The organism is Lysobacter gummosus (assembly GCF_001442805.1).
Taxonomy (GTDB): Bacteria; Pseudomonadota; Gammaproteobacteria; order Xanthomonadales; family Xanthomonadaceae; genus Lysobacter; species Lysobacter gummosus.
This window is the reverse complement of sequence record NZ_CP011131.1, coordinates 3838821-3952146: the sequence shown is the minus strand read 5'-3', so window position 1 is coordinate 3952146 and position 113326 is coordinate 3838821. Positions and strand designations below refer to the sequence as shown.

Sequence of the window (113326 nt, the reverse complement as noted above, 5' to 3'; positions counted from 1 at the left end):
CTCGACCATGATTTGATCGAGCTTGCGGCCCAGTGCATGCAGCGTTCGCGCGAACTGAAAGAGCGGGTGCAGCGAACGCCAGAACAGCGCGCCGCGTTGGCCGACGATACCGCCTTCTTATTGACCGCCGCCGGCTCCGCGCTGGACTCAAGCGAGTACATGCCGGGAAATCCCGAATACGCATCCCGGAGTGAGGGCCGTATTTCGACAACGGAATTCATGCGGTGGCATCTGCGCCACATCCATAACTCCCGCTATCGGACTTATCTGCGAGCGTTGGACCTAGCGGCGGGCAAGAGCCGCGAAGCGTGGCGCGTTGATGTTCTCATCGACGGCAATAAGCCCGACGCGCTGGCCGTGGAAAGTGATGAAGGGTTACGCGCTGTGCTTGACGAGCTAGCGAAGCTACCCCGTTGGGGCTATCGACGGCGCGGTTAAATGGATGTTGTGGTCGGAGCTATTGGTCATGCTGTCTAAAGAGCAATGGAGAGAACAAATTGCTCAGGTCTACATCGCTGAAGATCTCTGGTTCCGCACCAGCCACTCGGGAAACAGATGGCGAAGGTATCTGGTGGATAGTCAGCTCAATTTCATCCCGCCGGTCATCAAGCAAAGATAGCGCGTGACTGAGCTCTGTCATAGAAATGTTTGAGTGACGCGCGAGCCGTTTCAGTGCACGTCCATAGTCATCTAATTCGGATAGGGACTCCGTCTGATAACTCATTGATGAGGTGTGTTCAATCTGGTATCGAATTCCGTCAGCGACATCCAATTTTGCATGATCGCTAAGCAACCCATCCGCCGCGTCTACAGCTGCCGCCATTTGAGTCAGCTCCTCGCCGCTTAAGCCTTCCTGCAAGAAGCGAATCAATGTTTTCTCTAGCACCGCCAATAGCTTCTTGCGGTCAGGAAGTGAATCATATTCTGCTTCTGAAAGATCTAGAAAAATATTCGTCATATCTTCCAGGTCTCGCCACGACCGAAATGGCTCTGCTGGGTTTTCGGCATACGCTAGTGCTGAGGCTGCCAAAGATTTTTCGCCGGTAACCAGCCACCATTCAAGTATCACGCGAATTCTCTCGGCGTTTTGAAGGTCGCGTGTCTCTAGTGAGTTAGGATCTTGATGGCTCTGCCTGAAAAGAGGAATGCTTCGGAATGATTCAGCGACTGGCACCAAAGACAATACCAATTGCCTGTGCTGGCCATCACCCAAGTCGATGGCTTGAGCGTGCCTCCAGAGATTTCTCGCCCAGCGCGCCGATTGCGCGGTTGGTGCGATGGTGCGGAGCAATGCAAAATCGCTCAGATAGTCGGATAAGTAGTCGCGAAGCGAAGGGTTGACGAACGAAGCGCTGCGACCTGTGAGAGCGATGAATCCGCCCTCTAGAATTCTAATGGACTCAACGAAATCTTTGGGCGTAGAAGACAGCCGGTGCTTTTCACATAGGACCGCGTGAAGTGCGTCGTAAGCAATGCGCAGGTCATCAAGGTCCGCGCCGTACTGTTGCATAAAGAAAAGTGCAATTAAGAGGTGCTGACAGTGCGGCTTGAGGTGCGTGCGGAACGCGGTATCCCAAAGATTATGGGGGTTGTCGAGGGCGCCCATAAAGGTGCCAACATATTCATCTGGCGCCACGTTCTGAAGACGATTCACATCCGTCATCCACTCAATGACACGAGGATTGTAATTCGGATGATCGATGATGCTGGGCAATTCTCCGCTGAGGATCAAGGCTTGCACGAACGATAGCGGCGTGCTTCGGGCCAGCAAGTGGTTGTATAGGATGCGCGCCCTAATTCGGCGTGTATATATTCCCACGTCCAGGATGTATTTGTTCATATCTAGCTGCGGATCGGCTAAATGATCTGACAACCTTCTGGCTTCTTCGAAGATGTAGGCGCGAGTGGTCATGATGAAGCGCGCGTTACCAGTGGAGCGGATTTTGCGAATGAATCTAGCCAGTTCGGAGTCTTTTGCAGCGAGGGTCTTCGGATCTAGGGCGATTTGGCCTAGAAAGTCATCGAAGTAGTAGACGCGGTGTCGTGAATCGTTCAGAGCGCTAAAACCATCGTCAAGGCTGCGAATGGGTATGTACTCCCAGTCTTTCCCGATATAGCTATAGGAAAGCATCTCGGCCAGCGTAGACTTCCCCACTCCTGGCGGCCCAGAAATGATCAAAACATGGTGCTTCTCAAGCTTGTCGAAAGATTCGTTGAAGCTCGGATTAGGCACGTAGACCTTAACCTTTTCCTCCATTTCCTCGCGGGATTGTGCGGCAAAGTCGTAGTGCACGGAACGAATGATGCGATCTAATACCGCAGCACTCGATAGCCATAATTTGATGTGACTTTTTTCTATGCTCGGGTAACGTCGAAGCATGGCATTGAGATCTTCAGGCCCCAGGATATCCGCTGATTGCTTAAGCTTGGTGCCAATAATCTCTGCGAGTTCAATTTTATTCGCAGGTGTAAGCGGGCATGAGGTGACGAGTAGGTAACGGTCCGCGATTAAACAGTCGATAGTCGCGCGCGCGCGCCTCATCTCGGATTTTAATTGTGAGAAGCTTGAGCCGGCGTAGTGTTTGGCTTGCAAAATAGTGGTCTGCCCACCCATGGCGTGGCGACCATCTATTCCTCCATCAGGGCCTGGACAGAAGCCCTCAAAGTTAAGCGAGAGAGCCTCACCCACCAAGTCGCGGGTCAAGTCTTCAAAGTCTGCGTATGAAAGCGTTTTGAAGTCGTACATTGTTTGAGGCTTTCTTGGTTCGGGGGGGCGGTTGGAAACGAATCTAGCAGCAATCCGAATATAAAGTTTACCGCCTGGAGGTCGCGAACTACTTCCACCGTTTGAGCGATCGATCACTTATAGATGCTCTGCTGTCATCTCGGCAAGGGTGCTGTCTGGCTTAGGTGATTAAGTAGCCAACTCTGGACTAGTTCTCGGTCTTTTTCATTGAAGCCGAGCAGTTGCCGGCGGGCGTAGCGGATAGAGGCACCACCGCGCTTCGCGATGTCGATGCCACCCTCTTGGTGAACGCGGGCGATGCGGGCTACGCGTCCGGCGTATCCGACGCGCAACCCGTCCGCGTTGCTGGTCGCTCGCAGATGGCGGGCCATGCGGATGCGTCGAAACATGGCGCCGCGACGAATGCGGCCGGCACGGTCCTCTCGCTGCGGCTTGCGCGGTGCGTAGACGCTGCCGTCCGGGTTGCGTTGCTGCGCGATGCGGCGTTGTTGCGACCGCCGTAGATCAACAGCTAGCGCTTGTAGCAGTTTGCTGCGAGCGGATGGGGCCAGCGCCGCAATCAGCGGCGTCGCCCACGTTTCCAATTGCTCAAGATCGTTCACGGCACCATGCCGAAGTTGCACCACGACTCAGGGTCGAACTTCGGCTCGGGCCACGGCGTAATACGGTCCTCGCCGTTCTGCAGGACGAGCACGCCGATTCGTTCGGTTAGCGGTAAACGAATCTCCACGTCGGCGCGCTCATGGTCGATCACGTCCACCTCAAACGCGATATCGCCGCGCCGGTCGGGATTGGCGAGCAATTCGTTTTGATGCAGTGCGGCCCAGCGCAACACCGCCAGAAAGAGGCGATTGGCATCGCCGACGAAATCCACCAGCACCAGCGACAGCCGATAACGCAGTTCGAATGACTCGCTCGTTTGCGCGGTGCTGATTAGGCTTCCTTCCTCCACGAACACCAGCAGGCTTTCGGGGTTGCGTTGCAGTTCTGGAATCGCCTTTGCGAGATGGGCGCGCAAACTGGCCGGCTTGTTCATGGATTGCGCAGGCGCAGCAGTTCGCGCACGTAGTCCTGCAAGCCGATTACTTGCTCGGCGTTGGCGTGACAGGTGGCGTAGTTGTCGGCGACGGCGCCGGCAACGTCAGAGAGCGCAACGCCAGCGGCGGGCGCATCAGGATTTCCGGTGCTTGGGGTGGTGGGTTGGTTCGCTGCGGCGGCGTCATGCAGGCGCACAAACCCAACAGGCACAGTGCAAGCAGCGTCGGCGGTCGGAGTGACATAGATGGGGATTTCCTTGGTGATGATTTGGGCGTTGGCGCGCACGACCTGCACGCGGTCCACGTAACGCACCACAACGCGCTCATGGGCCAACGCCAGATCGCGGGCGTCCTCGGCCTCGCGGCGGGCGTCCTCGGCCGCGCTGGCGCGTTCCTCGGCCGCGTGGCGGCGTCCGTTCTCGATATGGACGAAACCGCCGACCAGGGCGACCAGCACCAGCAGCAGCGCTAGCGCACGGGTCATGCGGCCAGCCCGAACGCGGCCAGGGCGCGTTTGGTGCGCGCCGCGCGGTCTACCCAGCCGTTCGGCAGGCGGCGGGTATCGGTGCGGCCCAGGTTGAGTTTGCGACTCACGCCGAGCGTGTCGTTTTCGTCGGCCAGGATGTTGAGGCCACGACCGCGCCAGTAGGCCGCCGCGATATCGGCGCCGACTTCCACGCCGGTTGCAAGGTCGGGTTGCGCTTCCAACGGCAGGCCCAGTAATTCGCCGATCCAGCGGTAATTTGCGCGCCCGGTCAGATGCACCGGGCTACGGCCTCGGAAACGATAGCCGTCGCCGCTGGACTCGTTGCGGTTGCCGTTGCTCGACGCATACACGCGATTGCCGATGCGTTCGGGCTGGCCCGCGTACTGCGCGGCCGTGGCTGGGTTGAAATGGTCTTCGAAGACTTCCAGCAGGCGCGAGGCCGAGTAATTGAGGTTTTCTTCCAGGCGCGACAGGCCGGCGCTTTCGTGCCCGAGCTGGGCCAGGAAGTGCGCGGCGCGGCGTGGCGTGGTGATGCCTTGTCGGTGCATGGCGCGCAGTAGCGGCGACAGCCATCGCACGGCGCGGGCGGGCGGGCATTGAACGGCGGCGGCCAGTTGGGTTTCAGTGAACATGACGGCGGGGACTCCGAATCGACAGACGGGACGCGCGGGGGTGTCCGTGGGCGATGTAGCGCCACCACGGGCACGGCGCTTGCAGCGCCAGGAAGATGCACAGGGCGCAGCGCAAGACGCGCTCAGACGGAAAGGCAATCGCCAGCCACGGCGGCCACATGACCGCGGCGCCCGCGCAGGACACGACCGCGACCAGGGCAAACAGGCGCAGGGCGAACCGCAGGACCGCGCCCAGGTCGGCGCGATCGATCGAGCGCCAACCGCCCGCGCCGTAGGCGGCGAGGTTTTGGGCGAAGATCAGTCGCAGTTCGTCGCGCAGATCGGCGCCGGTCGGCGTGTCCTTGAGCATCGCCAGGGCGGTCAACAGAGCGACCAGGGCGCACAGCCAATCGAACAGGATCATTCCGGCTTGCCTCCGATAACGCGTTTCAACCGCTCGGCCAATGCCTCGCCAATGACCGGGATCAGGGATTGCGAAAAAAACGCGATCAGCAGCGCGAGCGCGGGCGCGACGGATTGCAGGAAGTCCAGGCCGGGGAACGTCGGCACAACGATGGCAATGCAAGCCGATACGGCGGCATAGGCGAGTGCCAGGCCATACAGCCGTTTACGGGTGCCTCCGGGACGGCTGGCGAGCAAACCGCAGGCCACGCCGGTAAACGCCATGCACAGCACCGCAGCCGGCACGCCGACGTGTGCGAGTGGCGAAGTCCAGGCGATCACGCCCAACGATGAGGACGCGGCGGCCGTGCCGGTCAGTGCGGGAATGGACAACAGGGGTTCGGTCGGTGGCGTCATGCGGTCGATCAGTCCCAAAGTTGGATGAGGGTTTGGTGGGCCGGCGTGGTGGCGACGGGCGGCAACAGATCCACGGCGGTGCCATGCGGCAGGATCGGCCCCAGGTCGGCTAGGGCGGGATTGGCGATGAGCGCGGCCTCTACAACGCCCGCCGTGCGTCCCAGGACGCGCCAGCACAGCGCGTCCAGGGTCTCGCCCTGCGCGGCGTAGACGCGCATCAGATGAGTTCCACGACCGAACGCGTCGCGCCCGTGATATCGCTCACGGCCCACGACGCGTTGCGGCGCCAGTTGCCCGCGTGGTCCTGCGCGTCCTCGGTGCGACGCTCGCCGCTGCCGGTGCTGTCGAAGTCGGGATAGCGTTCCATCACGTCCGCTTTGAGCAGGCAGGCGACGGCGCGGCGGTACAGCACCAACAGCCGCGATTCGCCGTTGATGCGTCTGGATGGGACCGCAGCGAGCGAGGGATAGCCGGCGCCCTCGTTGCCGGCGCGAAACTCGCGCAGGCGCGCATTGATCGACATGGCGGCGTAGAGCGCCAGTTCGCGCAAGCGTTCGCCGGTCACGGTGCCGTCAATTCTGCCGATCTCCCGCAGGTTCGACAGCGACAAGTCGGGGAACCAATCCTCGTTGGTCAGGGTGTCGCGTTCGGGTGCGGTGGTGTCCGGTGCGACGGCGATAAAAGCGCTCATGCAGTGTCCAGGTAAAAACGGCGGTGGGGGGCGAGCGATTGGGGAGAGAGGTCCGCACGCTCGCCCCGCCGCCGTGCGCGCGGGTGGGCGACTCGGTAGAGCCAGGGATGGGCCGAGACGGCGGGCGGATTACGCGGGTGCGGATTCCGGCCCGCCGCTCTCGGCTTGGCGCAAAGCGGGATCGGGCTTGTTCAAAGCGCGGTCGAGACGTTCGATTTCCTTTTTGACGCCTACGCGGTCGTGCAACTGCAAGGCGCGGCGCAGATGGTCGCGGGCAATCTCGGCCCAGCCGCGCGGGGCACCGGAATAGGGCGCCTCGCCGGCCTTCGCCATGTAGCCGATGCCGAGCGCCTTATGCAGCTTGGCGCGCACTTCGTCGGGCATGTCCTTATCGCGGGTCAGTTCCTCGGCCTGCGACAACACCCCGAGCGAAAACGCCGCGCCGCCCGCCTGCGCGATCAACGCCGCGTCGGCGATTTGCTCGGCGATGACGGTTGCGGTCGTGCGCTGGTACGTGTCGGGCATCGCCAGATCGAACCGCAACGCATAGTCGGCGATGCGCAGCGCATCGGCGTAATTGCCCGCGTCGATGTGCCAGACCAGGACGAACATCAACACCGCGTCTTGGCCGCCACGCCCACTACTCAACACGCCTTCGATCCACGGTGCGTACTCGGGCAGCAGCTTGCGTTTGACTTCGATCTTTCGTTCTACCGACTGAACGAGCTTCAGGCGTCGGCGGTCCTCGGCGAGCTTCATCAACATGAGTTCGTAGGCACTGGCGTTGATCGGCTCGCCGGGGTCCGCCGAAGCCGAAGCCTCGGCGGCCGATACGCGTTCGAAGTGATGGCGTGCGAGCGTCATCGCTTACTTCGCCGGGACAATCTGGATGTTCTCGATAAGGCAACCGGCCGCATAGTCCTCGACCACATAGGCGTCGTTGGACGATTCGTAATTCTCGATCCGGTCGCGCTTTGCGTTGTCGGTGATCGTGCGGCGGCGCGAACCTTCCTGCCAGTAGATCGAAAGATTGTCCAAGCGGGTGATAAAGATCGAGTTCGGCGGGAAGTACGGCACGCGCACCGCGCCGTGATCGCCGATGCGCTTCTGACTCACGATCATATCGGCCGCTAATTTCTCGGTCGGCACGTTCTGGTTGAGTAACGGAAAATACTTGTCGGCCAGCAAGCGACGGCCGCAGATCGCGACCAGCCCGGCATCTTCCTGCCACCACGGCGCAATGAGGTTGTTGACGGCATCGAACACCAATGCGTCAAGGTTGCCGTAATCGGCGTTGTCGCCGCCGATCAGGATCGCGCCGCCTGCCTTACCCTTGTTCAACACGCGGGCGGAAGCGTTCTCGCGGTACTTCTGCAACCAACCCTTGTTCACGTCCTGCAAGAGCGGGTTCTTAACACGATCCGAGTTCGCGACGCGATCAACGCCATTGAAGCCGATAATCATGCGGTCCAACGCCTGCCGCTGGAGCAAGCTATTGCGCACGCGGGCTTGGAAGTCCTTGAACTTTGCCCAGGCGTCCAGCTTGGAATACTTAATGTGGGTATCGCTGTTGGTCTTGGTGCATTCGTAGCCGGTGGCGTCGATGCCGGTCGGGTCGGCGGTCTCGCGGTCCTTCTCGTCGGTGTTGGTCGTGCTGGCGACCGGCTCGCCGATGCCGAGCCCGAGCTTTTCGCCCTTGATCTCATCAACCGGCTGGATGTTCACGGACTGAAGGAATACCGAACTTTCCTGCATTCGGTTCTCCATCGTCTGTTGCACACTCGGCGCCACGGCGAATTGTTCGGTGGCGCTCTCCGCGTCGTTGACGGTCGCGACTTGAGCGGTGTAATCGTTGAACTTCTTGCGGGTATTCTTAAGCATTTGATAAGGACTCGAAAAAAGGGGAAGGCGCCGCGCGGCGGATTAGCAGTCGGTGAAGGCGTCGGCGTCGGCGCCGGTCGCGGTCGGCCGGGTCGGCTCGCCGTTTGGCGTCACGTCGAGCAGTTCCCGAAACGCTTTGAGTTCGCGTTCGGTGTCCGAGCGATAGCAGTCGAATTCCTGCCGTAGTGCCTGCGCGTCGCGGTTGCGCTCACCGATGGCGGTTGATGCATCGGCAGTGGCCTGCGCGATTTGCTCGACGGCGCTATGCACGTCGGCGAACCGCGCATCGTCGGTGCGGCTCTTGATACCGAGCAGTGAGCGAACTTTGTTGAACAACGTTTCGCCGGGCGCTGCGGGTTGTTCGGCCTCTTCATCAAATGCAAACTCAATGGGTTCGGCGACGGTAAACACAGAGTTGGCGCTGAACTTTCGCGAGGCGTAGGGATGACCGCCGGGGTTGGTAGCGGCGAACGTCAACATTTCGGTGCCCAGGCTCGCGGGGCTGTCGGTGACGGCCAGTCCGGTGAGATAGGCGCGGCCGGTGCTGGCGAAATCGGGCTCGATTTCGATAGAGGAATAAAGCTTCTGTTTCTTCTTGTTGAGCGCGACCAACGAAGTCGTGGGCTGAATCTGGGCGAACAGTGCGAGTTTGCGTTCGCCGTTGATCTCGACCATTTCGGTTTTGAGCGCCAGCACGTCGCCATACGCACCGAAGGGGGATTCGGGACTGACCGAGCGAATGTGTTCCATCCACACACGCGCGGCATAGGTCTCGCGGTTGTAGGTGGCGGCCGCGTCGAGCAGCCACGAACGTTCGATTACACGTCGGTCGCACGTGTTGCCCTCGACAGCGACGCGGTAAAACTTGACTTGCTTTGCCACCAGAGAACCCCGAACGAGTGTTGTTTCGATGGGGTTATGGTCGATCCCGGCGATGGCTCGCAGCAACGCAACGCACGCGTGTAAAGCGCATACACGCGGCGTAACGTTGCAAGCTTAGTGCGCGCGCGAACTAGCTTGCGTGCATGCTTTCATTCACGCCTGCGCCCAACATCGATCACCGCCGCAGTGCCCGCGCTCTGTACTGGCAGGGCTGGCGCATTACCGATATCGCGAAGTTCTACGCGCTTGCGCGAACCACGGTCGAAAGCTGGAAACAGCGTGACAAATGGGATGACGCATCGCCGATTGAGCGCTTGGAATCCTCGATTGAAGCGCGTGTGGTGCAGCTCGTCCACAAAGACCCGAAGACCGGCGCCGACTACAAAGAAATCGACCTGCTGTGCCGCCAGATCGAGCGCACGGCGCGAGTGCGCCGTTACAGCGAGCCGGGAGGGCACGAAGGCGACTTGAATCCAAACATCGCGAACCGAAATGCAAAGCCGAAGCGCAAGCCGGTGCGTAACGCGTTCAGCGAGGAGCAGCAAGCCAAGCTGATTTCGTCGTTTGACGATCAGCTATTCGGCTATCAACGGCACTGGCGCAAGAACGCATTCGGCGAGCGCATCCGAAACATCCTCAAGTCGCGCCAAATCGGCGCCACGTTCTATTTCGCGCGTGAGGCGTTGGTCGATGCGTTGGAGACCGGGCGGAATCAAATCTTCCTGTCGGCCAGCAAGGCGCAGGCGCACGTGTTCAAGCAGTACATTGCGCAGTTCGCGCAGACCGTCGATGTAGACCTGACCGGCGACCCCATCATTCTGCCGAACGGTGCGACGCTGTATTTCCTTGGCACCAACGTGCGGACGGCGCAGAGCTATCACGGCAATCTGTACTTTGACGAATACTTTTGGACGCATCAGTTCGAAGAATTGCGCAAGGTTGCGGCCGGCATGGCGCTGCATAAGCACTGGCGGCAAACGTATTTCTCTACGCCGTCAAGCGTCACGCATCAAGCCTATGCGTTCTGGACGGGCGCCCACTTCAATAAAGGGCGCAGGAAAGAGGATCGGGTAAAGGTTGACGTATCGCACGAAGCGCTGCGCGACGGTCGCATGTGCGCGGATGGTCAGTGGCGGCAAATCGTCACGATTGAGGACGCGCTACGCCAAGGGTGCAACCTTTTCGATCTTGATCAACTGCGCTTGGAGTACAGCCCGGACGAATGGGCAAACTTGCTTATGTGCGAGTTCGTGGACGACACGCTGTCGGTGTTCCCGCTCGCAGAGATGCAGCGCTGTTTTGTCGATTCGTGGAGCGTGTGGGACGACTTCAAGCCGTTCGCGCTGCGACCGCTCGGCCATCGTGAGGTATGGGTCGGCTACGACCCAGCATTGACCGGCGATAGCGCCGGTCTGGTCGTGGTCGCGCCGCCGCTGGTGCCGGGCGGAAAATTCCGCCTGCTGGAAAAGCACCAATGGCGCGGTATGGATTTCAAGACCCAGGCCGAACGCATCCGCAAGATTACGCAGCAATACAACGTGACCTATATCGGCGTGGACGCAACCGGCGTTGGCGCGGGTGTGTTCCCGCTGGTGCGCGACTTCTTCCCCAGCGTCCGCAACATCACGTATTCGGTGGAGATCAAAACCCGAATGGTGTTGAAGGCGAAGGATGTGATTTCTAGCGGGCGTTTGGAGTTTGACGCGGCGTGGACTGATATCGCGCAGGCGTTCATGTCGATCCGCAAGACCCTCACCGCGACCGGCCGGCAAGCCACCTACGAAGCCAGCCGCAGCGACGACATAGGTCACGCCGATTTGGCATGGGCCGTGATGCACGCGCTGGACAACGAACCCTTAGAGGGCATGACCGCCCGCCATCGTTCCATTGTGGAGATTATTTAATGAGTGCTGTTGCGCCTGCGGAAACGCAAATCACTACGAAGGCCAAGGCGCAAGCCTTTAGCTTCGGCGAGCCGGTGCCCGTGCTGGACAAGCGCGGTTTGTTGGAGCATCTGGAATGCGTACGCGCTGGCAAGTGGTACGAACCCCCGGTGTCGCTGGACGGGCTCGCGCGGGCGTTTCGGTCGAGCCCGCATCACGCGTCCGCCATGTACACGAAGTGCAACATCTTGGTGTCCACGTTCGTACCGCATCGCTTGCTCAGTGGCGATCAGTTCGAAAAGCTGGCGCTAGACACCATTGCTCTCGGTAATGGCTACCTAGAGCGGCGGGACGCGCGGAGCCGCAAGCCCCTGGCGCTGAAACATGCGCTCGCGAAGTTCGTTCGGCGCGGTGTGGACGATGGTCAATACTTTTTCGTGCGCGGCTGGGAAGATGAACACGAATTCGCGCCCGACAGTGTCTTTCACATCATGGAGCCGGATATCAATCAAGAGATTTACGGCGTGCCGCAGTACGTGAGTGCATTGCAATCGGCGCTGTTGAACGAGTCGGCGACGTTGTTCCGGCGCAAGTATTACCTTAACGGCAGTCACGCCGGCTTCATCATGTACGTCAACGATGCGGCGCAGGATCAGGCCGACATCGATGCGATGCGTAACGCATTGCGCGATGCAAAGGGCGTCGGCAACTTCCGAAATCTGTTCCTGTACTCGCCGAACGGTAAGAAAGACGGTGTGCAGGTTATTCCTATCAGCGAAGTCGCGGCGAAAGACGAATTTCTAGGCATCAAGGGCGCGACGCGAGATGACGTTCTCGCCGCGCATCGCGTGCCGCCGCAGTTGCTTGGCATCGTGCCGAACAACACGGGCGGCTTTGGCGACGTGGAGAAGGCGGCACGGGTATTCGCACGAAATGAGTTGTTGCCGCTGCAAACCCGCTTCCAGCGCATCAATGATTGGTTGGGTGAGGAAGTCGTTCGCTTCATTCCGTACAAGCTGGGCGATTAATCATGGTGCATGACTCACGTAGCCAAAGATGACGATAAACGGTATTGAAGTTCCACGAAAACCCGATCAAGCTCACATAGTACCCATCAACAATCGGAGCGGTTATGCGTTGGATCGCAGGAGCTTTTGTTACCGTCGCGCTTGCGATGGTATCTGCAAGTGGGGTGATCTTCTTCTGCAAGCTCGGTAAGTCGTACAGTGAAATTGCTGTAAATGATATGGCTAATTTCGGAACCTATTTTGGCGGTGTGGCCGGCCCTCTTCTTGCGTTTCTAACGGTCGCCGGACTAGCGCTGACAATGATGATGCAGAATCGCCAACTTGAGCAGGTCGCGGAAGCGAATCTCAAGGATCAGCATATCCGAATGTTGATCGAGATCGGGCACGACATTGCAGCAATGGAAGTGCAGCACATAGATGGAAATATCACTCTTGGGAACGTCTTAAATGAAGGTGGGCAATTAGGGCGAGGCAACGTTGGCGCTCTCAGAAAGCTACTTCCGCGATACGTCAAAGTCCTTGGGCTCTACGCGAAGAGCGTCGCGCTGTACAGGGTGAATATTTCGCCGGACTTTGATTGCAAAGCGTTCGAGCAACGAGGGTTGCGTTTGTTAGATCGCGTTGAGCCACATGCAGAATACTTAGGTCAAATGGGCGGGCCCGCCCTCGCAACTATTCGTGGGCATCTTGAAAACACTTTGCGAACATCCGAATCAGCAGACACCAACTGAAGGTTGATGATCGCGGTACCTATCGCAAGATTGAAGGGGCGCCATGTGGCGCCCCTTTTGCTTGCAGCAGGACGAGCTAGGTTGTTAATGCAAAGAACATCGCCGGTCGTGAGTTAGAGCTCCGGGCGCATCGCGTCCGTTTGCTTTTGGTTCTGCTGCGCTATTTCGCGTTCCTGCGCTTCTTGCTGTTGCTTTTGGTCGTACTGCTGATTGACCGCCTGCGTCTCGCGCAATGTGTTTTCGATGGGCGGTGTTGGTCCATTCTCGGGCACGCCTGCGCGATATCCGGGCGTGACGCTGCCGACCCATAGCGTTCCGTTCGCGACACCGACCGGCCCCGTTCTGTCGGCGTCCGGTATTCCGTTGCGCTTAGCCTCAAGCATCGCGAGCACGACGGTTTCATCCGACACGCCCGGCGCACCATTGCGAATCTTGTCAAACATCGCTCGATCTCTCGGCGGGATTTGCGAACGGTCAAACGCAGGCTCGGCGACTGCGCTGCGGACCTGCTGCGAAGACTCACGCCCCTGGTCCTCGTCTTTCCCTGCGGATGAGCGCGGCGCAACTGCGTACCCGGTTGCGTGTGCTAACGATCCCGTGAGCGGGGCGGGCTCACGAGCGTATGCGTTCGCAGTTGGATCGTGGCGCGGTGTCACTTCTTCTGCGGGCTCGCGCGGCGGCGCGGCTTTCGGCGTGTCCGGCGCAGTGCGGTCGGGAGACCGTACGACCTGCGGCATGTCGTCGCTGGCTGCTGTAGGCGGCCGGTGTTCGTGTACGGGCCGCGCATGTTTCCCGTAGGGCGCAGGAGCGACAACGGCGACGGGTTCCGCGGTCGCCACGGGGTCGCGCCGGGGCGCGCTGCGGGCCGGCTCCTGTGACGATGCAGGCGCGTCAGGGCCGCCAACCTTGGATGACTCGATACGCGCATGTTGTGCGGCCGACAACGCTTGTTGCGTCGCCGGGTCGGTCATGCCGGTATCGGCCATCCCTTGGTCGCGCTGGAACTGGCGCACGGCTTGTTCCGTCGCGGCGTCGTACTGTCCCGTTAGCGGCAAGGGCTCGCCCTCTGGACCGCGATAGCCGACTCGTTGCAGCTTGAACTGCAACAGTTCCACGTCTTGCCCTTGGCTGCCTGGACGCAGCGTGTCGTCCTGCGGGGGCGTGGCGGCGCTGGGTGGCGTGATTGCTGCATCCGGTGCAGAGGCGGCCGGTTGTGATCGCGTTAGCGGCTGCGCTTCATCGGGTGCCACCGCTTGAGGTTGCGCAACGGGCGGCGTTTCCGCTTGCGTGGGCGGCTCCGGTTTGGGCTGTGGTGGCTCGGGTATCACTTCCACCGCAGACGCTGCGGCGACTACCGCAGGCGCGGGGGTGAATGAACGCTCACGTTCCGGGCCGCTATCCGACAGCGTGACCGAAGGGGCTTCGGTGCGAGCGGGCGGCCTGTCGATCGGTATCGATTCCGCGCGAGGCGCATCGGGCGATGCGGCCTGCACGGTTGCCTGTTGTGCGACTTGCTGCACTTGATCGTGCGACAGACCTTCCCGATTGGCTTCGCGCAAGGCTTGTTCGTGGGCTTCGCGTTGCTGCGGCGATAGCGCGGCGATTCGCAATTCCGGCGTGTCCGGTATGAGCGGGGGTGGCGCTCGTAAGTCCACCATCGCTAATGCTATTTCATCTGGACTCGTCACCGCCGCCACGCGGACGATGCCCGCGCTGTCGGTGCGCAGATGATTGATGGGGCTGTTTACGTCGTACTTGCCTTGCTCACTACGCTCAAGTGACAGCGACGATGTTGCGCGGTCGATGCCCTGTGCGTCGCGTGTTCGCTCAACGGCTTCCATCGCGGCCGCAAAATGCTCCGGGTCCGGTTGGACGCCATACGCCCTATAGGTCGTAAGCAGATTGTCCCGATCTTGTTCCTCTCGCGTTGGCGGTTGCCATTGCGGAATGGTCGCCGTTTGTTCTTTGTGCTGTGCAATCTGCGGTTCCAAGGCGTTGCGCGTGTTGTCTAGCTCGTGCTGCAAGTTGCCTTGTGCAATCGTGCCCGGTGCGCCTTCGCGCTGCCATTGGCCGTTTTCGTTGTGGCGGTATTGCTTGCCGTCAGACGCGGTTAGGGTGTCAGCGCTCAATGCCGCATCTACGGCGGGTAGCTTCTCCCCGAACGATTGCCAGCCTGCGGCGCGATAGGCCAGTTCGTAGCGTGCGGCAATCGGCGCCGGCCCGCTGGCGATGTTGTCGCGGATTATTTGTTCCGATGTGGCATTTAGCTCGGCTGCGCGTTCCGAGGTGGCGGACTCGGGGCGAGTCATCGGCACGCCGCGCTGTTCAAAGCCGACGACAACGTTTCGATTCCATTCGCCGGTTTCGGGATTGCGCTCCCAATCGGCTCTTTGCAGGCTCGCCGTATCGCTCCGCACGGCGCGGAGCGTGTACGGATCGCGCGGCGGCTCTACGTTCCCCAGCGCTAACGCGGTCGCGGCATTGCTCGCCTTGTAGCTCAGTTCGCGGGCTCTTTCCGGCAACGCGGAAAACTCCTGTTCAACGGGTTTACTCAGGCTGTCGCCTTGCAGGTTCGCCGGTTGGTCGCGGACCCATTGCCGTCCGTTGAAGCTCCAATCTACGTGTTCACGGTCGGTCTGATTGAATACCTTGTGGTCGTCCCACAATTGGGCAACTTTCTCGCCCACGAAGCTGCCAGATACGCCGCCAACTGCAATAAAGCCGATAGCTCCGAATCCGGTCCAGCCGCCAACGGCGAGACCGGAAGCTGCGCCGCCGACAAATCCGCCGACGCCCCGACCTGCGTAGTGCGCCATCTGCGATTGCGCGGCGAGCGGATTATCTTGCGCAAGAGACCGGGCAGTTCGCTCGCCGGCCTCGGCGGCCTCAACGACTCCAGCGACCAAACCGGCGCCGACGACAGCCTTAATCACCGCGCCGCGCCCTATAGCTCGCGCGGTCGAGCGCTCCGTGGTGGCGAGGTCAGCCTCGATGTGGGGCGCAAACGTCGCGCGAAGTTCGGTGACGCTGGACTCCGAAACCGTCAAGCGCCCGCCGCCATGAGCTTGATTGATCGCATCGCGCAGCGTGAGGTGACCGTCGACGCCTTCGCCTTTCGTAGGTTTGAGGCTAGGCTGATTTACTGCCCTTACTGTCGCGAGAACATTTTTCTCGGAGTGAACAACCGCAGCCCACTCCGACTCAGGCATGGGCAGCTTGTGAACCTGACTGATTTGTGTGGCGTGGGACCGGGCGTATCCCTCGACATCGTCGAAAAAATCTTGTGTTTTCACTCTGGACTGCGCGGAAGTCATTCCGGCCGGCGTGTTCGTATAGACGTCGCCATTTACCAATGCGACCTTAAGTGTGTCTTGCAAATGATGCACACGCTCAACCACGCGCTCCGCAGCGGCGCGATCCCCGTTGAGCGCGGCCCTTCCATCCTTGGTTGCGGAGATCTCGTTTAGCTGAAATAGAACTCCGTCCGAGTACGCCTTGAAGTGGCCTCCCGTGTGAGGACTCACTCCCAACGTGCCGGCGAGCACTTTGTCATCGGGTAGATAAATCGTATTGCGGGGACTGTCGAGATCGTGCAGCCCCATTGCCTTAAGCTTTTGTAAGAGTGGGCTTCGGTCGAAAGCCTTGTTTTGTTCAATGCAGTGATGCCACTCGAAGACGTGGCGCTCTGGCGAATTCATACGGCGTATCCCTGCCTAAATGCGATACCTGGGGCTTGCGATAAAGACCGATCAATCCTTGGTCATGTCGATAAAGCGGATGCCAGTAAATCCATGTCCGCCAAGTGCATTTCGCGTCACCCAGTCGCAGAAGACGAAGTCCCCCGAATATGGCGTTCTGAAGACGTGTGCGGCGTCCAGCACGTCACTCTTGAATACCAAATTGACGTTCCCTCCCAGGCGGTAATATTTGCCGTTGTCGTATTCATCACTCACGACGACCCGGAGTCGTGAGCGCTCTTCGTCCACGGCGTCCAGTTCGCGTACGACATCGCATAAGAAACGTTGAGGCCCAGGTGTCCCGTCAGGGAGCGTGAAGTCGCATGCAACGAATGCGAAGCCTTGTGGATCGACCGTCTCTAGCACGTTCTTCAACGGCTCCGAGACAAGCCAATATCCACTCAAACTAGCCTCAAGATCGCGGGGCATGTCGCCTGCGTCCGGGTCATAAACCAGATGAGGTTTTTCTGGCATCGCCGGGAATCCACCGCTCTCCGGCCGAATAATTAAGCGGGGCGGGCTCAGCAACTTGTCTTCATTGGCGATCACGACGCCATGTCCTAGACCCTCGCCACGTATGTCCGTGTCGATGATGTAGAACTTCCCCTGCTTGGGAACACGCTGCGTGTTGGTTTGCATGGCGGCTGCGCTCGTCATTACGGTGTCCGTCCTGGATTGCAGCGAGTATCGCCCATGGGCTGTACCGCTGGCATAGGATTTCTCCTACGCGAGTGTAGGGGCACCCTCACGAGACTAGTTATGTGCCGCAAGTCGCACCGAACTGCGTCTGACGGCGTGCGGGGTAGCTAGAGGCGCTGGCGCGCGGTCGAGACCCCGCCACGCCTTCCCGCTACTTGTGCGCCTTTCGACTCAGATCGTAGAGCCAGCCGGGAACCCCGCTCGCAATGACGCTGGCTGCGTTCGCCGAGCGCACGTTTTCGACGCGAATAGACGCAGGCGAGGCGGATTTCGAGGTTGCGGCGGAGCAGATTTCGCACGCTTGATAGATCGATGACGTGAGCAGAAATCGGGACATTTCCCCAAGGCCAGGGGAGGGGGCATCGGAAAACGGTAACCTCATCAGGAAGGCTTCTTTTTCGCCTATAAGCCTTTGATATAGCGGATGTTTTCAGGTTACCGTTGAGAGGTAATTTTCGGTAACTCGGTCGGTAACCAATGCGTAAGTGATTGATTTTAAAAGGGGCGCGAGGAGAGGTAGGTTACCTATACATAGAGGTAATTAATTACCTTCTAGTTACCCAAATGGTTACCGCAGACTATCGATGTAAGTCATTGGAAATATTAGGGAAAATGACGGTTCTGAGTCCACGTTACCCATATTACCGATTTCCGATGGTGCCCCAAATGTTCTGGAGCCCTACAGCTCCGGCCAAAGTCGGCATGATCTCTGATCGTATGGCTCGATCAAGTGTGGTGGCGGCACGCCATCTAGTCCTGCGTAAACGGACCACGATCCAGACCCGCCGTGCCTAGTTAGATCAGGGAGCCCCGAATAGAGCATCCCAAAGCTATGGGCTCGCGCTACGGACTATTGAGCATAACGACAAACACATGGATTGCCTTTAGTACTGATCGAAGCGACTTTCATCGATTCCAAGCTCTATCAAACGTGCGCGGACCGCGTCACAGCTACTCTTTTCTAGATTCGGTACGGAAACGAATAGTGAAGACGGCATCACTCGCGCCGGGGCATTTGCCTCATAAAAGTCAAGGAGTCGAGCGCTTTTTAAGATTCGAACAACATTCCCCGACCCGTCGAAAGCAAAAATATCTCCGGGTGGAAAATGTTCTTTCGATAGTTCGGCCAAGCTAACGTGAAGGGCGTTCATTGGGCTTCTCTGCTTGATGATGACTTTCATCCTAGGCCGTAACGCTTTTCAACCGCAAGCAAGAACGGGCGCTCAATAGACACAATGACTGCGCAGTCTCAGCCTGAAAAGCTAATGCTCACAACATAGTAAATCGTTTGGTTCTATTACAGAGAGCGGCCTAGGCGAGCCCAGCGCTTCTTAAAGGCATCGGGCCCACCTTCCATAATGTGACAAACCTCTGTCCGAACCTCTTGTTCTTGCAATGCTCCTTTTCGCTTTACATAGCACTGACCATTAAACTCCAAAGCGTTCACAATCTCCGCGTCGCCATTTACAACAATATTGGCATTGTGAGTAACTATTATCAGCTGACGACGAAGCTTGTTCTTTTTTATCTGCTGAACCACAAGCTCGTAGATTAGATGGTTATCAAGATCATCCTCCGGCTGATCCAGGATTAGCGGCTCGTCCCCGAAGGCTAAAAGAAACGCCATCAGTGCTGCTGCACGCTGACCTGGTGAGCCTTGCTCAATCGACGTGAAGGATTTCCCATCGCCCGAGCGGCTATAACTAATGCGTAAGTCATCCTCTGGAAACCAGCAACGGAGGCGGTCTAACCAATCTTTCTGCGTCTCAGTTTTTTTCTGGAGATGGTTCCGAAAATGTCCGCCAAAGCCATCAATGACCTTCAGTCGCTCTTTCGCTCGCTGTAGCGCAGCCTCTTTGTCAACCGAAGACGCTATTTCATACGCAAGGCCAGCAGGGGATTTTCCGTCTTCGAATTGAAGAATGTCCTGCTGAAATAGCTGGTCTTCTAGGCCCAATAGAGATCGAATGTCGATTTCGATAGTTCGCGGATCATCGCCGTAGGGTACTACCGTGATATCCACGAAATTATTTCCAGTCAAATGCTCTTGTAGAAACGACTGGCGAGCCTTCGTAATGGCCTTGCGCGAACTAGACACGCTTAAAAATATCTTCTCACTTTCTTCAGTTAGCGTGTTATGTTTTTCTTGATTATCTTTATGTTGCTTCAGTTCCTCCACAACACTTTCCCTCTCCTCAACGAGATTGCCGAAGTGATCTGGATCGGTAACCCCGTTTGCCGCAAGCGCCTCTTTAAAGGCGGCATAACCTGATGCAGCTATTTGCAGCCTGCCAATCCAACTACTGAGCAACGGAGAATGTTCGAGACTTTCTGAACTGGCTAATACCTGTTCAGACACCTTTGACAGAGAGGATTTGGCGCTCTCGATGACGAGCGTAGCGTCGTCCCGCCAAGCTAACGCGTCTTTATCTATCTCCGCATGAAATAGATCGTCCTCCCAGTCCAGAGCCTGCACGCCCTCAGCGAACTGCTGAATATCATCTGCCAGAGACCTTAGATGCTCGCGTGTGCTCTCCAATTGCTGCTGCTGGCGAGCCGCAATTTGATGCTTCTTGAGAGCATCCGCATGATGCAACTCTGTGAACGCTTCAAGCTTCCTATCAATGTCTTCTAGGCGGCGCTCTGCTTCGGGTTGGTCAGCCAGCTTGGTATTAAGAGCCCGGATGGTCGAGCGTTTTGCGTAGTATTCGTTTTGAGCATCCTCTAACGAACGTTTCAATCCGCCAATCGACGCGGCCTCGTCTATTACCTCAAGTAGGGCTCGGCGACTGCCGCCGGCCATAGCGGCTATCTGCCCTTGGGAATAGAGTCGTATGGGAAAACGATCAGCCCCTAAAGCTTGACTTGACGTTGCTTCCCAAACGCCAGATACGGAGCGCGCAAATACTGTCGTTTTCTTTGTTGTAGCTGACCACGACAAACGATGCGGTATTCCCTCTCGGAGCATTTCGATATTTATTTCTGTGTCGCTACGCAGCGCGCCGTCCCCGTTGCGATCTTTAGGCTCTTTCTTGAATTGCGTGAATTGCTTCCTGGGCTCGGATTCCAACGGAAGCTTATCGAGCTCACTATCCCTGTTGTATGCAATCCGAACGGCATGGATCACTGTGGACTTCCCCGTTCCTCTTCCGCCTATTATTGCGTTATAGAAGGGGGTCAGCAGTATTTCCTCCCCGCCCTTCTTGTTCCCCATATATCGCGCATTGATTATTTCAATACGAGTGATGAAGTTCTGAGGGGTGTCAAAGGGATGAAATGGTCCCGGCTCATAGCTTCTACGTACCGACGTGTCGTTGCCATCGAGTAAAGCGAGCCTCAATCCCTCAAGCGTTGGCGTCGCCATTTTGATCCACGTAAAGCGGTAGCCAGGAACGATCGTGCCTTTGAAGTTATGGCAATCGCTACCAATCACTCGTGCCCATGAGCGCTTAGATCGGTCGTATTCAGATGGAAGCGGGGACCCATCATCTCGCCACTCCATTGCCAAAATATCGTCAATTTCTAGTATCTGTTTCAGAGTGCCCGCTGCCAATGCAGATTTTTTCGTCCCTTCAATCACTGCGAGCAAGCCTGAAATTTCGTCGGCATGCGCAGGAATAACAATTCCGTCAGCATCCAAAACCAACTGTATGACTTCGGCTGCCCCTTTTGAAGTTACAGCGTCGCTATCACCTTTCGTCCCCCCGTAGCCAACGCTCCCGAGGAGGCTATCAATATCGCTAGTTGAGGCTTTTGGGGAGAAGATGGCCAATAAGTGGAAGCCGCCTTGCACTGAAAGCTCAACACCCGGAAAGATATGCAGCGGTCGAAACCCCGTGGGGCCGCTGCCCGCTTCATTGTGAGTTTTCATGCTCGAATAAGCATTCTTTAACTGATCAATCCATGCGCCCGAATTATGGTCAGTAATGGCTACGCAATCGACTTCCGCGGCCATATATCTCAAGAGCCATTTTTCGGGTGTCACCTCATCAGGCGTGTCTACAGCTAACTGCCAAGCGCGCGTATCCAGGGACGCAGGCGTATGCGTGTGAAAATCGAACTTCCACCATCTGGAACCTGGATATGGCCAAGGATTTGACACGTCTTCTCCCTAAAGGGTTCGGCTTAGCGAATAGTCATAGCCTACTGAACGTTGTTCGATGGGTAACGAGGACGGCTTTGTGTGCGGCTCACCTCGGCGTCTTCCAGCGCATGTCCATCGGATCAGCATTGCCGAACGAGCGAACCCGTATGCCGTCGGGAGTTCGCTCGTAGCACCCTTCGCTGTAAGTGCCATCGATCCGTTGAACCGTTATAAGGTTGCCCTGCTGGGACGCTTGCCATTGAAGGAACGGATAATCCACTCCCTCCATTTCTGACATCTGCATTTGCGCAACCAGCTTGCAAGCCACAGTCCAAAGAACCGCAGGTTGGTCTTCGAACAGAAACGGCTCTGCCGAGCGCGCGTAGGGCTTCGTCATGAGCGTTCCGATGAGCTTCTTACTCATGGCGGGGTCTGGTGTCCAACGCGCCGCAGGCTTCTGGGATGGCACTGACTTGGATTGGGCGCAGGTGCCAGATTGGGTGAGGCGGGCGGTGCAGGGCAAAACCGGCTCATCCACATCGGCTGGAGTGGAGTTTGGGCGGTAAGTCCTGATGCCCTTTGTTGTCGGCTCGTAGCAGCCGCCGCCATCAAAAGCTGAGCCTGCGTACCGCGTAAATGACTTCGTGGAAGGGTGAGCTTTCACATGTTGCGTGAGCCATCGTCCATAGGCCTGACCCGAGGCGGTATCCGCCACTCGCTGGAGGCGTTCCTCTTTTGCGCACGCAAGTTCCGTCAGTTCATATCGATGGTTGCCGTCCACGACGATAGCAACTGGATAAAGCTCGTCATCAGCGTAGTCCGCTGCGGAAACCACAGGGCCAGCCTGCACCGCTGTGGTAACGCAAATGGATAAGGCTACGAAGTAATTTGAGCGATTCATGATGGCTTCCCGATCCTTGCATTGATGGTAGTGCAGAGACCGTCCTTTAATGCTTGCCAATCCCTCTTTCTTTGCCGTGGAAAAGCGAGTTGGTGGTGCTCCAAAATCTGAACTCAACAGCCATTTTTTTCGCGCGTGGACCGGGTCAAAGCCTGCCTTGGGGCCGGGAAAATTAGGGAGGCTGATCAAGTGCAATCAACGTCCTATCTGCGGGTCTTCGGTAAAAGCAACACGCCTAAGCTATTGATTAATAAGCATAGTCAGCGAGACTTTTAATCTCGCTCCCTACTGGGTCGCGTTCGTCCTTTGCGGCCACTCGGCGCCGGCCCTGGGCAGGGGACCGCCAGCGGCGCTTTGGTCGATGAGGAACGGGGCCCGGCGGGGCAATTCTGGTCGCAGCGTGCCTGTGCTGCACAGGGATGATGGATGGTGCTATCTCGCCGCGTTCTCTGTCGCTCGGGCTTCCGGCGCCGTACCGGGCGCACCGGCCTATGCTGGACAGGTGTTGATGCTCAGTACGACGACTGACGGGACACCTTACTTATAGCGTCTGGTCCCGGCGCAGCGTAAATCGTCTCCAGTCGAACTCACGGCGGCAGGTCTGCGCACCGGCAAAATTGCGACGATGGCCTTGTCACATCAGATGCCTCCGGCGACGGATCGGCAAATTTGTGCCGCGTAACCTATTGATTACTAAGCTCAGTAGGCTGGACTGTTAATCAGGGGGTCGTTGGTTCGAGTCCAACTTCGGGCGCCATATACATCAAAGGCTTGCGGTCTTCGCAAGCCTTTTTTGTTGTCCAGGATCGGGGAAATTGCCGGGGAAATTCGGCTCGCATTCAATGGCTTTGCAACGAGTGATGTTGGCTGTTGCTGCGCTGCGGTCAGTCGCTTAGGCATCTCAAATTCACTGGCCGGCGCGTCGTTTCGCGCTGGCAGCCATAGCAATTGGCATGGTCGGCCCTCCTTGTCAGTAGTGTGCGTGCATTCGACCAAGCCTTGGCGGCCGTGTAGCATCCCTGGATAAGGGGGTGTTCATGCCGCTCCACTATCCAAGCGTTCTCCTCTATCACATTACCGAAATTGCCAATCTCCCCAGCATCATTCAAGGGGGGTGGCTATTGTCGGACGCTCGCGTGGCATCACTGGCTCACGAAGTTATCGGCCATGGTCACATAAAGGCTCGCCGATTGACGGAGCTCACAATTCCATGTTGCGGCAATCGTTTCGTCGGTGAGTTCGTTCCTTTCTATTACTGCCCTCGTTCCCCGATGTTGTTCACGATCAATCAAGGCAATGTCGGAAAGCCGAGGGGGCATCAGAAGGAGATCGTGCATCTCGTGACTACTGTCCAGAATGCAACTGGGTTGAACTTTCCTTGGGCAATCAGTGATGGCAATGCTGGCGCGCGCGGTGTGCTATTCAACAGCGAGATCGAAGCCTTGGATGCGCTCGATTGGGGAGCTATTAGAACTACCAATTGGGCAGGCCTTACCCGCCAGAAACAAGCTGAGTTCCTGGTTGCTGATTACTTTCCATGGTCATACATTGAATCGCCCAGGTTTTTGTAGACAGTCGTCAGCCGTTTAGTGCGTACCGCCTTTCAAACTCTATCGGGGACAGGCCATTGTTGGAACTGTGCCGTCGTTTGGGGTTGTAGAACAGCTCGATGTAATCGAACACATCGCCTCGTGCTTTGTCATGGGTATGGTAGATCCGTTGCTTAACCCGTTCGCGCTTGAGCAACTGGAAGAAGCTTTCCATCGCGGCGTTGTCGTGACAGTTACCGCGTCGGCTCATGCTGCACACGATGCCGTGGGCCTTCAAAAAGCTCTGCCAGTCTTCGCTCGTGAACTGACTGCCTTGATCCGAGTGCAAGAGCAAACCAGGCGCGGGCTTGCGTCGCCACACCGCCGCTAGCAGCGCCTGCAGCACCAGATCGGAGTGCTGCGTTGGACGCGTGGCCCAGCCCACGATCCTGCGGGAGAACAGATCGAGCACGACGGCCAAGTACAAGAAGCCTTCGTGGGTGCGAATGTAGGTGATGTCGGTCACCCAGGCCCGATTGGGTTCTTGCGCTGTGAACTCACGCGCCAGCACGTTGTTGGCGACGGCGCCGATCGGCCCGCTCAACGGCCGCGGCCGCCGGCCGTAGCCCACCATGGCGCGCAGCCCTTCTTGCTTCATCAAACGCGCAACGCGGTGTTTGCTGCACGTTTCACCCAACTCGCGCAGGTCCGTGGTGATCTTGCGATGGCCGTAGATCGAGCCGCTTTCCAACCAACTGTGCTTGATCAATCCCAACAGACGTTGGTCGTCGCGTGCACGCGCACTGGCCGGCGCGTGAAGCCAAGCGTAGTAACCGCTGCGGTTTATGCCCAAGACACGGCACATTGCGGCCAGGCCGAACTCGTCGGCGTGCTGCTTCATGAAGGCGTACTTCACCTTTACCCCTTGGCAAAGTACGCGGCGGCTTTTTTTAGGATGTCTCGTTCTTCAGTCACGCGCCGAAGTTCTGCCTTCAGGCGTCGCACGTCCGCGTTCTGATCTTTTTCCACACGACGAACCACATCGCTTTTGCCTTGCTGACGCCGCCAGCCGTACAGGCTGTGCACCGACACGCCCAGGCGCTCGGCTACTTCGGCCACCGGCCGCCCGTACTCCACGATCTGACGGACCGCTTCGATCTTGAACTCATCGGTGTATCGCTTCGCGCTCATAACCACCTCCACTTAAGCCATAGTTTATGGCTGCGAGATGTCTACGAAACCCTGGGCGATTCACATCACCCGAGTAGGGTGTTACGATGAAAACGCTGCGACGCGTGTCAGGGCGATCCTGAATGGCCAAGCGCATGTTCCGGCCGTTACTGTTGAGCGGGGCTGGTACTACTAATGATTAAGATCACGCGTGGAAATCTACTTAAAGCCGACGTTGATGCCCTCGTCAACACGGTCAATACCCAGGGTGTTATGGGGAAAGGGATTGCGCTTCAGTTTAAGCGCGCTTTTCCGAAAGCCTTTGCGCAGTACGAAGCCGCATGTGCTCGCGGAGAAGTAAAAGTAGGTCATGTCCATATAGTGGATGCTGGTGGCTTAGTCGGTGGTCCTAAATGGATTGTCAACTTCCCAACCAAAGCTCATTGGCGAGCGAAGAGCAAGCTTGTTGATATCAAGACTGGTTTGGTCGACCTAGTTGCAGCGTGCCTGCGTCTAGAGATTCGATCGATTGCGGTTCCTCCTCTTGGGTGTGGTCTGGGGGGATTGTCGTGGTCGGATGTCCGTCCACTCATTGAGCGCGCTTTTGAAGCCGTCCCGCAAGTCGATGTACATTTGTATCCGCCGGAAGGGGCGCCCCTAGCCGTTGATATGCCTACCAATACGAAGCGTCCGGAGATGACTGCTGGTAGGGCGGCCCTGGTAAGTCTGATACGTCGATACCAAGATGGACTCATGGACCCATTTGTGAGCTTGCTTGAGGTACACAAGCTTATGTACTTCCTGCAGGAGGCGGGGCAGCCACTCAGACTTCAGTACACGGAAGGTCGCTATGGTCCTTATGCGAAGAACTTGAGGCAAGTACTTATCTGTGTTGAGGGACATTACTTGCAAGGTTACGGTGACGGCGCAGATAGTCCGACTAAGATCATTGATATAATGGATGGAGCTGTTGAGGCTGCCGAAAATTTCTTGCGCGATATGCCCGATGTTGGTGAGAAGATCGAGCGCGTAGCAAGCTTGATAGATGGGTATGAAGACGCTTACGGCCTGGAGCTGTTGAGTTCAGTCCACTGGGTAATGTGTCAGTCTGCCGAGGCACGTGACTCCGCGGAAGGCGCTCTTCAAAAAGTCCACGAATGGAATGATCGAAAGAGTCGGCTCCTCAAGCCTGAGCACATTAGGCAGGCATGGAGCCACTTGCATGCCGCGTCATGGGGCTCGGAATCTCGCAGTGCGATCCACTAGCGTCAACCTTTGTCTGGAGTAGGTTTTTAGCGCGGCTGATCAAGCGAGCGGCTCTTGGTCTGGAACCGCGCAGATCCAGTAGGAGCGGCATATGGCCTTCGACCCAACCAGGTGGGCTCCGAGGAGCGGGAAAATTGCGGGGCCACCCTGGTCTCAGCACAGGTTTGACAGTAGCGGGCTGGGGAAATTATCCCGTGTAAGTTATTGATATCCTTTGTTCGTTGACTGGGCTGTTAATCAGGGGGGGCGTTGGTTCGAGTCCAACTTCGGGCGCCAAATACCGGAAGGCCTCGCAGAAATGCGGGGCCTTTCTTTTTGTCCGGCATTTTTAGCCGGAACCTGGATTTCCGCCCGAGACTCGGCCAGCGACACGGATACCGGCGCGACGCCGGATGGTCGAAATGAACGGCTGCTCCGCCGGCGAAGCATCGGTTGCTTGCGTAGTCGCGACCGCGACCGATCGTTTCACCGCGCATTGCTCTGCCGCGCTCGGAGGAGGCGTTTCCAACCGCAAGCGCCCTTCCTCCGACAGCTTCAGCGCCACCGGCTCGCCCGGGCGGCGCGGATCGCACACGACGAAGCCGCCGCCGGTGACCATGCGGCCCGCGTGTGGCTCGAAACGCAGGTGACTGCGGCCGGCGAGGGTGTAAAGACGCACGCCGTCGGGCAGGGGCAGGTCGCGGCGCAGCAGCTCGTCGTCACCGTCGTATTGCCGATTGCCGTTTTCGTCCGTGAAGCCGATCCAGCCGCGGCTCCAGTCGCCGCCGCCGGTGCAGGAAAAGCCGACATCGACCGGGCACAGCACCACCGGTAGGCCGCTGGCGACGGCACGCCGGCCGGCTTGTGCGAACAAGCCGTCCAGGCCGCTGCGCAACAACTCGGCTCGGCTGGTGCGGGTGGGGGCGCCGAACGCGGCGCAGGCGAGCACGCTCAGCAGGCTCACCAACACTATCGCGGCGGCGAATTCGAAGGGATCGAGAATCTTGACGCGCATGGGCCATTCCTTGGCGACGGGGGCTGAAATCGGGGTGCGGACAGCTTCGGCCGCGCGCAGCCGAGCCGGAAGCGGATCGCACCGCGACCGCCGGTAGGACTAAGGCGTGACGTCTGTCGGACAATTCCGAGGCGCAAAACCACTGACCAACTCCGCCCGACCGCTCGTCGGTGTGGCACCTTTTCTAGGTAATTCCGACTGTTAGCATCCTGATCGTCCTCTGGGGAAGAGAAACGCTCATGGCTAGTCGGCCGGCCGCCGGTTTCACATTGATCGAGCTTATGGTGACGATCGGGATCGCCGCGATCCTGCTTGCGCTGGCGCTGCCTTCGTTTACCGAGTCGATTCGTTCCAATCGCGTATCCACCGCGACCAATCAGATTCTGGCGACGATCAACCTCGCCCGGGCCGAGGCGCTGCGCAGCAAGAGCAGCGCGCGCGTCTGCCCGACCCTGGACGGCGTCCAATGCGCGACGACCTGGGACGAGAAGGCGGGCATGCTGGTGTGGACCGACGAAAACGGCAACAACAAGTTCGACGCCAGCAAGGTCAAGCGCGTCATCGAGCCGCAGGAAGGCATCGTCACCACCGTCACCGGTTTCAACGAGATCGGTTTCGACGATCGCGGCCGCACCCTGGATCAGAAGACGCGCGCTTTCACCATCAAGGCCGCGCAATGCAAGACCGGCGCGTACAACGTCCGCTCGTTCGACATCAGTCGCACCGGCCGCGTGACCGTCATCCGAGGGACCTGCCCATGAGTCGCCGACTTTCGTGTCGTCAATCGCCCGCCTTCGGCGCGCGCCAACGCGGCCTGAGCCTGATCGAAGTATTGATGGCGGTGCTGGTGCTCGGTATCGGTCTGTTGGGTCTGGCGATGCTGCAGGCCACCAACCTGCGCCTGTCGCAGAGCGCGAATCAGCGCACGATCGCGACCAATCTGTCCAACGACCTGCTCGACGACATCCGCTCCAATCGTCTGCTCGCGGCGAAGTACGACGGAACCTACAACGCCTCCTCGGCCACCGCCAACGCCAATTGCGCCAAGGTCGACAAGCTCACTCCGGACGATCGCAAGGAGAGCTTCACTTGCCGGTTGCGCGAGGCGCTGGGCGAAACGGGCAAGGCCGTGGTGAAGGTGAACGCAAACAAGACCGTGAGCATCGTGATTACCTGGGACGATGAGCTGCGGTGGAACAAGCTTCCAGGCGCCAAGGCAACCGAATTCGTGATGGAGAGTGCGCTGTGAGCCGACGACTGCAAGCAGGCCTGTCGCTGATCGAATTGATGGTGGCGCTGCTGCTCAGCACGCTGCTGGTGCTGGGCCTGATCCAGATATTTTCGACCTCTCGCGCGTCCTACCAGATGGCGCAGGGCCTGGCCCGCGCTCAGGAAAGTTCGCGTTTCGCCATCGACGCCTTGCAGCGCGACGCGCGAATGAGCGGGCATTTCGGTTGCGTGTCGGACCAGGCTCATTTCTATGCCGGTAACGGCATGTTCGGCGAGTTGTTTCTGTCGAATCGCAACAATTACAACTCCATGCCGGCTGCGAACGAGCCCTTGCGCTTCGACTATTCGATTCGCGGCTACGAAGCGACCGGTACCGCGCCGACCGATACGCTGAATCTTTCCACCGATCCGGTCAAAGGAACGGCGGGCGACTGGTCTCCGGCGCTGACGACTCAGTTCTTTGCCGCGTTGAAGCCCACTCCGATTCGCGGCAGCGACATCGTCGTACTGCGTTCCCTGTCTCCGGAAAGCGCGGAAGTGACGGGCTTCGTCACCGGCGATCCAGCCACGATCCAAGTCAATTCCGCGCAATGGGACGTATTGACCAAGACGTCGGCCGACCCGGGACTATTCGGTATCGCCGATTGCCGTTCGGTGGTGATGTTCCAGGCAACCAAAGTCGAGAATGTGGGTGGTGCCAAGCTGGTCACCGTGGAGAAAAAGGGGCTGAATCAGATCGCATTCGACGGCTCCGACACCTTCGCCAAGGGGCAGGCGCGTCTGTATCGCGCGGAGAGTCTGGTCTATTACGTGGGTTTCAAGCAGCCGGAAAAACCACGCCCGCAAGACAATGAGCTCGTTCTCTATCGCGCACGTTTCACCGCCCTTCCGGGAGCCGGCAGCCTGTCGCTGGACGCTGACACCGGCATCTCCGAGGAAGTCGTGGAAGGCGTGGAGAACATGCAACTGCTCTACGGCCAAGACACGGTGACCGATCCGGCCCAATCGCCGACCGGTGTCATCGATTCGGTGCGCACCGCCGCGACCTTGTTGCCCGACAGCAGCAGCAGCGGTGGCTGGCAGCGCGTCGGTGAAATGCAGGTCGGCCTGTTGATCCGCAGTACCGATCCGGCCTCCGCGCAGAAGCGCACGGTCGTGCAGCGTTCGCTCGGCACCCAGCTGACGTTGCCCGACGACCAGCGCTATCGCACCGTCTACGAAACCAATATCGCTCTGCGCAACCGACTGTACGGAAACTGAGGTCCGACATGAATACGATCCGTATCAGGCGCTCTTTCCCGGTGCCGCCCTCCGCCCAGCGCGGCGCGGTGCTGTATGTCGCGCTCATCATGTTGATTCTGCTGGCGCTGATCGGCATTACCGCGATGCAGGTGACCGGTTTGCAGGAGCGAATGACCTCCAGTTATCGCTCGACCAACATGGCCTTCCAGAACGCCGAGGGCCGCGCGCGCGGAAAAGAAAGCGATTTGCAGCGTCAGGTTCAGAGCGCCGGCACCGAGGCGATCGATCTCGATCAGCCCCTGTGCACGTCCGGCTTCGATCCCTCGGCTTGGGCGGAGAAACTCAAATATGCCAATCCATTGCCGGCCAAGCTGAGTTTCACCCGTCGCATCGACGAATGCGTTTCCGGCGGCACGGGCATCGGCATGGGCACCGTGCCGCTGAGCGAGAACACCAATCTGATCTTCCAGGTCACGGCCTATGCCGTTGACCACGGCACGAACCCCGGTTCGGACGCCGTCATCGACACCATTTTCGTGCCCTGAGGGTAACGTCATGACTTCCCCACGCATCTATCTATTCGCGCCGTTGGCGTTGGCGTTGGCGCTCGCCGCCGGCGGCTACTGGCTATACAACGCCAACGCGATCCAGGCCGGCGGGTCGCTGGCGCAGGTTCCGCTGAACTCCAGCGTGAGCGTGCCGCCGGCCTTCGTCATGGCGGTCGACAACTCGGGCTCGATGACCTTCCAGACCCTGTTTCCGGGGCAGGACGGTGCGGCGTTCTGGGATTACGGATCGCGGGCCACCAATGGCTACTTCATCGGCAGCGGCAGCGGCGCGCGCCTTCGCCTGGCCAACGAGATCGAGTACGCCAACGGCCAGCCGACCAACGGCGACATGAACGGATTCCATCACACGATTCCGTCGCCAAGGTACCGCATCGACGCCAATCGAAGGGCGATCGCGCCGATCGACAACTTTGGCTTCGCCCGCTCTCCGGACGTCAATCCCGCGTATTTCAATCCGCTGGTGACGTATTCGCCGTGGAAGCGTCCCAACGCGACCAACGAGATCGTCGATTATCCGCAGGCAAGCATCACCGCGACGCGGGTTGATCCGGACGCCGCCACTCCGGCCATCAATGTGGCCGCGAACTGGCGCGCCAACAGCGGCCGCGACGAATACTTTTACGTTCCTCAGGGCGCGACTTTGCCCGCGGGAACTGTATACGAGACGTATAACGATGGCGGCTGCGGCGGTTTGACGGGCGGGGGGTGGAACACCCTGGGCTCGGCCCGTACGCTGACTGTCGGCTGCGAAGTGGCGATCGAGTACTACCCCGCGACGGTCTACCTCAAGTCTGCCACCGCCGGTGCGGCCTGGGGCTATACCGCCACGCCGACCACCGCTACCAATGCTTGCGGCAACGGCTGCAATCTGTACAAGTACGAGATCAAGTCGGCCAATTTCGCCGCAGGCAAGTACGAGTTGGCGATCCAGAATTTCGCCAACTGGTTCAGTTTCTACGGCAATCGCAATCGCGCGATGAAGGCCGCGCTGACGCTGTCGCTCGAGCGCACCGAGAAGATGCGCGTCGGCATGTTCACCATCAACCCGACTTCCTACACCGACGTCGTGATGCGCGACATGTCGGTGGCCGCCGAAAAGGCCGCGCTCTACAACGAGAAGTTGCTGGCCTTGAATGCCTCCGGCGGTACGCCCAACCGGTTCGCCGTGGAGCACATCGGCAAGCAGTTCATGCGCACCGACGCCGGCGCGCCGGTGAAATACGCATGCCAGATCAACGCCGGCATGCTGTTCACCGACGGCTACAGCAACGGCGGTGGTCCCGCCGTCGGTTCGCAAGATGCGGACATGCCTGCGCCGCTGGCCGACACGCATGCCAATACGCTCGCCGATACCGCGGCGCTCTACTACAAGACCACGCTTCGCAGCGACCTGGGCTTGGGCAAGGTGCAGGTTCCGGAGGCGTGCAAGACCACGCCGAACGATCCGAAACTGGATTGCCGCGCAGACCCGCACATGAACTTCTATGGGGTCACGCTCGGCGCTCGCGGCGACATCTACGGTGTCACCTACGACCCGGTTGCCAATGCCCCCGATCCGTATACGCCCGCGGGTTATCCGGCCTGGCGCGCGTTCCAGAACGACGCGCCGAGCACGGTCGATGAGATCTGGCACGCGACCATGAACGCGCGCGGCAAGTACATCAACGCCACCACTCCGTCGGACATCACCTCGGCGATGCGCGAGATTCTGGCCTCGGTCGGCGGCGGCGCCACGCCTTCGGGCAGCATTGGCCTGGTGGGTTCGCGCGTCGGGTCGAACACCCTGTCGGTGGAGCCGACATATGAGTCGGCCAACAACGGCACCGACTGGTTCAGTCGTTTGAACGCGTACACGGCGACCAACGATCCGGTTACCGGCAACATCACCTTCACCAACAAGTGGGAAGCTTCCGCCAGCCTCAACGCCGCCGGACGTGTCATCCGCTTCGGCAAGACCACGGCCGGGAGCGTCAAGCCGACGGTGGCGGATTTCACCGCCACGGCCTTGGGCACTACCGACGCGAACGTGCTCGCCGCGTTGTGCAGCGACCCGCTGCAGAACTGCGCAGGGAAATTCAACCGCATCGACGGCGGCGTGACCGGTGCCGAGGCGGTAGCGTATCTGCGTGGCGACAGAGCCCACGACGGCGGAAAGCTGCGTAAGCGCACTACGTTGCTCGGCGATATCGTCAACTCGACGCCGATCGTTTCCTCCAAGGGCGACGACTACGGTTACCGCAGTCTGCGCAGCGCCGACGGCCTCACCGGCGACGTGCTGAATTACGCCAACTACCTCACCACCAAGCGCACCGGCCGCACGACGTTCGTCTACGTGGGCGCCAACGACGGCATGTTCCATGCATTCAACGGCGACACCGGCGCGGAGGCTTTCGCCTACATCCCGGCGACCTCGGTCGGCCATATGGGCAATCTGCTGTTCCCGTACCGCGCCGCCGATCGCAACGATCAGGTCTTCCAGCATCGCTACTTCGTCGATGGTCTGGCGACCGTGTCCGATGCGCACGACGGCAGCGCCTGGAAGACGGTGTTGGCGGCCAGCGTCGGCGCCGGCGGCCGCGGCGTGTTCGCGCTCGATATGAGCAACCAGAACGCGCTGAGCGTTCTGTGGGAAGTCAACGACATGTCCGGCGACGCCAACGGCGCGAAGGATATCGGCAGCGTCCTGGGCAAGATCGCGATCGTTCCGGTCAAGGAAGCCGGCGGCGCGATCAAGTGGAAGGCGGTCTTCGGCAACGGTTACGACAGCGTCAACGGCAAGGCTGTGCTGTTCCTGGTCGATATCGCGGACGGCAAGGTGACCCGCATCACCGCCACGGAAACCACCGGCACCTTGCCGACCCGGACCAAGAACGGCCTCGGCAACGTGGTGGTGATCGATCGCTACCAGGGCACCAGCACTACGGAGGCTCGCGACGGTTTCGCCGATACGGTGTATGCCGGCGACTTGAACGGCGCGGTGTGGAAGTTCGACCTGCGCGACAACACGGTCGCGTTGGGCGGCAATCCGCTGTTCATCGCCCGGTACAACGACGATTACAACCTGCGCCAGCCGATCCTCGGCGGCCTGGAAGCGACCACGGTCGGCAACGATGTGATGGTCCTGTTCGGCACCGGCAGCTTCTCGTTCAGCGATGACCCCAGCGACAAGGCGATGCAGAGCGCGTACGGCATCATCGATCGCGGCGCGGTGATCAACGGCCGCAGCGAGCTGCAACAGCAGTACATCACCGAGGAGGTCGATACCACCGGCGCCGTGCTGCGCGACGTCACCGGCGATCGCCTGAACGCGGCCAAGAAGGGCTGGTACATCAATCTCGGTGTCGATCGTGCCAAGAACGGCAATCCGACCGCGACCGGCGAGCGCTTCATCGGCAACCCGCGTCTGCAGAACGGCATCCTGTTCTTCCCGACCTACGATCCCAACAGCACCGACGGCTGCTCCACCGACGGCAACAACTGGCTCTACGGCCTGGATGCGCTCAGCGGCGCGGCAGGCATGGCCAACGCGCGTATCGGTTCGGCTACCGGCAACCGCTTCGGCGCCAACGTCGGCGCGGTCAAGCTGAAGCGTCAGGGCAGCGGCACCGGCACTGCGCCGGTCAAGGACATCGCCGTGGTCGCCACGCCCAAGGGCGACATCTTGCCGGCTACCGCGACCGACGAAGAAATCGCCAAGGCGGTGGCGAGCAAGTGTTCGGTCATGGTGCAGACCTCCGGCTCGCAGCCGATCTATCTGCCCAGACCGTGCGGCCGCCAGTCCTGGCGCCAGATCCGATAACAGGGGACCGAAATGAAGTCTTGCACCGTTAATCTGCCTGCGCGCCCGAGCCGTGGTTTCACCTTGATGGAGCTCATGGTCGTGGTGGCCATCGTCGGTATCCTGGTCGGCATCGCGGTGCCGACCTACCAGGACAGCGTGCGCAAGAGCCGGCGTGGCCAGGCCAAGGCCGATCTGACCGAGTTGGCGCAGGCGATGGAGCGTTACTACACGAACAACAACAGCTATCTCAACGCGGATCTGAACATTTTGTGGGGGCCGTTGTTGCAATCGCCCCGGACCGGCGCGGCGCAGTACACGATTTCCTTCGACGGCGCGGTCACTTCCAGCACCTTCAAGCTCCAGGCGGTGCCCAGCACCAGCAGCGGCCAGAGCAAGGACAAGTGCGGCACCTTGACCATCGACAACGCCGGCCGGAAGACCCCGATCGAGGACGCCAAAAAGGAATGCTGGAACATGAACTGACCGTTTAACGGTTCAGTTCCGATAAGCCCGCCCAGGCACCGTCCCGGGTGGGCTTTTTTCTTGCCAGCGGGGCATTGGCCTGGCCCGCCGGCATTCATTCTCACCCGATGAGACGGCATTAGCTAAACTGCCCGATTAGCTCAATCGCGGGCAGCACGATGGACGACACCCCCCAGTCCTCCGGTTTCCAATTGATCTCGCCGTATTCGCCGGCCGGCGACCAGCCGCAGGCGATCGAAAAGCTGGTGCAGGGCTTCGAGAGCGGTTTGGCGCAGCAGACCCTGCTCGGCGTGACCGGCTCGGGCAAGACCTACACCATCGCCAACGTGGTCCAGGCGGTGCAGAAGCCGACCCTGGTGATGGCGCCGAACAAGACCCTGGCGGCGCAGCTGTACGGCGAGTTCAAGGCGTTCTTCCCGCATAACGCGGTCGAGTATTTCGTCAGCTACTACGACTACTACCAGCCCGAGGCCTATGTGCCGTCGAGCGACACCTTCATCGAGAAGGACAGCTCGGTCAACGAGCACATCGAGCAGATGCGGCTGTCGGCGACCAAGGCCCTGCTGGAGCGGCGTGATGCCCTGATCGTGTGCACCGTCTCGGCGATCTACGGCCTGGGCGATCCGAACGAATACTTCCGCATGGTCCTGCACATGGTGCGCGGCGAGCGCATCGATCAGCGCGAGTTGATCCGCCGCCTCACCGAAATGCAGTACGACCGCAACGACACCGAGCTGCGCCGCGCCACCTACCGGGTGCGCGGCGAGGTCATCGACGTGCACCCGGCCGAAAGCGACGCCCAGGCGCTGCGGATCGAGCTGTTCGACGGCGAGATCGAGAACCTGACCATCTTCGATCCGCTGACCGGCGAAACCCTGGAAAAAGTGCCGCGTTACACGATCTACCCCGGCTCGCACTACGTCACCACCCGCCGCACCGTGCTCGATGCGATCGAGACGATCAAGGAAGAGCTGCGCGAGCGCCTGGAATACCTGTACGCCAACAACAAGCTGGTCGAGGCGCAGCGCCTGGCCCAGCGCACCCAGTTCGACCTGGAAATGCTGGCCGAGGTCGGCTTCTGCAACGGCATCGAAAACTACTCGCGGCATCTGAGCGGGCACATGCCCGGCGAGCCGCCGCCGTGCCTGTTCGACTACCTGCCGCCCGATGCGCTGCTGGTGGTCGATGAATCGCACGTCACCATCCCGCAGATCGGCGCGATGTACAAAGGCGACCGCTCGCGCAAGGAAACCCTGGTCGAATTCGGTTTCCGCATGCCCTCGGCGCTGGACAACCGGCCGCTGCGGTTCGAGGAGTGGGAAGGGCGCTCGCCGCGCGCGATCTACGTATCGGCCACGCCCGGGCCGTATGAGCTGCGCAAGTCGGAAGGGCAGATCACCGAACTGCTGGTGCGGCCCACCGGCCTGATCGATCCGGTGGTCGAGATCCGCCCGGTCGGCACCCAGGTGGACGATGTGCTCGGCGAAATCCGTGAGCGCGTGGCGATGGGCGATCGCGTGCTGATCACTACCCTGACCAAGCGCATGTCCGAGAACCTGACCGAGTACCTGGGCGAGCATGGGGTCAAGGTGCGTTACCTGCACTCCGACATCGAGACCGTGGAGCGCGTGGAAATCATCCGCGATCTGCGCCTGGGCAAGTTCGACGTGCTGGTCGGCATCAACCTGTTGCGCGAAGGCCTGGACATGCCCGAGGTGTCGCTGGTGGCGATCCTCGACGCGGACAAGGAAGGTTTCCTGCGTTCGACCGGTTCGCTGATCCAGACCATCGGCCGCGCCGCGCGCAATCTGCGCGGCAAGGCGATCCTCTACGCCGACCGCATCACCAACTCGATGCAGCGCGCGATCGAGGAAACCGACCGCCGCCGGCAGAAGCAGGTCGACTACAACCAGGAGCACGGCATCACGCCGAAGTCGGTGGACAAGGCGGTGACCGACATCATGGAGGGCGCGCGGGTCGATCCCGAGGCGCTCAAGGCGCGCGGCAGGGCCCGCAAGGCGGCCGAGGAAACGGCCGAATACGCCGCGCTCAGCCCGTCCCAGTTCGCGGCCAAGATCAAGCAGCTGGAGCAGCAGATGTACCAGCACGCGCGCGATCTGGAGTTCGAGCAGGCCGCGGCGACGCGCGATCAGCTGCGCAAGCTCAAGGACGCCGGCTTCGGCGCCTGAGGGCGGTCCGCGGCCGCGGCGCCGGCGGCGGGAAAAGGCTTGTAGGCCGCCGTCGCGTGGGCTACACTGCGCGCCCTTCGCCGGGAAGTTGAAACAAGTCGGCGACGGGCGGTTAGCTCAGCGGTAGAGCACTACCTTGACATGGTAGGGGTCACAGGTTCGAACCCTGTACCGCCCACCACATAAGTGGTCAAACGGCGTGGCCTTATAGGTCGCGCCGTTTGCTTTTGCGGGATCGCATTGCGGCGGCGGCGACCGGCCGCCCTCGTTCGCATCTCCCGGCTCCGCGCGGCCCCCAGCATCCCTGACGCTGATCGGGAGCGATATCGGCGGGGCGCCCCCTGCGCGTTCGCCGATCCAGGCCCCTCGCCGCCGATGGCGGCACGCGAGTCGCGCCTCGCCGCCGGATACGCATCCGGGCATCGGTATCTGCGATGCCATTATCAGAATTTCGGGGGTAAAAATAGGCCAGATTGCCGACTTTGGCTTGGCTGGCTTTACCCGAAATGGCGGTTTGTGTTTGATTTGCCTGGAATTACGTATTTTCGGTGCCGAAATAGCCGCATAACATGCCGAAAATCGCCTTGATGCCTGTGTCTGGAGGCACCTATTCTCGGGCTGCGGTAATCCGCCGCAACATGCTAAGGAGTAGGCAATGTCCCAGGTTGAAGAGACCCGACTGATCGGTCGCAAGGTCGCTGTCGAAACCCCGGTATTGGACGTTCCCGGCAACAGCGCCACGTTCGCCACCGCGTCGACGGTCCGCCGCACGGCGCCGACGAACGAGATCGATTTCGCCGACAACGGCGACCAGATCCCGTAAGCCGATCGATTCGGTTTGCCAGATGATCGGGCCAGAGGTGGCTTCACCTCTGGCCCTTTTGTATGCGCCGGATCCTGTTCGCGGCGGACATCGCCGACGCGCGCCGACGGCCGGTCCGGACAGGTGTCTGGACCGGCGCGCACTCACTCGCGCATCTCGAACGTGCGCGGCAGGGCCACGTGGCGGCTTGGGTTGGGCAGGTTGCCGCCGTCGGCCTGGGTGGTTTCCCAGTATTCGCGATAGCGGTACGCCGGCGCGCGCCAGTCGTAGACGAAGCGCGGATCGCGGCTGCGCAGGAAGCGGACGAAGCAGTCGAGCAGCTGCAGATCGGGATTGATGCCTTCCAGCCAAAGGAACTGGCCCATCTCGTTGACTTCGAGAAACACGTAGTCGCCGGCGGTGGTGACGACGATATCGATGCAGCCGAACACCAGCCCCAGCCGCTCCATCAGCGCCAGGCACCGCGCCTCGACCTCGGCCGGCATGGCGTAGCGCTCGCAGCCCATGTTTTCGTCGAAATCGTTGGCGCGCCAGTCGGTCAGATAATTGCCGTCGCGCTGCGATTTGATCTTGGCCGCCACCACCGTGCGGCCCATCACCGTGACCCGCAATTCGTAGCGCTTGTCGAGCAGGGTCTGGTAGATGCCCGGTGCGTTCGACAGCGAGCCGTCGTTGCGCAGCAGCTCTTCGTTGAGGATCGAGGTGAAGGTGGCGTGCGAGGTTTCTTCCCCGACCCAGGCCGCGCCGGTGATCGGCTTGTAGACGACCTTGCCGCCGTGCTCGCGGAAGAATCCCCGGATCTGTTCGGGATCGTTGGAAAACAGGCTCAGCGGAGTCTTCAGGCCGACCGCGGCGGCGTTCATCAGCTGCACGACTTTGCGGTCGGCGCGCGATTTGGCCTGCACCGAATTGACCCAGAAGCGCGGACGCTCGTCGAGCAGATTGATCGCCGAGCGCACGAACTCGTTGGATTCCACCTGCGAAAAACGCGTGTCGGCCGGGTGCAGATCGGACGAGGCGGCCGGTTGATACCAGCGCCGCAGCCACACCGTCTCGATGTCCTGGGCCTGAAAGTCGTGACGATGCTGGGTGCAGTACAGCGAAATCCCGGGCGCGGCCGCGCTGAGCGGCGAGTCGCCGCCGATGCGCAAGCTCACGTGGTGCTTCTGCGGAAAATCGTGCGTGTACCAGATATGGACCGGCTCGCCCTCGACGTCCAGCGCCCAGGCCACGGCCTGAGCGTGCTGGTCCCACGGGTCGGCGACTATCAATGTCGTCATGGTTGTCCTTTTTCGCTGCGGTTCGGGTGGGACTGCGGAGCGGGGGTATCGTCCTGGCGCTGCTGCATCGTCCACAGCATCGCGTAGCGGCCGCGCGCGGCCAGCAGAGCGGTGTGGGTGCCACGCTCGACGATGCGGCCGTGATCGAGCACGAGGATTTCGTCGGCATCGATCACCGTGGACAAGCGATGTGCGATGACCAGAGTGGTGTGGCCGCGCGCGGCATTGCGCAGTTCCAGCTGGATGCCGCTCTCGGTTTGCGTGTCCAGCGCCGAGGTGGCTTCGTCGAAGATCAGGATCGCCGGGTCTTTAAGCAGGGTGCGGGCGATGGCGATCCGTTGTTTTTCGCCGCCCGACAGCTTGAGCCCGCGCTCGCCGACGTTGGTGTCGTAGCCCTGCGGCAAGCTTTCGATGAAGTCGTGCACATGCGCGGCCCGGGCCACGGCGACCACCTCCTCGCGGCTGGCGCTGGGGCGGCCGTAGGCGATGTTGTAGTACAGCGAATCGTTGAACAGCACCGTGTCCTGCGGTACCACCCCGATCTGGGTGCGCAGCGAATCCTGGCCGACCTCGCGCAGATCCTGGCCGTCGATCGACACCCGCCCGGCATCGACGTCGTAGTAGCGGTACAGCAGCCGCGCCAGGGTCGATTTGCCGGCCCCGGTGGTGCCGACCACGGCCAGGGTCTTGCCCGGCGCGATGACGAAATCGACATCGCGCAGCACTTGCCGCTTGCCGTCGTAGGAGAACCAGACCCGCTCGAATTTCACCTCGCCGCCGCGTATCACCAGCTCCGGCGCGGGCACGGGGTCGCGCACTTCGATCGGCTCGTCGAGCAGCACGAACATGCGTTCCAGATTCGACAGGGTCTGCTTGGTCTCGCGGTAGATCATGCCCAGATAGCTCAGCGGCGCGGCGAGCTGGATCAGGAAGGCGTTGACCAGCACCAGATCGCCCAGGGTCATGCGCCCGGCGATGACGCCTTCGGTCGCGCGCCACACCAGCAGGGTCAGGCCGATGGCGACGATCGCCGCCTGGCCGATGCCGAGCAGCGACAGCGTCTTCAGGCTCTTGACCGCGGCTTCCTCGAGTTCGCGCAGGCTGCTGTCGAAGCGCTGCGCTTCGTAGCGCTCGTTGTTGAAGTATTTGACGGTTTCGTAGTTCAGCAGCGAATCGACCGAATTGGCGTTGGCCTCGGTGTTGGCCTCGTTCATGGCCCGGTAGTAGCGCAACCGCCATTCGGTCATGTGCACGGTGAAGGCGACGTAGGCCACCAGGGTGCCCAGGGTGATCACGGCGAAGCTGGTGTCGTAGCGCCCGATCAGGATCGCCGAGATCAGCACCACTTCCAGTACCGTGGGCAGCACCAGGTACAGCATGGTGTCGAGCAGTTCCGAGATCGACGACATGCCGCGTTCGAGATCGCGGGTGATGCCGCCGGTGCGGCGGTCGAGGTGGAACCGCAGGCTCAGCGCGTGCAGATGCGAAAATACCCGCAGAGTGATCTCGCGCGAGGTCCGCGCCAGCACCCGCGCGAACACGATGCCGCGCAATTCCTGGAGCACCGAGGTAGACAAGCGCAACGCGCCGTAAGCCATCAGCAGCAGGGCGGGGACGGTCAGCGGGGTGGGTTTGTGATCGAGCGTGTCGATCAGTTGCTTGAGCAGCAGCGGCACCCCGATCGTCGCCAGTTTGGTGCCCACCAGCAGGCTCAGGCCGAGCAGCACCCGCCAGCGGTAGAACCACACCGTGGGCAGCAGGCGGCGGAAAATCGCGATCGTGCCGGCGTTGGAGGCGTTCGCAGTGGCGCTCATCGAGGGCCCGAGAGAGGTTGGCGGCCGGCCCGTCGCGCCGGTCGCCGAACGGGCTGCTACCGGCGTCGCCGGTGCCCTTCGCGCTTCCTTCGCGTCCCCGTTGCGGAGGCCGTCCTTGTCGCGTTCCACGGTACTCCAAGCCCCGCGGCTTGCCTATCTTGGCGGCATTGTCGATGCAAGGCGCTGTGACGGCGGTTGACTTGCCCGGCGGCGTACCCAAATATGAGCGAATCGGATCGCCGCATTCCGCCGCGATCGAACCCGAGGTGGCCCGCGAACCCGCCGGCCGAGCGTGCGACATGGACACTACCTGCGCCCATCGCTGAATCGCCCGAGGCTCCCGCAAGCGCAGGCGCCCTCGTGGCGCTTTTTTCTTGCCGCCGATGGCCCGGCGATGTCCGGCTGAGGTTCACCGCGCCAGCGCGTCCGTTCGATCCGTAACGCCGCACCGAATCCCGGTTTCCCGCCGCCGCCGCAGGTCCGACCCCGCAAGGTCGCCGCCGGCCGGCGCGGCCGCTCACCGCAACGTTTCCGCCTACGAAGACCCCGCCATGATCGCCATTACGCTCCCCGACGGCAGCCGCCGCGAATTCGAACAACCCGTATCCGTCATGGACGTCGCCGCCTCGATCGGCGCCGGCCTGGCCAAGGCCACCGTCGCCGGCGAAGTCGATGGCAAGCTGGTCGATGCCAGCGACCGCATCGACCACGACGCCAAGCTGCGCATCATCACGCCCAAGGACCCCGAGGGCGTCGAGATCATCCGCCACTCCTGCGCCCACCTGGTCGGCCACGCGGTCAAGCAGCTGTACCCGACCGCGAAGATGGTGATCGGCCCGGTCATCGACGAAGGCTTCTACTACGACATCTGGTACGAACGCCCGTTCACGCCGGAGGATCTGGCCGCGATCGAAGCGCGCATGGTCCAGCTGATCGACAAAGACTACGACGTGATCAAGAAGGTCACCCCGCGCGCGGAAGTCATCGAAGTGTTCGCCTCGCGCGGCGAGGACTACAAGCTGCGCCTGGTCGAGGACATGCCGGAAGAAAAGGCCATGGGCCTGTACTACCACGAGGAATACGTGGACATGTGCCGCGGCCCACACGTGCCCAATACGCGCTTTCTCAAGGCCTTCAAGCTCACGCGCATCTCCGGCGCGTACTGGCGCGGCGATTCCAAGAACGAACAGCTGCAGCGCATCTACGGCACCGCCTGGGCCGACAAGAAGCAACTGGCCGCCTACATCCAGCGCGTGGAAGAGGCCGAGAAGCGCGACCACCGCAAGATCGGCAAGCAGCAGGACCTGTTCCACCTGCAGGAAGAAGCCCCGGGCCTGGTGTTCTGGCATCCCAAGGGCTGGTCGGTGTGGCAGGTGGTCGAGCAGTACATGCGCAAGGTCTATCGCGACAGCGGCTACGGCGAAGTGCGCTGCCCGCAGATCCTCGACGTGTCGCTGTGGCAGAAGTCCGGCCACTGGGACAACTACAAGGAGAACATGTTCTTCACCGAGTCGGAGAAGCGCACCTACGCGATCAAGCCGATGAACTGCCCGGGCCACGTCCAGGTGTTCAACCAGGGCCTGCACAGCTACCGCGACCTGCCGATCCGCTACGGCGAATTCGGCGCCTGCCATCGCAACGAGCCCTCCGGCGCGCTGCACGGCATCCTGCGCGTGCGCGGCTTCACCCAGGACGACGGGCACATCTTCTGCCTGGAAGACCAGATCGAGGCCGAAGTGACCGCGTTCCACCAGCAGGCGCTGGCGGTCTACCAGCACTTCGGCTTCGAAGAGATCCAGATCAAGATCGCCCTGCGGCCGGACTCGCGCCTGGGCGACGACGCCACCTGGGACAAGGCCGAAACCGCCCTGCGCAGCGCCCTGTCGGCCTGCGGGGTAGAATGGCAGGAGCTGCCGGGCGAGGGCGCCTTCTACGGCCCGAAGATCGAATACCACCTCAAGGACGCGATCGGCCGGACCTGGCAGCTGGGCACGATGCAGGTCGATTTCATGATGCCGGGCCGTCTGGGCGCGGAATACGTGGACGAACACAGCCAGCGGCGGACGCCGGTCATGCTGCACCGGGCCATCGTCGGCTCGATGGAGCGTTTCATCGGAATCCTGATCGAACACCACGCCGGCCAGTTCCCGGCCTGGCTGGCCCCGGTCCAGGCCACGGTCATGAACATCACCGACGCCCAGGCCGATTATGTGGCCGACGTCCGGAAACTCCTTGCAAATCAAGGGTTCCGGGTTGAGGCCGATTTGCGGAACGAAAAAATCGGCTATAAGATTCGCGAGCACACGCTGCAGCGCGTGCCGTACCTGCTTGTGGCCGGAGACCGCGAGAAGGAAAATGGCATGATTGCGGTGCGCACGCGGGCTGGGGAAGACCTGGGGACGATGACCGTCGCCGAGTTCGCCTCGCGTTTGAACGGCGAGTCGGCCTGCTAACCGCGCGCAGCCAGCAACAGATCCCGTCCCGGTGCCAGTCCGGGACGGCCTGAATCACTTTGGAGATCCAACAATCAGTACCCCCGAGAAGCCGAATCGAAAGAACCAGGAAATCCGCGTACCGCGAGTGCGCGTGATCGGCAGCGATGGCGAGATGATCGGCGTGCTCACGCGCGACGAAGCGCTGCGCATGGCCGAGGACGAAGCCCTGGATCTGGTCGAAATCCAGCCGAATGCCGATCCGCCGGTCTGCAAGATCATGGACTTCGGCAAGTTTCGCTTCGAGCAGCAGAAGAAGGCCAACGAGGCCAAGAAGAAGCAGAAGCAGGTCGAGATCAAGGAACTCAAGTTCCGCCCGGTCACCGATGAAGGCGACTACCAGATCAAGCTGCGCAACATGCGCCGTTTTCTGGAAGAGGGCGACAAGGTCAAGGTCAACATCCGCTTCCGTGGCCGCGAGATGAGCCATCAGGAACTCGGTCGCGAAATGGCGGCCCGGATCGAGGCCGATCTCGGCGACGACATCGTGGTCGAATCGCGTCCGCGCCTGGAAGGGCGGCAGATGGTCATGATGATCGCGCCGAAGAAGAAGATCTGAGTTACCGCAAGGGCCGCGTTCGCGGCCCTTGTTTTTTGCGAGACGAAAGGGTCGCGCTTGCGGCTTCTTTCGTTGGGCAGGTGGGGAGAGCGGCGTTCGCGCCCCTTGTTTTTAGTGGCGCGCGCAACCGCGGCCCGGGTTTCATAAGGAATTGGGCATGCCACGTCGTTGGACATCCTGGATTGTGGCCTCCATCGCCATGTTCGCGCTGACCGCCGCGCGTTATCCGACCGAACTCGACCGTCCGGTGCTGGCCGGGGTTGCGTCGTTCTCTTTCAGCGACCGCCGCCGGCCCGTGCAACTTGAGTCGGCGTTCGAATCGAAGTTCATCACCAAGTGTTCCTTCTACGCGATACGCATCGGCGGTCAGGACATCGCGCCCGAGCCGGCCTCGGTCGTCCGGTCGGCACTGGTCGAGCGCTTCGCGGACAAGCTGGCGGGGCGTTCGGTGGAACTGGCGGACTTCGTCGTCCACCTCAACACCGCCGCCGGTTATCGCGCTATGCAGGGGCGCCTGGTCACCGGATATCTCGCCGACAAGCTCAACGACCAGGACAAGACCGGCTGCGCCGACGACGACACGCTCGGCAGCTACCGGATGTCCGAGATCGGTTCGCGCAAGGCGCCGATCATCGTGGTGATCAACCTTCGTATCGACGGCCGGCCCTTCCATGCCCGAGCGATCGCCGCTTACGAGGCCACCGGCAGCGGCCAGGGACTGGTAATGCCGCCGGGCAAGAAAGCCCGGGACGACGAGCGCGCGCTTTGGAACCGCACGGTCTCGGCGGTCGTGGCTCAGGCGCTGGCCCGGTTGGGCGATGCCATCGACACCGGTCTGTTCGGCGCCCCGGCCGCGCCGGCGCCCGCGCAGCCGGCGGTCCTGACCCCGACTCCGGTCGAGTCTCCGGCGGGATTCTAAACCGCTGATTTGCATCGGGTTGCCAAGCTGCGCATAATGTGCGGCCCGGTTCTCCGGGTTTGCAGTACGTTGCATCACGGACCTGTTGTAGATCTGTTTTAGATCAACGACTTACAAGCCGGCAAGGGCAGGACGGAAAGAGTGGCCGCGCGCAAGCGCACCGGTGCCACCGCCCAGGCCAGTGACATAAACCTCCGAAAGGACATCGCAATGCCCAAGATCAAGACCAATCGGGCGGCGGCCAAGCGCTTCCGGAAGACTGCTTCCGGCAAGTACAAGTGCGGTCACGCCAACAAGAGCCACATCCTCACCAAGAAAGCGACCAAGCGGAAGCGCAACCTGCGGCAGACGAACCATGTTCGTGCCGAGGACGCTGGCCGTCTGGACCGCATGCTTCCGTATTTGTGAGGAGACTGAACAATGGCACGAGTTAAACGTGGTGTTACGGCGCGTCGCCGTCACAAGAAAATCCTGAAGCAGGCCAAGGGCTACTATCACGCCCGCCGCAAGGTCTTCCGCGTCGCCAAGCAGGCGGTCACGAAGGCTCTGCAGTACGCCTACATCGGCCGTAAGCAGAAGAAGCGCAATTTCCGTTCGCTGTGGATCACGCGTATCAACGCGGCGGCCCGCATCAACGGTCTGAGCTACAGCCGCTTCATGAACGGTCTGCTCAAGTCCGGCATCACCCTCGACCGTAAGGTGCTGGCGGACATCGCCGTGCACGACGCGAACGGTTTTGCGGCGCTGGCCGAAAAGGCGAAGAGCGCGCTCGCGGCTTAATGCGGATGCCTCCACGAGAGCCCGTGCATCCGTGCGCGGACTTTTAGAGAGGAACCTCGGCATGGGGAAGGGCGCAAGTCCTTCCCCATTGTCGTTTTAGAGTTTCAGAAATTGTCTTGTACTTCGCTCGATGGCGACGGATCGGATGACGATGGGAACCTTGACGATAAAAGGCTGGGACGAACATCCCGGCGACTGGGACGACGCGGACAGCCACGCGAACGCGGAATTGTCCAAACGCCTGCGCAGCGGATTCGCCGGCTCGCCGGCGGCGCGCAAGCAGTTGGAGCGCGACATCCGCGCGCGCAAGACGATGGTGATCACGACTATTCGTCCCGAGCACCTGGAAAGCGTCAGGCAGGTGCTGGAAACGATGGGCGCGGACGTGGTGCTGAGTTTTTCGGATGAAGGCTTTGACGATTGATCCGTGCCGGGACCGCGTCGCGGAACGGTGGGATCGGACGATGGCTCCGCGGCTTTGGGGCGACCGCATCGGCGAGAGGCCGATGCGCAATTCATTGAGGTTCGACAGGCGATGAGTGGAATCGAATCATTGACCCGGCAGGCGCTGGACGAAATCGCCGCGGCGTCTTCGTCGGATGCGATCGAAGCGCTGCGCGTGTCGCTGCTGGGCAAGTCCGGCAGCGTCACCGCCCAGCTCAAGCAGTTGGGCGCGTTGCCGGCGGAAGAACGCAAGAGCGCCGGCGAGGCGATCAACAAGGCGCGCGACGCGCTGACCACCGCGCTGGGCGAGCGCAAGCACGCGCTCGACAACGCCGCGCTCGACGCGCGCCTGGCGTCGGAAACCATCGACGTGACCCTGCCCGGTCTGGACGGGGTGCGTGGCGGCCTTCATCCGGTCAGCCGGACGATGGAACGCATGGCGGACATCTTCGGCCGCCTGGGCTTCGAACTCGCCGACGGCCCGGAGATCGAGGACGACTGGCATAACTTCGAAGCGCTGAACTTCCCCCCGCACCATCCGGCGCGGGCGATGCACGACACCTTCTACTTCGCGCCCGACAGCGCCGGCGTCGCGCGCCTGCTGCGCACCCACACCTCGGGCATGCAAGTGCGCTACATGCTGGACAACAAGCCGCCGCTGCGCATGATCGCGCTGGGCAAGGTGTATCGCAGCGACAGCGACCAGACCCACACGCCGATGTTCCACCAGTGCGAAGGCCTGCTGATCGACGAACACTCCAGCTTCGCCGATCTCAAGGGCACGCTGGCCGAATTCGTGCGCGCCTTCTTCGAGCGCGATTTCGAAATGCGCTTCCGCCCGAGCTATTTCCCTTTCACCGAGCCCTCGGCGGAAGTGGACATCGCCTGGCAGCAGCCCGACGGCAGCACGCGCTGGCTGGAAGTGCTGGGCTGCGGCATGGTTCATCCGAACGTGCTGCGCAACGTCGGCATCGATCCGGAGCGCTACACCGGCTACGCCTTCGGCATGGGCGTGGAGCGCCTGACCATGCTGCGCTACGGCGTGGACGATCTGCGCAGCTTCTTCGAGAACGATGTGAGGTTTCTCAGGCAGTTTGCTTGAGGGCGGGAATCGGGAATGGGGAATCGGGAATCGTAGGAGCGGCTCTGCTGCCTCCACGGGTCCGGCGCCACTTCCCGCTTTCGCCTAACGCCTTCCGATTCTCGATTCCCCATTCCCGATTCCCGGCCTTCCAATGAAATTCTCCGAAAACTGGCTCCGTCAACACGTCCCGACCGCCGCCACGCGCGAGCAACTCGCCGCGACCCTGACCGCGATCGGGCTGGAAGTCGAAGAGGTCACCGCGCTCGGCGCGGCGCTGGACGGCGTGGTCGTCGCGCGCATCGTCAGCGCGGAAAAACACCCCGAGGCCGATCGCCTGCAGGTATGCCAGGTCGATACCGGCGCCGGCATGGTGCAGATCGTCTGTGGCGCGCCCAACGCGCGCGCCGGACTGGTCGCGCCGCTGGCCACGGTCGGCGCCACGCTGCCCGGCGGCATCGCGATCAAGGCGGCCAAGCTGCGCGGCGTGGAATCCTTCGGCATGTTGTGTTCGGCGAAAGAGCTCGGCGTCGATGCCGACGCCTCGGGTCTGCTGGAACTGCCGGTCAACGCCGTCGTCGGCGCGCCGCTGGCGGAATTCCTCGGCCTGCCCGATGCCAGCATCGAGATCAAGCTGACCCCGAACCGCGCCGACTGCTTCAGCGTGCGCGGCATCGCCTTCGACGTCGCCGCCGCCACCGGCAGCGCCGTGGCCGCGCTCGATATCGCCCCGGTGCCGGCCGCGAGCGAGGCGACGATGCAGGTCGAACTCAACGCCGGCGCCGACGTGCCGCGTTACTGCGGCCGGGTGATCGAGGGCGTCGATGCGACCGCGCCGACCCCGGTGTGGATGGCCGAACGCCTGCGCCGCAGCGGCGTGCGTCCGGTCTCGCTGCTGGTGGACGTGACTCAATACGTGATGCTCGATATCGGCCAGCCCATGCACGCCTTCGATCGCGACACGCTGGCCGGCCCGGTCGGCGTGCGCCACGCGCGCGCGGGCGAGGTCACCAAGCTGCTCAACGGTCAGGACGTGACCCTGGACGAGCAGTTCCTGGCGATCACCGACGGCCGCGGCGACGCGCAGCGGGTGATCGCGCTCGGCGGGATCATGGGCGGCTTCGACAGCCGCGTCACCGACGCCACGCGCAACGTGTTTCTGGAGGCGGCGCATTTCGCGCCGGCGGCGATCATCGGCCGCGGCCGCAAGCTCGGCCTGCACACCGACGCCGGCCATCGCTTCGAGCGCGGCGTCGATCCGGAGCTGCCGCGCATCGCCATCGAATACGCCACGCGCCTGATCCTCGACATCGCCGGCGGCCGTCCCGGCCCGGTGATCGAAGCGGCGTTGCCCGAACACCTGCCGCAACCGCAGCCGGTCGCGCTGCGCCGCGCGCGCCTGGCGCGGGTGCTCGGCCTGACCGTGCCCGATGCCGAGGTCGAACGCATCCTGCAGGCGCTGGGCCTGGCGGTGGAGCGCAGCGACGACGGCTGGCACGTCACCCCGCCGAGCCGCCGTTTCGATATCGCGATCGAAGAAGACCTGATCGAGGAAGTCGCCCGCATCCACGGCTACGACGCGATCCCGACCACGCTGCCCGGCGGCGCCTCGCGCCTGGTGGCGCCGAGCGAAACCCGGGTCGATACCGCGACCGTGCGCCGCCAGCTGGCCGCGCGCGATTATCTGGAAGCGGTCAACTACGCCTTCGTCGATGCCGCCTGGCTAGAGCTGTGGCAGGCGGGCGAGGGCGCGGTGCCGCTGGCCAATCCGCTCAGCGCCGAGCTCGGCGTCATGCGCACGATGCTGCTGCCGGGCTTGGTTGCGGCGCTGGGCCGCAACGCCTCGCGCCAGCAGGACCGCGTGCGCCTGTTCGAGCTGGGCAACGTGTTCAGGCACAACCCGGATGGTTCGCCCCTCGAGACCCAGCGCGTGGCCGCCGCGGTCTGCGGCGCGGCCCATGCCGAGCAGTGGGGCGTGGGCGCCCGGCCAGTGGGATTCCACGACCTGCGCGGGGACCTCGACAGCCTTGCCGCAGCATCGGGCGCTCGCCTGGACTACCGCCCCTCGGCACAGGTTTGGGCGCATCCGGGGCGTTCGGCGGACATTTACCGCGTGGACGGCGGCCGCGAGCAGCGGCTGGGCTGGATCGGCCAGCTGCATCCGCGCCTGCAACGCGCGCTGGACCTGAAGCTGATTAACGACGGCGACGTGATCGCGTTCGAACTCGACCTCGGCCCGCTGGTCGAGCGTGCCATCCCGAAGGCCGGGGCGCAGTCCAAGTATCCGTCCGTGCGTCGCGATCGCGCCTTCATCGTCGCCGATTCGGTGCCGTGGGCGGCTATTCAGGCCACAGTACATGCCGCCGCCGGCCCCAGCCTGCGCGAGCTGGTGCTGTTCGACCGCTACCAGGGCAAGGGCGTGGAAACCGGATTCAAGAGTCTCGCTATGGGCTTGATTCTGCAGGATGAATCGCGCACCCTGACCGACCGGGATGTGGATACGGTGGTGGCTGAGGTGACGGCCGCGGTGGAGCGGGAACACGGCGCAAAATTGCGCGCCTGAACACGCACCGCCCGATCGCGATCCCAGCCCCGGTGTAGCGCAGAGGACAAAATGGCACTTACCAAAGCGGAAATGGCGGAGCGGTTGTTCGACGAAGTCGGGCTGAACAAGCGCGAGGCCAAAGAATTCGTCGATGCGTTCTTCGACGCGTTGCGCGAAGCGCTGGAGCAGGGCCGTCAGGTGAAGCTCTCGGGCTTCGGCAATTTCGATCTGCGCCGCAAGAACCAGCGGCCGGGCCGCAATCCGAAGACCGGCGAGGAAATACCGATCTCGGCGCGCACGGTGGTGACCTTCCGTCCGGGCCAGAAGCTGAAGGAACGCGTCGAGGCTTACAGCGGAGGCGAGCATGCTGGATCCGGGCAGTAACCGAGAATTACCGCCGATCCCGGCCAAGCGCTACTTCACCATCGGTGAGGTCAGCGAGCTGTGCGACGTCAAGCCGCACGTGCTGCGCTACTGGGAAACCGAGTTTCCGACCCTCAATCCGGTCAAGCGCCGCGGCAACCGTCGTTACTACCAGCGCCATGAGGTGCTGATGGTGCGGCAGATCCGCGGCCTGCTGTACGAACAGGGCTACACCATCGGCGGCGCGCGCCTGCGCCTGGAAGGCGAGGCCGGCAAGGACGAATCGGCGCTGAGTTCGCAGATCGTCAAGCAGGTCCGGATGGAGCTGGAAGAAGTCCTGCACCTGTTGCGGCGCTGAGGCGCGGGAATGGGGAACCGGCGCGAGCATCGTTGTTTTTCCCGATTCCCGATTCTCCATTCCCGATTCCCGCAACAAGCGGCTATACTTGCCGCCCGCTCGCAGCGAGCGGACATCGCAATACACGTCGGGGCGTAGCGCAGCCTGGTAGCGCATCTGCCTGGGGGGCAGAGGGTCGTCGGTTCAAATCCGGCCGTCCCGACCATTATTCGAGATGCAACGCGCAAACCCTGGCGAAAGCCGGGGTTTCGTGTTTTTGCGCATCAGGTTTTGCGGGCCGCGCCCCGCAGCGCGGCGCAATCGCAGGCTGTGCGAGCGTGGGCGGCGACAATGGCCTCAGGCCGTCGCGCCATACCCGAACCGGCAGGGCAGGATGCCGGCACTGCGAGGAAGCCCATGACCCCGACCCCTTTGGAAAAGACCGGCGAGTTCGAGCGCACCGACAACGGCTGGGTGCTCAAGTTCTGGACGCGCGAGGACGCGGGCCTGCGCCTGCATCACGAGGTCTTCGACGACACGCCGGCGCTGTTGCGGCGGATCTACGAGCTGTTCGGCCGCGGCGACGCCAGGCCGGTAGCCGCCTCGCCCCGCATCGCCGCCTGATTTCACAGTGGTCTGCGCCCGCGATGCATCGGGCCTGCGAACGGCCCATCGCTATCGGCAGGCCGTTTTCGTGGATTGATCCGCGCTTGGCCGGGATCGGCGGTGAGCGAGAAAAATCGTCGCCTACATCTGCCTCTACGGATCCTCGACCGTATACCCCGCATCGCGCAGCTTATCGAGCAGGCCGCCGCTCTCCAGCAGGTCCGATACCGGCAGCGTCGCGAAGCTGCTGTTGTTCTTCGCGATCGCCGCCTGCGCGCGTTCCAGCCATTGCGCGGTCACGCGCTGGCGCAGGTCGCCCAGGTTGAGGCGCTTGGCCACGCCGGTCTCGGCCAGCGCGTCCAGGCAGGTGCGGTACTGATCGCCCTGCGGCAGCGTGCGCAAGGTGGCGATGTCGCCGATCGCCCAGGCGTTGCCGCGCGCGCGCATCGATTCCAGGTCGCCTTCGATGCGCGCCATGGTCTTGGAGAAACATTCGCGATCGTCCAGCGCGCTGGCGGAAAACTCCTTCAGCGTCGCCTTCGGATCGTCGATCTTCAACGTCACCCGCGCCTCGGTGATCGGCACGTCGTGCTGCTTGGCGGCCTTCTCGACCACCGGCTGGACCACGCCCTTCAGGCTCATGCCCGATTGCTTGATCGCCGCCTCGTAGAGTTCCTGCGCGGCGAAGATCGGCCGCCATTTCTCCACCCCGCCGTCGCTGCCGATGTAACGCGCCTTCAGCGTGGACCAGCGCGCGTACAGGTCGGCCGGCACGACTTCCTGCAGGGTCTTGCCGTCGGGATTCTTGCGCGCCTTCAGCGCGGTCGGGATCAGCATCATGGTGCGGAACACGCCCAGCTCGGTGCCGAAGCTGACCGAGGGCGGGGCGATGACTTCCTGCGATTCGGCGATGGTCGCTTCGACAGTGCGCGACAGCCAGGTCATGTCCTTCGGCAGCGGGCTGAGGGTTCCCAGAATCCACAGCACGTGGCCGCCGCGCATGACCTTCCACATGCCCGGGCCGGGTTGTTCGCCGGTGACCACCAGGGTGTCCATGTCACGGATGGCGCCGGCGGGCGGGGACGGCGCGGTCTGCGCGATCGCGGCGCCGGGCAGCAGGCCGGTCAGGAAGAGGGCGATGAAGGCACGACGCATCCGTGGCGCTCCTGGGGGAAGGCGGGCAAGCCGGGGCTGGGCGGAAGCCGGATCGTAGCCGGTCGGTGGCGGCAACTGTGTACTGGTATGTAACCCGACCGCTGCGGCAAGGCGGCTTTGCGGCATCGATTCGATCACGAATGCGATACGGCGAGGTTTGCAAATGAGAACTATTGCCAATTAGACTGCCCGCTGGCCCGCCTGCGCGAGCGCCCGCCGGCCCGGCAGGATGCCGCCCGGCTCGGCCGTCCTTCGCTACCGATACCGCATGACCGACACTCTCGCCAATCCGGCTGCCGCGCCTGCGCCTCACGGCGCGCGCGCGCATGTTTCGCAACGAACGCACGCGAGCGCGTCGTCGGCCGCCGCCGGCGCGCCGGCGCGCAAACCGCGGGCGAAGCTGTCCTGGCGTTATCGCGGCGCGGTCGCGGTGCGGGCGATCGCCGCGAGCGTGATCGGTTATCTGGTCGCGTATGGATTCACCGCGTTCGGCACTTTGGTGTTGCCGTTCGCGCGCAGCGACAGGGTGGTTGCGGCAAGTTTGCTCTGCTTCTTCGTTTGGTGCGCAGCGGCGATGTACGCCTTCGCCGCGCGCAGCGCCTGGCGCGCATGCTGGGTGCTGACACTGTGGGCGGCGGCGATGTACGGCATCGCGGCGTTGTTCCCCGAAGCCGCGGCCCGGCCGTAAGGAGACGCGCATGAAGAATACGTTCTCGCAAGCGATGGCGTGGCTGCACACCTGGGCCGGGCTGGTGATCGGCTGGCTGCTGTTCGTGATCTTCGTCGGCGGCACCATCGCGTGCTTCGATAAAGAACTCACCCACTGGATGCAGCCTGCGCTGCACGGCCACGAGCGCAGCGCCGACAGCGTCAATCTGGCCAGCGCGGTCGAGCAGTTGCAGAAGATCGCCAAGCCGCATCCGCACGCGTATTACGTCACCTTGCCCGGTGAGCGCGGCAAGTCGCTGGACGGCGGCGTGTACTACGACGCGGGTACGCCGGATCTGGTGACGCTCGATCCGGCCAGCGGTCAGAAGATTCCCGAAACCGCCGGCGGCGAGTTCTTCTTCACTCTGCACTACAACCTGCATGCCCAAACCTGGGGCATGTACATCGTCGGCCTGGCCGGCATGTTCATGCTGATCGCGATCCTGACCGGCATCGTGATCCACAAGCGCATCTTCAAGGACTTCTTCACTTTCCGGCCGAAGAACGGCGGCCAGCGCGCGTGGCTGGACGGGCATAACGTCACCGGCGTGCTCGGGCTGCCGTTTCACTTGATGATCGCCTACACGGGCGTGGCGATCTTCGTCGCCAATTACATGCCGGCGGGCTTGTTCGCGGCCTACAACGGCGATGCGGAGAAATTCTTCGTCGAGGCCAGCGACAGCTATGAGCGGCCGGAGACGCACAAGGCGCTCAAGAGCATCTATCCGATCGACAAGCTGGTCGCCGACGCGCGCGCGCGCCTGGGGCAGCCGGTCACCTGGGTCAGCGTGCATCACCCCGACGACACCAGCGCGACGATTTCCTTCGGCGGCGACCACAGCCGCGACGTGGCCTGGAACTATCGCTCGGTGTTCTACGACGCCAACGACGGCAAGTTCCTGCACCAGTCCGGGCCGATGGCGCCGGGCTACCAGACCTATACCTTCATCGGCGGCATGCACATGGCGCAGTGGGGCGGCGGCGCGCTGCGCTGGCTGTACTTCGTCATGGGCATCGCCGGCTGCGTGATGATCGCCAGCGGCATGCAGGTGTGGGTGAGCAAGCGCGCGAAGAAGATCGCCGAGGCCGGCAACGTATCGGGCTATGCGCTGGTGCAGGCCTTGAACCTGGGCGTGGTCGGCGGCTTGCCGCTGGCGAGCGCGGCGATGGTGATCGGCAATCGTTTGATCCCCGCCGATGTCGCCGCGCGCGCCAACGCGGAGATCACCGTGTTCTGCGCGGTATGGATCGCCGCGACCTTGTACGCGGCGATTCCGGCGGTGCACAAGCGTGGCTGGGGCCAGTTCTTCGCGATCAACGCCGGCGCGTTCGCGTTGATTCCGCTGGTCAATTTCGCCACCGCGCCGAACAGCCATCTGTTCGCGACGATCGGTCGCGGCGATTGGTCGCTGGCGGCGGTGGATCTGACCGCGCTCGCGCTCGCCGCCGGCTTCGCCGCGCTGGCGCGGCATTCGTTCGTCAAGGCGCGCCTGCCGGCCGAAGCGCGCGAGCCGCGCCGCAACGATCGCGCCGGCGCCAACCAACCCGCGCTCGCGGATCGCTGAGGAGACGCGCGCATGCTGTGGTTGGGATTGTGTCTGGGCGTCGCGGCGTGGTGTCTGCTGAGTCTTGGGCTCGAAAAGCACCATCAGCAAGTGTTCGCGAGCGCGTTCAACGCCGGTCGCGCGCGCGCGCTGCGCGCCGGCGGCTGGCTGCTGCTGGCCGCGGTGTTCGCTTTGTTCGTCTATCGCCTGGGATGGGCGCAAGGCCCGATCTTCTGGTTCGCCGCGCTGATCGTATCGGCGCTGGCCTGGACCCTGCTGATGACGATGGCGCCGAAGGCGAGCATCAAGGTCGCCGCAATGGTGTTGCTCAGCGGGGTCGCTTCGATTCCGTTGTGGCTCGGCTGAGCCCGATCGCGGTTTTTTGCAGGAGGGGCTTCGGCCCCGATGCTTTTGTCTCAGATCACCCGATTGTCCGGCGACTTGAAACAAAAGCGTCGGGGCTGAAGCCCCTCCCACAATAGTGCTGTAGCGCTGCCCGGCTCAGCCGATCGCCGACTGCGCCTGCACCGCCGTCAACTGCGGCCAGCGCTTGAGTACCGAGGCGCGGATCGAAGCTACATCCAATCCGGCTTCGGCCAGCAGTTGCTCTCGGCTGGCGTGATGCTGGAATTCGTCCGGCAAGCCCAGGTGCAGCACGGGCAGGACGATGCCTTCGGCCGCGAGCAATTCGGCCACGCCGCTGCCGGCGCCACCGGCGACGACGTTGTCTTCGAGGGTGACGAAGCCTTCGTGCGTGCGCGCCAGTTCCAGGATCAAGGCGCGATCCAGCGGTTTGACGAAGCGCATGTTGACCACGGTCAGGCCGAGCTCGGCGGCGACGGCTTCGGCCGCCGGCACGATCGCGCCGAAGGCGAGCAGGGCGATGCGTGAGCCCTGCCGGCGCAGTTCGGCCTTGCCGATCGGCAAGGTGTCCAGGCCCGGCTGGATCGTCGTGCCGGGGCCGGTGCCGCGCGGGTAACGCACCGCGGCCGGACCTTCGTAACGATGGCCGGTGCTGAGCATCTTGCGGCATTCGTCTTCGTCGGCCGGCGCCATCACGACCATGTTCGGCACGCAGCGCAGATAGGACAGATCCAGGTTGCCGGCGTGGGTCGCGCCGTCCGGGCCGACCACGCCGCCGCGATCGATCGCGAACAGCACGTCGAGGTTCTGGATGGCGACGTCGTGCACCAGCTGGTCGTAGCCGCGCTGCAGGAAGGTCGAGTAGATCGCGACCACCGGCTTGGCGCCTTCGCAGGCCATGCCGGCGGCGAGGGTGACCGCGTGCTGCTCGGCGATGGCGACGTCGAAATAACGCTGCGGGTATTCCTTGCTGAAACGCACCAGGCCCGAGCCTTCGCGCATCGCCGGGGTGATGCCCATCAGGCGTTCGTCGGCGGCGGCCATGTCGCACAGCCATTCGCTGAAGATGTCGGTATAGGTCGGCTTCTTCGCGCCGGGCTTGCTGACCAGGCCTTTCTCCGGATCGAACGGGCCGACCGCGTGGTAACCGATCTGATCGTCCTCGGCCAGCTCGTAGCCTTTGCCCTTGGTGGTGATGATGTGCAGCAACTGCGGACCCTTGAGGCCCTTGAGCGTCTTCATCGCCGCGAGCAGGGCGGGCAGGTCGTGACCGTCGATCGGGCCGGTGTAGTGGAAGCCGACTTCCTCGAAGAACGTGGACGGCACGAACATGCCCTTCCAGTGCTCTTCCCAGCGGCGCACGAACTTGGCCGCGGGCTTGCGCTTGTCGCCGAGCAGCTTCTTGCCGCCTTCGCGGATCGCGTTGAGCGTGCGGCTGCCGGTGAGGCGGCCGAGCATCTTGGTCACGCCGCCGACGTTCTCGGAGATCGACATCTGGTTGTCGTTGAGGATCACCAGCAGGTTCGGTTCCGGATCGGTCATGCCGCCGGCGTGCGCCAGCGCTTCGAAGGCCATGCCCGCGGTCATCGCGCCGTCGCCGATCACCGCCACGATCTTGCGCTCGTCGTTCTTGCGCTGCGCGGCGATGGCCATGCCGAGCGCGGCCGAGATCGAGGTCGAGCTGTGGCCGACGCCGAAGGTGTCGTATTCGGATTCGTCGCGCTTCGGGAACGGGGCGACGCCGTCTTTTTGTTTGACGGTGTGGATCTCGTCGCGGCGGTTGGTGAGGATCTTGTGCGGATAGCACTGGTGGCCGACGTCCCACACCAGGCGGTCCACCGGCGTTTCGTACAGCCAGTGCAGGGCCACGGTGAGTTCGATGACGCCCAGGCCGGCGCCGAAGTGGCCGCCCACCAGGGCCACTTGTTCGATCAGGTAAGCGCGCAGTTCCTCCGCGATCGCCGGCAGCTCCTCTTCCGGGAAGCGGCGCAGGTCGGCGGGGGCCTGGATACGGGAAAGACGCGGGTAGCGCTGTGAATCGATCATCACGACCATCTGGCATTCAGCTAGTCGAGCATTGTCCTGCCACTGTGTGAGCCGGGCAAGAAGTGTGACGATTTGATGTTCACACTGGCGGACATGGCCAGAGTCGGCCTGTTGCGAGCGTGACCGCGGTCCGATTAAACCGGCGGCGCGTTCGCCGCCGTTGGCGTGCGTTGGGCGGCGTTGGCGGGGCTTGCGCGGCCGATGCCGGACGAGGCCCCTGCGACGCTGCGTCGCAGCCGGATCAGCGCCCGCGCAGGCGTCCGAACAGGCCGCCGGACTTGGCCGGCTCGACCGGAGTCGGATCGCCCTCGGGCTCGGCGAAGCCGGTGGCGAGGTTGGCGTTGATGAAATCGGCGACCTCGGCCTCGGTCACGCCGCTGGCTTCGGCGATTTCGCCCAGCGAGGCCGGCGCTTTCATCATCACCGTGGCGATGCGGAAGTGCTTCGGGTACTCGCGCTCGGTCTGCGGCCACTTGGTCATGCGGTAGCGGCGCGAGGGGTCGTAGCCCGGCGCCAGGCGGCCGTGGCCGGCGAGCAGGTTGCCGAACCACACCAGGCGGATCAGCGGCATCGGCGCGCCGAGCTGGGCGGCGGCGTTGTCCCACTGCGCGGCCGGCAGGATCTCGAATTCCGACGGTGCGAAGCCGCGCTCGAACAGGCCGGCCAGTGGCTTGAGCGCGGCCGGACCATGGTATTTGCGCTGATCGGCATCGATCAGAATGCGCTCGGCGCCATTGGCGACGCGCAACAGGCCGCGCAGGCGGCCGGGCACCAGCCAGTCGAGCATGCCGTCGCCGCTGAGGGTGACGGCGGGGGTGAGCGAAGAAGGCGGATTCAAGACGCCCACGCCCGTTGCCGCGGCCTGGGCCGGAGCGCGAGGCACGGCGGCGGGTGCCGCCGGTACCGCCGCGACGGGTGCAACCGCAGCAGGTGCGGCGATCGGAGTCGGAGCAGGCGCGGGAGTCGGCGCCGGGGCAGGAACCGCCGGAGCCGGGGCCGGAACCGAAGCCGCCGCCACCTGCGCGGCCGCCTTGGCCTGGGCCAGATCGGTCTGCAGCAGTTCGACCACCACATCCGGCAGCGCCGCGGTGGGGTCGGTGCGCGGCTGTTGCGGAATCTCCACCGTCGCCGGTACCACCGGCGCGGCGGCCGGGGGCGGCGTCGGCAGCGACTGGCCGCTCTGGGTCGCGATCTCGCCGAGCAGGCGGGCGATCGAGTCGGCGCTGAAAGGGTGCGCGAGCAGATAATCGGCCTGGGTGCGCTGCGCCGCGGTCAGCGCGACCACGGCCTTGCCCGAAGCGTGCAGGCGCAGCCAGCTCATCGGGCCGTACATGCTGTCCATGTCGACGACTACGAAGTCGGCCTGCTGTTCCGGCACCAGGGTCCAGTGACCCCCGAGTTGGGCATTGGCGACCTTGAAGGCCGTCTGCAAAGCAGACTCCGTCGCCGGGTCCATACCGGTCAGACCGAGGGTCAAAGGCATCTTGGTTACGTCCTGAAGTCGATGGCGATGAGTGTCCGGGACGACCGTAGTGTCGTCAACGAGCGTTATGCGTCGCATATGCGCGCGTATCGACACATTCTGTGTGTGCGAGCCCCGGATACTGCGACGCGCTTCACGACTTAAGCGTTAAGCCGCGCGTTCTTCGGCAACTGATTTTTCAAGAATGCCATCTGGTCGGCGAGGATGTTGCGGTTCGACAGGATCAAATGCTCGACCCAGCTCGGCCGGTACGGCACCGCCAGCAGCGGCATGCTCGCCTGCTGCGGGGTGCGGTTGCCCTTGCGCGAATTGCAGGCGAAGCAGGCGGCGACCACGTTCTCCCATATGTCGCGCCCGCCCTTGGACACCGGCACGACGTGATCGCGGGTGAGGTGCGGGCGATGGAAGTCGTGGCCGCAGTACATGCACAGATGGCCGTCGCGCGCGAACAACGCGGCGTTGGTCAGCGCGGGCGTTGGATCGAGCGCGCCGGGACGCGCGTGGCCGCGCGCGGCGACGATGGGATGCAGCTCGAGCACGCTGCGCTCGCCGGTGAAACGGTTGATGCCGCCGTGCACTTCCAGGCAGGGATCGCCGAGGGTCCAGGCGACCGCGCCGCGTGCGTACAGGCAGCTGGCCTCTTGCCAGTTCATCCAGTCGAGCACGCGCCCATGCGCATCGAGCGACAGCAGTCGCACCGAGTTGAGTCGTTCAAGGGCGTTGCGCGGGACGGCGCGCGGGCCGGTCCAGGGCGAGTAAGGATCGCCGACACCGGAGGCATCCGGCTCACGCTGAAGCATTTCAGCGTGGGTTCCGGTTCGGACCAGGCGGATCTTCGCTCTATCGGTCTCCATCGGGGTATCAGCTTATACCCTCTTGGTTACATTTTGTGTAGAGGTCCGGGCGTGTCGGAGGGGGCGACAGGCGATGTCGGTGGGGATCGTGGCTTGGGTGTGCGGGGGCGAAGGCGAGGGGCGCGTGCGGCCTTCGGCTCTTTTGTCCGGCGGAGGTTTCGAAGTGTCCGAACGAAAAGCACCGGGGCTGAAGCTCCCTCCCACAGAGACTTCGAAGGCTTCGAGGTTTCTTGCGGGAGGGAGCTTCAGCCCCGGTGCTTTCCGCTCAGATCGCGATGCATCCAGCCGCACCGCGAAGCCCTCCCATCGAGAGAGCTTCGCGAGCTCGCCCGGGCTCAGCCGCCGAAGCCTTCCGAGCTCAGGCTCATCAACGGCGCGGTGCCGCTGTCGATGGCGGCCTTGTGCGCCAACGTGCGCGGCAGAATCCGGCTGAAGTAGAAACGCGCGGTCTCGCGCTTGCCGTCCTTGAACAGCTGCGACTGCGACGAGGCCTCGGCCGCGGCGACGCTGCGCGCCCACCAGTAGGCCAGCGAGACGTAGCCGGAATAGAACAGGTAGTCGTACGACGCCGCGCCGACTTCGTCGGCATTGGCCGCCGCGCGCTTGCCGATGCTCATGGTCAGCTGCATCCATTCGGCCGCCACCTTGCGCAGCGGCGCGACGAATTCGGCCACCGCCGCATTGCCCTCGTTTTCCGCGCAGAACGCTTCGATCTTCGCCAGCATCACCTGCAGGCCCGCGCCCTGCAGCTGCATGACCTTGCGGCCGAGCAGGTCCAGCGCCTGGATGCCGGTGGTGCCTTCGTACAAGGTGGTGATGCGCGCGTCGCGGGCGAGTTGCTCCATGCCGTGCTCGGCGATGTAGCCGTGGCCGCCGAAACACTGCAGCGCGTGGTACGTGCATTCCACGCCCCATTCGGTCAGGCAGGCCTTGACGATCGGCGTCATGAAACCGATCAGCGCATCGGCCTCATTGCGTTCCTTTTCCTCCGGCGCGGCGTGAGCGATATCGACTTGCAGCGCGGCGTCGTAACCCATCGCGCGGCCGCCTTCGACCAGCGCCTTGCAGGTCAGCAGCATGCGCCGCACGTCGGGGTGGACGATGATCGGATCGGCCGGCAGTTCCGGGAACTTGGTGCCCGACAGCGAGCGCATCTGCAGACGGTCGCGCGAGTAGCGCAGCGCGTTCTGCAGCGCGCGGTCCGACAGGCCCAGGCCCTGCAGGCCGACTGCGAGGCGAGCGGTGTTCATCATCGTAAACATCGCCATCAGGCCCTTGTTCGGCTGGCCGATCAGATAGCCCTGGGCGCCGTCGAAGTTCATCACGCAGGTGGCCGAACCGTGGATGCCCATCTTGTGTTCCAGGCTGCCGCAGCGCACCGCGTTGGCCTCGCCGATGCTGCCGTCGCGCGCGACCTTGATCTTCGGCACGATGAACAAGGAAATGCCCTTGCTGCCGGCCGGTGCGTCGGGCAGGCGCGCGAGCACCAGATGGATGATGTTGTCGGTGAGGTCGTGCTCGCCGGCGGTGATGAAGATCTTCGTGCCGCTGATCGAATACGAGCCGTCGGCCTGCGGTTCGGCCTTCGTCTTGAGCAGGCCCAGGTCGGTGCCGCAATGCGGTTCGGTGAGGCACATGGTGCCGGTCCAGCGACCTTCCACCAGCGGCTTGAGGAAGACCTCCTGCTGCCACTCCTCGCCGTGATGCAGCAACGCCTCGGTGGCGCCATGCGAAAGCAGCGGGAAGTTGCCCCAGGCCAGGTTGGCCGCGTCGATCATTTCCTTGAGCGGCACGCCGGCCGCATGCGGCAGGCCCTGGCCGCCGAACTTCACCTCGGCGGTGAGACCCGACCAGCCGCCTTCGACGAACTGCGTATAGGCCTGCTTGAAGCCCGGCGGCGTGGTGACCGCGCCGGTGGCTTTATCGTGGCTGCAACCGATCTGGTCGCCGATGCTGTTGAGCGGAGCCAGCACGGTTTCGTTGAAGCGCGCGCCTTCTTCGAGCACGGCATCGAGCGTGTCGCGGGTAGCGTCGGCATAACCCAGGCGCTGGAACTGCGCTTCGGCGCCGAGCACGTCGAACAGGACGAAACGCATGTCGGTGAGGGGGGCTTGGTAGGTGCTCATGGTTGTCCGGGAATAGGGGATCGGGAATGGGGAATAGGGAATCGGGAATCGGAAAAGCGGGAGAGGTACGCGGGCGGGAGGGTGCCGGAGGCCGATGAATCGCTTTTGCTCTGGCGATTCCCGAATCCCGATTCCCGGCTTTACCGCATCACGCCCGGCAGCCCAGGCGCAGGACTCAGCGCGCTGCTGCGGTCGATGGTGAAAGTGCGCTGCTTGTTCTGGTCGGGCGTGGCGAGGATGTCGCCCTTGAGGCTGTAATTGAGGCTGCGTCCGCCGGCGAGGGCGTCGGCGATGGCGAGCCTGGCGTTGCCCGAGGGCTTCAGGGCGACGGTGACCACGTCGGCCGATTCCGGGCCGATCGATAGGGCCGGCTGCGCCTGCAACTGGCCGGCGCTGTCTTCGCCGAGCTTGAGCTGCAGGTCCAGGCGGTCGAACTGCATGGGGATGCTGCTGAAGTTTTCGATGCGCACGTCCACCGACCAACTGCCGTCGGCGCGCACGGTCAGCTGCTGGATGCGCGCGGCCGGTTCGGAAACGCGGCGTACCGGCCCGGACTTGCAAGCGGCCAGCAGCGCGAACACCAGCGCCAGACCGAAGACCCGAACCCAGACCGCTGCTTTCATGCCGCCGCTCCATTCAATCGACCGTTGGGAAGGCGAGGATACTACGGCGCATGGTGGCGCCGGCAGGGCCGGATCGGCGGTTTCGCGGCTGGGGTCGGGAAGCGGCGGGACGGCTGTTCAGGCCAAGGCCGTGCCGGGTCGGGTCAGTCCGCGGCCCCGACGCGCCCGGACGCTTCGCCGCCGCCATCGAGGCGGCGCGCCCCTCAATCCAGCAAACCCTTGCGCAGGGCGTAGCGGACCAGCTCCGCGGTATTGCGTACCGCCAGCTTCTCCAGCACCCGCGCGCGATGGTTCTCCGCGGTCTTCACACTGATCGTCAACTGGCGGGCGATTTCCTTCGTGGTCAGCCCTTCGGCGATCAGATGGAACACCTCGCGTTCGCGCGGGGTCAGGCGGCCGTAGGGGTTGCCGAGGTCGCGTTCGGGATGGCGCAGTTGCTCGGCCAGCGCGCGCGCCGCCTGCGGGCCGAAATAACCCTTGCCGGTGTGCACGCTGTGCACCGCGGCGAGCAGTTCCGAGGCCGGGCTGTCCTTGACCATGTAACCGGTGGCGCCGGCACGCACGGCCTGCAGGATGTACTCGTCTTCCTGATGCATGGTCAGCACCAGCACGCGCACCTCGGGCAGGCTGTCGAACAGTCGGCGGATCACTTCCAGCCCGCTCAGGCGCGGCATCGACAGGTCGGTGACGACTACGTCCGGACGCAGCGCTTGCGCCTGTTTCAGCGTGTCCAGTCCGTCCGCGGCCTGGCCGACGATATCGACGCCGCCGCTGCGCAACAGGCTCACCAGGCTTTCGCGGACCATGGTGTGGTCGTCGGCGATCAGGACGCGGATGGGCGCGGGCGGCATGGGCTCAGCGTGCGCAGACGCTAGCGGCAGGTCAAGCCGCGAAGCGTCGTCTGAACGCGGCGGCGCGGCGGTCATGTGTAGTCGAGAGGAACACGGGCGCTGACCCGCATGCCTTCGCCGACGGCGCTGCGCAATTGCAGCTGGCCGCCGTACAAGCGCAGCCGCTCGCGCATGCCGCCCAGGCCGTTGCCGCCGCTGGCCAGGGCGAGTTCGGGATCGCAGCCGCGGCCGTTATCAAAGATTTCCAGCAGCAGGCTGGCGCCGCGCCGATGCAGGACGACTTGAATTTCGCCGGCGCCGGCGTGCTTGGCCGCGTTGGTCAGCGCTTCCTGGGTTACCCGGAACAACAGCGTCTGCAATTCGCCGTCCAGCGGCGGCAGCGCGTCGATCTCCAAGGTGACCTGCGCGCCGCTGCTCTGGCCCTGGCTGCGCACCAGCCACCGCAGCGCCGCCTCCAGGCCCAGGTCGTCGAGGATCGGTGGACGCAGCATGCGCGAGAGTTCGCGCGTGTCTTCCAACGTATCGCCGCACAGCGCCAGCGCGGCGGCGACAGTGCCTCGCAGCGCGTCGTCGCGCGGCGCCAGCGCGGCGTCGAGTTCGTGCAGACGATGCTTGAGCACGGTGAGGTTCTGGCCGACGCCGTCGTGCAGTTCGCGGGCGATGCGGCGGCGTTCGTCTTCCTGCACCTTCCACACCGCGCGGCCGAGGCGGCGGAATTCGCGTTCGTTGCGTTCCAGTCGCTGCAGCAATTGCTGGTACAGCTCGCGCAGTTCGGTCGCTTCGCTCATGGCCGAGGCGCCTGGGTGCGCTCGCGTTCGGGCGCGTTGGCGGCCTGGGCGCGGCTGAGGTCGTGGCCGGCGCGCAGGGCCGGCGGCAGTTGTTCGCGCAGGCGCTGTTGCGCCGCCAGCGCCTGCGTGTCGGCGCTGGCGGCCGCGGCATCGTCGCCGGCCGCGCGCTGGGCCTGCGCGGCGAGTGAGTGCAGGGCGCCGGCTTCGATATTGTCGCCGCGACGCAGCAGCGGCTGCGCGTCGCGATAAACCTGCAGCGCGGTCGCCGCGTCGTCGTGCGCCAGCGCCGCGCGCATCCGCGCCTGCGCCCACTGCAAGCGCAGGCCGGCGTGGCCGAGCGCTGCGATCTGCGCATCGAGCGCGGGATCGGGCATCTGCCCGGCGGCGGTGCTCTGCAGCGCGGTCTGCAACTGCAACACCCGCACGCCGGATTGGCGGGCATCGCGTTGCGCGTCGACATGGGCGCGGCGTTCGCCGTCGCGATCGCCCGCGCGCCGCGCCAACTGCGCGCGCAGCAAGGCGGCGATGCCGCGTTGTTCCGACGAAGCCGCGGCCACTCGCGGCGCCAGCGCGTCCAGCGCCTTGCGCGCGTCGCCATCGGCGTCGGCGCGCAGCAGCGCCTGCGCGCGCAGTAGGCCGACATCGACCTGTCCGCGCGCGTCGCGACGCTGGGCGAACAAGGCGCCGGCCTGATCGATCTGCTGCAGCGCCGCGCCGATTCGCCCCTGCATCAGTTCCAGCTCGGCCAGATTACGCCGGCTCACCGCCGCTTCTTCCATCATCTGCTTGGACACCGCATCGTCGAGCGAAGACTGCAGCCGTTCGCGCGCCTGCGGCCACTGGCCGCGCGCGGTCGCCAACTGGCCGAGGTTCTGCAACGTGCGGATGCGCCCGGTTTCGTCGTCGAGCTTGGAATAGGCCTCGCGCGATTGCACCAGATAGGCCTCGGCATCGTCGTAGGCGCCGAGTTGGTACTGGGCGAAGCCGATATCGTTGAGCGCCTGGGCGATGCCGCCGGCGTCGCCGGCGCGTTGCCAGGCCGACAGCGCGCGCCGGAACGCGGCCAGCGCGGCGGGGTAGTCGCCGCGTTCTTCCGCGAGCAGGCCCAGTTCGTTCTCGACCGCGGCCAGGCCGTGGCGATCGTCGAGCGCGGCGTGCAGTTCGCGCGCTTGCAACAGGCTGCGCTCGGCTTGGTCGAACTGTCCGGTCAGCACCAGCACGTTGCCGAGATTGCGCAGGCTGGTGGCCAGCCCGCGCCGGTTGCCGACCGCGCGGCGCAGTTCCACCGCCTGGCGGTACTGCGCTTCGGCGTGGTCGTTTTGGCCCAGGCGCGCATAGCCGATGCCGAGCGCATTGTCGGTTTCGCCTTCGCCGTAGCGGTTGCCGCTGCGCTTGAACAACACCAGCGCGCGCACCAGATAGTCGTCCACCGCTTGTTGCGCCTGGCCGTGCAGGATCGAGTACTTGCCCAGTTCGAACCACGCGCGCGGGTCGTCGGGATCGCGCGCGGTCAGCGCGCGCAACTGCGCGATCGCGCCCGCGGCGTCGCCGCCCGCGCCCAGCGCGCGGGCCAGGCCGAGCGCGGCGCGGGTGTCGTCGGGACTCGCGCCGACGCGTCCGCGCCAGTACGCGGCGGCCGCATCGGCGTCGCCGTCGAGCTGGGCGCGTTCGGCGCGCAGGCGTTGCAACAACAGCGGCTGCGCGGCGGCCGCGCGTTCGCCTTGTTCCAGCGCCGCGTAGCCGGCGTCGATGTCGCCGCCGGCCTGCGCGGCTTCGGCCAGCGCGAGCCATGCCGCGGCGAAGCCGGGCGCGCGCTCGGTGGCCTCCACGAAGGCCTTGCGTGAGGTTTCGATGTCGCTGCCGCGCCGCGCCAGTACGCCGCGGCCGTAGGGCGCGAGCGACGGAATCGAATCGCTTGTCCACGGCGATAGCGGATTAGGACCGATATCGAGTCCGATCCCGAGGGCGCGGGCGAAATCGTTCGACGAGAACAACCCGGCCACCGCGGCCAGCGGTTCGGCCGCTTGATTCGCGGCGATCGCAGTGTCGTTGCGATCTTGCTGGATCGATGCACTAGCCCGCCACTGCGCGCCGGCGCGGTCGAGCCGGATCGCCAGCGCGCGATCCGCCACGGCGACGCGCAGCAAGCTCGCCGTATCCGGCGGCGCCGCGCCGCTGGGGTCGAGCTGGCGCAGCGCCTGTTGGCTGCGTTCCTCATCGACCACGGCGATGGTGGGAGCCAGTTCCAGCGATTGTCGCAGCAGCGCGGTCAGTGCCGCTTCCAACGCGGGATCGAGCGCATCCGCGGGCGCCTGCAGCGGCATCACGAACAATCGATGAAGCGGTCGCGCCTTGGCCGCAGTGCTTGCGCTCGCGTTCGCCGGAGGCGTCGCGCGCGGCCACCACAGCGCGCCGGCGGCGACCGCGGCCGCGAGCGCGGCGGCGCTGGCCGCGCCGATCCACATCGCGCGCGTCGGCCGCCAATCGCGCGGCACATGACGCGTATCGATCGCGCGAATGACTTCGTCCGCGCTGCCGATGCGATGCGCCGGCTGCGAACGCAGCAGCCGATCGACCAGGCGCACCAGCCATTGCGGCGTGTCCGCGCGCAGCCGGCTCACCGGCGGCGGCGTGCGCGACATGCGCTGGGCGAGCACTTCGCCGACCGTGCCGCCGTCGAACGGCATCTTGCCGGTCAGCATTTCGTGCAGGATCAATCCCAGCGAGTACAGATCGCTGCGCGCGTCGGCGCCTTCGCCGCGCGCCTGTTCGGGCGAAAGATAGTCGGGCGTGCCGACGATCGCGCCGGTCTGGGTCAGGCCGCTGCCGGCCAGCGAGCGGGCCACGCCGAAATCGCTGATGTAGGCATCGCCCTGGCGATCGATCAGCACGTTGGCGGGCTTGAGATCGCGATGGATCACGCCGCGCGCGTGCGCCGCCGCCAGGCCTTCCGCGATCTGCCGGGCGATGCGGATCGCGTCGTCGAAGGGCAGCGCGCCGTCGCGGTCCAGGCGTTTGTCCAGCGCCTCGCCGTCGATCAGGTCCATGCCGATCAGCCACTGCGTGTCGTGGCGGACCAGATCGTGGATGCGCACCACGCGCGGGCTGGAGACTTGGCGCGCGGTCAGCAGTTCCTGGCGGAAACGTCCGAACGCGTCGGCGCGCGCGGCCAGTTCCGGCCGCAGCAGTTTCAGCGCGATGTCGATGCCCAGCGTGGTGTCGTGAGCGCGATAGACCACGCCCATGCCGCCGACGCCGAGCAGCGACTCGATGCGAAAACGCCCGGCCAATACGCTGCCGGGCGCCAGGGCGTGGGCCTGGTACAGCCCGGTCGCGGTGGCGTCGGTCATGGCGTGGTGATCTGCGCGCCGACGATGCGGGTCCAGCGCGGCGCAGCGCCCGTCGGCGACTCGGGCGCGAGCGCGTCGAACGCGCGCTGCGCCAGCAGCCAGACCGCGGCGCTGTCGGCGAACGCGCACAGCAGTTCCAGATCGAATTCGCTGATTGCCTCGCCCGGGCCGCGGCGGTCGGCGTAGACCGCGCCGAGCACGCGCCCTGCATGCAGCAGCGGCAGGCAGATCAGGCTCTTGAGGCCGCCGGCCAGCACCGAGGCGCGGCGCGCCAGCCACAATTCGTCCGCGATCCAGTTGACCACGATGGGCCGGCGTTCGGACAGGCAGCGCTGGACCGCGCCGACGCTGCCGGAGAAGCCGTGTTCCTGCAGGACGTTGGGATCGAGCATCAGGCTGGCGCGGACGCTGAAGTCGTTATCCTGCGCCAGCAGCAGGAACCCGCGGCTGCAACCGGCCAGTTCGACCACGCCGCGCAGGATGTCGTCGGCCAGCCCAGCGCCGGTTTCGCGCGCGGGCGGGACGGCGGTGGGCAGTGGCGCGGGCGTGTCCGCCGACGGGGCGGCGCCGATGCCGAGCCGTCCGGCTTCGATCCGCCGGGTCCACGCCGCCGACAGATCACGGCGTTCGCGCTGGCGTTGCTGTTGTTCCTGCGCGCTGGCTTCCTCGTGCACCGAAAACTCGCACAACACGTCGCCGAAACGCAGCCAGCAGTCGCTGCGGTCGAGGTGGGTGTCGCTGATCTCGATGCCGTCCACATGCGAGCCGTTCTTGCTGCCCATGTCGAGCAGATGCCAGCCGTCGGCGTCGTGACGCAATTCGGCGTGGCTGCGCGAGACGGTGGGGTGTTCGATGCGCAGATCGCAATCGGCGTCGCGGCCGATGCGCAGGCGCGAGCCCGCGGGTATCCACCGGCTGATGGCTGCGGCTTCGGGCGGGTAAGCGATCAGTCTCGCCGGCATGGCCGCATCTTACGCGCGGTGGGGCGGACGCGGCAGCGGGTTGCGAGACGGAAATCGGACGCGCGCGCGCGGGAAGTGAGCGACGTCCGCCATCGACTGTCGCTCACTGCTCACTTCCGCGTACCGGCGGTCGCCGTCGGCGAGTCCGGCTCAGGGGCCGTAGTCGCGCGCGAAGGCGATGCTGAAGCGCAGCGTCGCCGCGCCCGCGGCGAGTTCGCCGGCGTGGTTGTGGTGGGTGCGGGTGGCGCGCCATTCGTCGGGCAGATAGCTGCCGGCGCGCGACTCGGCACGGCTGCGCACAGCATCGGCGGCGCTCAGGGCTGCGGCGTAGTCGTTTATCGCCAGCGCGCTTTCGACATCGTCGAGCAGCGCGTCGAAGGCGGCGCGTTCGCTCCACGGCAACGCATCGACCCGATCGCGCAGGCGCTGCACCTTGGCGGCGATCGCCACGTCGGTCGGGCGCAGGTCGAGCAGGATCAGGAACTGCGAGAAGCCGCCGTAAGTGCCGCGCGCGCGCACGCTGCCGGCGGCGATCTCATCGGTGATGTCGTAGAACGCGCCGCCCAGCGGCGCCTTGAACAGGCGCAGGCGGCTGCCGGCGGCGTAGGGCAGAGCGTGGGTGTGGACCTCGACCCGGCCGGTGCCGTGGAAACTCAATCCGCCGTAGCGCGGAGGCTGCAGGGTGATCAGCAGCGGCAGGCTCGATTGCAGCTTGGTCGTGTCCACATCGGGCAGGCGCGCGAGCAGGTCGGTGTCGCTCAGGCTCACCAGCTTGGCGCTGGCGCCCAGGCTCGACGGGCTGAGCCCGGAGGCGTCTTCGAAATCCAGCAGCACTTCGGCCAGAACCGTCCCCGGCAGCCCGGGCAGGCTCACCGAGGCCTCGGCGTGGTTGCCCGAAGCGCTGACGCTGACCGGCAGGGCCTGCGCCTGCGCGGCGCCGGCCGCGATGAATCCCAGCGCCAGCGCGCAGCCGCTCAGCCAGCGGGCGATCCGGTGCGAACTCCGCTGCGGCGCGATCGAATGCCTCATGTCCTGTCCCCCTGTACGGCGGCCGCCTCGCGCAAGGCTCAGGGCCGAAACTGAACCCGATGGCCGGGCCCCTGGCGATTCCGGGCGGTGGCCGCGCCGGCCTGGGCCGATGCGAACCGTGCGGAACCCAATACCTCATCCGGCGCGGATTTGTTGCGAACCCGGCACCTCGTCGCACCGATCTTGCGGCGGTGGTCCGGGTTTGACCAGCCTACTGCGGGTTTGCCGGCCGGTCTGTAGGGGTTTTTCCCTATGCCGGCTGGGCAGTCTTCCGGATGTCGCCGTCGCCGCCGCGGACGCCAAGGTGAGCCACCCGGCCGTCATGGCCACGCAGGGAGTCAGCTCCGACATGCGACACAGCCGCCGCAACATCCTCAAACTGTCCGCCCTGGCCATCGGCATGATGGCCAGCGGGCTCAGCTTCGCCGAAGCCCGTCTGGGCGCCGCGCTGCAAAGCGCGCTGGACACCGCCGAAGCCGCCAAGCCGCTGGAAGTGATCGTGTCCTACAACCAGCCCGGCCCGCTGCGCGACAGTCAGCTGCAGGCGCTGAAGCTGCTCGGCATCGACCAGGGCGTGAGCATGCGCGCGTTGCCGATCGCCGGCGCCCTGGCCACGCCGGCGCAGATCCGCGCGCTGGCCCAGCGCGGCGACGTGCTGTCGATCCACCTCAACAAGCCGCTGACCTACTACAACCAGGAAGCGCGCGAACTGTCCGGGGTCAACCGGGTGCAAGCCAATCCGGGCGATTTCGGCCGCACTACGCCGTTCACCGGCAAGGGCGTGACGGTGATGATCAACGACTCCGGCATCGACGCCACCCACGCCGATCTGAAGTACGGCCAGCGCGTGGTACAGAACGTGCAGGCGCTGACCAACCTGCATTCGGTGCTGGATTTCCTGCCGGTGACGGTGCTCGAAAACCAGCTCAACACCGATATCAGTTCCGGCCACGGCACCCATTGCGCCGGCACGGTCGGCGGCAGCGGCGCGCAGTCGGCCGGTTTGTATCGAGGCGTCGCCACCGGCGCGGATCTGGTCGGCTACGGCTCGGGCGCGGTGATTTCCATCCTCGACGCGGTCGGCGGTTTCGACTACGCGATCTCGCACAAGAACAGCTTCGCCGCGCCGATCAAGGTGATCTCCAATTCCTGGGGCAGCTCGGGCACGTTCGATCCGACCGATCCGGTCAGCCTGGCGACCTACGAGGCCTACAAGAACGGCATCGTCAGCGTCTTCGCCGCCGGCAACGACGGCCCCGGCGCCAACACGCACAATCCCTATGCGCAGGCGCCGTGGGTGATCTCGGTCGGCGCCGGCAACAAGGACGGCACGCTGGCCGACTTCTCCTCGCGCGGCAATCCGGGCGAAACCGGCCAGTTCATCATGCCCGACGGGCAGAGTTGGACCTACGTCAACGAGCCGACCCTGGTGGCGACCGGCGTGGACATCGTCTCCACCCGCGCCCTGACCGGTGCGCTGCCGCTGCTGGCGACTCAGCAGGATCTCGCCCTCGGCGCGCGGCTGCCGTTCTACACCCACATGAGCGGCACCTCGATGGCGACCCCGCACGTGGCCGGCATCGTCGCCTTGCTGTTCGAGGCCAAGCCGTCGCTCAAGCCGCTGGAGGTCAAGCAGATCCTCAGCCAGACCGCCGATCCGATGGCCGGCCGCCAGCGTTTCGAAGTCGGCAGCGGTCACGTCGATGCCTACGAGGCGGCGGGCGTGGCCAACGCCTACTGACGGCGTATCGGGCGGGAGTCGCGAACCCTCCCGCCCGTTCCACGTCCGCGGCGCCGCGTCCCCGGCGCCGCGGACGGCTTCTGTGTCCGGCGCAGCTCTCTCCAGTGCTACTTAATCGATTGTCATGAACGGATATCCGGGTGTGTTCGGGTATCCGTTTTTTTGTGGGAGGGGGTTTGAGCGTTGAAGTGCTGGCGGCGCTGAGAGCAGGCCGGGGCGGATGTGCGGCGAGACCTAGTGCCGGCTCGCGTGGCATGTGCGGACGCGCGGTCGCCGGCGATCGATTGGATCTCGGTATCAAATTGCCAAGTCTTTCGCGCGACCGGTCGCTGGCATTGAGCGAGCCCGCGCGGGTTGGCCGGCTAGGCATTGCGGCACCGTAAATCGCCCTGATCGCTCTGAGGAATAAAGGTCGAGGCGCGACAGATCGTCCGGGTCGATCTACGGAAGTCGCTGACAGGAAGATGCCGCCGGGTGCGGCTTATCGAACGGATGCCGAGTTAGAAACGCCGCTGCCGCCGTATTCGGGGAGTTTTGGCCCGGGAGCGGCCGACGGGGCGGCCAGGGCAGCCGATCGCGCATCGCCCGCGGGTGCGACCGCGCGCGGGCCAGGCGTGGCCTGGCGGATCGGAGAAAAAGAAGGGACCGCCGCTCGGGCCAACAGCGCCAGCGCCGAGACGGCGGCCAGTACGAGGAGATAGCGGGGCAGCGCGCGGAACGAGTCCAGAACCCAAATCGCCGCCTTCATGCACGAACCCCGCGTACTCCACGCGGGACAGACCGAACAGCCGTCCTGGCTGTCGGCGCAAATTCCGTTTTGCCGCGCATACCGCATCCCCAACATCTGTAATCAGTAGCCCCGGCTCCGCTGGCTCGCTTGCTTAAGGCGACGGCCTTTTTCCTTTGCTGAGCGGCATCCGTGTCATTCGCAGACCGTGCTGCCGGGGCGTGCACAGATTGGGCTTTGGCTTAGACGAAAGCAGTAGGCCTACCGCGCGGCCGCGTGTAGGATTTTTCTGACCCCCGTCACGTCGCGGCGGTCGTCAGGGGAGTAGGGGCGGCTGGGCGGGACTGGACGCCCCCGGGTTTTTGCAGGCGCGGGGCGGGTTCTCGGCTCGATCCGGTCCAGACCTTGTTTCAGGCGGACGTCATCCGGCTCGCGGGCCGGATGGCCGATGGGCATCCCAGGTGCCCGCGGACTTGTCCACGGGCCGGGCCGTCCGGTTCGGCCGGAGCGCCTCGCCGCAGCGGCGAGGTAACCGGTCAACTCAGGCTCAGGACTTCGCGTCTTCCGGCATCGTTCCGGCCGCGCGCATGTCCTGCTGGGCCTGTTTGATCGCCTTTACGTCCAGCGGCAGGATCCGGCCGATGAAGCACGGCATCTTGATCGCCTGCGGTCCGAGCACGGTGACTTTGTCGAAGCGCTGATGCACGCGCCCCATCTGATTGCTCACCGAAATGGCCTGGGCGAAATCCAGGTCCGGGCAGCGTCCCTGCAATTCCAGCAGATAGGCCTGATTGGGTTTGGTCCACAGCGCCAGCGCGCTGTCGCCGAGCGGCGTCCAGCCGTCGATGCGGCCGAAATACTGGAAGCTGTCCACCGCCGCGCCGGCGTGCGCGCGATACAGCGCCAGTCGTTGCGCGTCGTCCAGTTTCGGACCGGTGCTTGCGCATCCGGCCAGCGCCAGCGCGGCCGCGAGCAGCGAAGACATCGTCAAGGAAAATCGTTTCATGATCGGCTTCCTCTGGCGGTCGGGGGCCGCCGCGATGGGTGTTGGCGCAATGATGCGCCCGCCGTATCGACCCGCCGCAGCGGGCACGCGCATCATTCAGCGACCGGGAGGCTTGCCATCCCCGCCGCGCCTCCGTATCATGCCGCCTCTCTCACGGGTTGCCCGTGAAATGGCCGGGTAGCTCAGTTGGTAGAGCAGGGGATTGAAAATCCCCGTGTCGGGGGTTCGATTCCCTCCCCGGCCACCAAGATTCAGTTCGTGGTGGTTCGGCCAAATCCGCGGATAGTTCAAAAGCCTCCAGAAATGGGGGCTTTTTGTCGTCTGCGGTTGGTGGAGTTAGCCGCCGCGCGCGTGCGGCCGCTGTGCGAACGGGAGTCTGCGTTCGCAACGTATCGAAGCGGTCTGCCGCCATGGTCGCGTATCCGCATCCGCGCGTTTGCACAGGCGCGTTGCATGATGCAGACAGGCGACCTCGTGCGGCGGAACTCACTCGCGTTCGAACTGCTTGATCTCATCCAACAGCGCCTGCGCGCGACGCAGACTGGCGGCGGTGACGTTGTCTTCCACCAGCTTGGCCAGGCGCGGGCGGCTGGGGTGGCGCGCCCAGCGGTAGAACCACCAGGTCGCCAGCAATCCGGCCACGCCGACCACAGTGCCCGCGATGAATACCGACGGAGCGTTGCGGTACAGATCGACGCCGAACAGCGTCATCAACAGCATGCTCACGAACGGCATCCAGATCAGCCACCAGGCCAGTCCGACCGCCAGGCCGGCGCGGATGTAAGTGGTACGCAAGCTCGCCAGACGTTTCTGGATCGCCACCACCGGCGCGGTGTAGTCGTTGTTAGCGACCAAGGCGTGGATCGCGCCACCGCAGGCGATCAGGGCGATGCCGTAGACGTTCACGATGAGGCCGAAAGCGACCAGGTGCGCGCTGCCCAGGTGATGCATCCAGAACAAGATGCCCCAGATCACGCACACCACGCCGAACAGCATCTGCAGCGCCTGCCCCCATACCAGCGGGCGCAAACCGGACTTCACTCGCTGCCCGCGCTCCTCGCGCAAGCGCAGCAGATCCATCGTGTACTGGCGTTCGAGTTTGCGGTCGAGTTCGTGCCAGGCCAGTTTGAGGTCGTCGAGTTCCATCGTGAGTGCGCTCATGGGTTCGTGATGTCGTGGCGTGTGATGCAGGGAAGGTCAATCGGCCAGATCGCTGCGGATGCGTTGCTTGAGGCGCGCGATCTTGGTGGCGACGTTGGTTTCGCTCAGGCCGAGCACTTCACCGATCTCGCGATAGCTGTGTTCTTCCAGATACAGCAGCAACAAGGCGCGATTGAGCGGCTCCAGCGTTGCGATCATCCGATTGAGCGCGTGCACGCGCAGTTCGGCCTCCGGATCGGCGGCGCTCTCGTCGGCGACGTCGTGCAGGTGCTCGTCCAGCGCGACCGCGTGGCGTTGCCGCGGTGCGTTGCTGCGCACGTGCGAGATCGCCACGTTCAGGGCGATGCGGTACATCCAGGTGGAGAAACCGCGCGCCGGATCGAAACCGGGAAACGCGCGCCACAGCTGCACGGCGATTTCCTGCGCCAGATCGGCGCGGTCCTCATCGCCGCGGCAGTAGCTGTTGGCGACCTTGTAGACGATGCCGCGATGGGCCTGCAGCAGGGCTTCGAAACGCTGCCGCGCCTGCGTCGCCTCGCTGTCGTCTCCGGCCTTGCCGCCGCGCGCCGATTGGGTCCCTGTGTGTTCCATCGCCTGCCGGTTCCTGCCCCGTATGCATGGTTATTCGCGCGACGGGGCGAATCATCACAGCTCGCGGCGAACCCTGGCGTTCGGGCAGGAGCGGGGCTGAGGCGGCCGGCCCCCCGGGGCCGCGAGAACTATCCCTCGAAGCGGCTCCCAGGGGAGCGATCGCGGTCGTAGCGCCTTGTCAGGGCGAACGACGGCAGCCAGGACTCGCGGCGGATGATCCAGCTTTCGTAGGTGGGCGTGAGTTGGTCCGGCGCATCCAGAGAGCCCAGACTGACTTCGATTTCGTCCTCGCTGCGGGCGAAAACCGACGAGCCGCAGCGAGGGCAGAAAAATCGCCCGGCGTAGTCGCGCGTTTCGCCGTCGACCGTCACCGCGTCCTCGTGGAAGATCGCGGATGCGTGAAAAAGCGAGCCGTGATGCTTGCGGCAATCCAGGCAGTGGCAAAGGCCGACCCGGTAGGGGAGCCCCGACGCCACGATGCGGACGTTTCCGCACAGACAGCCGCCCGTGAATCGATCCATGTTGCGCCTCCTGTGAATCCAGCGATGGCATGCTCACCACGAACGTCGATGGTATTGCATTCGCCCATGGCGGGCTTGCCCGGATCGATCAATCGCCGCCGAGTTCGCGCAGAAGGGCAACGCTCGCGCCGTAGCACGGCGGCGGTCAGGGCCAGAGCGATCTTCTTGTAATGCCGTTTCGTGGATGTCTCTCCTTGGCGATAAGGGTAAGTCGATAAACGCGCGCCGCCGGCTTGGGCGGCATTACTGACTTCGCAGCGCAGGGGCGAAACCCGACATGGAGAAGGGAGCCGAGGCATAAGTCCAACTTTTTACGACAAATTTACGCGCCGCTACTCGACACTGTGGCCAGTGGTCAAACGAGCGTCGCCCGTGAACTCCAGTCACCATCCCGCCCCCGATGCCGCCGTCGCGGCCAACGAATCCACGCGCGCGCTACCCGTACTGGCCGTCGCCGCGCTGGGCATCGTGTTCGGCGATATCGCCACCAGCCCGCTGTATGCGCTGCAGGAAGCCTTCGGCGCCCATGGCGTACGGCCGACCCGCGATAACGTGACAGGCATCTTGTCGCTGACGTTCTGGTCGCTGATCGGCGTGGTGTCGCTGAAGTACGTGCTTTTCATAATGCGCGCGCACAACAAGGGCGAAGGCGGGATCATGGCCCTGCTCGCACTGGCGCAGCGCGTGCTGAGAGAGCATCCGCGCTTGCGTTGGTGGGCGGTGATGGCGGGATTGGCCGGCGCTTCGCTGTTCTTCGGCGACAGCGTGATCACCCCGGCGATATCCGTGCTGTCGGCGGTCGAGGGGTTGAAGATCGCCGCGCCCGGGCTGGAGCCATGGATCGTGCCGCTGAGCGTGGTCATTCTTCTGATCCTGTTTTCGGTGCAACGCTTCGGCACCGCGCGGGTGGGCGGGCTGTTCGGCCCGGTGATGCTGATATGGCTGCTCACCATCGGCGTGTTGGGCCTGTTGTCGTTGTTGCGCGCGCCGGAGGTGCTGGCGGCCTTGAGCCCGCACCACGCGCTGAATTTCTTCTTGCGCAATGGGTATGCAGGCTTCACCACCTTGGGCGCCACGGTGCTGGTATTGACCGGCGCGGAGGCCTTGTACGCGGACATGGGCCACTTCGGCGCCAAACCGATCCGCCTGGCGTGGAGCACGGTCGCGCTGCCTTGCCTGCTGCTGAGCTATTTCGGCCAAGGCGCGTTGCTGTGGAACGACCCCGGCGCTTCCGTGGGGCCGTTCTATCGCATGGTCCCTCAGGCGCTGCTGTACCCGATGATCGCATTGGCGACCTGCGCCACGGTGATCGCATCGCAGGCGGTGATTTCCGGGGCGTACTCGATGATGCGCGAGGGCATGCAACTGGGCTATCTGCCGCGCATGCGTGTGCTGCAAACCTCGCCGGAGCTGCGCGGGCAAATTTATCTGCCGGCGGTCAATTCGATCCTGCTGGTCCTGGTGCTCGCGGCGACCGTGGGCTTTCGTTCGTCCAGCGCGCTGGCGGCGTCTTTCGGCATCGCCGTCAGCGGCACGATGTTGATGACCACCTGCCTGGCCTTGCTGATCGCGCGCCGGCTGTGGCGGTGGCCATGGCTGGCGGTGCTGCCGCTGGCGGTGGTGTTGTTGACGGTGGATCTGGCCTTCGTCGGCGCCAATCTGATGAAGGTCGGCAGCGGTGGCTGGTTCCCGCTGGTGCTGGGCGTCGCCGCGTTCACGCTGATGATCACATGGCGCCGGGGGCGCGAGCTGCTGACCCAGCAGATCCGCAGTCAGGGCGTGCCTTTGGAGCCGTGCGCGGCTTCGTTGACCGCGCATCCGCCGGTGCGGGTGCCCGGCACCGCGATTTTCCTGACCACCGAACCCGGGCTGACGCCGCAGGCGCTGCTGCACAACCTCAAGCACAACAAGGTTCTGCACGAGCGCAATGTGATCTTCACCGTCGAAGCGCTGGACGAGCCTTATGCCGAGCCCGCGCAACGCGTCTGGGTGGAGACGCTGGACGCCAACTTCTATCGCATCCGCGCCCGCTTCGGTTTTGCCGAAGACCCGGACGTCATGGCCGCGCTGGATGCCTGCGCGGTGCGCGGACTGGGATTCGACACGATGGAGACGACGTTCTTCACCAGCCGCGAAAACATCATCGCCGGCGACCGCACCGGCATGATGGCCTGGCGCGACAAACTGTTCGCCTATCTGGCGCGCAATGCGATGCCGGCGACCGCGTTCTTCCGCATTCCGGACAATCGGCTGATCGAGATCGGGCGTCGTGTCGCGATTTAGCGACTTCGCCCGTCAGGACACCATCGCATCGCGCGGCATCAGTCCGGCTTCGCGGGTGATGTGTTCCAGCGCGATGGACAGCGCCAGCACGTACGTCTGCGACTGCACGCCACGGACCAGCGCTATGCGGTTTTCGATGCCTTCGGGCTCGCACAGGCGCGCGTCGGTCAAGTGGCTGGGGCGGATCTCCACGTAGGGCAGGCGAGAGCCCTGCAAGGCCTGCACGATGCGCCGGTCCCGCACACAGGCGCCGGTGTCGAGCAGGATCGCCTCGATCTGCGGCGCCTGCTGCGCCTGGATCGCCGCGATCAACGCCTTGTCGCTGGCCAGATTCCGCACGGCGATGCGCCGGCCCACGCGATTGGCGCGGATGATGAGTTGCACCAGCAGCAGGCGATCGATTTCGCACTGATCGCGGTACATGCCATTGGGCCGCTTCGGGCCGCGTAACAACACAATCGACATGATGTCCTCCAACGGGAAAATGCGTCGGCGAGCGTCCTGCTGGGACAGGCTCCGAGCGATATCGCCGCGGCGCGCGCGGCTTGGACGAATGCCTCGGCCGGTAGCGATCGGCGGCGTCGGATATCAGGGGCGCCGGTCCAGATCGGTGGCTTCGCCGGTCTTGCGGACCATGTCCTTCGAACTCAGGCCCAGAAAACGGTCGGTCAGCAGCGGGCAGGCCACGAAGATCGACGACAGCGTGGCCACGACCACGCCGACCATCAATACCGACGACATGCCGCGCAGGCTCTCTCCGCCGTAGAAGAACAGCGCCAGCACCGACAGGAATACGACGAGCGAAGTGATCATGGTGCGCGACAAGGTCTGGTTGATGGAGTTGTTCATGATGCTGGCCGTGCTGTCCCGACTTCGTCGCAGGTTCTCGCGAACGCGGTCGAACACGACGATCTTGTCGTTGATCGAAACGCCCATCACCGACAGCAGCCCTGCGATCACGGTCAGATCGATCGACCACTCCAGAAGCGAGGCGGTGCCGGCGACCACGGTCAGGTCGAACAGCATGGCGGCGCTGGCGGCCACGGCGAATTTCCATTCGAAGCGAACGGTGAGGAAGATCAGAAAGCCGGTCAGTACGAACAACAGCGCGGTCAGGCCGTTGATCGCCAGTTCGCGTCCCATCTGCGGGCCGATCCGTTCGCTGCGCACGAGCGTCGCGCCGCCGGCCTTGTCCAGCGCGGTCGAGATCGCCTGCTGCACCCGGACGTGGTCGAGGTCCTCGGCTTCGGCGCGGATCAACACGTGATCCGAGCCGATCCTCTGCACTTGCAGGGATTGCAGTCCCAGCGCCTGCGCGCGGTCGCGAATTTCGTCGATGCTGACGCCGGCGTTCGGGCGGACTTCGGTGGCGACACCGCCGGTGAATTCGAGCGCCAGATCGTAGCCCTTGACCGCGATGACGCCGATCGAGGCGAGCAACATCGACATCGCCAGGCCCACGGTGAGGTAGCCGACGCCGATGAAATTTATCCGCGTCTCATGCGGAACCAGTCGTAAGGGGAAAAACACCGGACAAACTCGGAAGGTGAGCGGCATTTAGTGTCGCCGCCAGCGGCGTAAACGCTCTATTCCGCGATTCGGGCCCGGGCGTATATCCGGCGTAAATTGGCCCGTGTGGCGATAACCGACTGCATTGCGCTCAGTACCCGCCGAAGATCAGCGACTGATGCGCGGCCGCGCCCGCGATGGTTCCGTCGCCGACCGCCAATGGCAGCGAACCCCCGGGCCGGGCCGCGTCGCCGCAGGCGAAGACGCCCTGCACCGTGGTCGCCTTCATGGCATCGGTTCTGATCGTGCGGCCCATCGGGCCTTCGTCGAATTCGCAACCGAGCATGGCCGCGATCGGGCTGGCGACGTCGGGCGTGGTCAGCGTAAACAGGCCGTCGAGGTTGGCTATGCGGCCATCGTGCAGCACCAGATCCAGCGAGCCTTCGATCCGTTCGATCCGGCTGCGTTCCAGCCTCACGCCGCGAGCTTGAAGTTTTTCGAGCTGCTCGGCGTCGGGTTCGAAGGCGTCGTTCAAGAACAGTGTGGTCGGTCCCCAATCGGGGAGCAGCAGCGCCAGATGCATCGACATGGGCGAGGTCGCGAGAACGCCGATCGGCCCCTGGTTCAATTCGTAACCGTGGCAATAAGGGCAATGGAACACGTGCGTGCCCCAACGCTCGGCGAGGCCGGGCACCGGCGGCAGCCGATCGACGACGCCGGTCGCCAGCACGAGCCGTCTGGCTTCGAGTGGGGGCATGCCTTCCATATCGAGCCGAAACCCGTTTTCGTGGCGTTGCGCGCCGGCGACTTTTCCGTCGAGCCAGCCGACGGTGCGGTAAGCGAGAAGTTGCTCGCGTCCCTTCGCCGCGATCGCAGCCGCTTGCGTGCCGTCCTGGGTGAGAAAACCGTGCGAGTGCCCGGCGAAGCGGTTGCGCCGCTGCCCCGCGTCCACGACCAAAATCTTGCGGCGCGCACGCGCCAGCGGCATTGCGGCAGCCAGTCCGGCATAGCTGCCGCCCACAATAATCACGTCGTACTGCATGAAGCGTGCTCCTTTCGATGGAGGCCTCATCGCGCCTCGGCGATGAGGCAGGGATTAGCGACGCGCTGGCGACGCCAGGGCAGGGCAGTGGGTGTTTTCCGCGCTCGGACGCATCACGAAACAATTGAAGTTTCATGATAGCTTGAGCCCGTGCTTCGCGCAACTTATGATGTTACGAGTAGGCCGGCACCCTCGGCCGGTTCAAATGCGAGGCGTGATCGATGAGAAGTGACAGCAGACTTTCGCGAATGCTCCACGTCCTGCTGCACATGGCGCGCCACGACCAGGCTTTCACCTCCGAGCAGATTTCCAGGATGCTCAACACCAACCCGGTCGTGGTCCGCCGCACCATGGCGGGGCTGCGCAAGGCCGGCTACGTCAGCTCGGAGAAGGGGCACGGCGGCGGATGGAGGATCGCTTGCGATCTGAACGCCGTCACCTTGCTGGATGTGCACCGGGCCGTCGGCGGCCCGCAGATTTTCGCCATCGGCAACGAGAGCGCGAATCCCGAATGCGCGGTCGAGCGCGTCGTCAACGCCGCGCTCGACGACGTGTTGCGCCAGGCCGAAGCGCTGCTGATCGAGAAGTTGCGCGCGATCGCCCTTGCCGATCTCGCGCACGAGTTCGATGCGCTGTGCACTGCCGCCGGCTGGAGCATCGACGGGCCGCGCGCGAAGTGAGCTTGCGGCCGGCTCGTGGTCAGCTAGGCTGTCGTATCCAACACCACGGAAGTCCGCCATGCCCTTCCGGACCAGCCGGGTCATCCTGTTTGGCGACTGCGATCCGGGCGGAGTGGTTTATACGCCTCGCGTCGCTCATTTCGTCGTGGAAGCCGGGCTCGCCTTCCTGTCGCAGGTGCTCGGCGGGCCGGCGGCGCGGCGGCTGTTCGACATGGGCATTCTTCCGCCCGCGCGTGCGCTGTCGATCGAATTCCTGCATCCGATGACCTGGGACGAGGTGATCGATATCGAAGTGTCGGTGGAACGAGTGGGCGAACACTCATTCACGATGTCGGTCGGCGCCGCCAACGCCGAAGGCACCGGGACCTTCCGCGGCACGATCACGCAGGTCACCGTGTCGCCGCAGACGATGCGGCCGGTGCAGCTGCCGCCCGAACTCAGGGCCGCGCTCGAGAAAACGCTGAGCGGCTGACCGTCCGTCGCGATGGCGCGGGGGCGAATGCGGCGCCGAGTCGAAACCTGCGCATCGCCCGGCCCGGGCGCGCCCGCCGACCTCCCGCGAGCAAGCGACAGTCGGTCGGCGCCGGACCCGGAACGGTGTTAGCGTCGTGGTTCTCGCACGAGGGCGATGGCATGAGCAGTCCGGACGATTATCTGCGGGATTTCCCGATCGGGAACCTGACCAACTGGATCCACGGCCAATACGACCCGCGCGCCGCGTTCGAGGTCTATGTCGCCGAGGCCTATGCCAGCCATCCGAACGATCCGGTCGGGTTCGAGACGGCGGTGGCGCTGTTGTTCGACCGGGCCACGGCGAAGTCGGGCGATCCGCCGGCATGGGCGCAGTGGAACCGGCGACTCTAGGGCACGCCGCCGCGCCAGGGTTCGATGATGATGAAGGCGGTGAGGATAGCGACTCCGGCGACCAGCAGCGTCGCAGCGGTCGCGATCAGGAAGAAGCGACTTTCACTCATGGCTGCCGCTCCCGGGACCCGTATCGACGATAGCGCATTCAGCCTCGAAGGATTGCGAGCGCGAGTGGCCTCGATCGAACGGCCGCCGCCGCGCGGCGAATCACCGCGCGAAAAGGCCGGCTTGCGCCGGCCTTTTGCTTGCGCGCTCGCGGACAAGACGCCGCGGCGCGATTTCGCTTACGGCGCAGTGCAGCCGTTGGCGATGAGGCAATCGCTTCGCTCCGGATAGGTGACTGGAACGGTTGCGGTGAAGCGTGTGTTCGGCGCCGCAAGCCGGACGTGCGCGATCGTGCAGGGGCCAGTTGCTGCACGCGCTCAACATAGCGCCGGGCGTTGGCGCGCAAGGCGACGATCATCAATATCCGCTCGCGGCGGTTCGGCCGGGCCCACTGAAAAGCGCCTGAGCCTCGCCGCGGCCGCATTCAGCGATTGCCGCGCCGGCCCGGTTGCCGGCGACGGCGCGCCAATGAACTCGCGCGCGACCGGCGCCCGGTGCTTGAGCGCCCGGCCCGGCCCGCCGACAGCGATGTCGATTCCGGCAGTCCTGCTTCGTCGCGTAGGAACCCGCCGAGGATTTGCGCGCATGAACAGCCCCACGACCGTCTCTTCCGTTTCCCTGGACCGCAATTGGCCCCTGGTCGCCGCCGGCGCCCTGATGGGCTGCGTGGCGATCGGCGCGGTGTTTTCGCTGGCGGTGCTGCTGCAGCCGATGAGCACCGCCACCGGCTGGTCGCGCGCCGGCTTGTCCAGCGCGATGACCTTGGCCTTCCTCAGCATGGGGTTCGCCGGTTTCGGCTGGGGCATCCTGAGCGACCGCTTCGGTCCCAGAGTGGTCGTGCTGGCCGGCTCGCTGCTGCTGGGACTGGCCTGCATCCTGGCCAGCCGCGCCGGCAGCCTGCTGCAGTTCCAGCTGACCTACGGGGTCTTGCTCGGCGCGGCCGCGGCCAGTTTCCTCGCCCCGGTCATCGCCGCCACCGCGGCTTCGTTCGAGCGTCGCCGCAATCTGGCGATATCGCTGGTCTCCGCCGGCATGGGCGTGGCGCCGATGACGCTGTCGCCGCTGGTGGCGTGGCTGGTGACGCACTACGACTGGCGCAGCAGCTTGATGATCGTCGGCGTGCTGGCCTGGGCGCTGACCTTGCCGGCGGTGTGGTTCGTGCGCACGGTACCCATGGCCGCGGCCGCGCCGCAGAGCGTCGCCGCCGGCGAATCGATGAGCGCCGGGCAGGCACTGCGATCCAAGCCTTTCATCGTGCTGGCGGGCGCGTTCTTCGCCTGCTGCGCCGCGCATTCGGGGCCGATCTTCCACACCGTCAGCTACGCGGTGGGCTGCGGCCTGTCGGTGACGGCGGCGGTGACGATCTACAGCATGGAGGGCGCCGCCGGCCTGGGCGGGCGCTTGTTGTTCGGCGTGCTGGCCGACCGCTGGGGCGCCAAGCCGGTGCTGGTGGCGGGCTTGCTGGTGCAGGGGCTCGCGGCGGTGTCGTATCTGGCCGTGAACCAGCTCGACGGCTTCTACGCGGTGGCGATCGTGTTCGGCTTGGCCTACGGCGGCACCATGCCGCTCTACGCCTCGCTCGCCCGCGACGCGTTCAGTCCGCGCATCCTCGGCACCGTTCTGGGCGCGGCGACCTTGCTGTCGAGCCTGGGCATGGCGCTGGGGCCGCTGATCGGCGGGTGGTTGTACGACCGCTACGGCAGCTACACGTGGCTCTACGTGGGTTCGATGGCGATGGGGCTGGCGGCGGCGTCGATCGCGATGCTGTTTCCGGCCGCGCGCCGGAGCCGGGGCGATGGCGGCCTGCGTCCGGCGCTGCAGCCTTGAGCGCCGCGGCCGCGGCTACGGCGCCTGCAGATCGGCCGACCAGTAGGTCACCGCGTCGAAGTCGTTGACGAAGATGCCCGGCGATTTCGGCCGCAGCACGACGCCCCTTGGATCGCGGATCTGCAGGGAAATCTGCTTGATCTGTTCGCTGCCGTCGGGCAGTACCGTGACTTCGACCTGGCGGATGCAGGTGAGCAGGCAGGGCCAGCCGTCACCGTTAACGGCTGAGATCGTCCAGCCCGAATTCCTGATGGCCACTAAGACCTCCCGGATGCAGGTTGCTCAACTTCGGGTCACGTCCCCGCCGCCCTTATACCAAACTGATTTACCGATTGCGCATTCCGGCGGCGGACCGCGTCCGCCGCTGCCGGGCCGCGCCGCCGTGGATGATGCGCAGTTGCAACGTGCCCGCCGAACCGCTTCGCGCCCGCCGATGATCGGCCCGGCCCGTGACGGATTTCGCGCCGCGCTATGGATGTTCAGTCGGGCCCGCGTTCGCCTGGTTAGGTGATAGGCATCTCGTTTGCGGCGGCGATCGAAAACAGCGACGGCGCGCCGGAAGTTGGGTGCCGGCTTTGCAGGTGAGCAATGCCGGCCAGGACGCGCTGGCGCGTAGCGCTATTGCCGAACAGGCTCTGCCGAAGCTGGTTGCGCAACGAAGCGGTGCGGCACGCGAAGACGATGCTGCAGCAGGCCTGCAATGTCGTCATGAACGACCTCTACGGTAGCCAGGTGAGCGAAACGCAATCGCCCAGGGCCGCGTAGGCGCCTGGATCGGTCGCTTCGGCGATCGGCGCGGCGCCGATGTCGCGGATATCGGCAAGCCTGTGCGTGCCCGGGAAAACGCGCGCGTCGTCGGTTTCCGCGGTCGCGGGCGTTGCAGCTTTTGCCGCGGCGCTTCAGGACGCTGCGCCGGCGTGCGTTACTCAGGCGTGAGGATGCCGACAGCGCGTCTGCGCTTGAGACCGCGACCTGTTAAGGTGATTGTTGCTTGCTCCTCGTGCAATGCGTTGGAGTGTTACGTGTCCATAACGAAAGAACATCGCACGCTGCGCCCGGATTTATCGCTTGCCTTGCGCATCGCGGGCGAGGCGTTGGCGGTGCAGTGCGCACAGAACGAAGGTTGGCCCGCGGGCCGCGAACCCGATTCCGACCCGGCCGCGACGCCCGGAAAACTTCATGCTTCCGGACGCGGTCGCGCGCAGCCCGCGTCAGCCGCGCGCGGTCGCGCATGAACCCAACGACCGCCCTGGCGCTGATCGCCTTCCTGATGGCGTTGCTGCTGGAAGTGTTGATCTGCCTTTCCTTCGAACGCCGTCTGCGCCGATTGCATCCGGCGCAGTGGCGGCATTCGCGCGAGAACGCGACCGGCGTGCGTCGCGGCGCCCGGATGCTGATGATCTATTTGCGGGACCGTTCCTTTCGCTCCAGCCTGGATCGGGACGGCGTTCGATATTGCAATCGCAACCGATCGGCCATGCTGATTTCCTATTGGGCGACGCCGGCCGCGGGGCTGGTGCTTCTGGGCATCGCCTGCACCACTGGGTGGTGAGCGCCTGGATCCGGACACCTGTTTTCAGACCATTGAGGCAACTATGCAGATCGAGATTCTCGGCCGCCCCATCAACGTCAGCGCAACGGCGCAGGTGACGACATGGGCGCGCTACAAACACGAACTTGAAGCCGCGCTCAGATCGATGGGCCGGGAGGGGATGGCGTTGATCAGCAAGTACGACCTGATCGACTGCGTCGAGGTGCCCACCAGCGTGTGCGTGCGGATCAACGTCGATCTGGAACAGCTTCGCGGGGCGAAGTAGCTCCGGCGCGACAGGCGAATCCGCACTGCGGGGCGGCAAGCCGGGTCCGGCGACAGGGCAGGCGGGGCCGCCCGCGTTTGTTCGCGATCTTTCCGTCGCCGCCAGCGGCGGCATGCCGCGCCGGCGCGGCGCAGCCGCGACGCCTCCGGCCTTGCTCGAACCCATCAGGCAAACCCGGCAAACAGCCGCGTACTCCTGCGCGGACATGGCCAAGATTTATCCAGCCGCGGCTCCGGCATTACCCGACGCGAACCCGCGCCGACACGATCAACTGTGACCAATACCTCCGAGCCGACCACACGCATGTGATCGATAAGGAAGCTTGACGTGCTGGGCAGTTCACCGGTGGCACGCTGCGTAGACTCGATATCCTATTGAGGGGCATTCAATGGAATATCTGAAGGCGCTGGCGGAGCTCGGCGTTTGGTTGGCGGTCTATCCATTGGGCGCAGGGACGCTTGCCCTGACCGGCCACGATGCCCGGCACCTTCGTCGCAACGTCTTGATCGTGATCTGCACCGGCAGCGCGATCGCCACCGCCTTGCTGATGGCCCTGGCCGCGATGGGACTGTTCGCGCCGACCTGGATCGGCGCCGCCGGCTGGATCGTGCTGGCGGTATGGAGCGTTCGCAATCGGGCCTGGGCTCATGCTCTGGAGCGACTGAAAAACATCCGCATGCGCGGCGCGTCGGCGCTCAGCGGCTTGGCCGTCATCGCGATCCTGGCCACGGCCACGGGCCTGTACGCGTTCTTCCCCAAGGAGAGCCTGCTGGGCGAACGCGACGAGGGTATCTACGCCCAGCACGCGCTGCATCTGCTGCGCACCGGCGGCTCGGCCATCGATCTGGTTGCGATGGGGTTGGCGCGCGAGCCGGGCATCGTGGCGGTCGAACAAGGCAAGGCCGCGGCCCTGCCCGGCATCTATCCCACCGGTTCGCGCTGGACGTTTCAGTTCTCCTCCGCGACGCCGGTGTGGATGGCGGTGCTGGGGGCGATGCTCGGGCCGCAAGGCATCTTTCGCTTCAATGCGGTAGTGGGGCTACTCAACTGCATGGCGTTCTATGCGTTGACTCGGCGGGTGTTGGCGCCGGCGCAACGGGTCTGGGCGATCGCGGCGGTCGCGGTATTCGCCTTCCAGCCGGCGCAAGTCTGGATTTCGCGGAATTGCCTGAGCGAACCGTTGTCCACTTGGTTCGTGCTCAACGGTTTGCTGGCGGCCATTCTGGCTCTGAGCCAACGTTCGCGAACGGCCGGGTTGATCGCGGGCGGGCTTATCGGCATGAGCGGCTTCGTGCGGATCGACGCAGTGGTTTTTCCGCTCGCCGCCAGCGCCGCTTGCCTGTTCGTCGTGATGGTGAATCATTCGCGCCGCGATCAGGCATCCAATCCGGCTGTGCAAGCGATCATGATCGGATGCTTCGCCGCGATCGTGTTGGCGGTCGCCTATTTCGCCGTGTGGGTGCGGCCTTATCTGGACGACCTGTTCGATCGGGTGGCCGGCGCGGTCGTCGCCGCGGCGTTGTGCGCGGGCCTGGTCCGGCTGCTGCAATTGGTTCCAGCGCTGCGGCTGGGCGCCCAACCCGCTCGCAAGGCGGCATGGTTGGCGGCACTGGCGATAGTCGGCCTGCTGGTCTACGCGATCTGGATTCGTCCGCATCTGCAACCCTTTGCGCTCGAACCGAAGATCGCCGCGCCGCCGAACGATCAGCGCGATTATCGCGAGAACAGCGTGCTCAACGTCGCCGCCTATCTTTCCTGGCCGGTGGTGATCGCGGCGGGCTTCGGTGCGGCCTGGGGCTTGTGGTCGACGTTGAGAGGCGGGCTGAGTCCGATCATGGGCTGGGTGTTGGTGTTTCTGCTGACTCCGGCGCTGGTGTATCTGTGGTGGCCGATGGTCTCGCCGGACCACATCTGGGCCTCGCGCCGCTGGGTGCCGACGGTATTTCCCGCCGCCGTGGTATTGGCCGCGGTCGCCTGCGCGAGACTGTCGCGGCGCTGGCGCGGGCCTTACGCATATGCCGCGGCCGGCCTGATCACGGTCGTCGTCAGCGCGCATCTGCTGATGCAACAGCGCGAAACCCTGCGGGTGCGCGAAGACGCCGGCATGGTCGCGCAGATCGGGGAAATCGCGCGGCGCCTGCCGGACGATCGCGTCAGCTACGTGGTGGGTTCCGGCACGTTGACCAGTGCGCTGTTGGCCGGCTTCGGCAGCCGCGTCGTGCAGGTCGCCGTGACCGGGCAGTACGACTGGACCGAGCTGTGTCCACGCGTGGCCGGGCGCGCCGAGCAGGGCTGTTGGGTCGTTCATCCCAAGAGCCTGAGCGTCGGCGAGCGCGGCGCGACGTGGCTGGCGGATGTGCCGATCAAACGATTGCGTCGGAATACCTCGGTGGTTGCGTTGGCGCGCGGCACTCACGAGGACGGCATCGACTGGAGCATCACCAAGATCGAGCCGTGAGGCGGCGTTGGCCGCTCGCGTCCCGATCTTGCGTGCGCATGAAGCAAGGCAGTTTGTTCTATCGGCAGGCCGGCGGCGACGCTTTCGTCGCGGCATCTGACAGGAGATCGCCCAATGAACGCACGCAGATTGTTTCGCACACACGACATCGAAACGTGGCGGTCCGGGCATCCTGGCGTCGTCGAAACCGCGCCGGCGGCGGTGCCGGGCGAGTTCCGCAAACCGATTAAGGTGGTGATCCAGATTCCCTGCCGCGACGAGGCCGAGCAACTGCCTGAAACCCTGGCGGCGCTGCCGGCGTTCCTGCACGGTGTGCACGAGGTCGAATGGCTGGTGATCGACGACGGGTCTTCCGACGACACGACCGAGGTCGCGCTGGAACACGGCGTGCACGCGGTGCTGCGCCTGCCGGAGAACCGCGGCCTGGCCAATGCGTTCTCGATCGGGCTGGAAGCGGCCTGCCGCCGCGGCGCGGACATCATCGTCAACGTCGATGGCGACAACCAATACGACGCCGCGGCGATTCCGGCGCTGGTCGCCGACATCCTGGCCGGACGCGCCGACATCGTGGTGGGCTGCCGGCCGATCGAGCGCATCGCCCATTTTCCGTGGTGGAAGAAACGGCTGCAGCGCCTGGGCAGCGCGGTGGTGCGGGCGGTGTCCAACGTGCGCATCGACGACGCCACCAGCGGCTTTCGCGCCTACAGCCGCGATGCGGCGATGCGGCTCAACGTCTACTCGCGCTACACCTACACTCTGGAGACCTTGATCCAGGCCGGACAGACCGGGCTTCGCATCAAGTCGGTGCCGGTGGAGGTCAATCCGCCGACGCGTCCGTCGCGGCTGATCCGCAGCGTGCCGGAGTACATCGCCCGCTCGGTGCTGACTATCCTGCGATCGTTCCTGATCTACCGTCCGCTGGAATTCTTCATGCTGCCGTCGGTGTTGTGCGCGTTGCTGGGCATCTCGATCGGCGCCAAGTTCACCTTCGATTATTTCTACGGCCAGGGCGACGGCCACATACAGTCGCTGATTCTGGCGGCGATGCTGGTCATGGTCGGCACGATCGGCGGCGCGGTGGGTCTGCTGGCGAATCAGCTCGCGGTCAATCGGCGCTTGCTGGAAGAGCAGCAGCAGAGTCGGCGTCGCGCCGAATGGCGGCCGATGCCTTGAAGTCGGTTTGGTATGTCACGCGCAAGTTCCCGCCCTCGCGCGGCGGGATGCAGCAGCTCAGTCATCACATCGCCGCCGAACTGGCGGCGCTGCGGCCGTTGACCCTGGTGCGCTGGTGGGCCGGGCAATGGGGATTACCGCTGTTCGTGGCATGGGCGCTGCTGCGATTGTGCTGGGGCCTGCTGCGCCGGCAAGTGCGGGTGGTGCTGATCGGCGATCCGGTGCTGTCGGTGCTGGCGGTGCCGGCGCGCTGGGCCGGCGTGCCGGTCGCGGCGGTGGTGCACGGGCTCGATGTCACCTATCCGAGTCCGCTGTATCAATGGTATCTGCGCCGATTTTTCTGGCGGCGTCTGGACGCTTACCTGTGCATCAGCCGCTTCGTGCGCGATCAGTTGCTCGGTCAGGGGATCGCGGCCGCGCAGTGCGCGGTGATCGTTCCCGGCGTATCCGCGCCGGCCGACATGCCGGCGCGCGCGCGGGAGCCCGGGCTGCGCCTGCTGATCCTCGGGCGGCTGGTGCGGCGCAAGGGCGCGCTGTGGTTCGTGCAGCAGGTCATGCCGCGATTGAGCGCATGGAACGCCGATGTGCGTCTGGATATCGTCGGCGACGGCCCGGAGCGCGCGGCGATCGAACAGGCGATCGCGCAGGCGCAACTCGGCGACAAGGTGCGGCTGTGGGGCGATGTGGACGAAACGCGCAAAGCGCAGCGCCTGCACGAATGCGATCTGGTGCTGATGCCCAATCGCCGCGTCGACGGCGATCCGGAAGGCTTCGGCCTGGTCGCGCTGGAAGCGGCCATGAGCCGGCGCTATGTCCTGGCCGCGGACCTGGAAGGCCTGCGCGATGCCGTCGGCCATGCCGATATCGGCGCGCTGTTGCCGCCGCAGGACGCCGATGCGTGGTTCGCCGCGATCGTGGCATTGCTCGCCGATCCGCGCCGATTGCGCGAACGCGGCGAAGCCGCGCGCGCGTATGTCGCGACGCATTGCTCGTGGCGCGCGATGGGCTTGCGTTATGCCGAGCGGCTGGATGAGCTGGTCTAAGACCGCCTCGGGCGTTTCCAAGGGGCTGGGCTGGGTCCTGGGCCTGATCGCGTTGGCGCTGGTCGCCTGGCAGGCCTGGACGCGCCAGGATCAATGGCTGCCGCTGTGGCGCCAGCTCGGCGCGCTGGATCTGCTCGCGGTGTTGCTGCTGTGTCTGTCGATGCAGGTGTTGTTCGGCCTGGGCTGGCACGTGTTCGCGCGCGGACGATTCGTTGCCGAACACATCCTCGGCGATCAATTGCGCTGGGGCCAGAGCCTGCTGGCCAAGTACCTGCCGGGCAAGATATGGCAGGGCGTGGCGCGCGGCATGTTGTATGCGGATGAACGCGGTGTCGGCGACACTTTCGCCTTGTTCGTGCGCGAACAATTGTTGTCGCTGGGCATCAGCGCCTTGATCGCGGCGGTGGCGGCGCCGGCGGCGCTGCCGGCGGATTTGGGGCTGATGTTTCAGGTCGCATTCGTGGCGTTCGCCGCGGTGTTGACCGCGGTCGCGGTGTGGGCGCGATTGCCGGACTTCATCGCCTCGCGACTGCCGCGCAGTCTGGCGCACTGGAACGCCGCGCGGCCGGCGACGGCGACGATCGCCAAGGTCTGGTTGCTGCAGTTCGCCGGTTATCTGGCCATGTGCGCTGCCTTCGCGGTACTGGTGAACGGCTTCGGCTTGCGGCTGGGCTGGCTGCAACTGGCGGCGGCGCTGTGTTTCGCCGGATTGGCCGGCGTCGCGGCGGTATTGGTGCCGGCCGGACTGGGCGTGCGCGAGGCCGGTCTGTTCTGGTGCCTGAGTCCGTTGCTCGGCGCCGGCAACGCGGCGATGTTGGCCTTGGCCTGGCGGGTCGCGATCACCTTCGCCGAGGCGGCGTTCGCCGCGATCAGCTTCGCCTGGGGCGCGTGGCGCCGATAAGGTAGGCATCGAGCGAAAAGCGGGCTCCGCCTGCCAAGCAGGCGGAGCCCGATGCTATGTCGCCAGGTGTGCGATCAGAACTCTTCGATCACCGAGTGGTTGACCAGCAGCGGCGGATTGGAGCCGTTGCCGGTTTCGCACGTCACGCCGTAAGGCAGCGACAACGACAGCAGATTGCGCGACTCGACCTTGAGCACCCACAGGCCGCTCACGCCGTTGTTGCGCGTGCTCTTTTCGCCCAGATACACCTTCTGGAACGAACTGATGTTGTTGCCGCCGGCGACCACATTGCCCTGCGGATCTTCCAGGCGCATTTCCAGTTGCGGTGCGTTGGTGCCGTTGATCCGGCACTGCACCCAGTCCGGATGCTGCAGATACAGCCCGAACTGATCCTGGCCGCTGGCCAGGCCGAGCAGGGTACCCAGCGCGCTGGAGGTGGAGACGCCGACCTTCTTCGAACGCAGGTCGTCCGGATCGGCTTCCTTCGCGATGCGGAAATCGCCGTCGAAGTTGACGTTTTCCTGCGTGGTGCAATAGGCGACGAAACCCGGATTGGAACCGGCCGTGGTTTCGCTGAACACCGCTTGCACATTGCTGTAGTCGCCGGCCGGCGCGCCGGCGGCGCTGAACACATCGAGGAAGCGGACGGTCTCGTTGGTGCTCAGGTTCGTGGTTTGCGGCGTGCCGAGCGCGGCGCCGCCGGCGGTGCGCAGCGACCAGGTCACCGTCACCGGTTCGCCGACGGAACCTACGAAGCAGTTGGACTGATAGCCCGGCGCGGCGGCCTGACGGCGCAGGCCGGAAACGGTCGAGCTGGTCGCGCCGCCGGTCAGCGAACCGATCTTGAAGCCCTCCACGGAGAAGCCCGCACCGCTGACGGCCTGGATCCGCGTAAAGACCGAGATCGGAATATTCGCCGCGCTTTGCTCGACGAACACCACCTGGCCGTAGTTGCTGGCCGGACCGATCGGCACGCCGCACAGCGTGGCGAGGGAGTTTTCCGAGACCGCGCCCGGGGCGATGCTCAGCGTCGTGCAGGGACGTTCGCCGGCGAACGGCGTTCCCGGCGCACCGTAATAGGTCACCTTGACGCTGGCCGCGTCGCTGCCGCCGTTACGCACGAACAGCGTCGAGGAATACGAGCCGCTGCTGACCGCGAGCGGAAGCCGTATGGTGGTGCCGTAACCGTCGGTGCTCTGCGCGAGCGCGTTGGCGCTCATCAATGCCGCAGCCAACACGCAATACTTATAGGCTTTCATAGCAGAAATCCCTCTTTCGTCCATAAAGGCCATGAGCGCATGCTCATGGATGGTCGCTCCAGCCCGGCCGTTATCGAGCCGGTGCCCGGGCTAACGCACTGCTCGTCGCCGCCGACGCTTGAGTCCGCTTATTGATTAAGCAACTCGTCGGGGAAGGGTTTGGTGCCGGCGACGACGGCTGCGATATCGTCTTTGCTGATCGCGTAGATGCGGGACACCGCATCGGGATGCTGCTGCATCTCGGCGAGCAACTGTCTCTTGAGTTGTTCGCGGGTGCCGGGCGAGAGGTTCAGGCCCTGGTTGTAGACGATCTCGTGCTGTTTGCCGTCAGGACCTGTGTAGGTGCTTGGCGGCTGCGCCTGGATGGAGATGTTGCGCGCGCGTTCGGCGGCGACGGTTTGCGCGCTCGGCGCGGTGGTGCCGGCGTTGGCGCTGTGGCCTGCGGATGCGGCGTCGAGCGCGGCCGGATCCGTGGACTGCGCGTTGGAGGAGGGCGTCGGGACGGGGTCTTCGCTTTGCCGATTCTGGCTCCAAGGCTTCCACGCCAGTGCGATGAGAATCACCGCGATGCCGCCAAGCAATACCTTGGGAAGGCGCGTCGTTGCGGCCATGTGGTCCCCCTGATTGAAGTCGAAGCGGTGTTCGTATGTCACGGGCATCGCTGCGGCGACGTTCGCGGCAGCGTCGATATTGAAAAGCTTTTTATCGCTTCGGCGGTGCCAATAACGTGACAAGCGGCGGTAAAGCGAGGAGGAGGCTCCGCGCTTTTGTTTAGTGCAACAGGCGGCTTCTATGAATTGAGTATTAGGTCGCGTGCGCGCTTTTGATTCGCGCCGGATTACGTGTTTTCCCGGGAAAAACGGCGGAAAATTTTACGGCGAAGAAAAATTTGCGAGAAATATCGATATGGCCGTTTGTTTTTGCTTTTCGCGTTTTTGTTTTTTTATTGGGCTTGTTGAACGTGTGCGGCTGACTGGAGCGCGCGTGTCTGTGCGCGCCCGCATTCGCCGGATGTTGGAGCGCCCGGCGATTCGATTCCGGTTTCATCTCGACGGCCTCGATGCGATCGGCGCGAACGCACCATGCATCGATGATCGAAGTCGTCGCGCTCGATCGCCCCTGGCGTCGTCGACGCCGCGAATCGAGCGCGAGGAAAATTCCGCCGTGTGGCCGCGCGGTTGACATGGCCGCGCCGAGCTATTACGTTCCGCTTCCCCAATCACCGCTGACCGGCGGGCCCAGAGGGATAACATGTCTGAGAGTGTAGCCACCCGTTAATCCTTCGCTTTCGTGAAGGTGGGTAACGCGTCGAATCTGTTCGCCATCCGCGCAAAGCGGGTGCGCGCCGTCGCGTTCGTTCCGGCTACAACCGACATGTCCAATGAACATTTCCAAGTTGGAGCAGCGCGTCCTGCACGCGCTGGCTCAGGGTGGAGAAATCCACCATCGCCGCGCCGATGGCGGCGCGCGCATCGTCGCCATCGATTGCTACAACCGCGACGGATTCCGTCTCGCCGATTGCTCGCTGGCGGTGTTCCAGAAACTCAAGCGGCGCCAGCTGATCGCTTCCAGCGACAGCGGCCCGTATCGCATCACTCATCTGGGACGGCAGCTCGTGCGTCCCCAATACGATAATAGGTGACCGGCATGCTGAGCCTGCTGATGTTCAGTACTGTCCGCGATCCGGCGCCCGTGCGCGGGCAGGAGGACGATATGCAAGTTCTGATCGAAAACGAATCGCACCGCGCGCAGATCCGCGCGATCACCCAGGCCGCGTTCGGCGGCGACGACGAAGCCGATCTGCTCGATCGCCTGCGCGAAGACGGACTGGTGCGGCTGTCGCTGGTGGCGGTGGAAGACGGGCAAGTGGTCGGCCACGCGCTGTTCACCGCCTTGCCGGTGAGCGTGGACGGCCGCGAGGTCGAAGCGTTGTCTCTGGCGCCGGTGTCGGTGCGCCCGGACTACCAGGGCACGGGCGTGGGGTCGATGTTGATCCGCGAAGCGCTCGCGCGCCTGGCGCACAGCGGTTTCGAAGCGGTGGTCGTGCTCGGGCATCCGGGCTACTACCCACGCTTCGGCTTCAGCGCGGCGTTGGCGGCCAAACTCGCCGCGCCGTTTTCCGGCGAGGCCTTCATGGCGCTGGAACTGGTCGAAGGCGCGCTGCGCGGCGAATCGGGACGGGTGAGCTACCCGTCCGCGTTCGGCATTGTTGACGGCCACTGAAGGTTGGCGTCATCGCGGAAACACAAAGCCCGGCGCATGCGCCGGGCTTTGGGTCGCGAGCGGCGCGCAGCGGCGACGACGCGTCGGGGTGCGATCAGCGCGGCTCAGGGATTCGGGTTACAAGTCACCTTGACATAGGTGAAGTAACGCGTGTGCGTTCCCCAATCGAAGGGTTCGCCGCAATGGCCGTAGCCCATGCCGCCGACTTCTTCGCTGTGGCTGGCGTCGGAGTAATAGGTGAATACGTAACCCTGGCCCGGGCCCGCATGCGGCAGCGCGGCGGCGGCCAGCGATACCGCCATGCCGGCGGCGAGCAGGATCAGCGACAGTTTGCGCTTGGACGATTGCTTGACTTCAGACATGACAACTCTCCTTGTGGCCTGCCCGCGCGCGCCTCGCGTGTCGGCGACAGCGGCGCCGGGCAGTGGTCTGAACTGCGATGGGTGAGCCGGACGAACCGGCTCAGGGAGGCGTGCAGGTGGTCTTGTAGTAACTCGACCAGGGCGTCATGCGGCCCCAGGAATACGGGTCGCCGCAGTTGCCGTAGATACGCTCGCCGACGACCACCGTGCGGCTGGCGTCGGAGTAGAACGTGAAGTTGTAGCTTTCGTCGTTGTTCGGTACCGGCAACGCGTAAGCGGCGGCCGTTACGGCCAGACCGGCGGCGAGCAGGGACAGCGACAGCGTGCGCATCCGCGCTTTGTTCGTCTTGAACATCGGCCTCTCCTTGGTGGCGTGAAGTAGTGCCTGGTTTCCGGTCGCGACCGGAATCCTGGTTCTACACGAAACCGCCCGCGTGCTGAGGTGCCGAGGTGTGGTACTGGGTCGCAGATTGGAGCGGCGCGAATGGCGATCGCGGCGCGAGCGCTATTCAGGCCTCGGGCACGTAACCGGCCGGCTTCTCGGCGCCGCCGCCGAACAGGAACTTCTCCATCTCCTCTTCCAGGAAAGCGCGGTGCTTGGGGTCCAGCGGCGAGAGCCGGTTTTCGTTGATCAACATGGTCTGGTGCGCCAGCCACGCGGCCCAGGCAGGCTTGCCGATGTTGGCGTAAACGCGCTTGCCCAGTTCGCCGGGCCAAGGAACGAAGTCGAGGCCTTCGGTCTCGCGCTGTTCGTACTGGCAGAAAACGCTGCGGCTCATGGGGACATCCTGTTGAGGTGAACGGTGGGGGGGAGCCGCGGCGGCGCGAGCGGCCGTGGTCAGGATTCGATCAGTTTGCGGATCGGCGCGGGAATGCCGAGCGATGCGAGTTCATCGCGCGCGAACCAGCGCAAGTCGTCATTGTCGCCGACCGCGTCGCGCAAGGCGACTTCGCGCCAGCGTCGCGGCTGCAATTCCAGCTTGTAGTGGCTGAAGGCATGCGCGACCGGCGCCAGCGCCGCGCCGTCGGCGAATTCGCCGCGCACGTGCGCGCCGAACCATCGCGCGGCCTGGGCTTCGTCGTCGCTTTGCGGCAAGGTCCACAGCGAGGCCCAGATGCCGGCGGGCGGGCGCCGTTGCAGCAGCACGCGGCCGTCGCGATCGAGCAACCAAAGCACCTGCGCATAACGTTGCGGCGGAACCTTGCCCGGCTTGGGCACCGGCAGTTCGGCGACGCGGCCTTCGATGCGCGCGACGCAATCGTGCTGCAGAGGGCACAGGATGCACGACGGGTCGGCGCGCGTGCACAAGGTCGCGCCCAGGTCCATCTGCGCCTGGGTGTAGTCGGTCATGCGCGCGTGCGGCAGATGCGATTCGGCCAGCGTCCACAATTGCCGTTCCACCGCCGGCAGGCCGGGATAACCATCGATGCCGTGATAGCGGCTGAGCACGCGTTTGACGTTGCCGTCGAGAATCGCGTGGCGATCGCCCCAGGCCTGCGAGGCGATCGCCGCGGCGGTGCTGCGGCCGATGCCGGGCAACGCGGTCAACGCGTCGAGGTCGCGCGGCAGGTCGCCTCCGTGGTGCTCGACGCAGAATTTCGCCGCGGCGTGCAGGTTGCGCGCGCGGGCGTAGTAGCCCAGGCCCGACCACAGCCCAAGCACGGTGTCGAGCGAGGCGGCGGCGAGCGCGGGCACGTCCGGCAAGGCGGCGACGAAGCGTTCGAAGTACGGCGCCGCGGTCTTGACCTGGGTCTGCTGCAGCATGATTTCCGACAGCCACACTCGGTACGGCGAGCGCGGGTGCTGCCAGGGCAGATCGTGGCGGCCGCTGATGTCGAACCATGCCAGCAGGCGGCTGGCGAAGGCGTCGTCGCCGCTGGCGGCGGGCGCGTGCGCATCGCGAACGGGCGCGGCGGTTTTCTTCGCGCGGCCGGTCTTGGCGCTGCGGGGCGGGGCGGAGTCGTTGGCGCTTTGGCTACGGGAGGTCATCGGTTTTCAGCGCGCCGCGGTCGGCGTGGTGGGTGCTTGCGGATCGTCTTCGATTTCGATCTCGACGCCTTCCAGGGTGGCACCGGAGATTTCGATCTTCGGCGTGCTCATGTGTCCGCTCAAGGGCGGCAACAGCGAGCCTTCGCTCGCGTCCAGCCATTGCAGCACGGCGGGCAGGCGGAAGCCGGCGTCGAAACGGGTTTGATCGCGTTGCAGTTGCAGCGCGGCGGGGCCGGAGAAATCCGCCTTGCCTTCGTAATCGAGTCGGAACGGCAGCGGCGAATCGGACTGGCCCAGCGGCGGCGGCAGCGCCGGCCATCCGGCGGGCCAGGTCGCGAGCGTTCCCCGCCAGTGCAGTTGCATCGTCTCGCCGAACGCGAAGCTGCCGTGGGCGTCGAGGTCGGGGATCAAGTTCGGAGTTGCTGCGGTTTTCGGCGCCGGTGCCTTGGCCGCGGATGCATTCGAAACCGCATCGTCGCCGCGCAACACCGCGCCCATCGGCGCCAGGCTCAGCTTGCCGTCGCGATAACGCAGCGGCCCGGCCAGGCCGTAGACGAAGGGCAGGTCGGTGTCGCCGGCGCGGTAGCGCGCGTTCGCGCCCAGGCGCAGACGATCCAGGCCGAGGCCATCGGCGCCCGAATGCAGCAGGGCGCCGAGCCGCACGCGCATCGGCAAGGTCCAGTCCTTGGCTTGAACCGAGACTTGCCCGGCCATGCCCATGCCGCGCGCCAGCGAAGGCCGTTGCAAGGTCGCGGCTACGTCGAACGGGATCGCGAGGCCGTCGCTGAGCACGCGTCCGTCAAGACGTCCGTGGACCGGTTTGTCCGGGCCGAGTTCGGCGAAATCCACGCGGAAGTTTTCCACCGACCAGCCTTCGCCGATCAAACGTCCGCGGACGACCCGGGCGCCGCGGCTCAAGGACGGAATCTTGCTCGGCTCGGCCGATGGCGGGCGCGTGGCCAGCCAGTGGTTCAGGGCCGCGATGTCGATCTGCGGCGCGTCGAGCTCCACCCGTTCGATGTCGAGCGAATCGCCGGCGGCGCGGATCGTCGTCCAGGGCAGGGACAGGTAGGCGCGTTCGGCGCGCAGCAAGGGCTTTTCCGCGCCGGGCTCGCGCACCAGCAGGTCGCGCACCACGATCATCGGCGTGCCGCGCAATCGGTATTCGCTGGCGCCGCCGGCGCTGATCTCAAGGCCGAGCGCATTGCCGGCCTGGGCCAGCACGATCCAGCTGACCTGGCTCGGCCGCGACAGCCAATGCAGGCCGATCAGCGCCGCCAGCAGCAACGCAAGAAAGATGTAGATCCGCTTGCGCGAACGGCGTTGCGGCGGCGCCGTCGTTTCGGCGGGCATCGCGCCTCAGCCGCCGAGCGCTTCGGGCAGCAGCGCGTCGACGAAGGCTTCCGCGTCGAACACGCGCAGGTCTTCCGGGCGCTCGCCGATGCCGGCGAAGCGGATCGGAATGCCGAACTCGCGCGCCAGGGCGAACACCACGCCGCCCTTGGCGGTGCCGTCGAGCTTGGTCACCACCAACCCGGTTACGCCCACGGCCGCATGGAACTGCCGCAGCTGCGACAAAGCGTTTTGCCCGGTGGTGCCGTCGATCACCATCAGCACTTCGTGCGGGGCGGTCGGATCGACCTTGCCGAGCACGCGGCGGATCTTGCCCAGTTCGGCCATCAAACCTTGCTGCGTGTGCAGGCGGCCGGCGGTGTCGGCGATCAGCACCTGGGTGCCGCGCGCCTTGGCCGCCTGCAGCGCGTCGAACGCCACCGATGCGGCGTCGGCGTTCTGGCCCTGGGCGACCACCGGTACGCCGTTGCGTTCGCCCCAGGCCTGCAACTGCGCGACTGCGGCGGCGCGGAAGGTGTCGCCGGCGGCGAGCATCAGCGGCCGGCCTTCGTCGCGGAAGCGCTTGGCCAGCTTGCCGATGGTGGTGGTCTTGCCGACGCCGTTGACGCCGACGGTCAGCAGCACGAAGGGCTTGGCGTTGACGTCGATCACCAGCGGCTTGGCCACCGGCTGCAGCATCGCGATCAGCTCGGCGCGCAAGGCGCCAAGCAGCGCCTGGGCGTCGGCGAACTCGCGCGACTTCATGCGCTTGCGCAGGCCTTCGACCAGGGCGGTGGTCGCGCCGACGCCGACGTCGGCGGTGATCAGCGCGGTTTCGATTTCGTCGAGCAGATCGTCGTCCAGGCGCGGGTTGCGCGAGAACAGGCCGCCGAAGCTGCGCGCGAACACGCTGCCGCGCAGGCGGTCGCGCCAGCCTTGCTTGCCGGCGGGCGCGGCCGGTTTGTCGATGTAGTCGGTCGGCGCGACCGGCTCGGTTTCGGCCGAGATGGTCTGCTGCGAAGGCGCGTCCGGCGCGGCGGCGGGCGGCGCGAAGCTTGCGGCCGGCGGCGGCACCGGCGGTTCGATTTCATGCAGCGCGGCCACGACCTCGGGCGGCACCGGCGGTTCGGCGGCGAACACCTGCGGGCTCGGTGCCGGCGCGAGCGGCGCGGGGTTCGGCGCGGCAGGCGCGGGCGCATCGGCTCGCGGAGGCAGGTCCGGCGACGGCTCCTGGGCTTGCTGCGCGTCGGCGTGCGTATCGGCCTGCGCATCGGGAAACGCGGCGGCCAATTCTTCGGTGGTGAAGCCGCGCTCGGAGGATTTCTCGGCGGCGGTTTCGTTTTTCTTGCGGCGGAAAAAACTGAGCATGAGACGGGAGATGGGGCCATGCGCGAGAATCTCCACATGCTAGCACCGGCCCCCGGACAGTCCCGATGAACAATTCCCGACGCGGCCCGCCTGGCCCCCCGATCGGCCCGTCCCGGCGCGGCCCGGGCGGCGCCGACTCACCGACCGGCAAGGTGCGCATCATCGGCGGCCGTTGGCGCGGTACCCGCCTGGACGTCGCCGATTCGCCGGGCCTGCGCCCGACCTCCGACCGGGTCCGCGAAACCCTGTTCAACTGGCTGTTGCCGGCGCTGCCGGGCGCGCGCGTGCTGGATCTGTTCGCCGGCAGCGGCGCGCTGGGCATGGAGGCGCTGTCGCGCGGCGCCGCTTCGGCGGTGCTGGTCGAACGCGACCCGGCGCTGGCGGCGAACCTGCGCGCGCTGGCGGCGCGGTTGCAGGGCGGGCAGGCGGCGCAGATTGTCCAGGCCGATGCGCTGGGCTGGCTGGCCGGGCAGGCGCCGGCGGGCGAGGGCGGGGCCGGTTTCGATCTGGCCTTCGTCGATCCGCCGTTCGCGGCCGGGCTATGGGACGCGGTCTGGCCGGCCTTGTTGCCGACGCTGGCGCCTTCGGCCTGGCTGTACGTGGAAGCGCCGATCGCGACGGCCGTCGCATTGCCGCCGCCGTGGTCGCCGCATCGCGAAGGCGCCACGCGCGAGGTGCGTTACGCGCTGTATAGGCGCATCGACGCTTGATTTGCAGGGTTCGCGGCGCGGGCCGGGGACGGCCGGAGGTGCCGCCGCGACCGCGCCGAAGGCCGTCCGGCGGGCCGTGACCCGGCCGCACGGACGGCTGCTACACTGCGCCGCATCCGGCGGGGGCGGCCTCAACCCGCTCCCCGTCATTCCAGCAGTGAACGACACATCGAATGAGCTCGGCCCGCAATCGCATCGCCGTCTATCCCGGCACGTTCGACCCCATCACCAATGGTCACGTCGATCTGGTCGATCGCGCCGCGCCGCTGTTCGAACGCATGATCATCGGCGTCGCCGAGAGCCCGGGCAAAGGCCCGGCGCTGCCGCTGGCGACCCGCGTGGACCTGGCGCGGCAGGCGGTGGCTCACCATGCTCATGTCGAGGTACGCGGCTTCAACTGCCTGCTGGCGCATTTCGTCGCCGAAGTCGGCGGCGGCGTGCTGCTGCGCGGGCTGCGCGCGGTGTCGGACTTCGAATACGAATTCCAGCTGGCCAGCATGAACCGCCATCTGATTCCCGAGGTCGAGACCCTGTTCCTGACCCCGGCGGAGCAATACGGCTTCATTTCGTCCTCGCTGGTGCGCGAAATCGCGCGCCTGGGCGGGGACGTTTCCGGCTTCGTGCCGCCGGCGGTGGCGCAAGCGCTGCAGGCCGAGTGGCAACGCAAGAAAAACTGATCACTCAACGACACACCCGAACCGAACCCAAGGGGCCTACCGATGAAAACTTCCTCCCGTCTGCTGTTGATCGCCTGCCTGGCGCTGCCGTTCGTGGCTGCCTGCCAGAAAGAGGAGAAGAAGGAGGTCGCCGCTGAAACCGCGGCGTTGTCGGCGCCCAAGACCAGCGACGAAAACGCCTGGAACGCGTACCTGACCGACGTGGTCAAGCGCAATCTCGACGGCGTCAGCGGCAGCACCTACGTCTACGTCCTGCCGGCGCCGGATTCGCCGACCTTCCAGCGCGACTACGACCTGATGCTGGAGAAGTCGCAGGCCGACATGTCGCGCGGCATCCTGGAAGGCAACCTGGTCGCGTTCGGTTCGCCCGACTCGGCCAAGACCGCCGACCTGGCCGTGGCTTCCTTCAGCAAGGTCGATCCGGCCACCATGAAGGGCGTCAAGTTCATCTTCATCGGCGCCACCGCCGACAACGAGCGCGTCAAGGCCGCGGTAACCCCGGCCGGCGTGAACTACATCTTCGTCGAAGCCAAGTAAGCGCGGTTCGGCCGCTTGCGCGGTCGGGCTGACAGTCGCATCCGGATCGGGCCGCCTTGTGCGGCCCGATTTCGTTCGTGGGTAAGCGCTCCTTTAAAAGTGGTGCCCCCTTTGAAAAAGGGGGGCGGCGCCCGCGGAGAGTGGGTACCGCGAGAAGCTCCAGCGCGGGGGATTTGCTTTTGCGGGTGGGCGGCGATCTGACGTAAAAAGCGAATCCCACCAGACCTCCGGTCCGCAGGCATAGCCTGCGGGCGTTCAGTGCCGCGCGAACCTGCGGTTCGCAAGCCGCGGCCCTTCACCCTTTTTCAAAGGGGGGAACAGCACGGCAAAAGGGGCGGCGCTGAGCACCGAACCCGCCCGCACCCGCCAAATCCTCCATCCCCGGCACGCAGCATCCCGGCCCGCCGCTATGCCGGGCGCGGCGGGGGGCCTACACTGAAGGCCTTGCCGGTACAGCGAATCGCGCGGTTTCGCCGGCACCCGTGAACCCCATGTCGCTGAAGATCAACGAGCTGTGCGTCAACTGCGACGTCTGCGAGCCGGCCTGTCCCAATCAGGCCATCTCCCAGGGCGAAAGCATCTATGTGATCGATCCGGCCCGATGCACCGAGTGCGTGGGCCATTACGACGAACCGCAGTGCGTGGTCGTGTGCCCGGTCGAGTGCATCGACAAGGACCCGCAGTTCGTCGAATCCGAACCGCAGCTGCTCGAAAAGCTGCGCCGTCTACAACAGGAGTGAACCCGATGCGAAAGGCGCCGCGACCGCGAGCCGGTCTGATGTCTGCCTGCTTACTGGCTTCGTTGTTGCTGATCGCCGCGCCCGCGCTGTCCAAGGCGCCCGTCGCCAAGGCCGCGCCCGCCGAGACGGCGAAATCCGCCGCCGCGCATCCGCCCGGGACCGTCATCGCCAGCGCCCATGCGTTGTCGTCGCAGGCCGGCCTGGAAATCGTGCGCCAGGGCGGCAACGCCTTCGATGCGGCGATCGCGGTGTCCTCGACCCTGTCGGTGGTCGAACCGGTCAGTTCCGGCATCGGCGGCGGCGGCTTCTTCCTGCTGCACGACGCCAAGACCAATCGCGACATCTTCGTGGACGCGCGCGAAACCGCGCCGGCCGCGGCGACGCCGGCGGCGTTCCTGGACGAGAAGGGCGAACTCAACCGCGATCGCTCCGTCAACGGGCCGTGGTCGGCGGGCATTCCCGGATTGCCGGCGGCGCTGGTCCATCTTGCGCAGAAGTACGGCAAGCTGCCGCTGAAGACGTCGCTGGCGCCGGCGATCCGCATCGCCCGCGAGGGCTTCCCGGTCTACGCGCGCCTGGAAAAGAGCTACGGCAGCCGACGCGAAGTGATGGAGCGTTACCGCGGCACGCGCGAGGTCTATCTGGCCGACGGCGATCCGCCCAAGGTCGGCGAAATCTTCAAGCAACCCGATCTGGCGCGCACGCTGGAGCTGCTGGGCGAAAAGGGCTTCGACGGCTTCTATCGCGGCGAAGTCGCGCAGAAGCTGCTCGCTTCGGTCAAGGAAGAAGGCGGCCAATGGAAGCCCGAGGAACTGTCCGGCTACACGGTGCGCGAACGCGAACCGTTGCGCCTGAAGTACCGCGGCTGGGACATCGTCACCGCGCCGCCGCCGTCGTCGGGCGGCGTGGCCTTCGCCGAGATCCTGCAGATTCTCGAAGGCTGGGACCTGAGCAAGCTCGATCCCGCGCACCGCACCCACATCATCGCCGAGGCCATGCGCCGCGCGTATCGCGACCGCACCATCTACCTGGGCGATCCGGACTTCGTGAAGATCCCCCTGGCGCGCCTGACCAGCGCCGATTACGCCGCCGGCCTGCGCGCCACCATCCATCCGGACAAGGCCACGCCCAGCGATCTGCTGTCGGGCCAGCCGGCGCCGCTGGAAGACGACGAGACCACGCATTTCTCGATCATCGATCACGACGGCAACCGCGTCTCGGCGACCCAGACCGTCAACCTGCTGTACGGCTCGGGCCTGGTCGCGCCGGGCACCGGCGTGCTGCTCAACAACGAGATGGACGATTTCGCCCTGCGCCCGGGCACGCCGAACGCCTTCGGCGTGATGGGCTTCGCCGCCAACGCGCCGGAAGCGGGCAAGCGCATGCTCAGCTCGATGACGCCGAGCTTCATGGAGTCCAAGGACAAAGTGATCGCGGTCGGCGCGCCCGGCGGCAGCCGCATCATCACCCAGGTGCTGCTGGCGGTACTGGCCTACGACGCCGGCCTGGCGCCGCAGCAGGTCGCCGGTCAGCCGCGCATCCATCATCAGTGGTTGCCCGACGTGATCTCGGCCGAAGCCGGCGCGCTCGACGCCGACACCGTCGCCAAGCTGCAGGCCATGGGCCACAAGGTCAACGCCGCCGAATCGCCCTGGGGCAATCTGCAGACGGTGATGTGGAACAAGCAAGACAACACCTTGTCCGGCGGCACCGATCCGCGCAATCCGGTCGGCCAGGCCGTGGTACTGCCGAGCCGGCCCTGACGCGGACGGCCGCCGTGCGATGGCGCGGCGGCCATGCGGTGCAGTAGATTGCGCCGCATGGGCAACGGCCCAGGCAAGGACAGGGGAAACAGGTCAGTGAGCGACGAGAACAAGCCTTGGTACACCCGCGTCACCGCGATTTCGGTCGCCGCGGTCGCTTTTCTGGTCGCTCTGACCACGCTGGTCAACAACGTGCGCGATATCACCGGCCTCAAGGACAAGACGCCGCCCGCGCCGACGGCGCAGGCGCCGGCCGCCACGCCCGCGGTCAAGCCGGACTTGCCCAAGGCACCTTCGCGCTATTCGGTCCTGCTGACGCTGGAAAAGATCGAAGTGATCAACGACGGCACCAGCGGCAGCACGTCGTGGTCGTTCCAGGTCAGCGCCGGCGGCCAGGATCTGTTCGAACTGCCTTCGCGCGACTACATCGACACCGAGGAAGGCCGCAACGTCACTCCGCGCGGCAGCGACCCGTCGATGGGCCGCGTGATGCTGGTCCCGGGGCAGGAGATGCTGATCAAGATCAACGGCCGCTCCGCCGGGCTGATCAGCAAGCTGTCGGCCAGCGGCACCGCCACCTTGGTCGCCGACAAACCGCTGGCGCCGGTGCGCGTGGTTTCCGCCGACGGCCGCGACGGCGAGTTCATTTTTCACTTCGCGACCGTGGCGACGCCGCAGTGAAGCCGGGATTCGGGATTTGGGATTCGGGATTGGTTAAAGCAACGGCCCGGTAAAGTTGAAGTTTCGGCCTGTTGCGTCGGCCGCTTTCACGAATCCCGAATCCCAACTCCCGAATCCCGGCTAAAATCAGCCATCCCCCGCCAATGCCCGCAACCCGGGCGGTGCAGCCATGAAGCTCTGGTCGATCCTCGGTAACTCGCAGAAACTCGACGGCGGCGCGATGTTCGGCAACGCGCCGCGGGCGATGTGGTCCAAATGGTCGCCGCCCGACGAACAAAACCGTATCGAGCTGGCCTGCCGCGCCTTGCTCGCCAGCCCGCTGGCCGGCAAGACGGTGTTGTTCGAGGCCGGCATCGGCGCGTTCTTCGAACCCAAGCTGCGCGAGCGCTACGGCGTGGTCGAAGAGCGCCACGTGCTGATCGATTCGCTGGCCAAGGCCGGCTTCGCGCCGGAAGACATCGACGTGGTGGTGCTCTCGCATCTGCACTTCGATCACGCCGGTGGGTTGCTCGCGCCGTGGGCCGAAGGGCAGGCGCCGCGCTTGCTGTTCCCCAATGCCTCGTACCTGGTCGGGCGTGAGCACTACCAGCGCGCGCTGCAGCCGCATCCGCGCGATCGCGCCAGCTTCATCGCCGAACTGCCGGCGCTGCTGGAAGCCACCGGCCGCCTGGAACTGGTCGAGGGCGAGCATTCGAAGTTGCTCGGCGACAGCGTGCGGTTCCACTACAGCCACGGCCACACGCCGGGGCTGATGTTGGCCGAGATCGTCGGCCCCGAGCAGGTCCAGGGCCAGCCGCACGGCGGCGTGGTGTTCTGCGCCGATCTGATTCCGGGCCGGCCGTGGGTGCACGTGCCGATCACCATGGGCTACGACCGCAACGCCGAACTGCTGATCGACGAGAAGAAAGCCTTTCTCAGCGACAAGCTCGAACGCAACGTGCATCTGTTCTTCACCCACGACCCGGGTTGCGCGCTGGCGCAGGTGGTGCGCGACGACAAGGGCAAGTTCGGCACCGTGCACGAAGTCGCCGAATTGCAGGCGCGGGCGCTGGCTGCATGAATTTGCGCCGCCCAGCGCGGCGCTGGCGCGCGATCGCGCTGGTCGCGATGCTGGTCTGCGCGGGCGCGGCCTGGGCGCAAGACGCGGAAGACGGCGAGCCGGTGGGCGAGCCGCTCAGCGGCAAGGCGCTGAGCGATCGCGATTTCGGCGTGCTGACGCGGCAGTTCGGTCTGGACCGCCGGGTCGAGATGTATCAATGGCGGCGCGAGTTCGGCATCGCTTCGCAAGGCGACGGTTACGAACGGGTGTGGAACGCGGCGCCGATCGATTCCAGCGGTTACTCGCCCGGTCACGCCAATCCGTCGCGGATGCCGCTGGAGAACCGGCGCTGGTGGTCGGAGTCGGCGACGCTCGACGGCAAGCCGCTGGGCAGCGAAGTCTTGCGCGCGATCGGCGAGTGGCGGGTGTTCCGGCCTAATTTCAGCCGCTTGCCGTCGAACCTGGCGGCGACGTTTCAGCCCGAGGGCGATGGCCTGGGCAGTTCGGAGAATCCGCTCGATCCGCAGATCGGCGACCTGCGCGTGAGTTGGCGCGAACTGCGGTTGCCGCCGCTGGAAGGCAAGCTGGAATTGCGCGAAGGCGTGTGGCGTCTGCGCCCGGAGGCCGCCGCGGCGGCGTTGAACGCGGCGCCGGCGCGCGAGCCTGTCGCGACGGCGGCGGCTGAACCTGAAAGCGGTGGCTGGTCGCCGGGGTGGTTCGCGGTCGCGGTGGTGTTGGCGCTGATCGTGTTGTATCGGCTGCGTAAGCGGCGGCAGGCGCGGCGGTAGTTTCGCGCGAGCGGAGCGAAAGCATCGGGGCTGAAAGCCCCTCCCACAAAAGATTGCGTGGCTTCGGCGTCTGTTGTGGGAGGGGCTTTCAGCCCCGATGCTTTTCGATCAGCAGACCATGGCCCAACACTTCAAGCGTAGTGCTTGGTCCCGAAAATCTTGTCGCCCGCATCGCCCAACCCCGGCAGGATGTAGCCGACCTCGTTGAGTCGCTCATCCACCGACGCGGTAAACACCTCCACATCCGGATGTTTGGCCTCCAGCGCCTTCAATCCTTCCGGCGCCGCGACCAGAAACAGCCCCTTGATGCGCTTGCAGCCGGCGTTCTTGAGCAGGTCCACCGTCGCGATCAGGCTGCCGCCGGTGGCGAGCATCGGATCGAGGATCAGCGCGGTGCGCTCTTCCATGCGTCCGGTGAGTTTTTCGTAGTAGCCGACCGGCTGCAGCGTCTGTTCGTCGCGCTGCAGGCCGACCACGCCGACCTTGGCCGCCGGAATCAGCTCCAGCACGCCCGGCAGCATGCCCAGGCCCGCGCGCAGGATCGGCACCAGGGTGACCTTGGCGCCCTTGATCCGGCGGGTGACGACCGGCCCGGCCCAGCCTTCGACCACGGCTTCCTCGGTTTCGAGGTCGGCGGTGGCTTCGTAGGTGAGCAGGGTCGCGACTTCCGAGGCCAGCTCGCGGAACGACTTGGTGCTGTTGTCGGCGCGGCGCATCAGGCCGAGTTTGTGCTGGACGAGCGGGTGGCGGACTTCGACGATTTTCATTGGGTGGCCTGGGTGCGGGGCGGGCGATCGTTGTCGCAAAGGATTGACGCTTGCGGGGCGGGGCGCAAGCGTGGATTCATCAGCCGAAGGCTCTTGCCGTTGCCCCCTTTGAAAAAGGGGGCGGACGACGCGAAGCGTCGCGGGGGATTTGCTGTTGCTGTTGCTGGTGCTTCTGCAGGGGGAAGCAAAAGTAAATCCCCCCCCTGGCCCTCCGGCCCACAGGCACAGCCTGCGGACGTTCAGTGCCGCGCGAACCTGCGGTTCGCAAGCGCGGCCCTTCACCCTTTTCAAAGGGGGGAATCCAATAGGTGGGAATGACCTGGGCTGGCAGTTCAGTCGGCGGTGGCGTAGAGGTTGTCGCCGTCGGCAATCGCCTGCTCGACGAAGCGCGAGAACTCATGCACCTGGGTAGGATCGGTGAACTTGGCCCCGATCCGCGCTAACTCGGCCTGCAAGCGAGGCAACTCGCCCAACAACAACGTGCTGTCGGCGTAGTAGTCGCGCAACTTGTGCAGCAGCGGATACTCGCCGCGCGGCTGCGCCCGGGCCAGCAACTGCGAATGCAGCATCTCGTCGATGGCGAACAGCTTGCGCGAGGCGTGGATCTCGCGCTCGTGCCGGGCCTGGATCAGGTCGAGCGCCATGAGCGAACTTGCTCCTTGTTGTGCCGCCGCGGCCGAGCACTCACGCGCGGCTGCGTTCGATGCGGATCGTGGGCGGCGATACGCGATCGAACGACCAGTGATAACGATGGATGTCGCCGAGCGAGACCGCGCGAATGCAGTGAGGCTCGAAAGCGCCGGAGATGAAGATTTCGGCCGTTGCGCAATAGAAGATCCACGTCGGCGTTTGCGTGGCCAAGTCGATCAGTGCCAGAAAACCTTCCCCCTCCCAGGCGCCGTCGCCGCCGACCAAGGCTTCGTGCCCGTCGGGGTGTCGGGTTTCGAATGAGGGGTAGAGCGTCGCAAATCCGATGTCGTCGGCCGGTGCGGGAGGCGAGGCCTGTGCAGCGACACGAAAATCCCCGTCGGGACATCCATGCAGGGCGAAAACACGCCCATCCGGCAGATGGAATCCGTCTACCGGAGGCAGACGGAATTCCGTAGCGCCGAGTACGCGCGGCAACGGCATGGCTTGGCCAGGGCTGTGAGGGTACGCGAGGCGTCAGGCCGTACGCACGTACTGAATCTCGATCCCATCGCTGCCGCCGATCGCCGCGCGCAGCACGGTGATCAGCGAGCCGGCGTTGAGGTGATCGATCTCGATCATGTCGACCACGGCGTGGTCGATCCAGTAGTCCTGGTCCTTGCTGTCTTCTTCTTCCAGCGCGGCCACCAGGATCTGCAGCTCTTCTTCGCTGATCTCGCCGATGTCGGCGCCGGTTTCCTTGTTCGACAAACGGATCATTCCATTGGCTCCTTTGGAGCATTACTGAGTGAAGAAGAGCGGGGAGTGAGTAAGAGCGAGAAGCGGCTTTCGCTCACTCCTCACTCTTCTCCACTCACTCCTGGGCCGTCAGGCCGCGGCGGCCTGCTGCGCGCGCGGGCCTTCGCGCAGGGCGCGGCCGACCATCGACACCAGCAGTTCCAGCTCGTCGCTGCCGATGGTGAAGTTCGGGGTGAAACGCAGCGAGTTGACGCCGCCGTGGATCACGCCGATGCCGCGCTCGCGCAGCCACTCTTCCGTGGAACCGGCGCCGAAGCACTTGAACTGCGGGGCGAGTTCGCACGAGAACAGCAGGCCGGTGCCCTGGACCTTGGTGATCAGGCCGCCGAGTTCGCTCTTGAGCTTCTCCAGCTTGGCGATGGCCTCGGCGCCGCGCGCGCGGATGTTGGCGCGCAGTTCCGGGGTGACGTGTTCGAGCACGGCGACGGCGACGTCGAGCGCGCGCGGGTTGCTGGTCATGGTGTTGCCGTACAGGCCCTTGCGGTACAGCGAGGCGGCGCGATCGCCGACGGCGAGCACCGACAGCGGGTACTGGCCGGCGTTGAGGGCCTTGGAATAGGTCTCCATGTCCGGCGCATCCAGGCCTTCGAAGCCCGGGTAATCGATGATCGACAGCACGCCGTGGGCGCGCAGGCCGGCCTGGATCGAATCGACCAGCAGCAGCGAGCCGTGGTTGCGGGTGAGCTCGCGCGCGGCGGCGTAGAACGCCGGCGGCACGCCGCGGCCCGGGTCGCCTTCGCCCATCACCGGTTCCAGGAACATCGCTTCGATGAACCAGTGGTTGGTTTCGGCGTCGCTGAAGATTTTCTTCAGCGCGTCGATGTCGTACGGCTCGACGGTGAGCACCGAATCCTCGCCGCGGTAGCTGGCCAGGTGCTGGTTGTAGGCCTTGCGCGAGGAATCCGAGTACAGCGCCGGACGCTCGGTGCGGCCGTGGAAGCTGCCCTTGACCACCACGCGCTTGATCGCGCGGCCGGCGTGCTTGGCGCCCGGATCGGTCATCAGCTTGGCGTTGACGTCGGCGATGCGCGCGGCCAGCGAAACCGATTCGGAACCCGAATTCAGGCAGAAGAAGCGCTCGTACGGACAGCCGCCGCGGTTCACGCCGATGGCCGCACGCAGGGCGCGCTCGAAGCGCAGCTGCGACAGCGACGGGGTCATGATGTTGGCCATCACCTGCGGCTTGGCCATCGCCGCGATCACCGCCGAGGGCGTGTGGCCGAAGCCGAGCATGCCGTAGCCGCCGGAGTCGTGCAGCACCGCGCCCTTGAGGGTGATCACCCAGGGGCCGCGCGCGGCCAGGGCGATGTACGGGTTGACGCCGTCGTCGGGATAGAAATTGACGTAGCCCTGCTGGACGGCGTGGATCTGCGCGTCTTCGTCCAGGTCGAGCAGGTCGGCGTGCAGATCGCGCACCAGTGCGTACTCGGCGGCGGCGGCGGCGATGGCCTCGCCCAGATCGGGATGGGTGACGGCGAAGCGGGCGACGGTGTCGTCGTCCAGGCCGACGGTGCGGCGCTTGCCGGCGTGCGCGCGCAGCGGCGCGAGTTGGCTGAGCAAATTGGTCATCTCGATCTCCAAAAAGGTCGTCGGCGTCGTGCCGTGTATTGCGTGGGAGACCGGTCCGCCTTCATGGCTGGACGCGCGCGGTTGCAGCAGCCCCCCGGCCGCCAAGCGCCATCTCTCACATCGAACGAAGAGGACCAGGACGCAGCCCCCGCGTAACTCGTTGAAACCCCGAAACATCGCGCAAAAATTTTGCGTCAGGCCATGGCCTTTTGACGATTTTTCGTTTCATTTCAATGATTTATGCGAGTCTATCACGTGCCGCGTTCGCCGATAACCCCCTGCGGATGCAGGTTCAGATTGCCCGCCCGTACCGCGTTTCGTGCCGCTGGTGACGCTTGTCACCGGCGATGAATGTCTTCGTGCACTGACGCGGAACGATCGCGAAACCGACAGTGGCGGCACCTTCCGGCAACCGCGTGGAGTTCGGCCATGAACGCGATCCATCCCTTCCATCGCGTCGTCGCCGTGGCCGCGCGGCAGCCGGGTCCGGGCGAGGTCCCGGCGGGCAAGGCGGCGCGTCCGGCTCATGGCCGCGCCGGCGGTGCGCTGCCGCGTCGTTCGCAATACCAGCCCACTTTCCCAGGCCTGCGCCGGCAAGACCGCGCCGGCCCGCAGCGCAGCGTCTGACCGAGGGCTGCCGCAGGCGTACCTTTTGGAGATCCGTATGCACCCGATGACAGCAGCCCGGTTCGGCCAGATCCGAACCCGGCCCCGCACCGCGCTGAGCGCCGGCCTGCCGCTAGGCCTGCTCGCCAGCGCCGCGGCGTCCAACGCCGCCTGCCTGGGCGGCAAGTCCAGCGCGCGCCTGTTGGCCGGGCAGGGCGAGGGCGGTTCGGCTCCGCTCGCGGCCCAGGGCGAGATCGCGGCCGACGCGCGCGCTGTGCATGAATTGAGTTTTCGCGTGCGCGGGCAGGCGCGCAGCCTGACCCTGCTGGAGTTCTCCGGCACCGACATGAGCGGCCAGCCGGGCCTGCAGATCATTCGAAATGCCGCGCAATGGCAGCAAGTGCGCGTGCCGCTGGCGAGCATGCCCAACATGGATCTGAGCCGTTTGCGCGCCATCGCCCTGAGCGCGACCGATGAGCCGGGGCCGTTCTCATTCGAGATCGAGGTCTTCGAACTCCGCTAAAGTCCGCATCGATCGTGGCACGGGGGGTGCCTGAATCATTCAGATCCACACGTGGGCCACGCCTCGATTCCACACCTACAGGTGAAGACGTGGCTGCAATACCCGCCGTACATGCATTGATCAAGGCCCGCTTCGGCGGGTCGCGATCGCACTTCAGGATTCCGACCATGCGCCTGCCCGGACCGCCGCTGGACACCCACGACAACCTGCTCGGTTGGCATCTGGCGTCGCTGCTGTATCTGAGCTTCGTCTTCATCCCGCTGTTTTCCTGGCCGGCGCCGTGGTGGATCTTCGTGCTGGCGACCTGTTCGGTGCTGGTGTTCCTGCCGATGTACTGGGCGTTCTATCGCGGCGGCGCCAAGTTGCGGCTGTGGCTGGTGCTGGCGGTGGCGGCGGTGGGATTCGCGACCGTGCCGTTCGGCATCGGCGGCGGCACCTACCTGATCTTCGCCGCCGGCATGATCGCCAGCTTCCTGCCGCTGCGCCGCGGCATCGCCCTGGCGATCGGCCTGTTCGCGATCTTCGGCGTGGAATCGATCATGACCCTGCCGGCGGTGGGCATGCCGGTGTTCAGCGTGATGATCCATCTGCTGGTCGGCTCGATCGTGTTCACCGGCGTGCTGGCCGCGCGCTCGCGCGAGCGCCGCAACGCCGAGTTGCGCCTGACCCAGGAAGAAGTGCGGCGCCTGGCCAGTCTGGCCGAACGCGAACGCATCGGCCGCGATCTGCACGACCTGCTCGGCCACACGCTGTCGGTGGTGGTGCTCAAATCGCAGTTGGCCGCGCGCTTGCTGGAACACGACAAGAACGCCGCGCAGGATCAGATCTGCGAAGTCGAGCGGGTCGCGCGCGAAGCGCTCACGCAAGTGCGCGAAGCCGTCGCCGGCATCCGCGCCAACGGCCTGCAGGCCGAACTGGCGGCGGCGCGGCTGGCGCTGCTGGGCGGCGAAATCAGCCTGGATCACAAGCTCGCGCCGGTGGACATCCCGCTCAATGTCGAGGCCGTGCTGGCGCTGGCCTTGCGCGAATCGGTGACCAACGTGCTGCGTCACGCGCGAGCGCGCCGGGTCGATGTCGAACTGACCCAGGACGCGCGCGGCGGCATCGTGCTGCTGATCGCCGACGACGGCCGCGGCGGCGTATCCGGCGAAGGCCACGGCCTGACCGGCATGCGCGAACGCCTGCGTTCGGTCGGCGGCATGCTCGAAATCGAAAGTCCGAACGGCGCAGGCACCCGCCTGAGTCTGCTGGTGTCGCGCGAGGCGCTGGCCGCCGCGCGTCGTCTGCCGGCGCCCGCCGCCACTCTCCCAGGGGCCGCGCGCGAGCCGGCCCTGCTCGAACGAGGTACCGCATGATCCGTTTGTTGCTCGCTGAAGATCAGGCCCTGGTGCGCGGCGCGCTGGCCGCGTTGCTGAACCTGGAACCGGACATCGAAGTCGTCGCCGAAGCCGGCGACGGCGCGCAGGCCTGGGAGGCGGTCAAACGCATCCAGCCCGACGTGGTGGTGACCGATATCGAGATGCCGGGCATGACCGGCATCGATCTGGCGATGCGGGTGCGCGATTCGGGCATGCCGACGCGGGTGGTGATCGTCACCACCTTCGGCCGCGCCGGCTATCTGCGCCGGGCGATGGACGCCGGCGTGCGCGGTTATCTGCTCAAGGACGCGCCGGCCGGGCAATTGGCCGAGGCGCTGCGGCAGGTGCATCGCGGCGGGCGGGCGATCGACCCGCAGCTGGCGGTGGCGGCGTGGAGCGACGAGGACCCGCTGACCGAGCGCGAGCGGCAGGTGCTGCGTCTGGCCGGCGAAGGGCTGTCCACGGCCGAGATCGGCGAGCGTCTGCATTTGAGCCAGGGGACGGTGCGCAATTATTTGTCCGAGGCGATCGGCAAGCTCGACAGCAGCAATCGGATCGAGGCGTATCGGCGGGCTCGGCAGAACGGGTGGTTGTAGGGAAGAGCGAAAGCCTAAGAGCAAATCCCCCCTGGCTCCCCCCTTTTTTTCAAAGGGGGGAACCCGGTCTGGTTGGGGCGCAGCGGCGAAAGGGTCGCCGGCCCCCCCGATTCCTGCTTTTGCTGTTCCCCCCTTTGAAAAAGGGGGGCAGGGGGGATTTGCTCTTACGCCCCAAGCCAACTTTTGGCGATCCACCCCAACACCCGGATAATGGCCGCCTTCCCCGAGACCGAATCCGGCCTTCACCGCCGCCGGGTCTCGCCCGCGTCCTCCACCCTCGGCCGGTTCCCGGCCGCGCCGGTGGCTGCGGCGCATCGCGCTCACTGCTCCGGTTTCCTTGAAAAAGTCCGATTTCCATTACGAACTCCCCCCCGAGCTGATCGCCCAGGCGCCGCTGGCGCAGCGTTCGGCCAGCCGCCTGCTGGTCGTGCCGCCGCTACCGGCCGCGCGCGAGGACCGGGTCTTCAGCGACCTGCCGCAGATGCTGCAGCCCGGCGATCTTTTGGTGTTCAACGACACCCGGGTGATCCCGGCGCGCCTGTTCGGCCAGAAAAGCACCGGCGGTCGGGTCGAGATCCTGATCGAGCGCCTGCTCGGCGGCAGCGAAGCGCGGGCCCAACTGGGCGTGAGCAAGTCGCCTAAGGAAGGCGCGCGCATCGCCCTGGACGCCGGCGGCGAAGCCGAAGTGCTCGGCCGCGAGGGCGAGTTCTACCGCCTGCGCTTCCACGTGCCCGAGTCGCTGGAGCAATGGCTGCTGCACGCCGGACGCCTGCCGCTGCCGCCGTACATCCAGCGCGAACCCGGGCACGACGACGCCGAGCGCTACCAGACCGTGTTCGCGCGCGAAGTCGGCGCGGTCGCGGCGCCGACCGCGGGCCTGCATTTCGACGAAGAACTGCTGGCGCGGCTGCGCGAACGCGGCGTGCAGTTCGGCCACGTGACCCT

General features: G+C 64.7%; 110 protein-coding genes and 3 tRNA genes (2 of these 113 only partly in view). 59 read left to right on the top strand and 54 right to left on the bottom strand.

What is annotated here, in order from left to right:
• A protein-coding gene (locus LG3211_RS16190; protein ID WP_148648961.1) for a hypothetical protein crosses the window boundary here: on the top strand, positions 1–438 show its 3' portion. It extends 27 nt beyond the left edge of the window; only the last 438 of its 465 coding nucleotides appear in the window; its start codon lies off the left edge, out of view; it ends in the stop codon at positions 436–438.
• A gap of 19 nt (positions 439–457) precedes the next feature.
• Here the strand turns inward: LG3211_RS16190 and LG3211_RS16185 are convergent, their stop codons facing one another.
• From LG3211_RS16185 to LG3211_RS16130, 12 genes are all read right to left on the bottom strand, one after another.
• On the bottom strand, positions 458–2746 hold the full coding sequence (locus LG3211_RS16185; protein WP_148648960.1) for an nSTAND3 domain-containing NTPase: 2289 nt from the start codon (positions 2744–2746) through the stop codon (positions 458–460).
• 134 nt (positions 2747–2880) lie between these two features.
• Entirely contained in the window at positions 2881–3348 is a 468-nt protein-coding gene (locus LG3211_RS24950) for a phage virion morphogenesis protein (protein ID WP_083512586.1), read from the bottom strand.
• The gene (locus LG3211_RS16175; protein ID WP_057943734.1) at positions 3345–3782 is read right to left on the bottom strand and encodes a phage tail protein; all 438 of its coding nucleotides are present in this window, start codon (positions 3780–3782) and stop codon (positions 3345–3347) included. The genes LG3211_RS24950 and LG3211_RS16175 overlap by 4 nt, the downstream gene beginning before the upstream one ends.
• Complete coding sequence (locus tag LG3211_RS16170; RefSeq protein ID WP_057943733.1) at positions 3779–4267, bottom strand: hypothetical protein; 489 nt, start codon at positions 4265–4267, stop codon at positions 3779–3781. The genes LG3211_RS16175 and LG3211_RS16170 overlap by 4 nt, the downstream gene beginning before the upstream one ends.
• Positions 4264–4902, bottom strand: a complete 639-nt coding sequence (locus LG3211_RS16165) for a glycoside hydrolase family 19 protein (protein ID WP_057943732.1) — start codon at positions 4900–4902, stop codon at positions 4264–4266. Before LG3211_RS16165 ends, LG3211_RS16170 begins: the two co-directional genes overlap by 4 nt.
• Positions 4892–5305, bottom strand: coding sequence for a hypothetical protein (locus LG3211_RS16160; protein WP_057943731.1), 414 nt, complete (start codon positions 5303–5305; stop codon positions 4892–4894). Before LG3211_RS16160 ends, LG3211_RS16165 begins: the two co-directional genes overlap by 11 nt.
• On the bottom strand, positions 5302–5700 hold the full coding sequence (locus LG3211_RS16155; RefSeq protein ID WP_148648959.1) for a hypothetical protein: 399 nt from the start codon (positions 5698–5700) through the stop codon (positions 5302–5304). The genes LG3211_RS16160 and LG3211_RS16155 overlap by 4 nt, the downstream gene beginning before the upstream one ends.
• An 8-nt stretch (positions 5701–5708) precedes the next feature.
• Positions 5709–5918 (bottom strand): tail protein X, encoded by a 210-nt coding sequence (locus LG3211_RS16150; RefSeq protein WP_057943729.1) that lies wholly within the window; start codon positions 5916–5918, stop codon positions 5709–5711.
• Entirely contained in the window at positions 5918–6391 is a 474-nt protein-coding gene (locus LG3211_RS16145) for a head completion/stabilization protein (protein ID WP_057943728.1), read from the bottom strand. Before LG3211_RS16145 ends, LG3211_RS16150 begins: the two co-directional genes overlap by 1 nt.
• A gap of 129 nt (positions 6392–6520) precedes the next feature.
• On the bottom strand, positions 6521–7150 hold the full coding sequence (gene gpM, locus LG3211_RS16140; RefSeq protein WP_222837512.1) for a phage terminase small subunit: 630 nt from the start codon (positions 7148–7150) through the stop codon (positions 6521–6523).
• A 108-nt stretch (positions 7151–7258) separates the two neighbouring features.
• On the bottom strand, positions 7259–8272 hold the full coding sequence (locus tag LG3211_RS16135) for a phage major capsid protein, P2 family (RefSeq protein WP_057943726.1): 1014 nt from the start codon (positions 8270–8272) through the stop codon (positions 7259–7261).
• 42 nt (positions 8273–8314) lie between these two features.
• The gene (locus tag LG3211_RS16130; protein WP_237049771.1) at positions 8315–9220 is read right to left on the bottom strand and encodes a GPO family capsid scaffolding protein; all 906 of its coding nucleotides are present in this window, start codon (positions 9218–9220) and stop codon (positions 8315–8317) included.
• 77 nt (positions 9221–9297) lie between these two features.
• On the opposite strand from LG3211_RS16130, the gene LG3211_RS16125 reads away from it, so the two are divergent.
• The 3 genes from LG3211_RS16125 to LG3211_RS25830 all read left to right on the top strand — a co-directional run bounded on the left by LG3211_RS16125 (position 9298) and on the right by LG3211_RS25830 (position 12796).
• Entirely contained in the window at positions 9298–11058 is a 1761-nt protein-coding gene (locus LG3211_RS16125) for a terminase ATPase subunit family protein (protein WP_057943724.1), read from the top strand.
• On the top strand, positions 11058–12065 hold the full coding sequence (locus LG3211_RS16120; RefSeq protein ID WP_057943723.1) for a phage portal protein: 1008 nt from the start codon (positions 11058–11060) through the stop codon (positions 12063–12065). The genes LG3211_RS16125 and LG3211_RS16120 overlap by 1 nt, the downstream gene beginning before the upstream one ends.
• 104 nt (positions 12066–12169) lie before the next feature.
• A complete protein-coding gene (locus LG3211_RS25830; protein WP_148648958.1) occupies positions 12170–12796 on the top strand; it encodes a hypothetical protein in 627 nt (208 codons plus the stop codon).
• Between the two features lie 113 nt (positions 12797–12909).
• Here LG3211_RS25830 and LG3211_RS24945 read toward each other — a convergent pair whose 3' ends face one another.
• The 4 genes from LG3211_RS24945 to LG3211_RS25820 all read right to left on the bottom strand — a co-directional run bounded on the left by LG3211_RS24945 (position 12910) and on the right by LG3211_RS25820 (position 22406).
• Positions 12910–16494, bottom strand: coding sequence for a peptidoglycan-binding protein (locus LG3211_RS24945; RefSeq protein WP_083512585.1), 3585 nt, complete (start codon positions 16492–16494; stop codon positions 12910–12912).
• Between the two features lie 51 nt (positions 16495–16545).
• Positions 16546–17172, bottom strand: coding sequence for a DUF1629 domain-containing protein (locus LG3211_RS16110; protein ID WP_057945532.1), 627 nt, complete (start codon positions 17170–17172; stop codon positions 16546–16548).
• A gap of 1357 nt (positions 17173–18529) precedes the next feature.
• Positions 18530–21334: a TrlF family AAA-like ATPase gene (locus LG3211_RS25825; RefSeq protein WP_187313034.1), complete on the bottom strand. Its 2805-nt coding sequence runs from the start codon at positions 21332–21334 to the stop codon at positions 18530–18532.
• An 88-nt stretch (positions 21335–21422) separates the two neighbouring features.
• Complete coding sequence (locus LG3211_RS25820; protein WP_148648956.1) at positions 21423–22406, bottom strand: hypothetical protein; 984 nt, start codon at positions 22404–22406, stop codon at positions 21423–21425.
• A gap of 848 nt (positions 22407–23254) precedes the next feature.
• On the opposite strand from LG3211_RS25820, the gene darT reads away from it, so the two are divergent.
• On the top strand, positions 23255–23788 hold the full coding sequence (gene darT / locus LG3211_RS24940) for a type II toxin-antitoxin system toxin DNA ADP-ribosyl transferase DarT (protein WP_083512583.1): 534 nt from the start codon (positions 23255–23257) through the stop codon (positions 23786–23788).
• 7 nt (positions 23789–23795) lie between these two features.
• Here darT and LG3211_RS16095 read toward each other — a convergent pair.
• Positions 23796–24937 (bottom strand): IS3 family transposase gene (locus tag LG3211_RS16095; protein WP_148648703.1). Its coding sequence is split into 2 segments (ribosomal slippage): positions 23796–24700 and positions 24700–24937, totalling 1143 coding nucleotides; the frame shifts between segments, so codons are not numbered across the junction.
• 37 nt (positions 24938–24974) lie between these two features.
• Here LG3211_RS16095 and LG3211_RS27475 point away from each other — a divergent pair.
• Both LG3211_RS27475 and darG read left to right on the top strand, forming a co-directional pair.
• Positions 24975–25112, top strand: a complete 138-nt coding sequence (locus tag LG3211_RS27475) for a DarT ssDNA thymidine ADP-ribosyltransferase family protein (protein WP_148648955.1) — start codon at positions 24975–24977, stop codon at positions 25110–25112.
• Positions 25112–26182, top strand: coding sequence for a type II toxin-antitoxin system antitoxin DNA ADP-ribosyl glycohydrolase DarG (gene darG, locus LG3211_RS16085; RefSeq protein WP_057943719.1), 1071 nt, complete (start codon positions 25112–25114; stop codon positions 26180–26182). The genes LG3211_RS27475 and darG overlap by 1 nt, the downstream gene beginning before the upstream one ends.
• Positions 26183–26510: 328 nt before the next feature.
• Here darG and LG3211_RS16080 read toward each other — a convergent pair whose 3' ends face one another.
• Positions 26511–27176: a GspH/FimT family protein gene (locus LG3211_RS16080; protein ID WP_057943718.1), complete on the bottom strand. Its 666-nt coding sequence runs from the start codon at positions 27174–27176 to the stop codon at positions 26511–26513.
• 284 nt (positions 27177–27460) lie between these two features.
• On the opposite strand from LG3211_RS16080, the gene LG3211_RS16075 reads away from it, so the two are divergent.
• From LG3211_RS16075 to LG3211_RS26490, 9 genes are all read left to right on the top strand, one after another.
• A complete protein-coding gene (locus LG3211_RS16075) occupies positions 27461–27937 on the top strand; it encodes a GspH/FimT family pseudopilin (protein WP_187313033.1) in 477 nt (158 codons plus the stop codon).
• On the top strand, positions 27934–28425 hold the full coding sequence (gene pilV, locus LG3211_RS16070) for a type IV pilus modification protein PilV (RefSeq protein WP_057943716.1): 492 nt from the start codon (positions 27934–27936) through the stop codon (positions 28423–28425). Before LG3211_RS16075 ends, pilV begins: the two co-directional genes overlap by 4 nt.
• A 38-nt stretch (positions 28426–28463) precedes the next feature.
• On the top strand, positions 28464–29666 hold the full coding sequence (locus LG3211_RS16065; RefSeq protein WP_237049897.1) for a PilW family protein: 1203 nt from the start codon (positions 28464–28466) through the stop codon (positions 29664–29666).
• A gap of 8 nt (positions 29667–29674) precedes the next feature.
• Entirely contained in the window at positions 29675–30193 is a 519-nt protein-coding gene (locus LG3211_RS16060) for a pilus assembly PilX family protein (protein ID WP_057943714.1), read from the top strand.
• A gap of 10 nt (positions 30194–30203) precedes the next feature.
• A complete protein-coding gene (locus LG3211_RS16055; RefSeq protein ID WP_057943713.1) occupies positions 30204–34016 on the top strand; it encodes a pilus assembly protein in 3813 nt (1270 codons plus the stop codon).
• Between the two features lie 12 nt (positions 34017–34028).
• Entirely contained in the window at positions 34029–34481 is a 453-nt protein-coding gene (locus LG3211_RS16050) for a type IV pilin protein (RefSeq protein WP_057943712.1), read from the top strand.
• 158 nt (positions 34482–34639) lie between these two features.
• The gene (gene uvrB, locus LG3211_RS16045; RefSeq protein ID WP_057943711.1) at positions 34640–36670 is read left to right on the top strand and encodes an excinuclease ABC subunit UvrB; all 2031 of its coding nucleotides are present in this window, start codon (positions 34640–34642) and stop codon (positions 36668–36670) included.
• Positions 36671–36776: 106 nt separating this feature from the next.
• A tRNA-Val gene (locus tag LG3211_RS16040) sits at positions 36777–36851 on the top strand.
• Between the two features lie 474 nt (positions 36852–37325).
• Positions 37326–37493 (top strand): hypothetical protein, encoded by a 168-nt coding sequence (locus tag LG3211_RS26490; protein WP_187313031.1) that lies wholly within the window; start codon positions 37326–37328, stop codon positions 37491–37493.
• A 143-nt stretch (positions 37494–37636) separates the two neighbouring features.
• Here the strand turns inward: LG3211_RS26490 and LG3211_RS16035 are convergent, their stop codons facing one another.
• Together LG3211_RS16035 and LG3211_RS16030 are read right to left on the bottom strand one after the other, a co-directional pair.
• A complete protein-coding gene (locus LG3211_RS16035) occupies positions 37637–38773 on the bottom strand; it encodes an MvdC/MvdD family ATP grasp protein (RefSeq protein WP_057943710.1) in 1137 nt (378 codons plus the stop codon).
• Positions 38770–40587: an ABCB family ABC transporter ATP-binding protein/permease gene (locus LG3211_RS16030; RefSeq protein ID WP_057943709.1), complete on the bottom strand. Its 1818-nt coding sequence runs from the start codon at positions 40585–40587 to the stop codon at positions 38770–38772. The genes LG3211_RS16035 and LG3211_RS16030 overlap by 4 nt, the downstream gene beginning before the upstream one ends.
• A 551-nt stretch (positions 40588–41138) precedes the next feature.
• Between LG3211_RS16030 and thrS the strand changes: the two genes are divergently transcribed.
• From thrS to LG3211_RS15970, 12 genes are all read left to right on the top strand, one after another.
• The gene (thrS, locus tag LG3211_RS16025; protein ID WP_057943708.1) at positions 41139–43040 is read left to right on the top strand and encodes a threonine--tRNA ligase; all 1902 of its coding nucleotides are present in this window, start codon (positions 41139–41141) and stop codon (positions 43038–43040) included.
• A 73-nt stretch (positions 43041–43113) separates the two neighbouring features.
• On the top strand, positions 43114–43638 hold the full coding sequence (infC, locus tag LG3211_RS16020) for a translation initiation factor IF-3 (RefSeq protein WP_215057042.1): 525 nt from the start codon (positions 43114–43116) through the stop codon (positions 43636–43638).
• A gap of 157 nt (positions 43639–43795) precedes the next feature.
• Positions 43796–44557 (top strand): hypothetical protein, encoded by a 762-nt coding sequence (locus LG3211_RS16015; RefSeq protein ID WP_148648953.1) that lies wholly within the window; start codon positions 43796–43798, stop codon positions 44555–44557.
• 210 nt (positions 44558–44767) lie between these two features.
• Positions 44768–44965 carry a 50S ribosomal protein L35 gene (rpmI, locus tag LG3211_RS16010; protein ID WP_027083463.1) on the top strand — a complete coding sequence of 66 codons (198 nt, stop codon included), beginning with the start codon at positions 44768–44770 and terminating at the stop codon, positions 44963–44965.
• A gap of 12 nt (positions 44966–44977) precedes the next feature.
• Positions 44978–45337, top strand: a complete 360-nt coding sequence (rplT, locus tag LG3211_RS16005) for a 50S ribosomal protein L20 (protein ID WP_057943706.1) — start codon at positions 44978–44980, stop codon at positions 45335–45337.
• A 151-nt stretch (positions 45338–45488) separates the two neighbouring features.
• Positions 45489–45761, top strand: a complete 273-nt coding sequence (locus tag LG3211_RS16000) for a hypothetical protein (RefSeq protein WP_148648952.1) — start codon at positions 45489–45491, stop codon at positions 45759–45761.
• 111 nt (positions 45762–45872) lie between these two features.
• A complete protein-coding gene (pheS, locus tag LG3211_RS15995) occupies positions 45873–46883 on the top strand; it encodes a phenylalanine--tRNA ligase subunit alpha (protein ID WP_057943704.1) in 1011 nt (336 codons plus the stop codon).
• A 133-nt stretch (positions 46884–47016) separates the two neighbouring features.
• The gene (pheT, locus tag LG3211_RS15990) at positions 47017–49425 is read left to right on the top strand and encodes a phenylalanine--tRNA ligase subunit beta (protein ID WP_057943703.1); all 2409 of its coding nucleotides are present in this window, start codon (positions 47017–47019) and stop codon (positions 49423–49425) included.
• Positions 49426–49476: 51 nt separating this feature from the next.
• Positions 49477–49791 (top strand): integration host factor subunit alpha, encoded by a 315-nt coding sequence (locus LG3211_RS15985; protein WP_036101930.1) that lies wholly within the window; start codon positions 49477–49479, stop codon positions 49789–49791.
• Positions 49772–50128, top strand: coding sequence for a MerR family transcriptional regulator (locus LG3211_RS15980; RefSeq protein WP_057943702.1), 357 nt, complete (start codon positions 49772–49774; stop codon positions 50126–50128). Before LG3211_RS15985 ends, LG3211_RS15980 begins: the two co-directional genes overlap by 20 nt.
• Positions 50129–50256: 128 nt before the next feature.
• Positions 50257–50333: transfer RNA gene (locus tag LG3211_RS15975), tRNA-Pro, on the top strand.
• Between the two features lie 191 nt (positions 50334–50524).
• Positions 50525–50731, top strand: a complete 207-nt coding sequence (locus tag LG3211_RS15970; protein WP_148648951.1) for a hypothetical protein — start codon at positions 50525–50527, stop codon at positions 50729–50731.
• A gap of 135 nt (positions 50732–50866) precedes the next feature.
• Here the strand turns inward: LG3211_RS15970 and LG3211_RS15965 are convergent, their stop codons facing one another.
• Positions 50867–51868 carry a TraB/GumN family protein gene (locus LG3211_RS15965; protein WP_057943700.1) on the bottom strand — a complete coding sequence of 334 codons (1002 nt, stop codon included), beginning with the start codon at positions 51866–51868 and terminating at the stop codon, positions 50867–50869.
• A gap of 268 nt (positions 51869–52136) precedes the next feature.
• Here LG3211_RS15965 and LG3211_RS15960 point away from each other — a divergent pair, with 268 nt between their 5' ends.
• Genes LG3211_RS15960 through LG3211_RS15950 form a run of 3 tightly spaced genes read left to right on the top strand, consistent with a single transcriptional unit; the run spans position 52137 to position 54486 of the window.
• Entirely contained in the window at positions 52137–52556 is a 420-nt protein-coding gene (locus LG3211_RS15960) for a DUF3649 domain-containing protein (protein WP_222837511.1), read from the top strand.
• A gap of 10 nt (positions 52557–52566) precedes the next feature.
• On the top strand, positions 52567–54141 hold the full coding sequence (locus LG3211_RS15955) for a PepSY-associated TM helix domain-containing protein (protein ID WP_057943699.1): 1575 nt from the start codon (positions 52567–52569) through the stop codon (positions 54139–54141).
• Between the two features lie 12 nt (positions 54142–54153).
• Complete coding sequence (locus LG3211_RS15950; protein WP_057943698.1) at positions 54154–54486, top strand: DUF3325 domain-containing protein; 333 nt, start codon at positions 54154–54156, stop codon at positions 54484–54486.
• A 135-nt stretch (positions 54487–54621) separates the two neighbouring features.
• Here LG3211_RS15950 and dxs read toward each other — a convergent pair whose 3' ends face one another.
• The 10 genes from dxs to LG3211_RS15900 form a co-directional block, all read right to left on the bottom strand.
• Entirely contained in the window at positions 54622–56529 is a 1908-nt protein-coding gene (gene dxs / locus LG3211_RS15945) for a 1-deoxy-D-xylulose-5-phosphate synthase (RefSeq protein ID WP_057945529.1), read from the bottom strand.
• 241 nt (positions 56530–56770) lie between these two features.
• Positions 56771–58012 carry a hypothetical protein gene (locus LG3211_RS15940; RefSeq protein ID WP_148648949.1) on the bottom strand — a complete coding sequence of 414 codons (1242 nt, stop codon included), beginning with the start codon at positions 58010–58012 and terminating at the stop codon, positions 56771–56773.
• A 140-nt stretch (positions 58013–58152) separates the two neighbouring features.
• Positions 58153–58665, bottom strand: a complete 513-nt coding sequence (locus LG3211_RS15935; RefSeq protein WP_328230722.1) for an HNH endonuclease — start codon at positions 58663–58665, stop codon at positions 58153–58155.
• Between the two features lie 536 nt (positions 58666–59201).
• Positions 59202–60992 (bottom strand): acyl-CoA dehydrogenase C-terminal domain-containing protein, encoded by a 1791-nt coding sequence (locus LG3211_RS15930; protein WP_057943696.1) that lies wholly within the window; start codon positions 60990–60992, stop codon positions 59202–59204.
• A gap of 140 nt (positions 60993–61132) precedes the next feature.
• Positions 61133–61615: an LEA/WHy family protein gene (locus LG3211_RS15925; protein ID WP_057943695.1), complete on the bottom strand. Its 483-nt coding sequence runs from the start codon at positions 61613–61615 to the stop codon at positions 61133–61135.
• Positions 61616–61818: 203 nt separating this feature from the next.
• Positions 61819–62466, bottom strand: coding sequence for a response regulator (locus LG3211_RS15920; protein WP_057943694.1), 648 nt, complete (start codon positions 62464–62466; stop codon positions 61819–61821).
• Positions 62467–62537: 71 nt separating this feature from the next.
• The gene (locus tag LG3211_RS15915; RefSeq protein ID WP_057943693.1) at positions 62538–63254 is read right to left on the bottom strand and encodes a sensor histidine kinase; all 717 of its coding nucleotides are present in this window, start codon (positions 63252–63254) and stop codon (positions 62538–62540) included.
• The gene (locus LG3211_RS15910) at positions 63251–66604 is read right to left on the bottom strand and encodes a serine/threonine-protein kinase (protein WP_083512578.1); all 3354 of its coding nucleotides are present in this window, start codon (positions 66602–66604) and stop codon (positions 63251–63253) included. Before LG3211_RS15910 ends, LG3211_RS15915 begins: the two co-directional genes overlap by 4 nt.
• Positions 66601–67566 (bottom strand): GAF domain-containing protein, encoded by a 966-nt coding sequence (locus LG3211_RS15905; RefSeq protein WP_057943692.1) that lies wholly within the window; start codon positions 67564–67566, stop codon positions 66601–66603. The genes LG3211_RS15910 and LG3211_RS15905 overlap by 4 nt, the downstream gene beginning before the upstream one ends.
• A 150-nt stretch (positions 67567–67716) precedes the next feature.
• Complete coding sequence (locus LG3211_RS15900; RefSeq protein WP_057943691.1) at positions 67717–68595, bottom strand: DUF6689 family protein; 879 nt, start codon at positions 68593–68595, stop codon at positions 67717–67719.
• Positions 68596–68944: 349 nt separating this feature from the next.
• Here LG3211_RS15900 and LG3211_RS15895 point away from each other — a divergent pair, with 349 nt between their 5' ends.
• Positions 68945–70336 carry a S8 family peptidase gene (locus LG3211_RS15895; protein ID WP_057943690.1) on the top strand — a complete coding sequence of 464 codons (1392 nt, stop codon included), beginning with the start codon at positions 68945–68947 and terminating at the stop codon, positions 70334–70336.
• A gap of 1274 nt (positions 70337–71610) precedes the next feature.
• Here LG3211_RS15895 and LG3211_RS15890 read toward each other — a convergent pair.
• On the bottom strand, positions 71611–72069 hold the full coding sequence (locus LG3211_RS15890; RefSeq protein ID WP_057943689.1) for a DUF6491 family protein: 459 nt from the start codon (positions 72067–72069) through the stop codon (positions 71611–71613).
• A gap of 171 nt (positions 72070–72240) precedes the next feature.
• On the opposite strand from LG3211_RS15890, the gene LG3211_RS15885 reads away from it, so the two are divergent.
• Positions 72241–72316: transfer RNA gene (locus LG3211_RS15885), tRNA-Phe, on the top strand.
• A gap of 239 nt (positions 72317–72555) precedes the next feature.
• On the opposite strand, the gene LG3211_RS15880 is transcribed toward LG3211_RS15885, so the two are convergent.
• The 3 genes from LG3211_RS15880 to LG3211_RS15870 all read right to left on the bottom strand — a co-directional run bounded on the left by LG3211_RS15880 (position 72556) and on the right by LG3211_RS15870 (position 74342).
• Positions 72556–73230, bottom strand: a complete 675-nt coding sequence (locus LG3211_RS15880) for a serine/threonine protein kinase (RefSeq protein WP_148648947.1) — start codon at positions 73228–73230, stop codon at positions 72556–72558.
• A 36-nt stretch (positions 73231–73266) separates the two neighbouring features.
• The gene (locus tag LG3211_RS15875) at positions 73267–73821 is read right to left on the bottom strand and encodes an RNA polymerase sigma factor (protein WP_083512577.1); all 555 of its coding nucleotides are present in this window, start codon (positions 73819–73821) and stop codon (positions 73267–73269) included.
• A 128-nt stretch (positions 73822–73949) separates the two neighbouring features.
• Positions 73950–74342, bottom strand: coding sequence for a GFA family protein (locus tag LG3211_RS15870; RefSeq protein ID WP_057943687.1), 393 nt, complete (start codon positions 74340–74342; stop codon positions 73950–73952).
• A 372-nt stretch (positions 74343–74714) separates the two neighbouring features.
• On the opposite strand from LG3211_RS15870, the gene LG3211_RS15865 reads away from it, so the two are divergent.
• Positions 74715–76625: a potassium transporter Kup gene (locus tag LG3211_RS15865; protein WP_057943686.1), complete on the top strand. Its 1911-nt coding sequence runs from the start codon at positions 74715–74717 to the stop codon at positions 76623–76625.
• Positions 76626–76637: 12 nt separating this feature from the next.
• On the opposite strand, the gene LG3211_RS15860 is transcribed toward LG3211_RS15865, so the two are convergent.
• From LG3211_RS15860 to LG3211_RS15850, 3 genes are all read right to left on the bottom strand, one after another.
• Positions 76638–77090 carry a hypothetical protein gene (locus LG3211_RS15860; protein ID WP_148648946.1) on the bottom strand — a complete coding sequence of 151 codons (453 nt, stop codon included), beginning with the start codon at positions 77088–77090 and terminating at the stop codon, positions 76638–76640.
• Positions 77091–77213: 123 nt separating this feature from the next.
• Positions 77214–78155, bottom strand: a complete 942-nt coding sequence (secF, locus tag LG3211_RS15855) for a protein translocase subunit SecF (RefSeq protein WP_237049770.1) — start codon at positions 78153–78155, stop codon at positions 77214–77216.
• A gap of 130 nt (positions 78156–78285) precedes the next feature.
• The gene (locus LG3211_RS15850; RefSeq protein WP_057943683.1) at positions 78286–79176 is read right to left on the bottom strand and encodes an NAD(P)/FAD-dependent oxidoreductase; all 891 of its coding nucleotides are present in this window, start codon (positions 79174–79176) and stop codon (positions 78286–78288) included.
• Between the two features lie 221 nt (positions 79177–79397).
• Here LG3211_RS15850 and LG3211_RS15845 point away from each other — a divergent pair, with 221 nt between their 5' ends.
• The 4 genes from LG3211_RS15845 (at position 79398) to LG3211_RS15830 (ending at position 82655) form a co-directional block, all read left to right on the top strand.
• The gene (locus tag LG3211_RS15845; protein WP_057943682.1) at positions 79398–79856 is read left to right on the top strand and encodes an Rrf2 family transcriptional regulator; all 459 of its coding nucleotides are present in this window, start codon (positions 79398–79400) and stop codon (positions 79854–79856) included.
• 58 nt (positions 79857–79914) lie between these two features.
• The gene (locus tag LG3211_RS15840; protein WP_057943681.1) at positions 79915–80328 is read left to right on the top strand and encodes an acyl-CoA thioesterase; all 414 of its coding nucleotides are present in this window, start codon (positions 79915–79917) and stop codon (positions 80326–80328) included.
• A gap of 161 nt (positions 80329–80489) precedes the next feature.
• Positions 80490–80720 (top strand): hypothetical protein, encoded by a 231-nt coding sequence (locus LG3211_RS15835; RefSeq protein WP_057943680.1) that lies wholly within the window; start codon positions 80490–80492, stop codon positions 80718–80720.
• A gap of 693 nt (positions 80721–81413) precedes the next feature.
• Positions 81414–82655 carry an MFS transporter gene (locus LG3211_RS15830; RefSeq protein WP_057943679.1) on the top strand — a complete coding sequence of 414 codons (1242 nt, stop codon included), beginning with the start codon at positions 81414–81416 and terminating at the stop codon, positions 82653–82655.
• 15 nt (positions 82656–82670) lie between these two features.
• On the opposite strand, the gene LG3211_RS15825 is transcribed toward LG3211_RS15830, so the two are convergent.
• Both LG3211_RS15825 and LG3211_RS15820 read right to left on the bottom strand, forming a co-directional pair.
• Positions 82671–82913 carry a hypothetical protein gene (locus LG3211_RS15825; RefSeq protein WP_057943678.1) on the bottom strand — a complete coding sequence of 81 codons (243 nt, stop codon included), beginning with the start codon at positions 82911–82913 and terminating at the stop codon, positions 82671–82673.
• Positions 82914–83158: 245 nt separating this feature from the next.
• The gene (locus LG3211_RS15820; RefSeq protein WP_057943677.1) at positions 83159–83365 is read right to left on the bottom strand and encodes a hypothetical protein; all 207 of its coding nucleotides are present in this window, start codon (positions 83363–83365) and stop codon (positions 83159–83161) included.
• Between the two features lie 521 nt (positions 83366–83886).
• Between LG3211_RS15820 and LG3211_RS15815 the strand changes: the two genes are divergently transcribed.
• The 6 genes from LG3211_RS15815 (at position 83887) to LG3211_RS15790 (ending at position 90047) form a co-directional block, all read left to right on the top strand.
• The gene (locus tag LG3211_RS15815) at positions 83887–84207 is read left to right on the top strand and encodes a hypothetical protein (protein ID WP_057943676.1); all 321 of its coding nucleotides are present in this window, start codon (positions 83887–83889) and stop codon (positions 84205–84207) included.
• Between the two features lie 43 nt (positions 84208–84250).
• On the top strand, positions 84251–84472 hold the full coding sequence (locus LG3211_RS15810; RefSeq protein WP_057943675.1) for a hypothetical protein: 222 nt from the start codon (positions 84251–84253) through the stop codon (positions 84470–84472).
• A 388-nt stretch (positions 84473–84860) separates the two neighbouring features.
• Positions 84861–86930 (top strand): hypothetical protein, encoded by a 2070-nt coding sequence (locus LG3211_RS15805; RefSeq protein ID WP_057943674.1) that lies wholly within the window; start codon positions 84861–84863, stop codon positions 86928–86930.
• A 114-nt stretch (positions 86931–87044) separates the two neighbouring features.
• On the top strand, positions 87045–88103 hold the full coding sequence (locus LG3211_RS15800; RefSeq protein ID WP_237049769.1) for a glycosyltransferase family 2 protein: 1059 nt from the start codon (positions 87045–87047) through the stop codon (positions 88101–88103).
• Positions 88100–89146, top strand: a complete 1047-nt coding sequence (locus LG3211_RS15795; protein ID WP_187313030.1) for a glycosyltransferase family 4 protein — start codon at positions 88100–88102, stop codon at positions 89144–89146. The genes LG3211_RS15800 and LG3211_RS15795 overlap by 4 nt, the downstream gene beginning before the upstream one ends.
• On the top strand, positions 89133–90047 hold the full coding sequence (locus LG3211_RS15790) for a lysylphosphatidylglycerol synthase domain-containing protein (protein WP_187313029.1): 915 nt from the start codon (positions 89133–89135) through the stop codon (positions 90045–90047). The genes LG3211_RS15795 and LG3211_RS15790 overlap by 14 nt, the downstream gene beginning before the upstream one ends.
• A gap of 74 nt (positions 90048–90121) precedes the next feature.
• Here the strand turns inward: LG3211_RS15790 and LG3211_RS15785 are convergent, their stop codons facing one another.
• From LG3211_RS15785 to LG3211_RS25810, 3 genes are all read right to left on the bottom strand, one after another.
• The gene (locus LG3211_RS15785; RefSeq protein WP_057943671.1) at positions 90122–91306 is read right to left on the bottom strand and encodes a hypothetical protein; all 1185 of its coding nucleotides are present in this window, start codon (positions 91304–91306) and stop codon (positions 90122–90124) included.
• 128 nt (positions 91307–91434) lie between these two features.
• Positions 91435–92040: a hypothetical protein gene (locus LG3211_RS15780; protein WP_148648944.1), complete on the bottom strand. Its 606-nt coding sequence runs from the start codon at positions 92038–92040 to the stop codon at positions 91435–91437.
• Between the two features lie 70 nt (positions 92041–92110).
• A complete protein-coding gene (locus LG3211_RS25810; protein WP_148648943.1) occupies positions 92111–92491 on the bottom strand; it encodes a hypothetical protein in 381 nt (126 codons plus the stop codon).
• Positions 92492–92687: 196 nt separating this feature from the next.
• Here LG3211_RS25810 and LG3211_RS15775 point away from each other — a divergent pair, with 196 nt between their 5' ends.
• Both LG3211_RS15775 and LG3211_RS15770 read left to right on the top strand, forming a co-directional pair.
• Entirely contained in the window at positions 92688–92948 is a 261-nt protein-coding gene (locus LG3211_RS15775) for a YjhX family toxin (protein WP_057943669.1), read from the top strand.
• A gap of 71 nt (positions 92949–93019) precedes the next feature.
• Positions 93020–93529 (top strand): GNAT family N-acetyltransferase, encoded by a 510-nt coding sequence (locus LG3211_RS15770; RefSeq protein ID WP_057945525.1) that lies wholly within the window; start codon positions 93020–93022, stop codon positions 93527–93529.
• A gap of 104 nt (positions 93530–93633) precedes the next feature.
• On the opposite strand, the gene LG3211_RS15765 is transcribed toward LG3211_RS15770, so the two are convergent.
• The 6 genes from LG3211_RS15765 to ftsY form a co-directional block, all read right to left on the bottom strand.
• Positions 93634–93891, bottom strand: a complete 258-nt coding sequence (locus tag LG3211_RS15765) for a DUF6289 family protein (RefSeq protein WP_057943668.1) — start codon at positions 93889–93891, stop codon at positions 93634–93636.
• A 100-nt stretch (positions 93892–93991) separates the two neighbouring features.
• The gene (locus tag LG3211_RS15760; protein ID WP_057943667.1) at positions 93992–94246 is read right to left on the bottom strand and encodes a DUF6289 family protein; all 255 of its coding nucleotides are present in this window, start codon (positions 94244–94246) and stop codon (positions 93992–93994) included.
• 154 nt (positions 94247–94400) lie between these two features.
• Positions 94401–94670, bottom strand: a complete 270-nt coding sequence (locus LG3211_RS15755; RefSeq protein WP_057943666.1) for an oxidative damage protection protein — start codon at positions 94668–94670, stop codon at positions 94401–94403.
• Positions 94671–94729: 59 nt separating this feature from the next.
• Positions 94730–95881 carry an A/G-specific adenine glycosylase gene (gene mutY, locus LG3211_RS15750; RefSeq protein WP_083512575.1) on the bottom strand — a complete coding sequence of 384 codons (1152 nt, stop codon included), beginning with the start codon at positions 95879–95881 and terminating at the stop codon, positions 94730–94732.
• Between the two features lie 6 nt (positions 95882–95887).
• Positions 95888–97234, bottom strand: coding sequence for a hypothetical protein (locus LG3211_RS15745; RefSeq protein WP_057943665.1), 1347 nt, complete (start codon positions 97232–97234; stop codon positions 95888–95890).
• 6 nt (positions 97235–97240) lie between these two features.
• Positions 97241–98581, bottom strand: coding sequence for a signal recognition particle-docking protein FtsY (gene ftsY / locus LG3211_RS15740; RefSeq protein WP_057943664.1), 1341 nt, complete (start codon positions 98579–98581; stop codon positions 97241–97243).
• Between the two features lie 65 nt (positions 98582–98646).
• Between ftsY and rsmD the strand changes: the two genes are divergently transcribed.
• From rsmD to LG3211_RS15700, 8 genes are all read left to right on the top strand, one after another.
• The gene (rsmD, locus tag LG3211_RS15735; RefSeq protein ID WP_057943663.1) at positions 98647–99291 is read left to right on the top strand and encodes a 16S rRNA (guanine(966)-N(2))-methyltransferase RsmD; all 645 of its coding nucleotides are present in this window, start codon (positions 98647–98649) and stop codon (positions 99289–99291) included.
• Between the two features lie 173 nt (positions 99292–99464).
• Positions 99465–99968 carry a pantetheine-phosphate adenylyltransferase gene (gene coaD / locus LG3211_RS15730; protein WP_057943662.1) on the top strand — a complete coding sequence of 168 codons (504 nt, stop codon included), beginning with the start codon at positions 99465–99467 and terminating at the stop codon, positions 99966–99968.
• 42 nt (positions 99969–100010) lie between these two features.
• The gene (locus tag LG3211_RS15725) at positions 100011–100505 is read left to right on the top strand and encodes a hypothetical protein (RefSeq protein WP_057943661.1); all 495 of its coding nucleotides are present in this window, start codon (positions 100011–100013) and stop codon (positions 100503–100505) included.
• A gap of 491 nt (positions 100506–100996) precedes the next feature.
• The gene (locus tag LG3211_RS15720) at positions 100997–101245 is read left to right on the top strand and encodes a YfhL family 4Fe-4S dicluster ferredoxin (RefSeq protein ID WP_057943660.1); all 249 of its coding nucleotides are present in this window, start codon (positions 100997–100999) and stop codon (positions 101243–101245) included.
• Positions 101246–101283: 38 nt separating this feature from the next.
• Complete coding sequence (ggt, locus tag LG3211_RS15715) at positions 101284–103008, top strand: gamma-glutamyltransferase (RefSeq protein WP_148648942.1); 1725 nt, start codon at positions 101284–101286, stop codon at positions 103006–103008.
• Positions 103009–103104: 96 nt separating this feature from the next.
• Positions 103105–103689, top strand: a complete 585-nt coding sequence (locus tag LG3211_RS15710) for a hypothetical protein (protein WP_057943658.1) — start codon at positions 103105–103107, stop codon at positions 103687–103689.
• A gap of 169 nt (positions 103690–103858) precedes the next feature.
• Complete coding sequence (locus LG3211_RS15705) at positions 103859–104749, top strand: MBL fold metallo-hydrolase (RefSeq protein ID WP_057943657.1); 891 nt, start codon at positions 103859–103861, stop codon at positions 104747–104749.
• Positions 104746–105516 carry a TMEM43 family protein gene (locus LG3211_RS15700; RefSeq protein WP_057943656.1) on the top strand — a complete coding sequence of 257 codons (771 nt, stop codon included), beginning with the start codon at positions 104746–104748 and terminating at the stop codon, positions 105514–105516. The genes LG3211_RS15705 and LG3211_RS15700 overlap by 4 nt, the downstream gene beginning before the upstream one ends.
• 131 nt (positions 105517–105647) lie before the next feature.
• On the opposite strand, the gene upp is transcribed toward LG3211_RS15700, so the two are convergent.
• The 5 genes from upp to LG3211_RS15675 form a co-directional block, all read right to left on the bottom strand.
• Positions 105648–106283 carry a uracil phosphoribosyltransferase gene (upp, locus tag LG3211_RS15695; RefSeq protein WP_057943655.1) on the bottom strand — a complete coding sequence of 212 codons (636 nt, stop codon included), beginning with the start codon at positions 106281–106283 and terminating at the stop codon, positions 105648–105650.
• Between the two features lie 332 nt (positions 106284–106615).
• On the bottom strand, positions 106616–106927 hold the full coding sequence (locus tag LG3211_RS15690) for a hypothetical protein (protein WP_057943654.1): 312 nt from the start codon (positions 106925–106927) through the stop codon (positions 106616–106618).
• A gap of 40 nt (positions 106928–106967) precedes the next feature.
• On the bottom strand, positions 106968–107414 hold the full coding sequence (locus tag LG3211_RS25805) for a hypothetical protein (RefSeq protein ID WP_148648941.1): 447 nt from the start codon (positions 107412–107414) through the stop codon (positions 106968–106970).
• Positions 107415–107447: 33 nt separating this feature from the next.
• Positions 107448–107690 carry a hypothetical protein gene (locus tag LG3211_RS15680; RefSeq protein WP_036101983.1) on the bottom strand — a complete coding sequence of 81 codons (243 nt, stop codon included), beginning with the start codon at positions 107688–107690 and terminating at the stop codon, positions 107448–107450.
• A gap of 108 nt (positions 107691–107798) precedes the next feature.
• Positions 107799–109298 carry an aminotransferase class III-fold pyridoxal phosphate-dependent enzyme gene (locus LG3211_RS15675; protein WP_057943652.1) on the bottom strand — a complete coding sequence of 500 codons (1500 nt, stop codon included), beginning with the start codon at positions 109296–109298 and terminating at the stop codon, positions 107799–107801.
• 429 nt (positions 109299–109727) lie between these two features.
• On the opposite strand from LG3211_RS15675, the gene LG3211_RS15670 reads away from it, so the two are divergent.
• The 5 genes from LG3211_RS15670 to queA form a co-directional block, all read left to right on the top strand.
• Positions 109728–109925 (top strand): hypothetical protein, encoded by a 198-nt coding sequence (locus LG3211_RS15670; RefSeq protein ID WP_057943651.1) that lies wholly within the window; start codon positions 109728–109730, stop codon positions 109923–109925.
• Positions 109926–109971: 46 nt separating this feature from the next.
• Positions 109972–110427 carry a CIA30 family protein gene (locus LG3211_RS15665; protein ID WP_148648940.1) on the top strand — a complete coding sequence of 152 codons (456 nt, stop codon included), beginning with the start codon at positions 109972–109974 and terminating at the stop codon, positions 110425–110427.
• Positions 110428–110594: 167 nt separating this feature from the next.
• Positions 110595–111782 (top strand): sensor histidine kinase, encoded by a 1188-nt coding sequence (locus LG3211_RS15660; protein ID WP_057943649.1) that lies wholly within the window; start codon positions 110595–110597, stop codon positions 111780–111782.
• The gene (locus LG3211_RS15655) at positions 111779–112381 is read left to right on the top strand and encodes a response regulator transcription factor (protein WP_057943648.1); all 603 of its coding nucleotides are present in this window, start codon (positions 111779–111781) and stop codon (positions 112379–112381) included. The genes LG3211_RS15660 and LG3211_RS15655 overlap by 4 nt, the downstream gene beginning before the upstream one ends.
• A 337-nt stretch (positions 112382–112718) precedes the next feature.
• Positions 112719–113326 carry the 5' portion of a tRNA preQ1(34) S-adenosylmethionine ribosyltransferase-isomerase QueA gene (queA, locus tag LG3211_RS15650; protein ID WP_057943647.1) on the top strand. It continues 439 nt past the right edge of the window, so only the first 608 of its 1047 coding nucleotides appear in the window; its start codon is at positions 112719–112721; its stop codon lies off the right edge, out of view.

Coding starts and splice junctions, on each gene's coding strand:
- LG3211_RS15670 (WP_057943651.1), top strand. CDS start 109,728: ATGAACGCGATCCATCCCTTCCATCGCGTCGTCGCCGTGGCCGCGCGG.
- LG3211_RS15900 (WP_057943691.1), bottom strand. CDS start 68,595: ATGAGGCATTCGATCGCGCCGCAGCGGAGTTCGCACCGGATCGCCCGC.
- uvrB (WP_057943711.1), top strand. CDS start 34,640: ATGGACGACACCCCCCAGTCCTCCGGTTTCCAATTGATCTCGCCGTAT.
- upp (WP_057943655.1), bottom strand. CDS start 106,283: ATGAAAATCGTCGAAGTCCGCCACCCGCTCGTCCAGCACAAACTCGGC.
- LG3211_RS15955 (WP_057943699.1), top strand. CDS start 52,567: ATGAAGAATACGTTCTCGCAAGCGATGGCGTGGCTGCACACCTGGGCC.
- LG3211_RS15830 (WP_057943679.1), top strand. CDS start 81,414: ATGAACAGCCCCACGACCGTCTCTTCCGTTTCCCTGGACCGCAATTGG.
- LG3211_RS15800 (WP_237049769.1), top strand. CDS start 87,045: ATGAACGCACGCAGATTGTTTCGCACACACGACATCGAAACGTGGCGG.
- LG3211_RS15765 (WP_057943668.1), bottom strand. CDS start 93,891: ATGTCTGAAGTCAAGCAATCGTCCAAGCGCAAACTGTCGCTGATCCTG.
- LG3211_RS16185 (WP_148648960.1), bottom strand. CDS start 2,746: ATGTACGACTTCAAAACGCTTTCATACGCAGACTTTGAAGACTTGACC.
- LG3211_RS25805 (WP_148648941.1), bottom strand. CDS start 107,414: ATGCCGTTGCCGCGCGTACTCGGCGCTACGGAATTCCGTCTGCCTCCG.
- ftsY (WP_057943664.1), bottom strand. CDS start 98,581: ATGCTCAGTTTTTTCCGCCGCAAGAAAAACGAAACCGCCGCCGAGAAA.
- LG3211_RS15850 (WP_057943683.1), bottom strand. CDS start 79,176: ATGCAGTACGACGTGATTATTGTGGGCGGCAGCTATGCCGGACTGGCT.
- LG3211_RS15875 (WP_083512577.1), bottom strand. CDS start 73,821: ATGGAACACACAGGGACCCAATCGGCGCGCGGCGGCAAGGCCGGAGAC.
- LG3211_RS15890 (WP_057943689.1), bottom strand. CDS start 72,069: ATGAAACGATTTTCCTTGACGATGTCTTCGCTGCTCGCGGCCGCGCTG.
- LG3211_RS15860 (WP_148648946.1), bottom strand. CDS start 77,090: ATGTCGATTGTGTTGTTACGCGGCCCGAAGCGGCCCAATGGCATGTAC.
- LG3211_RS15870 (WP_057943687.1), bottom strand. CDS start 74,342: ATGGATCGATTCACGGGCGGCTGTCTGTGCGGAAACGTCCGCATCGTG.
- coaD (WP_057943662.1), top strand. CDS start 99,465: ATGAGCTCGGCCCGCAATCGCATCGCCGTCTATCCCGGCACGTTCGAC.
- LG3211_RS16135 (WP_057943726.1), bottom strand. CDS start 8,272: ATGCTTAAGAATACCCGCAAGAAGTTCAACGATTACACCGCTCAAGTC.
- LG3211_RS15965 (WP_057943700.1), bottom strand. CDS start 51,868: ATGCGTCGTGCCTTCATCGCCCTCTTCCTGACCGGCCTGCTGCCCGGC.
- LG3211_RS15720 (WP_057943660.1), top strand. CDS start 100,997: ATGTCGCTGAAGATCAACGAGCTGTGCGTCAACTGCGACGTCTGCGAG.
- LG3211_RS27475 (WP_148648955.1), top strand. CDS start 24,975: ATGTCTACGAAACCCTGGGCGATTCACATCACCCGAGTAGGGTGTTAC.
- LG3211_RS16050 (WP_057943712.1), top strand. CDS start 34,029: ATGAAGTCTTGCACCGTTAATCTGCCTGCGCGCCCGAGCCGTGGTTTC.
- LG3211_RS16170 (WP_057943733.1), bottom strand. CDS start 4,267: ATGACCCGTGCGCTAGCGCTGCTGCTGGTGCTGGTCGCCCTGGTCGGC.
- LG3211_RS16110 (WP_057945532.1), bottom strand. CDS start 17,172: ATGCAAACCAACACGCAGCGTGTTCCCAAGCAGGGGAAGTTCTACATC.
- LG3211_RS15820 (WP_057943677.1), bottom strand. CDS start 83,365: ATGACGACATTGCAGGCCTGCTGCAGCATCGTCTTCGCGTGCCGCACC.
- LG3211_RS16000 (WP_148648952.1), top strand. CDS start 45,489: ATGGGAACCTTGACGATAAAAGGCTGGGACGAACATCCCGGCGACTGG.
- LG3211_RS15895 (WP_057943690.1), top strand. CDS start 68,945: ATGCGACACAGCCGCCGCAACATCCTCAAACTGTCCGCCCTGGCCATC.
- LG3211_RS15960 (WP_222837511.1), top strand. CDS start 52,137: ATGACCGACACTCTCGCCAATCCGGCTGCCGCGCCTGCGCCTCACGGC.
- LG3211_RS15845 (WP_057943682.1), top strand. CDS start 79,398: ATGAGAAGTGACAGCAGACTTTCGCGAATGCTCCACGTCCTGCTGCAC.
- LG3211_RS16120 (WP_057943723.1), top strand. CDS start 11,058: ATGAGTGCTGTTGCGCCTGCGGAAACGCAAATCACTACGAAGGCCAAG.
- LG3211_RS16150 (WP_057943729.1), bottom strand. CDS start 5,918: ATGCGCGTCTACGCCGCGCAGGGCGAGACCCTGGACGCGCTGTGCTGG.
- LG3211_RS15690 (WP_057943654.1), bottom strand. CDS start 106,927: ATGGCGCTCGACCTGATCCAGGCCCGGCACGAGCGCGAGATCCACGCC.
- LG3211_RS15915 (WP_057943693.1), bottom strand. CDS start 63,254: ATGAGCGAAGCGACCGAACTGCGCGAGCTGTACCAGCAATTGCTGCAG.
- LG3211_RS15880 (WP_148648947.1), bottom strand. CDS start 73,230: ATGAGCGCACTCACGATGGAACTCGACGACCTCAAACTGGCCTGGCAC.
- LG3211_RS16080 (WP_057943718.1), bottom strand. CDS start 27,176: ATGCGCGTCAAGATTCTCGATCCCTTCGAATTCGCCGCCGCGATAGTG.
- dxs (WP_057945529.1), bottom strand. CDS start 56,529: ATGATCGATTCACAGCGCTACCCGCGTCTTTCCCGTATCCAGGCCCCC.
- LG3211_RS16155 (WP_148648959.1), bottom strand. CDS start 5,700: ATGACGCCACCGACCGAACCCCTGTTGTCCATTCCCGCACTGACCGGC.
- rplT (WP_057943706.1), top strand. CDS start 44,978: ATGGCACGAGTTAAACGTGGTGTTACGGCGCGTCGCCGTCACAAGAAA.
- rsmD (WP_057943663.1), top strand. CDS start 98,647: ATGAACAATTCCCGACGCGGCCCGCCTGGCCCCCCGATCGGCCCGTCC.
- darT (WP_083512583.1), top strand. CDS start 23,255: ATGCCGCTCCACTATCCAAGCGTTCTCCTCTATCACATTACCGAAATT.
- pheS (WP_057943704.1), top strand. CDS start 45,873: ATGAGTGGAATCGAATCATTGACCCGGCAGGCGCTGGACGAAATCGCC.
- LG3211_RS15985 (WP_036101930.1), top strand. CDS start 49,477: ATGGCACTTACCAAAGCGGAAATGGCGGAGCGGTTGTTCGACGAAGTC.
- LG3211_RS15745 (WP_057943665.1), bottom strand. CDS start 97,234: ATGCCCGCCGAAACGACGGCGCCGCCGCAACGCCGTTCGCGCAAGCGG.
- LG3211_RS16030 (WP_057943709.1), bottom strand. CDS start 40,587: ATGAGCGCCACTGCGAACGCCTCCAACGCCGGCACGATCGCGATTTTC.
- LG3211_RS15970 (WP_148648951.1), top strand. CDS start 50,525: ATGACCCCGACCCCTTTGGAAAAGACCGGCGAGTTCGAGCGCACCGAC.
- LG3211_RS15770 (WP_057945525.1), top strand. CDS start 93,020: ATGCAAGTTCTGATCGAAAACGAATCGCACCGCGCGCAGATCCGCGCG.
- LG3211_RS16060 (WP_057943714.1), top strand. CDS start 29,675: ATGAATACGATCCGTATCAGGCGCTCTTTCCCGGTGCCGCCCTCCGCC.
- LG3211_RS15705 (WP_057943657.1), top strand. CDS start 103,859: ATGAAGCTCTGGTCGATCCTCGGTAACTCGCAGAAACTCGACGGCGGC.
- LG3211_RS15910 (WP_083512578.1), bottom strand. CDS start 66,604: ATGACCGACGCCACCGCGACCGGGCTGTACCAGGCCCACGCCCTGGCG.
- LG3211_RS15935 (WP_328230722.1), bottom strand. CDS start 58,665: ATGAACTGGCAAGAGGCCAGCTGCCTGTACGCACGCGGCGCGGTCGCC.
- LG3211_RS15755 (WP_057943666.1), bottom strand. CDS start 94,670: ATGAGCCGCAGCGTTTTCTGCCAGTACGAACAGCGCGAGACCGAAGGC.
- darG (WP_057943719.1), top strand. CDS start 25,112: ATGATTAAGATCACGCGTGGAAATCTACTTAAAGCCGACGTTGATGCC.
- LG3211_RS15835 (WP_057943680.1), top strand. CDS start 80,490: ATGAGCAGTCCGGACGATTATCTGCGGGATTTCCCGATCGGGAACCTG.
- LG3211_RS15725 (WP_057943661.1), top strand. CDS start 100,011: ATGAAAACTTCCTCCCGTCTGCTGTTGATCGCCTGCCTGGCGCTGCCG.
- LG3211_RS15655 (WP_057943648.1), top strand. CDS start 111,779: ATGATCCGTTTGTTGCTCGCTGAAGATCAGGCCCTGGTGCGCGGCGCG.
- LG3211_RS15665 (WP_148648940.1), top strand. CDS start 109,972: ATGACAGCAGCCCGGTTCGGCCAGATCCGAACCCGGCCCCGCACCGCG.
- LG3211_RS15675 (WP_057943652.1), bottom strand. CDS start 109,298: ATGACCAATTTGCTCAGCCAACTCGCGCCGCTGCGCGCGCACGCCGGC.
- LG3211_RS16065 (WP_237049897.1), top strand. CDS start 28,464: ATGGTGGCGCTGCTGCTCAGCACGCTGCTGGTGCTGGGCCTGATCCAG.
- LG3211_RS16160 (WP_057943731.1), bottom strand. CDS start 5,305: ATGATCCTGTTCGATTGGCTGTGCGCCCTGGTCGCTCTGTTGACCGCC.
- gpM (WP_222837512.1), bottom strand. CDS start 7,150: ATGAAGCTCGCCGAGGACCGCCGACGCCTGAAGCTCGTTCAGTCGGTA.
- pilV (WP_057943716.1), top strand. CDS start 27,934: ATGAGTCGCCGACTTTCGTGTCGTCAATCGCCCGCCTTCGGCGCGCGC.
- LG3211_RS15775 (WP_057943669.1), top strand. CDS start 92,688: ATGAACATTTCCAAGTTGGAGCAGCGCGTCCTGCACGCGCTGGCTCAG.
- LG3211_RS15840 (WP_057943681.1), top strand. CDS start 79,915: ATGCCCTTCCGGACCAGCCGGGTCATCCTGTTTGGCGACTGCGATCCG.
- LG3211_RS15950 (WP_057943698.1), top strand. CDS start 54,154: ATGCTGTGGTTGGGATTGTGTCTGGGCGTCGCGGCGTGGTGTCTGCTG.
- LG3211_RS15785 (WP_057943671.1), bottom strand. CDS start 91,306: ATGAAAGCCTATAAGTATTGCGTGTTGGCTGCGGCATTGATGAGCGCC.
- LG3211_RS26490 (WP_187313031.1), top strand. CDS start 37,326: ATGTCCCAGGTTGAAGAGACCCGACTGATCGGTCGCAAGGTCGCTGTC.
- LG3211_RS15680 (WP_036101983.1), bottom strand. CDS start 107,690: ATGATCCGTTTGTCGAACAAGGAAACCGGCGCCGACATCGGCGAGATC.
- LG3211_RS15930 (WP_057943696.1), bottom strand. CDS start 60,992: ATGAGCACCTACCAAGCCCCCCTCACCGACATGCGTTTCGTCCTGTTC.
- LG3211_RS15810 (WP_057943675.1), top strand. CDS start 84,251: ATGCAGATCGAGATTCTCGGCCGCCCCATCAACGTCAGCGCAACGGCG.
- LG3211_RS15660 (WP_057943649.1), top strand. CDS start 110,595: ATGCGCCTGCCCGGACCGCCGCTGGACACCCACGACAACCTGCTCGGT.
- LG3211_RS15700 (WP_057943656.1), top strand. CDS start 104,746: ATGAATTTGCGCCGCCCAGCGCGGCGCTGGCGCGCGATCGCGCTGGTC.
- LG3211_RS16165 (WP_057943732.1), bottom strand. CDS start 4,902: ATGTTCACTGAAACCCAACTGGCCGCCGCCGTTCAATGCCCGCCCGCC.
- rpmI (WP_027083463.1), top strand. CDS start 44,768: ATGCCCAAGATCAAGACCAATCGGGCGGCGGCCAAGCGCTTCCGGAAG.
- thrS (WP_057943708.1), top strand. CDS start 41,139: ATGATCGCCATTACGCTCCCCGACGGCAGCCGCCGCGAATTCGAACAA.
- LG3211_RS25830 (WP_148648958.1), top strand. CDS start 12,170: ATGCGTTGGATCGCAGGAGCTTTTGTTACCGTCGCGCTTGCGATGGTA.
- mutY (WP_083512575.1), bottom strand. CDS start 95,881: ATGACCTCCCGTAGCCAAAGCGCCAACGACTCCGCCCCGCCCCGCAGC.
- LG3211_RS15920 (WP_057943694.1), bottom strand. CDS start 62,466: ATGCCGCCCGCGCCCATCCGCGTCCTGATCGCCGACGACCACACCATG.
- LG3211_RS15790 (WP_187313029.1), top strand. CDS start 89,133: ATGAGCTGGTCTAAGACCGCCTCGGGCGTTTCCAAGGGGCTGGGCTGG.
- LG3211_RS15905 (WP_057943692.1), bottom strand. CDS start 67,566: ATGCCGGCGAGACTGATCGCTTACCCGCCCGAAGCCGCAGCCATCAGC.
- LG3211_RS15815 (WP_057943676.1), top strand. CDS start 83,887: ATGAACCCAACGACCGCCCTGGCGCTGATCGCCTTCCTGATGGCGTTG.
- LG3211_RS16125 (WP_057943724.1), top strand. CDS start 9,298: ATGCTTTCATTCACGCCTGCGCCCAACATCGATCACCGCCGCAGTGCC.
- LG3211_RS15760 (WP_057943667.1), bottom strand. CDS start 94,246: ATGTTCAAGACGAACAAAGCGCGGATGCGCACGCTGTCGCTGTCCCTG.
- pheT (WP_057943703.1), top strand. CDS start 47,017: ATGAAATTCTCCGAAAACTGGCTCCGTCAACACGTCCCGACCGCCGCC.
- LG3211_RS16035 (WP_057943710.1), bottom strand. CDS start 38,773: ATGACGACATTGATAGTCGCCGACCCGTGGGACCAGCACGCTCAGGCC.
- LG3211_RS15805 (WP_057943674.1), top strand. CDS start 84,861: ATGGAATATCTGAAGGCGCTGGCGGAGCTCGGCGTTTGGTTGGCGGTC.
- LG3211_RS15940 (WP_148648949.1), bottom strand. CDS start 58,012: ATGCCTTTGACCCTCGGTCTGACCGGTATGGACCCGGCGACGGAGTCT.
- LG3211_RS15980 (WP_057943702.1), top strand. CDS start 49,772: ATGCTGGATCCGGGCAGTAACCGAGAATTACCGCCGATCCCGGCCAAG.
- LG3211_RS16055 (WP_057943713.1), top strand. CDS start 30,204: ATGACTTCCCCACGCATCTATCTATTCGCGCCGTTGGCGTTGGCGTTG.
- LG3211_RS15925 (WP_057943695.1), bottom strand. CDS start 61,615: ATGAAAGCAGCGGTCTGGGTTCGGGTCTTCGGTCTGGCGCTGGTGTTC.
- LG3211_RS24945 (WP_083512585.1), bottom strand. CDS start 16,494: ATGAATTCGCCAGAGCGCCACGTCTTCGAGTGGCATCACTGCATTGAA.
- LG3211_RS25810 (WP_148648943.1), bottom strand. CDS start 92,491: ATGTCAACCGCGCGGCCACACGGCGGAATTTTCCTCGCGCTCGATTCG.
- ggt (WP_148648942.1), top strand. CDS start 101,284: ATGTCTGCCTGCTTACTGGCTTCGTTGTTGCTGATCGCCGCGCCCGCG.
- LG3211_RS16175 (WP_057943734.1), bottom strand. CDS start 3,782: ATGAACAAGCCGGCCAGTTTGCGCGCCCATCTCGCAAAGGCGATTCCA.
- LG3211_RS16015 (WP_148648953.1), top strand. CDS start 43,796: ATGCCACGTCGTTGGACATCCTGGATTGTGGCCTCCATCGCCATGTTC.
- LG3211_RS16145 (WP_057943728.1), bottom strand. CDS start 6,391: ATGAGCGCTTTTATCGCCGTCGCACCGGACACCACCGCACCCGAACGC.